Annotated in this window: 95 protein-coding genes and 1 pseudogene (1 of these 96 only partly in view); 52 read left to right on the top strand and 44 right to left on the bottom strand. The window is 72.4% G+C overall.

Translation table 11 applies throughout. The features are described 5' to 3' along the window. On the top strand, nt 1-1588 hold the 3' portion of the coding sequence (locus ACH4OW_RS10525; RefSeq protein WP_398026570.1) for a BTAD domain-containing putative transcriptional regulator. It extends 1502 nt beyond the left edge of the window; only the last 1588 of its 3090 coding nucleotides appear in the window; its start codon lies beyond the left edge, outside the window; it ends in the stop codon at nt 1586-1588. 12 nt (nt 1589-1600) lie between these two features. On the opposite strand, the gene ACH4OW_RS10520 is transcribed toward ACH4OW_RS10525, so the two are convergent. The 4 genes from ACH4OW_RS10520 to ACH4OW_RS10505 all read right to left on the bottom strand — a co-directional run bounded on the left by ACH4OW_RS10520 (nt 1601) and on the right by ACH4OW_RS10505 (nt 5053). After that, nucleotides 1601-2167 (bottom strand): flavin reductase family protein, encoded by a 567-nt coding sequence (locus ACH4OW_RS10520; RefSeq protein WP_398026568.1) that lies wholly within the window; start codon nt 2165-2167, stop codon nt 1601-1603. A 78-nt stretch (nt 2168-2245) separates the two neighbouring features. Further along, nucleotides 2246-3433 carry a serine hydroxymethyltransferase gene (locus ACH4OW_RS10515; RefSeq protein ID WP_360140652.1) on the bottom strand — a complete coding sequence of 396 codons (1188 nt, stop codon included), beginning with the start codon at nt 3431-3433 and terminating at the stop codon, nt 2246-2248. A gap of 49 nt (nt 3434-3482) precedes the next feature. Next, nucleotides 3483-3938, bottom strand: a complete 456-nt coding sequence (locus tag ACH4OW_RS10510) for a nuclear transport factor 2 family protein (RefSeq protein WP_360140655.1) — start codon at nt 3936-3938, stop codon at nt 3483-3485. A gap of 149 nt (nt 3939-4087) precedes the next feature. Continuing rightward, the gene (locus tag ACH4OW_RS10505; protein WP_398026651.1) at nt 4088-5053 is read right to left on the bottom strand and encodes an aldo/keto reductase; all 966 of its coding nucleotides are present in this window, start codon (nt 5051-5053) and stop codon (nt 4088-4090) included. Nucleotides 5054-5450: 397 nt separating this feature from the next. Between ACH4OW_RS10505 and ACH4OW_RS10500 the strand changes: the two genes are divergently transcribed. From ACH4OW_RS10500 to argJ, 5 genes are all read left to right on the top strand, one after another. Beyond that, nucleotides 5451-7166, top strand: a complete 1716-nt coding sequence (locus ACH4OW_RS10500) for a thiamine pyrophosphate-binding protein (RefSeq protein WP_360140661.1) — start codon at nt 5451-5453, stop codon at nt 7164-7166. 1 nt (nt 7167) lies between these two features. Then, the gene (locus ACH4OW_RS10495) at nt 7168-8703 is read left to right on the top strand and encodes an asparagine synthase-related protein (RefSeq protein ID WP_398026565.1); all 1536 of its coding nucleotides are present in this window, start codon (nt 7168-7170) and stop codon (nt 8701-8703) included. A 40-nt stretch (nt 8704-8743) separates the two neighbouring features. Beyond that, a complete protein-coding gene (speB, locus tag ACH4OW_RS10490) occupies nt 8744-9688 on the top strand; it encodes an agmatinase (RefSeq protein ID WP_360140667.1) in 945 nt (314 codons plus the stop codon). A gap of 13 nt (nt 9689-9701) precedes the next feature. Beyond that, nucleotides 9702-10676 (top strand): clavaminate synthase Cs1, encoded by a 975-nt coding sequence (cs1, locus tag ACH4OW_RS10485; protein ID WP_398026562.1) that lies wholly within the window; start codon nt 9702-9704, stop codon nt 10674-10676. Between the two features lie 155 nt (nt 10677-10831). Continuing rightward, complete coding sequence (gene argJ / locus ACH4OW_RS10480; protein WP_360140673.1) at nt 10832-12013, top strand: bifunctional glutamate N-acetyltransferase/amino-acid acetyltransferase ArgJ; 1182 nt, start codon at nt 10832-10834, stop codon at nt 12011-12013. A 71-nt stretch (nt 12014-12084) separates the two neighbouring features. Here argJ and ACH4OW_RS10475 read toward each other — a convergent pair whose 3' ends face one another. Together ACH4OW_RS10475 and ACH4OW_RS10470 are read right to left on the bottom strand one after the other, a co-directional pair. Continuing rightward, complete coding sequence (locus tag ACH4OW_RS10475) at nt 12085-13089, bottom strand: alpha/beta fold hydrolase (RefSeq protein WP_398026560.1); 1005 nt, start codon at nt 13087-13089, stop codon at nt 12085-12087. Nucleotides 13090-13129: 40 nt separating this feature from the next. Then, nucleotides 13130-14314: an LLM class flavin-dependent oxidoreductase gene (locus tag ACH4OW_RS10470; RefSeq protein ID WP_360140081.1), complete on the bottom strand. Its 1185-nt coding sequence runs from the start codon at nt 14312-14314 to the stop codon at nt 13130-13132. Between the two features lie 228 nt (nt 14315-14542). On the opposite strand from ACH4OW_RS10470, the gene ACH4OW_RS10465 reads away from it, so the two are divergent. The 4 genes from ACH4OW_RS10465 to ACH4OW_RS10450 all read left to right on the top strand — a co-directional run bounded on the left by ACH4OW_RS10465 (nt 14543) and on the right by ACH4OW_RS10450 (nt 19395). Further along, nucleotides 14543-15907, top strand: a complete 1365-nt coding sequence (locus ACH4OW_RS10465) for an aspartate aminotransferase family protein (protein ID WP_360140078.1) — start codon at nt 14543-14545, stop codon at nt 15905-15907. A 187-nt stretch (nt 15908-16094) separates the two neighbouring features. Further along, on the top strand, nt 16095-17363 hold the full coding sequence (locus tag ACH4OW_RS10460; protein ID WP_398026557.1) for an ATP-grasp domain-containing protein: 1269 nt from the start codon (nt 16095-16097) through the stop codon (nt 17361-17363). Nucleotides 17364-17404: 41 nt separating this feature from the next. Beyond that, nucleotides 17405-18616, top strand: a complete 1212-nt coding sequence (locus ACH4OW_RS10455; RefSeq protein ID WP_398026555.1) for an MDR family MFS transporter — start codon at nt 17405-17407, stop codon at nt 18614-18616. A 134-nt stretch (nt 18617-18750) separates the two neighbouring features. Further along, the gene (locus ACH4OW_RS10450) at nt 18751-19395 is read left to right on the top strand and encodes a hypothetical protein (protein ID WP_398026553.1); all 645 of its coding nucleotides are present in this window, start codon (nt 18751-18753) and stop codon (nt 19393-19395) included. Here the strand turns inward: ACH4OW_RS10450 and ACH4OW_RS10445 are convergent. The 3 genes from ACH4OW_RS10445 to ACH4OW_RS10435 are packed head-to-tail and all read right to left on the bottom strand — an operon-like array spanning nt 19338 to nt 24204. Next, nucleotides 19338-20699, bottom strand: coding sequence for an MFS transporter (locus tag ACH4OW_RS10445; RefSeq protein WP_398026551.1), 1362 nt, complete (start codon nt 20697-20699; stop codon nt 19338-19340). The genes ACH4OW_RS10450 and ACH4OW_RS10445 overlap by 58 nt on opposite strands. Further along, complete coding sequence (locus ACH4OW_RS10440; protein ID WP_398026549.1) at nt 20696-22708, bottom strand: PEP/pyruvate-binding domain-containing protein; 2013 nt, start codon at nt 22706-22708, stop codon at nt 20696-20698. Before ACH4OW_RS10440 ends, ACH4OW_RS10445 begins: the two co-directional genes overlap by 4 nt. Next, nucleotides 22705-24204: an acetyl-CoA carboxylase biotin carboxylase subunit family protein gene (locus ACH4OW_RS10435; RefSeq protein ID WP_398026547.1), complete on the bottom strand. Its 1500-nt coding sequence runs from the start codon at nt 24202-24204 to the stop codon at nt 22705-22707. Before ACH4OW_RS10435 ends, ACH4OW_RS10440 begins: the two co-directional genes overlap by 4 nt. A gap of 377 nt (nt 24205-24581) precedes the next feature. Between ACH4OW_RS10435 and ACH4OW_RS10430 the strand changes: the two genes are divergently transcribed. From ACH4OW_RS10430 to ACH4OW_RS10415, 4 genes are all read left to right on the top strand, one after another. Beyond that, nucleotides 24582-25880: a PAS domain S-box protein gene (locus ACH4OW_RS10430; RefSeq protein WP_398026545.1), complete on the top strand. Its 1299-nt coding sequence runs from the start codon at nt 24582-24584 to the stop codon at nt 25878-25880. 215 nt (nt 25881-26095) lie between these two features. Beyond that, the gene (locus ACH4OW_RS10425; RefSeq protein WP_398026543.1) at nt 26096-27661 is read left to right on the top strand and encodes a sigma-70 family RNA polymerase sigma factor; all 1566 of its coding nucleotides are present in this window, start codon (nt 26096-26098) and stop codon (nt 27659-27661) included. A 249-nt stretch (nt 27662-27910) separates the two neighbouring features. Beyond that, nucleotides 27911-30337, top strand: coding sequence for a non-reducing end alpha-L-arabinofuranosidase family hydrolase (locus ACH4OW_RS10420; RefSeq protein WP_398026541.1), 2427 nt, complete (start codon nt 27911-27913; stop codon nt 30335-30337). Between the two features lie 41 nt (nt 30338-30378). Continuing rightward, nucleotides 30379-33006, top strand: a complete 2628-nt coding sequence (locus ACH4OW_RS10415) for an RICIN domain-containing protein (RefSeq protein WP_398026539.1) — start codon at nt 30379-30381, stop codon at nt 33004-33006. Between the two features lie 216 nt (nt 33007-33222). Here the strand turns inward: ACH4OW_RS10415 and ACH4OW_RS10410 are convergent, their stop codons facing one another. Beyond that, nucleotides 33223-34152, bottom strand: a complete 930-nt coding sequence (locus ACH4OW_RS10410) for a LysR family transcriptional regulator (RefSeq protein ID WP_398026537.1) — start codon at nt 34150-34152, stop codon at nt 33223-33225. 137 nt (nt 34153-34289) lie between these two features. On the opposite strand from ACH4OW_RS10410, the gene ACH4OW_RS10405 reads away from it, so the two are divergent. The 5 genes from ACH4OW_RS10405 to ACH4OW_RS10385 all read left to right on the top strand — a co-directional run bounded on the left by ACH4OW_RS10405 (nt 34290) and on the right by ACH4OW_RS10385 (nt 38717). Next, complete coding sequence (locus tag ACH4OW_RS10405; RefSeq protein ID WP_398026535.1) at nt 34290-35123, top strand: inositol monophosphatase family protein; 834 nt, start codon at nt 34290-34292, stop codon at nt 35121-35123. A gap of 39 nt (nt 35124-35162) precedes the next feature. Next, nucleotides 35163-35759: an NADPH-dependent F420 reductase gene (locus ACH4OW_RS10400; RefSeq protein ID WP_398026533.1), complete on the top strand. Its 597-nt coding sequence runs from the start codon at nt 35163-35165 to the stop codon at nt 35757-35759. Nucleotides 35760-35854: 95 nt separating this feature from the next. Further along, a complete protein-coding gene (gene pcaC, locus ACH4OW_RS10395) occupies nt 35855-37150 on the top strand; it encodes a 4-carboxymuconolactone decarboxylase (protein WP_398026531.1) in 1296 nt (431 codons plus the stop codon). 89 nt (nt 37151-37239) lie between these two features. Then, nucleotides 37240-37893: an MBL fold metallo-hydrolase gene (locus ACH4OW_RS10390; RefSeq protein ID WP_360124151.1), complete on the top strand. Its 654-nt coding sequence runs from the start codon at nt 37240-37242 to the stop codon at nt 37891-37893. Nucleotides 37894-37937: 44 nt separating this feature from the next. Next, nucleotides 37938-38717, top strand: coding sequence for an exodeoxyribonuclease III (locus tag ACH4OW_RS10385; protein WP_398026529.1), 780 nt, complete (start codon nt 37938-37940; stop codon nt 38715-38717). Here ACH4OW_RS10385 and ACH4OW_RS10380 read toward each other — a convergent pair. Continuing rightward, complete coding sequence (locus tag ACH4OW_RS10380; RefSeq protein WP_398026527.1) at nt 38714-40591, bottom strand: SGNH/GDSL hydrolase family protein; 1878 nt, start codon at nt 40589-40591, stop codon at nt 38714-38716. The two genes, ACH4OW_RS10385 and ACH4OW_RS10380, sit on opposite strands and share 4 nt — an antisense overlap. A gap of 134 nt (nt 40592-40725) precedes the next feature. Between ACH4OW_RS10380 and ACH4OW_RS10375 the strand changes: the two genes are divergently transcribed. Next, entirely contained in the window at nt 40726-41148 is a 423-nt protein-coding gene (locus tag ACH4OW_RS10375) for a DUF6278 family protein (protein ID WP_360124142.1), read from the top strand. A 24-nt stretch (nt 41149-41172) separates the two neighbouring features. Here ACH4OW_RS10375 and ACH4OW_RS10370 read toward each other — a convergent pair whose 3' ends face one another. Beyond that, on the bottom strand, nt 41173-41928 hold the full coding sequence (locus ACH4OW_RS10370; RefSeq protein WP_360124139.1) for a GntR family transcriptional regulator: 756 nt from the start codon (nt 41926-41928) through the stop codon (nt 41173-41175). Between the two features lie 253 nt (nt 41929-42181). Between ACH4OW_RS10370 and ACH4OW_RS10365 the strand changes: the two genes are divergently transcribed. From ACH4OW_RS10365 to ACH4OW_RS10350, 4 genes are read left to right on the top strand one after another with little or no spacing between them, the layout of a single operon-like run. Then, entirely contained in the window at nt 42182-42925 is a 744-nt protein-coding gene (locus ACH4OW_RS10365) for an amino acid ABC transporter ATP-binding protein (RefSeq protein ID WP_398026524.1), read from the top strand. A 14-nt stretch (nt 42926-42939) separates the two neighbouring features. Beyond that, nucleotides 42940-43854, top strand: a complete 915-nt coding sequence (locus ACH4OW_RS10360) for a glutamate ABC transporter substrate-binding protein (RefSeq protein ID WP_398026522.1) — start codon at nt 42940-42942, stop codon at nt 43852-43854. A gap of 16 nt (nt 43855-43870) precedes the next feature. Beyond that, nucleotides 43871-44515 (top strand): amino acid ABC transporter permease, encoded by a 645-nt coding sequence (locus tag ACH4OW_RS10355; protein WP_360124130.1) that lies wholly within the window; start codon nt 43871-43873, stop codon nt 44513-44515. Next, on the top strand, nt 44512-45378 hold the full coding sequence (locus ACH4OW_RS10350) for an amino acid ABC transporter permease (RefSeq protein WP_360124127.1): 867 nt from the start codon (nt 44512-44514) through the stop codon (nt 45376-45378). Before ACH4OW_RS10355 ends, ACH4OW_RS10350 begins: the two co-directional genes overlap by 4 nt. 16 nt (nt 45379-45394) lie before the next feature. On the opposite strand, the gene ACH4OW_RS10345 is transcribed toward ACH4OW_RS10350, so the two are convergent. The 3 genes from ACH4OW_RS10345 to ACH4OW_RS10335 all read right to left on the bottom strand — a co-directional run bounded on the left by ACH4OW_RS10345 (nt 45395) and on the right by ACH4OW_RS10335 (nt 48969). After that, nucleotides 45395-47023, bottom strand: coding sequence for an alpha/beta fold hydrolase (locus ACH4OW_RS10345; protein ID WP_398026519.1), 1629 nt, complete (start codon nt 47021-47023; stop codon nt 45395-45397). Between the two features lie 151 nt (nt 47024-47174). Then, nucleotides 47175-48380, bottom strand: coding sequence for a globin domain-containing protein (locus ACH4OW_RS10340; protein WP_398026517.1), 1206 nt, complete (start codon nt 48378-48380; stop codon nt 47175-47177). A 142-nt stretch (nt 48381-48522) separates the two neighbouring features. Then, on the bottom strand, nt 48523-48969 hold the full coding sequence (locus ACH4OW_RS10335; protein ID WP_360124118.1) for an Rrf2 family transcriptional regulator: 447 nt from the start codon (nt 48967-48969) through the stop codon (nt 48523-48525). A gap of 198 nt (nt 48970-49167) precedes the next feature. On the opposite strand from ACH4OW_RS10335, the gene ACH4OW_RS10330 reads away from it, so the two are divergent. The 4 genes from ACH4OW_RS10330 (at nt 49168) to ACH4OW_RS10315 (ending at nt 54428) form a co-directional block, all read left to right on the top strand. Next, a complete protein-coding gene (locus ACH4OW_RS10330) occupies nt 49168-49575 on the top strand; it encodes a hypothetical protein (protein WP_398026515.1) in 408 nt (135 codons plus the stop codon). Between the two features lie 61 nt (nt 49576-49636). Further along, nucleotides 49637-50287, top strand: a complete 651-nt coding sequence (locus ACH4OW_RS10325) for a LysE family translocator (protein ID WP_360124112.1) — start codon at nt 49637-49639, stop codon at nt 50285-50287. Nucleotides 50288-50475: 188 nt separating this feature from the next. Then, nucleotides 50476-52740: an FG-GAP repeat domain-containing protein gene (locus ACH4OW_RS10320; protein WP_398026512.1), complete on the top strand. Its 2265-nt coding sequence runs from the start codon at nt 50476-50478 to the stop codon at nt 52738-52740. 137 nt (nt 52741-52877) lie between these two features. Then, nucleotides 52878-54428 carry a carboxylesterase/lipase family protein gene (locus tag ACH4OW_RS10315; RefSeq protein ID WP_398026510.1) on the top strand — a complete coding sequence of 517 codons (1551 nt, stop codon included), beginning with the start codon at nt 52878-52880 and terminating at the stop codon, nt 54426-54428. Nucleotides 54429-54437: 9 nt separating this feature from the next. Here the strand turns inward: ACH4OW_RS10315 and ACH4OW_RS10310 are convergent, their stop codons facing one another. Continuing rightward, nucleotides 54438-55181 carry a hypothetical protein gene (locus ACH4OW_RS10310; protein WP_360124103.1) on the bottom strand — a complete coding sequence of 248 codons (744 nt, stop codon included), beginning with the start codon at nt 55179-55181 and terminating at the stop codon, nt 54438-54440. Between the two features lie 251 nt (nt 55182-55432). Here ACH4OW_RS10310 and ggt point away from each other — a divergent pair, with 251 nt between their 5' ends. The 4 genes from ggt to ACH4OW_RS10290 all read left to right on the top strand — a co-directional run bounded on the left by ggt (nt 55433) and on the right by ACH4OW_RS10290 (nt 60123). Then, nucleotides 55433-57271 (top strand): gamma-glutamyltransferase, encoded by a 1839-nt coding sequence (gene ggt / locus ACH4OW_RS10305; protein ID WP_398026508.1) that lies wholly within the window; start codon nt 55433-55435, stop codon nt 57269-57271. A gap of 79 nt (nt 57272-57350) precedes the next feature. Next, on the top strand, nt 57351-58892 hold the full coding sequence (locus tag ACH4OW_RS10300) for an amidase (protein WP_398026506.1): 1542 nt from the start codon (nt 57351-57353) through the stop codon (nt 58890-58892). An 83-nt stretch (nt 58893-58975) separates the two neighbouring features. Next, nucleotides 58976-59530 (top strand): TetR family transcriptional regulator, encoded by a 555-nt coding sequence (locus tag ACH4OW_RS10295; RefSeq protein WP_360124237.1) that lies wholly within the window; start codon nt 58976-58978, stop codon nt 59528-59530. Next, nucleotides 59527-60123, top strand: coding sequence for a hypothetical protein (locus ACH4OW_RS10290; RefSeq protein ID WP_398026504.1), 597 nt, complete (start codon nt 59527-59529; stop codon nt 60121-60123). The genes ACH4OW_RS10295 and ACH4OW_RS10290 overlap by 4 nt, the downstream gene beginning before the upstream one ends. 183 nt (nt 60124-60306) lie before the next feature. On the opposite strand, the gene fabG is transcribed toward ACH4OW_RS10290, so the two are convergent. Further along, complete coding sequence (fabG, locus tag ACH4OW_RS10285) at nt 60307-61011, bottom strand: 3-oxoacyl-ACP reductase FabG (protein WP_360124091.1); 705 nt, start codon at nt 61009-61011, stop codon at nt 60307-60309. A 275-nt stretch (nt 61012-61286) separates the two neighbouring features. On the opposite strand from fabG, the gene ACH4OW_RS10280 reads away from it, so the two are divergent. Next, nucleotides 61287-62087 (top strand): helix-turn-helix domain-containing protein, encoded by an 801-nt coding sequence (locus ACH4OW_RS10280; protein ID WP_360124088.1) that lies wholly within the window; start codon nt 61287-61289, stop codon nt 62085-62087. On the opposite strand, the gene ACH4OW_RS10275 is transcribed toward ACH4OW_RS10280, so the two are convergent. Both ACH4OW_RS10275 and ACH4OW_RS10270 read right to left on the bottom strand, forming a co-directional pair. Then, complete coding sequence (locus tag ACH4OW_RS10275) at nt 62069-63001, bottom strand: MBL fold metallo-hydrolase (RefSeq protein ID WP_398026501.1); 933 nt, start codon at nt 62999-63001, stop codon at nt 62069-62071. The genes ACH4OW_RS10280 and ACH4OW_RS10275 overlap by 19 nt on opposite strands. A gap of 270 nt (nt 63002-63271) precedes the next feature. Next, nucleotides 63272-64807: an FAD-dependent oxidoreductase gene (locus ACH4OW_RS10270; RefSeq protein WP_398026499.1), complete on the bottom strand. Its 1536-nt coding sequence runs from the start codon at nt 64805-64807 to the stop codon at nt 63272-63274. Between the two features lie 207 nt (nt 64808-65014). On the opposite strand from ACH4OW_RS10270, the gene ACH4OW_RS10265 reads away from it, so the two are divergent. The 3 genes from ACH4OW_RS10265 to ACH4OW_RS10255 all read left to right on the top strand — a co-directional run bounded on the left by ACH4OW_RS10265 (nt 65015) and on the right by ACH4OW_RS10255 (nt 68446). Next, nucleotides 65015-66136, top strand: coding sequence for a hypothetical protein (locus ACH4OW_RS10265; RefSeq protein ID WP_398026497.1), 1122 nt, complete (start codon nt 65015-65017; stop codon nt 66134-66136). A gap of 115 nt (nt 66137-66251) precedes the next feature. Continuing rightward, entirely contained in the window at nt 66252-67106 is an 855-nt protein-coding gene (locus tag ACH4OW_RS10260; RefSeq protein WP_360124076.1) for a nitrilase-related carbon-nitrogen hydrolase, read from the top strand. Then, the gene (locus ACH4OW_RS10255) at nt 67103-68446 is read left to right on the top strand and encodes an aspartate aminotransferase family protein (RefSeq protein WP_398026495.1); all 1344 of its coding nucleotides are present in this window, start codon (nt 67103-67105) and stop codon (nt 68444-68446) included. The genes ACH4OW_RS10260 and ACH4OW_RS10255 overlap by 4 nt, the downstream gene beginning before the upstream one ends. 98 nt (nt 68447-68544) lie before the next feature. On the opposite strand, the gene ACH4OW_RS10250 is transcribed toward ACH4OW_RS10255, so the two are convergent. Together ACH4OW_RS10250 and ACH4OW_RS10245 are read right to left on the bottom strand one after the other, a co-directional pair. Beyond that, entirely contained in the window at nt 68545-68748 is a 204-nt protein-coding gene (locus tag ACH4OW_RS10250; RefSeq protein ID WP_073763653.1) for a cold-shock protein, read from the bottom strand. Nucleotides 68749-69026: 278 nt separating this feature from the next. Beyond that, nucleotides 69027-70082 (bottom strand): NAD(P)-dependent alcohol dehydrogenase, encoded by a 1056-nt coding sequence (locus ACH4OW_RS10245; protein WP_360124069.1) that lies wholly within the window; start codon nt 70080-70082, stop codon nt 69027-69029. A gap of 157 nt (nt 70083-70239) precedes the next feature. Between ACH4OW_RS10245 and ACH4OW_RS10240 the strand changes: the two genes are divergently transcribed. Together ACH4OW_RS10240 and ACH4OW_RS10235 are read left to right on the top strand one after the other, a co-directional pair. Next, nucleotides 70240-71121, top strand: coding sequence for a helix-turn-helix domain-containing protein (locus tag ACH4OW_RS10240; protein ID WP_398026492.1), 882 nt, complete (start codon nt 70240-70242; stop codon nt 71119-71121). Between the two features lie 283 nt (nt 71122-71404). Continuing rightward, the gene (locus tag ACH4OW_RS10235) at nt 71405-71986 is read left to right on the top strand and encodes a TerD family protein (protein ID WP_360124063.1); all 582 of its coding nucleotides are present in this window, start codon (nt 71405-71407) and stop codon (nt 71984-71986) included. A 43-nt stretch (nt 71987-72029) separates the two neighbouring features. Here the strand turns inward: ACH4OW_RS10235 and ACH4OW_RS10230 are convergent, their stop codons facing one another. Next, nucleotides 72030-72608, bottom strand: coding sequence for a TerD family protein (locus tag ACH4OW_RS10230; RefSeq protein WP_360124060.1), 579 nt, complete (start codon nt 72606-72608; stop codon nt 72030-72032). Between the two features lie 363 nt (nt 72609-72971). On the opposite strand from ACH4OW_RS10230, the gene hydA reads away from it, so the two are divergent. From hydA to ACH4OW_RS10210, 4 genes are all read left to right on the top strand, one after another. Then, nucleotides 72972-74378 (top strand): dihydropyrimidinase, encoded by a 1407-nt coding sequence (gene hydA / locus ACH4OW_RS10225; protein WP_398026489.1) that lies wholly within the window; start codon nt 72972-72974, stop codon nt 74376-74378. 10 nt (nt 74379-74388) lie between these two features. Further along, on the top strand, nt 74389-75390 hold the full coding sequence (locus ACH4OW_RS10220) for a TIGR03842 family LLM class F420-dependent oxidoreductase (protein WP_398026487.1): 1002 nt from the start codon (nt 74389-74391) through the stop codon (nt 75388-75390). Between the two features lie 27 nt (nt 75391-75417). Beyond that, nucleotides 75418-76524, top strand: coding sequence for an NAD(P)/FAD-dependent oxidoreductase (locus ACH4OW_RS10215; RefSeq protein ID WP_398026485.1), 1107 nt, complete (start codon nt 75418-75420; stop codon nt 76522-76524). Nucleotides 76525-76681: 157 nt separating this feature from the next. Next, a complete protein-coding gene (locus ACH4OW_RS10210) occupies nt 76682-77386 on the top strand; it encodes a hypothetical protein (RefSeq protein WP_360124048.1) in 705 nt (234 codons plus the stop codon). Between the two features lie 7 nt (nt 77387-77393). On the opposite strand, the gene ACH4OW_RS10205 is transcribed toward ACH4OW_RS10210, so the two are convergent. From ACH4OW_RS10205 to ACH4OW_RS10150, 12 genes are all read right to left on the bottom strand, one after another. Then, nucleotides 77394-78626: an MFS transporter gene (locus tag ACH4OW_RS10205; RefSeq protein ID WP_360124045.1), complete on the bottom strand. Its 1233-nt coding sequence runs from the start codon at nt 78624-78626 to the stop codon at nt 77394-77396. Nucleotides 78627-78690: 64 nt separating this feature from the next. Continuing rightward, nucleotides 78691-80004, bottom strand: a complete 1314-nt coding sequence (locus ACH4OW_RS10200) for a cation:proton antiporter (RefSeq protein WP_398026482.1) — start codon at nt 80002-80004, stop codon at nt 78691-78693. A gap of 139 nt (nt 80005-80143) precedes the next feature. After that, the gene (locus tag ACH4OW_RS10195; protein WP_360124039.1) at nt 80144-80917 is read right to left on the bottom strand and encodes an ArpA protein; all 774 of its coding nucleotides are present in this window, start codon (nt 80915-80917) and stop codon (nt 80144-80146) included. A gap of 89 nt (nt 80918-81006) precedes the next feature. Further along, the gene (locus ACH4OW_RS10190) at nt 81007-82260 is read right to left on the bottom strand and encodes an ATP-grasp domain-containing protein (RefSeq protein ID WP_360124036.1); all 1254 of its coding nucleotides are present in this window, start codon (nt 82258-82260) and stop codon (nt 81007-81009) included. Nucleotides 82261-82313: 53 nt separating this feature from the next. Then, nucleotides 82314-83330, bottom strand: coding sequence for an isopenicillin N synthase family dioxygenase (locus ACH4OW_RS10185; RefSeq protein WP_398026480.1), 1017 nt, complete (start codon nt 83328-83330; stop codon nt 82314-82316). A gap of 69 nt (nt 83331-83399) precedes the next feature. After that, nucleotides 83400-83999 (bottom strand): GTP cyclohydrolase I, encoded by a 600-nt coding sequence (gene folE, locus ACH4OW_RS10180; protein ID WP_360124030.1) that lies wholly within the window; start codon nt 83997-83999, stop codon nt 83400-83402. A 3-nt stretch (nt 84000-84002) separates the two neighbouring features. After that, nucleotides 84003-84632, bottom strand: a complete 630-nt coding sequence (locus ACH4OW_RS10175) for a 7-carboxy-7-deazaguanine synthase QueE (protein ID WP_360124027.1) — start codon at nt 84630-84632, stop codon at nt 84003-84005. 156 nt (nt 84633-84788) lie between these two features. Next, on the bottom strand, nt 84789-85154 hold the full coding sequence (locus ACH4OW_RS10170) for a 6-carboxytetrahydropterin synthase (RefSeq protein ID WP_360124024.1): 366 nt from the start codon (nt 85152-85154) through the stop codon (nt 84789-84791). Beyond that, complete coding sequence (locus ACH4OW_RS10165) at nt 85151-85831, bottom strand: 7-cyano-7-deazaguanine synthase (RefSeq protein ID WP_360124021.1); 681 nt, start codon at nt 85829-85831, stop codon at nt 85151-85153. Before ACH4OW_RS10165 ends, ACH4OW_RS10170 begins: the two co-directional genes overlap by 4 nt. A gap of 44 nt (nt 85832-85875) precedes the next feature. After that, nucleotides 85876-87138, bottom strand: coding sequence for an ATP-grasp domain-containing protein (locus ACH4OW_RS10160; protein WP_398026476.1), 1263 nt, complete (start codon nt 87136-87138; stop codon nt 85876-85878). Nucleotides 87139-87230: 92 nt separating this feature from the next. Further along, the gene (locus tag ACH4OW_RS10155) at nt 87231-88457 is read right to left on the bottom strand and encodes an ATP-grasp domain-containing protein (protein ID WP_398026474.1); all 1227 of its coding nucleotides are present in this window, start codon (nt 88455-88457) and stop codon (nt 87231-87233) included. 223 nt (nt 88458-88680) lie between these two features. Beyond that, the gene (locus tag ACH4OW_RS10150; protein WP_398026472.1) at nt 88681-89538 is read right to left on the bottom strand and encodes an XRE family transcriptional regulator; all 858 of its coding nucleotides are present in this window, start codon (nt 89536-89538) and stop codon (nt 88681-88683) included. A gap of 611 nt (nt 89539-90149) precedes the next feature. Between ACH4OW_RS10150 and ACH4OW_RS10145 the strand changes: the two genes are divergently transcribed. Further along, on the top strand, nt 90150-91478 hold the full coding sequence (locus tag ACH4OW_RS10145; protein ID WP_360124009.1) for a Rieske 2Fe-2S domain-containing protein: 1329 nt from the start codon (nt 90150-90152) through the stop codon (nt 91476-91478). A gap of 72 nt (nt 91479-91550) precedes the next feature. Here the strand turns inward: ACH4OW_RS10145 and ACH4OW_RS10140 are convergent, their stop codons facing one another. The 4 genes from ACH4OW_RS10140 to ACH4OW_RS10125 form a co-directional block, all read right to left on the bottom strand. After that, complete coding sequence (locus tag ACH4OW_RS10140) at nt 91551-92606, bottom strand: biotin/lipoate A/B protein ligase family protein (RefSeq protein WP_398026470.1); 1056 nt, start codon at nt 92604-92606, stop codon at nt 91551-91553. Nucleotides 92607-92857: 251 nt separating this feature from the next. After that, complete coding sequence (locus tag ACH4OW_RS10135) at nt 92858-93271, bottom strand: hypothetical protein (protein WP_398026468.1); 414 nt, start codon at nt 93269-93271, stop codon at nt 92858-92860. 1 nt (nt 93272) lies between these two features. Then, a complete protein-coding gene (locus ACH4OW_RS10130; RefSeq protein WP_398026466.1) occupies nt 93273-97661 on the bottom strand; it encodes a hypothetical protein in 4389 nt (1462 codons plus the stop codon). A 719-nt stretch (nt 97662-98380) separates the two neighbouring features. Then, nucleotides 98381-99151: a Sir2 family NAD-dependent protein deacetylase gene (locus ACH4OW_RS10125; RefSeq protein WP_360123997.1), complete on the bottom strand. Its 771-nt coding sequence runs from the start codon at nt 99149-99151 to the stop codon at nt 98381-98383. A 169-nt stretch (nt 99152-99320) separates the two neighbouring features. Here ACH4OW_RS10125 and ACH4OW_RS10120 point away from each other — a divergent pair, with 169 nt between their 5' ends. The 4 genes from ACH4OW_RS10120 (at nt 99321) to ACH4OW_RS10105 (ending at nt 104315) form a co-directional block, all read left to right on the top strand. After that, nucleotides 99321-101168: a gamma-glutamyltransferase family protein gene (locus ACH4OW_RS10120; protein ID WP_398026463.1), complete on the top strand. Its 1848-nt coding sequence runs from the start codon at nt 99321-99323 to the stop codon at nt 101166-101168. Between the two features lie 91 nt (nt 101169-101259). Further along, on the top strand, nt 101260-102165 hold the full coding sequence (locus tag ACH4OW_RS10115; RefSeq protein WP_398026461.1) for an inositol monophosphatase family protein: 906 nt from the start codon (nt 101260-101262) through the stop codon (nt 102163-102165). A gap of 40 nt (nt 102166-102205) precedes the next feature. Continuing rightward, nucleotides 102206-103624: a phytoene desaturase family protein gene (locus ACH4OW_RS10110; protein WP_398026460.1), complete on the top strand. Its 1419-nt coding sequence runs from the start codon at nt 102206-102208 to the stop codon at nt 103622-103624. 82 nt (nt 103625-103706) lie between these two features. Beyond that, nucleotides 103707-104315, top strand: a complete 609-nt coding sequence (locus ACH4OW_RS10105) for a TOPRIM nucleotidyl transferase/hydrolase domain-containing protein (RefSeq protein WP_398026649.1) — start codon at nt 103707-103709, stop codon at nt 104313-104315. A gap of 9 nt (nt 104316-104324) precedes the next feature. Here the strand turns inward: ACH4OW_RS10105 and ACH4OW_RS10100 are convergent, their stop codons facing one another. Both ACH4OW_RS10100 and ACH4OW_RS10095 read right to left on the bottom strand, forming a co-directional pair. Next, the gene (locus ACH4OW_RS10100; RefSeq protein ID WP_398026458.1) at nt 104325-105233 is read right to left on the bottom strand and encodes a PDR/VanB family oxidoreductase; all 909 of its coding nucleotides are present in this window, start codon (nt 105231-105233) and stop codon (nt 104325-104327) included. 23 nt (nt 105234-105256) lie between these two features. Further along, a complete protein-coding gene (locus ACH4OW_RS10095) occupies nt 105257-105886 on the bottom strand; it encodes an MSMEG_1061 family FMN-dependent PPOX-type flavoprotein (protein WP_398026456.1) in 630 nt (209 codons plus the stop codon). Nucleotides 105887-105984: 98 nt separating this feature from the next. On the opposite strand from ACH4OW_RS10095, the gene ACH4OW_RS10090 reads away from it, so the two are divergent. After that, nucleotides 105985-106608, top strand: a complete 624-nt coding sequence (locus tag ACH4OW_RS10090; RefSeq protein WP_398026454.1) for a TetR/AcrR family transcriptional regulator — start codon at nt 105985-105987, stop codon at nt 106606-106608. A gap of 39 nt (nt 106609-106647) precedes the next feature. After that, nucleotides 106648-107169, top strand: coding sequence for an O-acetyl-ADP-ribose deacetylase (locus ACH4OW_RS10085; protein ID WP_398026452.1), 522 nt, complete (start codon nt 106648-106650; stop codon nt 107167-107169). Nucleotides 107170-107203: 34 nt separating this feature from the next. On the opposite strand, the gene ACH4OW_RS10080 is transcribed toward ACH4OW_RS10085, so the two are convergent. After that, nucleotides 107204-107965, bottom strand: a complete 762-nt coding sequence (locus tag ACH4OW_RS10080; protein WP_360123973.1) for a GNAT family N-acetyltransferase — start codon at nt 107963-107965, stop codon at nt 107204-107206. A 288-nt stretch (nt 107966-108253) separates the two neighbouring features. On the opposite strand from ACH4OW_RS10080, the gene ACH4OW_RS10075 reads away from it, so the two are divergent. Continuing rightward, a complete protein-coding gene (locus ACH4OW_RS10075; RefSeq protein WP_398026450.1) occupies nt 108254-109726 on the top strand; it encodes an AlkA N-terminal domain-containing protein in 1473 nt (490 codons plus the stop codon). Nucleotides 109727-109734: 8 nt separating this feature from the next. After that, complete coding sequence (locus ACH4OW_RS10070; RefSeq protein WP_398026448.1) at nt 109735-110307, top strand: methylated-DNA--[protein]-cysteine S-methyltransferase; 573 nt, start codon at nt 109735-109737, stop codon at nt 110305-110307. Here the strand turns inward: ACH4OW_RS10070 and ACH4OW_RS10065 are convergent. The 3 genes and pseudogenes from ACH4OW_RS10065 to ACH4OW_RS10055 form a co-directional block, all read right to left on the bottom strand. Further along, nucleotides 110242-111129 (bottom strand): annotated as a pseudogene (locus ACH4OW_RS10065) (nucleotidyltransferase domain-containing protein). The gene ACH4OW_RS10070 and the pseudogene ACH4OW_RS10065 overlap by 66 nt on opposite strands. Before the next feature lie 45 nt (nt 111130-111174). Beyond that, the gene (locus ACH4OW_RS10060; RefSeq protein WP_360123961.1) at nt 111175-112107 is read right to left on the bottom strand and encodes an LLM class flavin-dependent oxidoreductase; all 933 of its coding nucleotides are present in this window, start codon (nt 112105-112107) and stop codon (nt 111175-111177) included. A gap of 63 nt (nt 112108-112170) precedes the next feature. Beyond that, nucleotides 112171-113874, bottom strand: coding sequence for a BCCT family transporter (locus ACH4OW_RS10055; protein ID WP_360123958.1), 1704 nt, complete (start codon nt 113872-113874; stop codon nt 112171-112173). Between the two features lie 136 nt (nt 113875-114010). On the opposite strand from ACH4OW_RS10055, the gene ACH4OW_RS10050 reads away from it, so the two are divergent. Continuing rightward, entirely contained in the window at nt 114011-115186 is a 1176-nt protein-coding gene (locus ACH4OW_RS10050) for a glycerate kinase (RefSeq protein ID WP_398026445.1), read from the top strand. The last annotated feature ends 157 nt before the right edge of the window (nt 115187-115343 follow it).

The following is a 115343-nucleotide window of genomic DNA, read 5'->3' as shown; positions in this document are numbered from 1 at the left end:
GGAACTCCAGCGCGCGTCCGGCGGCAACCCCTTCCTCCTGCTCAGCATGGTCTCCGCGCAGCCGGCCGGGGACGGGCAGCGGGCGCCGGTCCCCTTCGAGGTGCGCGAGGTGCTGTACGAGCGGCTGAGCGAGTGCTCACCGCACACTCTCGACGTACTCACCCTCTGCGCGGTGGCCGGCATGAGCGTGCGCCGCCCCTTCCTCGCGGACCTCCTGTCCGCCCTCCAGCTGCCGCACACACTGATCGACGAAGCGGTCCAGACCGGCCTGCTGCGCCACGACCGGGCCGCCGAAGGCCGGCTGTCCTTCGTCCACGGGCTGACCCGCGACTTCCTCCTGGACAACGCGCAGCCCGGCGCCCGCGCCCGGTGGCACCACAGCATCGCCACCACCCTGGCCCTGCGGTTCCAGCCGGGCGACGACGCCGCCGAGATCCACCGCCACTGCCTGGCGGCCGCCCGGCACCTCGGTGCCCGCACCGGCGTCCGCCCGCTGCTGGCCCTGGCCGACCGGGAGCAGGCGCGCTTCGCCCACGCGGCCGCGCTGCACTGGCTGCAGAGCGCGGCGTCCGTCGTGGCGGCACTGCCGGGGGACGAGGCGGCCTCCGCCGTCGAACTGCACCTGCGCAAGCGGATGATCTGGCTGCACGCCCTGATGGAAGGCTACGGATCGGCCCAGGTCGAAAAGATCCTCTGGCACGCCCAGCAGCTGGAGCGCACCTTCGGCAGCCCGCAGCCCACCGGGCTGCTGCACACCCAGGCGCTGAGCGCGATCACCGCGGGCCGGCACGCGCAGGCCGGGGAGATCGCCGGTCTGCTGTACGAGCTGGCCGACCACGGCGGCGGCCCGGCGGCCCGGTCGGCGGCCTGTTACGTGGACGGGGTCACCCTCTTCGTGAGCGGCCGCCCGGACGAGGCGCTCGGCCCGCTCACCCAGGGCGTCGAGATCAACGACTTCCTCCTGGACGCACCCGCCTACGCACCGGTGCAGAGCCCGCTGCTGCGGGACCAGCGCATCGACTTCCGTGCCTACCTGGCGCTCAGCCACTGTTTCAACGGCGACCAGCTCCAGGCCCGGCGCTACCGGTCGGAACTCCTCCACCTCACCCAGTCCGACCGCTACGACCGGCCCTGGGACCGGGCCTTCGCCCGGTACGTGGACGCCGTCATCGCCGTCACCGAGTACGACATCCAGGGCGCCTGGCTGGCCGGCCGGGCCGGCCTGGACCTCGCCGCCCGCTGCCAGCTGCCCTTCTGGCACCGCATGCTCGCCGTCCCGCTCGGCTGGGCCGAGGTGTACCAGGGCAGGCACGAGGCGGGGCTGGCCCGGATACGCAGGGCGCTGCACGACGCGGCCCGGCACCGCACCCGGCTGCGCCGCACCCTGCACCTGGGGCTGTACGCCGACGCGCTGCACCTGACGGGGGCCCACGACGAGGCCCGGCGGACGATCGCCGCCGCTGCCGGGGAGATCGAGGAGCGCGGCGAGTACTCCTGTCTCCTGCCGCAGTGGCCGTTCGCCCGCCTGCTGCGGGAACACGACAGCGGCGGCGCGGCCGCGCACAGCGTCGATCACGAACACCGTTGACGCACAGCCGGGTCAGACCGGACGGGCGGGGCGTCCGGTCCCGGCGGTGTCGGCGTCCTCGGCGCCGTGGCCGTAGCCGCCGCGCAGGAAGACCAGGGGCGGGCCGAGCCGCCGGACCCCGAGGCCGCGGACCGCGCCGGTCACGAACCAGTGGTCGCCCGCCGCCACTTCGCCCGCCACCTCGCAGTCGAACCAGGCGAGCGCGTCGAGCAGCAGGGGGGAGCCGGTGGCGGTCTCCTGGTGGGGCACCTCCCAGCGGCGGGGGTCTCCGGTGGCGAAGTCGCGGCAGACCTGCTGCTGGTCGGCGCCGAGCACATTGACGCAGAAGCGGCCGGCCGCCCGGATCTTCGGCCAGGTGGTCGAGGACTGCGAGGGGAGGAAGCCCACCAGCGCGGGGTGCAGCGAGACCGAGGTGAACGTGCCCACCACCATGGCGGGCGGGGGCTGTTCGGGTGCCGGACGCGGCCCGGTGACCAGGACCACGCCGGTGGGGTAGTGGCCGGCCACCCGGCGGAACCGCTCGGCGGTCACGGACGCCTGGCCGTCCCGCACGGAACTTGCCTGCCCGGAAAGGGGCATACGGGTCTCCTTCGTCGGGTACGGGGGGTGCGGCGGCGAGGCCGGCCGCCGCACCCCCCGTACCGGCTCAGCCGACGGTCACCGGGCGGACTGCCCGGCGTACGCCACGCCGGGGAAGGCCAGGGCCAGTTCGGCCACGTCGGCGGCGACCTTGCCGCTGTCCTCGGCGCGCAGCAGGAGCCGGGCCAGCAGCTCGGCGACCTGCGCCATGTCGTCCTCCTTCATGCCCCAGCGGGTCAGCTCCTGGGTGCCCAGGCGCAGACCGGAACGCGCGCTGCTCGGCAGCACGACCGTCGTCGTACGGATGTCGGTCTGGGTGAGCAGCCGCCCCCACTCGTGCGGGGTGTTGGCTTCGGGAAGGTGCACCCAGACCTGGTGTGTGTCGGTGTAGCCGAACTGCTCGCCGGCCACGTCGAATCCGCGCTCGGCCAGCTCGCGGGCGAGCCGGCGGGCGTTGGCGATCACCTGGTGCGCGTACTCGGCGCGGTGCGGCAGCAGCTCCTCCAGCGTGATCGCCAGGCTGCCGACCGACGCCGAGTGGGAACTCGACGCGGTGAAGGGGATGCGCGCCGCCATCTTCTCCGCGATGGAGTCGCTGTTGGTGACCAGCAGGCCCTTCTGCGGCCCCGGCAGCGTCTTGTGCGTACTGCCGGAGATGCTGTCGAAGCCGCCGTCGAGGACCAGGGTCTGCGGGGCCGCGGGCAGCAGGCCGAGCAGGTGCGAGGCGTCCAGGCAGATCAGCGCGTCGGGCGCGGCGGCCCGCAGGGCCCGCGCGTCGGGGAAGCGCAGCGTCGAGGACGCGTCCAGGTAGATGACGTCGACCGGGCGCTCGGCGACCCGGGCCGCGAGCGCGGCGTGGTCGATCTCCAGGCGCTGCCGGTCGAAGGGGAGGGCCTCCACCTCGTAGCCGAAGCCCTCGCAGATGGTGATGGTGGCGTAGTGGCCGCCGTCCTCGGGAGCCAGCACCATCACCCGGCCGCCGGGCGGTGCCACCGCGGTGAGCACGGTGTGCATGGTGTGCAGCCCGGAGAGGAACTGCACGAAGGCGTGCCGGGCGCCGTAGAACTCCTTGGTGAGGTCCACGCAGTAGTCGTAGACGGCGCTGAGTCCGGAGACGTCGCCGTAGACGGCCACCGGTGTCTCCGAGTACGGGTAGCGGTTGACCGCGTCGGTGGCGAGGGCGGCGGCGGCCCGTGGGGAGAGCCGGTTCTCGATCGGGAAGAGGTTGAGGCTGGGCTTGCGTTGCAAGGCGGCCAGGACGTCCATCAGTACTCCTTGGCTGTGCATGTGCAGAGGGGGGATCCGGGGAGCGGCGTCAGAGCCACGGGTAGCGGGACACGTCCTTGCCCGCGTAGTCGGGGTCCATGTAGACGAAGGCCCGCTGGATGAGGAAGTCGCGTACTTCGAAGACTCCGCACCAGCGCCCGCCGCCCCATTCGGGCACGCCGACGCGCCAGGGCCCGTCACGGTGTTCGCCGTGCGTGGTGCCCTCCATCGCGAACAGGTCGGTCCCGGTCATGATCCAGTTGGCGGACCAGAGGTGGTGGGTGATCGACTTGACGGTGCTCCCCAGGCCGTCGAGCATCCTGGCTATCTCGGCCTTGCCGTGGGCCAGCCCCCACTTGGGGAAGAAGAAGTCGGCATCCTCGGCGAAGTAGTCCAGCACGGCGGTCCCGTCGCTGCCGACCCCGCCGTTGTCGAAAGCCTTTAAGTACGCGGTGATGACGGCCTTGCGCTGCTCGTCCGTCATGCCGGCCGGTGCCACGGGCATGATCGACCTCCGATTGTGCGGGTATCTGCGGAAGGGGCGTCGCGCTCGGGGACGGCGGCTCGGCGCGGCCGCCCGGCGGACGGACTTCACCGTCGCAGGGCGGCCTTGGCACCGGCTTGACGTCTCGCTGCGGCCCGGCTTGCAAGGAGTCAGCCGCGGACCATGGCGAGCAGCGCGGGCGCGTACCGCTCCCCGTGCACCGGGAAGTCGAGCGCCTCCGCGATCGCGGTCAGGGCGGCCTCGTCCAGCTCGACGGAGACGGCGGCGAGGTTCTCGGCCAGGTGGGCCGCGCTGCTGGTGCCCGGGATGGGGACGACGTCGGGGCCGTGGTGGTGGAGCCAGGCCAGGGCGAGCTGGGCGAGGGTCAGGCCGAGCCCGTCGGCGACCGGGCGCAGCCGGTCCAGCAGCGTCCGGTTGTGCGCCAGGCCGTCCGCGCTGAACCTCGGCTGGCCCCGGCGGAAGTCCTCGGTGGCCAGGTCGTCGGTGGTGCGGACGGCGCCGGCCAGGAAGCCGCGGCCCAGCGGCCCGTACGCGACGATGCCGACGCCCAGCTCCCGGCAGGCGGGCACCACCTCGGCCTCGATCTCCCGCGACCACAGGCTCCACTCGCTCTGCACCGCGGTCACCGGGTGCACCGCGTCCGCCCGGCGCAGCCGGTCGGCGGAGGGCTCGGAGAGCCCGTAGTGGCGGACCTTGCCCTCGCGGACCAGCTCCGCCACCGCGCCCGCGGTCTCCTCGACCGGCACCTTCGGGTCCGTCCAGTGCTGGAAGTACAGGTCGATGTGGTCCACGCCGAGGCGGCGCAGGGAGCGTTCGCAGGCCGTGCGCACATAGGACGGCTCGTGGCACATCCCCTGGAACGCGCCGTCGTCGGAGCGCACCATGCCGAACTTGCTGGCGATGACGACCTCGTCGCGGCGTCCCGCGACGGCCCGGCCGAGCAGTTCCTCGCCCGCGCCCATGCCCTGGACGTCGGCGGTGTCCAGCAGGGTGACCCCGGAGTCCATGGCGGCGCGGATGGTGGCGAGCGCCTGGGCCGGCTCGGGGCAGCCGTAGAAGGCCGTGGTCGGCAGGCAGCCCAGGCCCTGGGCGCTGACGGGCAGGTCGCGCAGCATGCGGACGGGTGGACGCGGGGAAGCGGGCACGATGGAACCTCCACTGCAAACGCCACTGGGGCGGGGGAAGAAGAAAAGGAAGGGAAGGGGCCGGCCGCGGTGCGAGCCGCGCCGGAAAGGCGGAAGCGGCTGCGGGGTCCGGCCCCGTCGCACGGTAGCCGCCGGCGCCTGCCGCCACAACGCCGCCCTTTCCAAGCGCTTGACAAAGCGCTGGCGTCCCGCGGCACGCGAATCCGCGGCCCGGACGAACCTCTGCAACAGGAACATCCACTGCCGTACAAGGACCTCTCCGCACAGTGAGCACGGCGCCAGAACCGGCCCGTTCCATCCCTGCGCCGGCCCGTGGCGGCTCGCCCGCCCGGTGCCACTGCCCCATCCGTATGCATGAGGAGACGTCATGTCACGTGTGTCCACCACCCCCAGCAACAACCCCACGGCAGCGCACGGCCTGCTCCAGCGCCTGCGGGACCACGGTGTGCAGACCGTGTTCGGTGTGGTCGGCCGTGAGGCCGCTTCCATCCTCTTCGACGAGGTGGAGGGGATCGACTTCGTGCTGACCCGGCACGAGTTCACCGCCGGCGTGGCCGCGGACGTACTCGCCCGGATCAGCGGCCGGCCGCAGGCCTGCTGGGCCACGCTGGGCCCCGGCATGACGAACCTGTCCACCGGTGTCGCCACCTCGATCCTGGACCGCTCGCCGGTCATCGCGCTCGCCGCCCAGTCCGAGTCGCACGACATCTTCCCCAACGACACCCACCAGTGCCTGGACTCGGTCTCCGTGATGCGCCCGATGACCAAGTACGCGGTGGAGCTGCAGCGCCCCGACGACATCACCGACCTCGTGGACTCCGCGGTCGCCGCCGCGACCACCGAGCCGGTCGGGCCCAGCTTCATCTCCCTCCCCGTCGACCTGCTCGGCACCGAGATCGACACCACGCGGGAGCACCCGGCGGTGCGCGCCCCCGGCAAGCCGGTCGGCGCCGTCCAGGACGGCTGGCAGGACCGGGCGAAGGAGGCCGCCGACCTGCTCGCGACGGCCGAGCACCCGGTGCTGGTGGTCGGCGCAGCGGCGATCCGGTCCGGCGCGGTGCCGGCCATCCGCGCCCTGGCCGAGCGCCTGAACATCCCCGTCATCACCACGTACATCGCCAAGGGCGTGCTGCCGCAGGGCCACCGCCTCAACTACGGCGCGGTCACCGGCTACATGGACGGCATCCTGTCCTTCCCGGCGCTGGAGACCCTCTTCGGCCCCGCCGACCTGATCCTCACCCTCGGCTACGACTACGCCGAGGACCTGCGCCCGTCGATGTGGCAGCGCGGCGGCGCCAAGCAGACCGTCCGCGTCTCGCCGACCGTCAACCCCATCCCGCGGGTCTACCGGCCCGACGTGGACGTGGTCACCGACGTGCTCGCCTTCGTCGAGCACCTGGACGCCGGCACGGCCGAGCTGGCGCCGAAGACCGCGCACGACATCGAGCCGCTGCGCGAGCGGATCACCGAGTTCCTCTCCGACCCCGAGCGCTACGACGACGGCATGCGCGTCCACCAGGTGATGGACTGCATGAACACCGTGATGGCCGAGACCGCCGAACCCGGCGAGGGCACCATCGTCTCCGACATCGGCTTCTTCCGGCACTACGGCGTGCTCTTCGCCCGCGCCGACCAGCCGTTCGGCTTCCTGACCTCGGCCGGCTGCTCCAGCTTCGGCTACGGCATCCCCGCCGCCATGGGCGCCCAGATGGCCCGCCCGGGACAGCCCACCTTCCTCATCGCAGGCGACGGCGGCTTCCACTCCAACAGCTCGGACCTGGAGACCATCGCCCGGCTCAACCTGCCCATCGTCACGGTGGTCGTCAACAACGACACCAACGGCCTGATCGAGCTGTACCAGAACATCGGCCACCACCGCTCGCACGACCCGGCCGTCAAGTTCACCGGCGTCGACTTCACCGCCCTCGCCCGGGCCAACGGCGTCGAGGCGGTGCGCGCGGGCAGCCGCGAGGAACTGCTCGCCGCGCTGCGCAAGGGTGCCGGTCTCGGTCGTCCGTTCCTCATCGAGGTCCCGGTCAACTACGACTTCCAGGCCGGCGGCTTCGCGGCCCTGAGCATCTGACATGGTGCGGACGCTGCCTCCCGCCACCGGATTCCTGGCCGCCGTCCAGCAGGACGGCGGCCGGGTCCCCCGGCCGGTCTTCGCCTCGCTCGGCTCCCGCGCCGAGGAACGCGCGGAACGGCACGGCCTGACCCTGCACACCAGCCTCCTGCACGCAGGGGCGCCGGAAGCCGCGAGGGCGAACGGACCGGGCACGTCGGTGGTGTTCGCCGGAGAGCTCTACAACCAGGCAGAGCTGCGGTCGCTGCTGCCCAAGGGCGCCGACCCGGCCGGTGACGCGCAACTGGTCCTCGCGCTCTTCGACACCTACGACGTGCACGCGTTCCGGCTGCTCAACGGCCGGTTCGCCACACTGGTGCACGACGAGCGCCGGGTCGTGGCGGCCACCGACCACGCCGGTTCGGTGCCGCTGTACCTGACGGCCGCGCCGGGCCGGGTGCTGGCCGCCACCGAGGCCAAGGCGCTGCGCACCGCCCCCACCGGGCTGCCGCTGCCGGTGGCCCGCCCGGTCCGCCGGCTGCCCGGCGTCTACCAGGTTCCGGCCGGCACCGTGCTGGAGGTGACGCTCGTCACCGGGGCCTGTACCGCACACCGCACCTGGACGCCGCCCCTCTCCCGCCGGATCATGCCGGAGGACGAGGCGGTGGCGGCCGTCCGCCAGGCACTGGAACGGGCGGTACGCGTCCGCATGGACTCGGGGACGCCCCTGGTGGTGCTCTCCGGCGGCATCGACTCCTCCAGCGTCGCCGCGCTGGCCGCCCACCGGGCGGCCGGCCCGCTCGACACCGTCTCGATGGGCACGGAGGACGCCGACGAGTTCCCGCAGGCACGGGTCGTCGCCGAACACCTCGGCACCGCGCACCGCGAACTCACCATCCCCACCGCCGACCTGCTGCGCCGCCTGCCCCACACGGTGTGGGCGGCGGAGTCCCTGGACCCGGACATCATCGAGTACCTGCTCCCGCTGACCGCCCTGTACCTGCGGCTGGAGGACACCGGACGGCGCATCCTCACGGGCTACGGCGCCGACATCCCCCTGGGCGGCATGCACCGCGAGGACCGGCTGCCCGCACTGGACACCGCGCTCGCCCGCGACATGGAGACCTTCGACGGCCTCAACGAGATGACCCCGGTGCTCTCCGGCATCGCCGGCCACTGGTCCACCCACCCCTACTGGGACCGCGACGTCCTGGACGTCCTGGTCTCGCTCGAAGCGGGCATGAAACGCCGCTACGGGCAGGACAAGTGGGTGCTCCGGGCCGCCATGGGCGACGTGCTGCCGCAGGAGACCGTGCTGCGCCCCAAGCTCGGTGTGCACGAGGGGTCCGGCACCACCTCCTCGTTCAGCCGGCTGCTCACGGACGCCGGGGTCCCCGAAGGACGGGTGCACCACGCCAAGAGCCAGGTCGTCCAGGAACTGTTCGACCAGGTGGTGGTGGCCGGGCGGCACCCGGACGAGGTCGCCGCCGAACAGGTGGTGCAGCTGGTCGTCGACCGGCTGGAGCGCCGAGCACAGCCGGTACAGCCCATCGCGTGACGCATCGTCACCCAGCGTAATCCGAAGGAGCAACCAGGGCGTGGAACGCATCGACACCACCGTCTCCCCCCGCTACGCGCAGATCCCCACCTTCATGCGCCTGCCGCACGACCCGGCGCCGCGCGACCGGGACGTCGTCGTCATCGGCGCCCCGTACGACGGCGGCACCAGCTACCGGCCGGGAGCGCGCTTCGGCCCCCGTTCCATCCGCAACGAGTCCGGGCTGATCCACGGCGTGGGCATCGACCGGGGACCGGGCACCTTCGACCTGATCAGCTGCGTCGACGCCGGCGACATCGACCTGACCCCGTTCAACATGCACATCGCGATGGACACCGCGCAGCGCCGGCTGACCGAACTGCTCGACGGCAACAAGGCGTTCCTGATGCTCGGCGGCGACCACTCGCTGACCCTCGCCGCGCTGCGGGCCGTCTCCGCGAAGCACGGACCGCTGGCCGTGCTCCACCTGGACGCCCACAGCGACACCAACCCCGCCTTCTACGGCGGCGAATACCACCACGGCACGCCCTTCCGCCACGCCATCGAAGAGAAGCTGGTCGACCCGCAGCGGATGGTCCAGATCGGCATCCGGGGACACAACCCGGAGCCCGACTCGCTCGACTACGCCCGCGGGCACGGCGTGCGCATCGTCACCGCCGACGAGTTCGCCGACCTCGGCAACCAGGCCGCCACCCGGCTGGTCCGGGACATCGTGGGCGACGCGCCGCTCTACGTGTCGGTCGACGTCGACGTCGTGGACCCGGCCTTCGCCCCGGGCACCGGCACCCCCGCCCCCGGCGGGCCCACCTCCCGGGAGGTCCTGGCCCTGCTGCGCGGCATCGGCGACCTGCACCCGGTCGGCTTCGACGTCATGGAGGTGTCGCCGCTCTACGACCACGGAGGCATCACCTCCGTCCTGGCCACCGAAATCGGCGCGGAGCTGCTGTACCAGTACGCCCGCGCCCACGTCAGCAAGCACGCATAGAAAGGAAACCGCCATGACAGTCGTGGACTGCACCGCATTCGCCGGTGAGCTGCGCGCCCTCACCGCGCAGCTGCCGCAGGTCCCCCGTGCGGACATTCACGCCTTCCTGAACTCCGCCGGGTCGGCCGCCGCCGATCTGCCCGCCGCCCTGGCCGCCGCCCTGGACTCCTTCAACGCCGAGGGCAACCACGACGGTTACCTGCTGCTGCGCGGCCTCCCGGTGGAGGACGACGAGGCGCTGCCGCCCACCCCGACCAGCACCCCGGCCCCCGAGGACCGCAAGCTGCTCACCATGGAGGCCATGCTCGGCCTCGTCGGCCGCCGCCTGGGCCTGCACACCGGCTACAAGGAACTGCGCTCGGCCACCGTCTACCACGACGTGTACCCCTCCCCGAACGCCCATCACCTGTCGTCCGAGACGTCCGAGACGCTGCTCGAATTCCACACCGAGATGGCGTACCACCACCTCCAGCCCAACTACGTGATGCTGGCCTGCTCCCGCGCCGACCACGAGCGCAAGGCGGCCACCCAGGTCGCCTCCGTCCGCAAGGCGCTCCCGCTGATCGACGCCGAGGCGCGCAAGCGCCTCCAGGACCGCAAGATGCCGTGCTGCGTGGACGTGGCCTTCCGCGGCGGCGTCCCGGACCCGGGCGCCATCGCCCAGGTCAAGCCGCTGTACGGCAACCCCGATGACCCGTTCCTCGGCTACGACCGCGAACTGCTCGCCCCCACCGACCCGGACGACGTGGCGGCGGTCGCCGCGCTGTCGAAGGCGCTGGACGAGGTCACCGAATCGGTGTACCTCACCCCCGGCGACCTGCTGATCGTCGACAACTTCCGCACCACGCACGCCCGTACCCCGTTCACCCCCCGCTGGGACGGCCGCGACCGCTGGCTGCACCGCGTCTACATCCGCACCGAGCGCAACGGGCAGCTCTCCGGCGGAGAGCGCGCGGGCGACGTCGTCGCCTTCTCCCCGCGCCGCTGAGCCGTAGCACGGCACCAGGGCCGGGCGGCGCGGGGCGGGTGCGGCCCCCGCGCCGCCCGGTCCGGTTCCGCGGGCGGCGGAACATGGTATGGATCAGCAGGACGGCGCAGCGCCGTACCCAACCCGCACCTTCGGCACCCGGGAGACGAACAGGCATGACGGACAGTGAAACCTACGAACCGCGGGGATTCGCGGTGCACACCGCGCCGGTGGGCCTCGGGGACGACGGGCGGGACGACTTCACCGTCCTGCTCTCCACCGCACCGGCCGTGGTGAGCGCGGTCTTCACCCGCTCCCGCTTCGCGGGGCCCAGCGTGGTGCTCAGCCGCGCCGCCACCGCCGACCACCGCGCGCAGGGCGTGGTGGTGCTCGCCCGCAACGCCAACGTCGCCACCGGCGCCGAGGGCGAGCGCAACGCCCGTGAGGTGCGCGCGGCGGTCGCCGGGGCGGCCGGGCTGGACGAGGAGCAGCTGCTGATCGCCTCCACCGGCGTCATCGGCCGCCAGTACCCGATGCCGGCCCTCCGCGACCACCTCAAGACCCTCTCCGTGCCGCTGCCCGAGGGCGGCTTCGACCGGGCGGCCCGGGCCATCATGACCACCGACACCCGGCCCAAGCTGGCCAGTCGGCGCATCGGCAACGCCTCCCTGATCGGCATCGCCAAGGGCGTCGGCATGATGGAGCCCGACATGGCGACGCTGCTCACCTTCTTCGCCACCGACGCCCGGCTCGACCCCGAAGAGCAGGACCGGATCTTCCGGCGCGTGATGGACCGGACGTTCAACGCCGTCAGCATCGACACCGACACCTCCACCAGCGACACGGCGGCGCTCTTCGCCAACGGCCTGGCCGGCGAGGTGGACTCGGCGGCCTTCGAGGAGGCCCTCCACGAGGTGGCGCTGACGCTGGTGAAGGACATCGCCAGTGACGGCGAGGGCGCGGGCAAGCTGATCGAGGTCCGGGTCGGCGGGGCCAGGGACGACGCCCAGGCCAAGCGGGTCGGCAAGGCCGTGGTCAACTCACCGCTGGTGAAGACCGCGGTACACGGCGGCGACCCCAACTGGGGCCGGGTCGCCATGGCCATCGGCAAGTGCTCCGACGACACCGACATCGACCAGGAGCGGGTGGTCATCCGCTTCGGCGAGGTGGCCGTCTACCCGCCGGGGCGGCCCGGCGCGGCGGGCGAGGACGAGGTGCGGGCCGCCGTGGCCGCCGAGATGGCCGGCGACGAGGTGGTCATCGGCATCGACCTCGGCATCGCGGACGGCGCGTTCACCGTGTACGGGTGCGACCTGACCGAAGGCTACGTCCGGCTGAACGCCGACTACTCGACCTGATCCCGCACGCCGCGGCGGAAGCGGGCGGCACCCTCCGGGGTGCCGCCCGCTTCCGTGCGTACCGCTGCGGATCAGGCGCCGCCCGCCCGTACGGTCGCGGGCCGGCGGGCCAGGAGCCGGCGCAGCGCGCCGCCGACGAAGTCCCGGTCGGCGGCGTTCGCGCCCGCTCCCGCGAGGTGCCCCCAGTCACCCGGGATCACCTCCAGCGAGGCACGCGGCAGCAGCCGCGCGACCCGCTCCTCGTCGGCGGCGGCGAAGCACTGGTCCATGGCGCCGGGCAGCAGCACCGCCTCGGCGGTGACCGAGGCCAGCGCCGCTTCCGCGCTGCCGCCGAACCCGGGAGTCGCGCCCACGTCGGCGCACTCCCACGTGCGCACCATGGCCAGCAGGTCCGCGGTCGCCGGGCCGCTCAGGAAGAACTCCTCCCAGAAGCCCGTGAGGTACTCCTCCCGGTCGGCGAACCCCAGATCCCGGTACCCGTGCCGGGCCCAGAAGGGGTGCGAGGTGCCCCAGCCGGCGAACAGCCGCCCGGCGGCCAGCTTGCCCCGCTCCCCGCCGCCGTCGGCGGTCAGCGCGGCGGCCATCCCGGCCAGGAAGACCTGGTTGTGCTCGCTGGTCACCGGCGCGCCGCAGACCGGCGCGATCCGGCGCACCATCTCCGGGTGCGAGACCGCCCACTGGTAAGTGTGCGCCGCGCCCATCGACCAGCCGGTGACCAGCGCCAGTTCCCGTACGCCCAGCTCCTCGGTGAGCAGCCGGTACTGCGCCGCGACGTTGTCCTGCGGGGTGATCAGCGGGAAGCCGGGGCCCGAAGGGTGGTTGCCGGGCGAGCTGGAGACGCCGTTGCCGAACAGCCCCGCGGTGATCACGCAGTACCGGTCGGTGTCCAGCGGCCGGCCCGGCCCGGTCAGCCAGTCGTAGCCGGTGTGGTCGCCGCCGAAGAACGACGGGCACAGCACGGCGTTGGTGCCGTCCGCGTCCAGCGTCCCCTGCACGGCGTAGCCGATCCTGGCGCCGGTGAGGGTCTCCCCGCTGAGCAGCGGCAGCGCGTCGACCTCGAAGATGCGGTGCTCCACCGCGGTCCTCCTTGGTGGTGGTCCGGTGCGGCCGGGCCGCTCAGAGCCAGTTGGGGGCGATCTCGGTGGCCCACAGCTCCAGGCTGCGCATCTGCACGTCGTGCGGGATCAGCCCGGAGTACTGGCACTGGAGCAGGTACTCCGGGTCGTGGTGCTCCACCAGCTTCTCGATCTTGCGGTTGATGTCGTCGGGGGTGCCGACCCACTCCAGGCCCCGGTCGACCAGCGTCTTGTAGTCCGAGCCGATCGGGCCCTTCTCGCCGACGTTGCGCAGTGCCTCGGTGAAGCCCATGGGGCCGAACCAGTTCTCGAAGATGAAGCCGCCGCCGCGGGCCGCCCAGTGGTGGGCCTCGTCCGCGTCCCGGGACACCAGGACGTCCTTCATCACGCCCACCCGCTCGCCGCGCCGCAGCCTGCCGTGCCCCGCCGCCTCGGCCTCCTCCTGGTAGAGGTCCATCAGGCGCCGGACGACCTGGTCGTCGGTGTTCATCAGGATCGGCACCACGCCCTCGCGGGCACAGAACCGGAAGGTGTCCTCGCTGAAGCTGAACGGCTGGAACACCGGCGGGTGGGGCCGCTGGTACGGCTTGGGGGCGATGCCCACCTCGTGCACCACGCCGTCCTCGCCGACCCCGCGGCCGAACCGCTGCACCGCCTCGAACGGGAACTCCAGGTCCTTCGTGGGGATCGTCCACTGGGCACCGGAGTGCGAGAAGGTCTCGGTCGTCCAGGCCTTCTTGAGGATCTCCCAGTGCTCCTCGAAGAGCGCGCGGTTGCGCCGGTCGCTCTCGCCGGCGTCGGACAGCGTGCCGCCCACGCCGTACACCTGGCCCATGACCTCGGCCCAGCGCTTCTGGAAGCCCCGCGCGATGCCGACGAAGGTGCGGCCGCGCGTCATGTGGTCCAGCATCGCCAGGTCCTCGGCGAGCCGCAGCGGGTTGTGGAAGGGCAGGATGTTGGCCATCTGGCCGACCCGGATGTGCTTGGTCTGCATGCCCAGGTACAGCCCCAGCATGATCGGGTTGTTCGAGACCTCGAAACCCTCGACGTGGAAGTGGTGCTCGGTGAAGGACAGCCCCCAGTAGCCGAGTTCGTCGGCCGCCTGCGCCTGGCGGGTGAGCTGCAAGAGCATGTTCTGGTAATTGCGCGGGTTGATACCGGACATACCGCGCTGGATCTGGGCATGGCTGCCGACCGTGGGCAGATAGAAGAGGATGGACTTCACCGTGGTCCTTTCGGTTCGCGGCGCCGACGCGTGACGTTGCGTCGAAGGCGGCTCGACCCTTCCACCGCGCTCTTGCCATCCATTTGACGCGGCGCCTGTACGCCGCCACGGGCCGCCCGGCCGGCGACGCTCCCGGACCGGCGCGTGCGCAGCGGGACGTCCAGCAGGTGGCAAGCCACCGCGGCGAGCCTGGGTCACGCGTCCTCGCCCTTTCCCAAGGAGCCCGTCTTGACCTCAGCACTGTCCACCCCGCCCGGGGCGCCCGGCACCGGTCTCGCCGACGCGGACCGCGCGGCGCTCATCCACCCCACCCTGCCCGCGCACCGCACCGACCGGACCGTGCTGGTCTCCGGCTCCGGCAGCCGGGTCCGCGACGACCGCGGGCGGGAGTACCTGGACGCGTCGGCCGTGCTGGGGGTCACCCAGGTGGGCCACGGCCGCCGGGAACTCGCCGAGGCGGCAGCCGAGCAGATGACCCGCCTCGACTACTTCCACACCTGGGGCCCCATCAGCAACGACCGGGCGGTGGAACTGGCCGCGCGGCTGGCCGGACTGGCCCCGGACCCGCTGAGCCGGGTGTACTTCACCAGCGGCGGCGCCGAGGGCAACGAGATCGCGCTGCGGATGGCCCGCCTCTACCACTACCGGCGCGGCGAGCCGCAGCGGACCTGGATCCTCTCCCGCCGGATGGCCTACCACGGCATCGGCTACGGCAGCGGCGGCGTCTCCGGAATGCCGGTCTACCACGAGGGGTTCGGCCCCTCCCTGCCGGACGTCCACTTCCTGACACCGCCGCACCCGTACCGCAAAGAGCTGTTCTCCGGCGCCGACGTGACCGACTTCTGCCTGGCCGAGCTGCGCGAGAACATCGAGCGGATCGGCCCCGAGAAGATCGCCGCGATGATCGGCGAGCCGGTCATGGGCGGCGGCGGCGCCATCGTCCCGCCCGACGACTACTGGCCGCGGGTCGCCGAACTGCTGCGGTCCTACGGCATCCTGCTGATCTCCGACGAGGTGATCACCGCATACGGGCGCCTCGGGCACTGGTTCGCCGCCGAGCACTACGGCGTGGTCCCCGACATCATGGTCACCGCCAAGGGCATCACCTCCGGGTACGTGCCGCACGGCGCCGTCCTGACGACCGACGAGGTCGCCGCCGTGGTGACCGGCGACACCGGCTTCCCCGTCGGCTACACCTACACCGGGCACCCGACGGCCTGCGCCGTGGCACTGGCCAACCTGGACATCATCGAGCGCGAGAAGCTGCCGGCCAACGCCGCCGCGGTCGGCGAGTACCTGGGCCGGCGCCTGGAAGAGCTGACCGACCTGCCGGTCGTGGGAGAGGTCCGGCAGCTCGGCCTGATGATGGCGGTGGAGCTGGTGTCCGACCGGGACGGCCGGCGGCCCCTGACGGGCGGCACCATGGCGGTGGCGGACGCGCTGCGGGAACAGGCCGGGATCATCCTGCGCACCAACCCGTACGCGCTGGTGATCAACCCGCCGCTGGTCTTCACCCGCGAGGAGGCCGACGAACTCGTGGCCGGGCTGCGGTCCGTGCTCGGCAGGACCGGCCCCGACGGACAGGTGCACTGACCTGACGCGCCCCCGCCACACCCTGCCTGACCTGGCCGGTCGTACCGGGGTGTGGCGGACCGTCAAACGGTTCTGCAAGCGAGCGTCAACGCCGGCGGGACAGCCTGGCGGGGGCCGTTCCGGGCCGGCCGCCGCCACACCCCCCCCACGAGCCCGGTCCACGTAGCCCCGCACCTCCGGAGACACCATGCCGCAGCGCCAGAAAATCGTCCTCGTCGGTCAGCTGACCCTGTTCCCGTGGGTGTTCGAGGCCGCCGAACGGGCCGGTATCGACCTGGTGCTCGTCCCCCGCGGAGACGACACGGTGGAGAACGCGCGGCGCGCCAAGGCCGTGACCGAGGTGCTGCCGCTGGACATCGACGGAGACCCGGCGGCGGCCCTCGCCGCGCTCGTGGCCCGCTACCGGCAGGAGCCCTTCGACGGGATCATGGCGGGCAACGAGAAGGTCGTACCCTTCGTCGCGCACGCCGCGCGGACCCTCGGCCTCCCCGGCATCTCCGAGGACGCGGCGGCCGTGGTGCGCGACAAGCGCAGCATGCGGCGGCTGCTGCGGGACGCGGGCCTGCACACCCCGGGCTTCGTGGAACTGGACCGCCCCGATCGCTGGACGGACGCGCTGCCGCTGCGCTTCCCGGTGGTGGTCAAGCCGGCGAACGGCTACTCCAGCCTCGGCGTGATCCGCGTCGACGACAAGGACAGCCTGGAAGAGGCGGTCGGCAACACCTGGAAGCTGGTCGAGGCCAACCTCCGGCAGGCGGGCGAGCCCGCCGGTGAGGCCGGCGTCCTCGTCGAGGAGTACCTGGACGGCCCGGAGGTCTCCGCCGAGTCCCTGGTGCACGGCGGCCGCGTACGGGTCTGCGCCGTCAGCTGGAAGGGCGAGCTGACCGGCCCCTACTTCGAGGAATCCACCCTCCGGGCCCCCGCCCAACTGCCCGCCGAAATCCTCGCGGCCATCGAGGAGGAGGTGATCGGCGCCCACCACGCCTTCGGCATCACCGAGGGAACCACGCACACCGAACTGCGGCTGGTCGGCGGCATACGACCGGTGCTGCTGGAGATGGGCGCGCGCATCGGCGGCGGGGGCGCCATGCACTACGTCACCCACGCCAGCAGCGGAATCGACCTGGCGGCCGAAGCGCTGCGCATCCACCTCGGCCGGGACCCGGAATGCTGGAGCCGAGAGCCGGAACCGGCCGGCCACAGCGCGTTCTACCTGGTACCGGTCGGCTCCGGCGGACGCCTCGTCCGGGTACGCGGCCTGGAGGAGATCGAAGCCGACCCGCGGGTGGACTACGTGATACGGTCCGCCGCGCCCGGAACCCTCCTCCGCCCCTACCCGGACTGGACCGGATACCCGGCGCTGGTGCTCTCCCACCACGAGTCGGACGCCGCCGCCGTGGAGTTCCGCGACCACCTCGCCCGCACGCTGCGCGCCGAGTACGAGGAGCAGAGCTGAGCACCGGCGACACCGCGCGGCGTACCGCGGACAGGCGTCTCGTGAAGGCGCTCAGGAACTCCCTGGGCGGGCTGCCACGCCCGTACTGGTGGCTGTGGGGCGGCACGCTCGTCACCTCCGCCGGCGGCTTCGTGGTGCCGTTCCTGACGATCTACCTGCACGGCGTGCGGGGCTACTCCGTGGCCTTCACCGGGCTGACGCTCACCCTGTTCGGAGTCGGCAGCGGCATCGCCTCCCTGCTCGGCGGGGTGCTCGCGGACCGCTTCGGCCGCCGGGCGGTCCTGCTCGCCGCCGAAGCCCTGTCCGTCATCGGCATGCTGGGACTCGGTACGGCACACACCAAGCCCCTGGTGCTGGCGGGCACGCTGGTGGTCGGCGTGGGCCTCAACGCGACCCGCCCCGCCCGGGCAGCCGCCATCGCCGAACTGGTGGCCCCGGAGGACCGCCCGCGCGCCTACTCCCTGCTCTACTGGGCCACCAACCTGGGCTTCTCCGTCGCCGCCGTGACCGCGGGAGCGGCCGCCGAGCACGGCTTCCTGATCCTCTTCGTGGGCAACGCGCTGGCCAACCTGATCGCCGGCGTCATCGTCTACCGCTGCGTCCCGGAGACCCGGAAGACGAAGCCCGCACCCGCACCCGGCCCCGACCCCACCACCCCCACCCCGGCCGGAATCGTCTACCGCGACCGGCCCTTCCTGGTACTGCTCACCTCGGTACTGCTCCTGGGCACCCTCTTCCAGCAGCCGATGGTCGCACTGCCGCTGACCATGACGGCCAACCACCTCTCCCCGGCCGACTACGGCACGGCCATGATGATGAACGGCCTGGTCATCGCGGTCTTCCAACTGCCGCTGACCCGGCTGGCCGGGCGGCTGAGGCCCGAACACGCACTGGCAGCGGCCACCGTCCTCACCGGCCTGGGTCTGGGCCTCACCGCCGCCGTCGACTCCGTACCGGGGTACGCGGGAACCGTGGTGCTGTGGAGCCTGGGAGAGATCGTCGTCTGGCCGACCTGCATGACACTGGTCGCCACCCTCGCGCCGCCCCATCAACAAGGCGCCTACCAGGGCTGGTTCCTCTCCGTATGGAGCGTCTCCGTAACCCTCGCCCCCTTGCTCAGCTCCCAACTGATCGGCGCGTCCGGCGGTACCTCCATCGTCTGGACCACCTGCCTGGCCCTGTCCCTCCTCGCCGCCACCGTCCACCTCCTACTGGCCCGCCTACGCCGTCCGACCGACATCGCGCTGCCGTAGACGGGCGGGGCGATCACCGTCCTTGGTGGCGAGTGGCGTGTGCGGTTCAGGGGTATGGCGGGAAGCAGCGATGGTCACGCACCTGACGTGGAGCGCGTCTGTGCGGCGCGTCGAAGAGAGAGGCGCCGAACGCCATGCAGACAACCTCCTTCCGTGGCTTCTTCCGTACCGGTCTCGTGGCGTCGGCCGCCGCGGTGGCGTCGGTCGTGCTGGGTACCGCGGCGAGTGCGGCCGTGCCGGCGGACGTGCCGCACGGCGTTCCGGCCGGGGCGCGGACACCTTCGGCGCGCGGCTGTGCCGTCGTCTACTTCGACTTGGGCGAGACCCTGGTGCACACGGCCGCGGACTCCGGCATCAGCTACCTGCCGGGTGCGGCCGCGTACCTGCGCGCGTTGCGGGAGCGGCACATCAAGGTCGGGCTGATCACCAACGTGCCGTCCTCGTGGGGCAAGACGGACGCCGAGCGCGCCGCCGCCCTGAAGAAGGAGGTCGACGGCGCGTGGAAGGGGCCCGCCCCGTTCGCCTGGGCGGACTTCGGCGACCGGATTCTCACCCCGCGCACCGAGGCGGAGCGTAAGCCGGCGCCCGTCCTCTGGAAGCGTGCCAAGGCCGCGGCGCACGGCTGCCGCCTCGTCTACGAGGGGGAGACCGCCAAGGAGACGTACGTGGCGGCCTCGCTCGGTTACGTGGCCTATCAGGTCGGACGGCCGTACCGCCCCGCCTACTTCCCGGCCCGAGTGGTCGAGTGGCTGGCGTACGGCTCCGGCCGGCGCGCCTGAACCGTTGCGTGTGCGCCTGCGTCCACACCGCGCCGCGTCCGCATGCTCCGCAGGACCAGTTGGAAGGCGCCGAGCAGTACCGCGGTCGCCAGGGCGCTGTGCCAGAGCAGGGCGTCCAGGTGGCCTGCGGAGAGGTAGGCGCCCACGGCGACGGCCGCCAGCGCGCACACCGCGCGGTCCACGATCGACTCGACCGACAGCAGCGTCGCCCGTGGGGCGCCGGCGGGTACGGCATCGTTGACCAGCTTGCGCTGGACCGGATAGGCGAAGCCGGCCGCGGCGGCGAACACACAGAGCAGGGCGACGACCGCCCAGGGCCCGCCGAAGGTGATGCCCGCCAGGGTGCCCGCGAGGACGAGGCTGAGGACGGAGACCCAGGCCACCGGCGTCAGGCGGCGGCCCAGCCACTGGGGGCGTGCCGAGCCCACGGCCTCCGCCACCGTCATGGCGGCGAGCACCCCGCCGTGCGCGGACTCGCCGATGCCGTGGTCGAGCAGGATCGGCTGGAAGAGGTTGACCTGGCAGATCCTCGACAGGGTGAACACCGCCACGCCCTGCACCATGACCAGCGCCAGCCACGGCGAGGAGACGACGCAGCGCAGCGCCGCCTTCGCGTCGCCCAGCGAGGTGCCGCGCCCGCCCCGTGGCGCCCGGGGCTTTCCGGCCCGGCCCGGCGAGGCCGTACCGCGAGCCCGCGGTGCCGTCCGGGGCAGGGCGATGACGCAGATCAGGGAGCCCGCCGCGCTCAGGGCGCTCAGGAGGTACGGGGCCGGATGGACGAGGACCATCAGCGGCCCGACCAGGGGCCAGCACAGGATCTTCGCGGCGAGTCCGAGGGCCCGGGCGGTCCCCTCCGCCTTGAGGTAGTGCTCCTCGCACCGCTCGGCGCGCAGCCCGTCGTACAGGTAGGCGCTGGCCGCGCCCGAGGTGAGGGAGCGGCCGGCGGCGATGGCGAGGAAGTGGACGAGGAATCCGGAGTACGAGGAACTGACCACCGGGGCGAGGTTCGCGGCCGTCATCACGACGGCGCCGGCCCGCAGGCAGTTGCGGGTGCCGATCCGGTCGGCGATCAGCCCGGTCGGTATCTCGAAGAGGCAGAAGGCCACGTAGTAGATGCTCTGGATACCGAAGATCTGCCCGTCGGAGAGGCCGGCGTCCTTCTGGTAGGCGTAGAACACCGGCATCCACCACAGCAGGTTGAACAGCAGCTGGAAGCCGTAGTTGAGCCGGATGATACGGCGGGCGGTGCCGGTCAGGGGCGTGGCCGCGGGCCGCGCCGCGGAGCGCGGGAGACGGGGGCTCACAGCGCGTAGGGGCGGATCTGGACCAGGCGGAAGTCGCCCTGGTCGGTCAGCAGCCACTCGATGTCCAGGGGGTCGTCCACCTCGGGGGCGCTGAAGTGGGACTGCAGCAGCCGGCCGGTCAGGGACAGGTCGGCGAGCCGGGCCCGGGTGGTGGCGGGCAGGCCCTCGCTCCAGGAACCGAGGGCGACGGTGCGCCCGCCGCCCTCGACGGTGTTGTAGAGGTACTGCTGCGGAAGTACCTCGCCCTCGACGACCTGTTCGGGTGAGCCCGGCGAACAGTTGAGGTAGACGTTGCGGAAGTCCTCGCGCCGGGTGGGGTCGCAGGTCACCAGGACGCCGCCGAGCGCGGCGGGGACGTACTCCTGGACGATCACGCCCATGTAGGTGTCGTCCAGGGATATGCCCACCTGGTGGCGCAGCCGCACACTGCGCGGCGAGAGCAGGGAGGCCCACACCTGCCGTACGGCGTCGAGGAGTTCGCCGGTGCCGCGGACGGTGGTGACGGAGTCGTAGACCCCCGCCGCGGAGAAGCCCGGCAGGTCCTCGGCATTGGAGGAGGAGCGCACCACGAGGCGGCCGCCCGCGGCGAGCGGGGCGGGGAAGGCCCGGGTGATCTCCCCGGTGACGGAGTCGGGCATCGCGGTGTGCCGGATCAGGTGCTGGATCTGCAGGCAGAGCGGGTCGAGCACGTCGGTGGCGTCGAGTTCGAGCGCCATCTTCAGCTTGCCGATGCCCTGCTGGAGCGCGGGGGAGGAGGTGAGGAAGCGGTGCAGGAGGGAGAACGGCAGGGCCACACCCTCGGGGGCCGCGACGGTGCCGGCCACGAAGGAGGCCGCGGCCGCGCGGAGTTCGGCGGCGGAGGGCGCGACCAGGCCGAGCCGGGCCGCGAGGTGCCCATACAGGTTCTTACGGGGCGGGCGGGGGCGGCCGTAGAACGCGGTGAGGTCGGCCGTGCGGCTGTCGAGCACGTGGTGCAGCTCGCCGAGGTTGGCCGCCTTGGTGCCGTAGCGGTCCCGGTCGGCGCTGCGCAGCCGGTGCAGGGAGAGCACGGGCGCGTCCTCCAGGAGCGGTGGTTCCAGGCGGATGCGCTGCTGGTGCCAGGCCGGGGCCCGCAGTTCGGGGGCCTGCTCCAGCCGCTCCAGGGTGATCTCGTCCTCGCTGACCCGGTAGCGGACCCAGGCCCCGTCCAAACCGTCCTTCCGGACGAGCTGTTCCAGGTCGCGGACGATCGCGTTGGGGATGCCCCACCCGGAGGCGAGGACGTTGGTGTGGGACAGCGGGGTGATGGGCGCGGTGTTGACGAACCCGGCCACCCGCTGCACACCGTCCGGCAGGCAGGGCATGGCGACGATGTCCGACCAGCCGAGCCCGCCGGCCGCCGCCTCGTACTCCGCCAGATTCGTGAAGCAGCGCAGCCGGCCGGTGGCTTCCCCGGTGTTGAGCGGCACGCGGACCCGCGAGCCGAAGAGTTCGTGGCCGAGGATGCGCGGCACGCGCTGCTCGCTGACCGAGGCCAGTGCCTCCTCCTGGCCGTGGTTGGCGGGCTTGAGCAGGAGCGGCAGCCTGCCGTCCACGCGCTCCCGTACGAAGGTGTAGAAGAACTCCAGCAACTCCCCGTGCATCGTGTCGGCCTCGGTCGTCTCCAGCACGAGGAAGGTGCGCTCGCGGCCCTCCCGGTCCTCGTCGGTGTGCAGGGACAGCACCCCGAGCAGGAAGCGGCGCCCGGGGTCCATGTAGACGGACGCGTTGAACTCGTCCAAACGTGCGTCGAGTTCGTCGAGGTCCATGCCGAGGACGCGGGTGGCGATGTAGTTCACGTGGAACGGGTGAGCGGCCGTGTCGAGCAGGTGCCAGGTGCCCTCGGCACGGTCGACGACGACCTTCAGGTACGGGTGGCCTGCCAGGACCCCGGACAGCGTACGGAACAGCGGCAGCGAGAGGTTCTCACCGACGACCGTGCGGTCGGCCGCGGGATCCGCGACGCTGACGGGGAGCGGAGCGGCGGTCATACGGCGACTCCCTCGGACGGCACGGCCGGCCGGACGCGCGGGCGGGCGGGGGACACCGATGCCGTCGGTGCGGTCACGTGCCGGGGCCGGCCGGCCGGAGACCCGTACCGCGGCGCGGTGGATACGGCGGATCCGGACCGCGGCGCGGCGGGCGGCAGCACCTCGGGCAGCGCGTCCACCAGAGCCGTGAAGTCGCGCAGCACGGTGCGCGCGTCGGCGGCGGAAAGCAGGCACAGGGCCGCCATCGTGTTGGCACCGCCGGCGGGGTCGTAGACCGGCACGGTGCTGCCGTCGGGCAGGGAACTCTCCGGCACCACCGAGAGCCTGCTGCCCTCGCTTAGCGCGACGGCCTCCCGCACCACGGGGAAGTCCCACAGCCTGCGGTCCCGCCAGGCCGCGCCGCGGCCGTCCACCGCGAGGACGACGAGGGAACCCGCGGCGCCCCGCGCCTCCTCCGGGCCGAGGGCCCGCTCGGGCCAGGCGACCGGACGGCCCAGAAGATGGTCCACGAGCATGCCGACGACATCGAGCCCGAACACCTCCTCGATCTGCGGGACGGTCATCGCGCCGCCGAACCGGGCGGCCGTCTCGATCAGCCACATGCGCCCGTCGGCACCGAGCTTGATCTCGGTGTGGGTGCCGCAGTCGCGCAGGCCCAGGGCGTCCACGGCCTCCCGGGCGAGGGCGACGACGCGGTCCTGGAGGCCGGCGGGAAGCAGCGCCGGGGTGATGCCGGCGCGCTCGGTGAACGGCTCCACCGTCGGCATCCGGCCGCTGACGCAGACCGGCCGGAAGACGCCGCCGGTCACCACGCCCTCGACGCTGACGTAGTCGCCCCAGCCGGGCTCGTCGAACCAGCCCGCGGTGTCGCCGGCCACGATCTCCTCGACCACGAAGTGACCCGCCGCCTCGGCCACATGGAGTTCGGCGAAGCCCAGCCGGGCGGACCGGTCCATGGTCTCGCGCGAGCGCTGCCAGGCGGCGTCGGCCTCCTGCGGGGAGGCGATGATCTGGTGGGCGGTGGAGCCCGCGCTCCAGGCCGCCTTGAGCAGCAGGGGAGCGGTCAGGGTGGCGACGGCCTCGTGCAGGTCCGCCTGGGTGGCGACGGGGCGGAACGCGGGCTGCGGCAGGCCGTGCCGGTGCCAGGTGTGCCGCATCATCCGCTTGTCGCGGGCGAGCGCGGCGGCGTCTCCCGCCCCGGCGAGACCGAGCGCCTCACACGCCTCGGCGACGGCCACGACCGCGTACTCGGAGAAGGTGAGAACCGCGTCGGCGCCGACGGCTTCGGCCCGCGCCACGATCAACGAGACCAGGTCGGCCCGCTCCGCGTCGGCGGGCAGCACGACCGAGGCGCACAGCCGCTCCGCGGACGCGGCGACCGACGGCGGAAGCGCGCTGAGCGCCAGCAGGTGCACGTCCGCTCGCGCGGCTGCCCTGGACAGGACATGACCGAGCGGCGGACCGCCCTTGGCGTGCACCAACAGCACCGTGCTCACAGAAATTCGTCTCCCATCACTTGTCACTTGCCTGTTCGCTCGTCCGCCCGGGGCGTCGGGCCGTGGCCGGGACACGGTGACGCAACCCGCGTAGAACACGTCGGGTAACCGGCGACACACACAAGGGAATCAGAAGGCGGGTGCCGGAAGTGCCGCCGGAGGCGGGCGCCAATCAGGCAAATGCCAAAGTCGTGGACATCGTTGGAGTGCGGGCGAAGGTGGTGGATCACCTATGGCGTCACCTGTGGCACGCCGCCCCGGCGGCGCGCTCACGCTTCGCAGTCGGCCGATAACGGAGCATGGCCGGACCTCGCACGGGATAGGCATCGCCATGTCACTTCCCGCCGCCCGGCGGGGACATGGACGGAAAGGCCGTCGTGGACGATCCCGGTCTCAGAGCACTGCTGGAGCACCTCCCCGTGTCCTGGTGGGAGGCCGACGAGCAGGGGCGCGTCAAGGAGCGGGGCGGCGGGGCCTTCGCCGACCTGCCCACCGCGCAGCGCTTCTTGGACCATGCGCGCCAAGAACTGTCCGCTACGTCCGCTACGGGAGACGCCCTCCAAGACAGCCACGCCCTGGTCCAATTCGACGGCCGGACCTTCAACGTGAGACGGCCCCAGGACGGAAGCCGGGGCTGGACGCGCGGGTTCGCGATGGAGACCGGCGCGCAGCCCGCGGGCAACCGGCCGTACGCCGCTTTCGCGGACTTCGCCGACTTCGCGCCGGCCGCGGCCTTCCTCCGCGACCGCGACGGCCGTTACTTATGGGCCAACCACGCCTACGCGCACCTCTACGGCACCACACCGGAGCGGGTCGTCGGCAGCCGCATCGAAGACCTCGACACCCCGTCCGACGCCGACCGGTTCCGGGCCCTGGACCAAGAAATCCTCCGCCGCGGCAAGCCGGTCCGCCACCATCTGCGCTACCACCGTTCGGACGGCAGCACAGGACAGGCGGCCGGTCACCGCTTCCCGGTCCGGGAGAACGGCCGGACCTGTGTCGCCGGGATCTACGTCGACATCACCGACCACGTCCGGGCGACGAGCCAGCGCCAGGAGGCCGAGGAGAAGCTGCGCGCGCTGCGGGACTACAGCGGTCTGCCCTGCGCGCTGCTCTCGGTCGGCGGCCGTATAGAACAGGCGGGTACGGCCGCCGCCGAACTGTTCCGGACACGCCTGTCCGACCTCGTCGGCCGCCGTGCGCACACCCTGCTCGCCGCCACCCCCGACCTACGCGCCCTGCGCCGCGCCTGGGAGGGGCTGATCACCCGCCGCATCAGGCGGGCGGAGACCTCCGCCGTCCTCCTGGACGCCGAGGGGCGCCAGCGCCGTGCGCAGCTCCACCTGTCCACGGTGAGCGGGCCCGTCGGCCGCGTCGCGCACGTGTGGGCCGTCGTCACCGACCAGAGCATCGCCCACGAGACGCACCCGCCGCTCACCGCCGCGCAGATCCGCATACTGTCCCTCCTCGCCGGCGGCAGCACCAACGGCGAGATCGCCACCTCGCTGAAACTCTCCCGCCAGGCGGTCGACTACCACCTCAGCCGGCTCCGCGACCTGCTGGACGCCGAGACCAGACCCGCCCTCGTCGCCCGCGCCTACGTCCTCGGCATCCTCGCCCCCCGAGCCTGGCCACCCCGCCCGGCCGCGACCCGCGACCCGGCCGGCTCACGCTGAGCTGAGCGGACCGGGGCTTGCGCCGGAGGCTCTGCTGAACTCCGGCGTGGCAGACGCCCGGTGGGTGGGGCGTGTGCCCGCGGTACGAGCCCTGCGAGTCGGCGCGGGCCGCTCGTCCCCCCAAGGCGCAGGCTTTGGCCGCATGCCTTTGCCGACGCTAAGGTATGCCGCCGTACTCGGCGGATCGCTTCCTTGCAGAAGGTGGGATGGGGCTCATGGACGCGGGCCACGTGGAGCTGGTGGTCGCGGCGCAGGCCGGTGACGACCGGGCGCGCGAGAAGTTGATCACCACGTACCTGCCGCTGCTCTACAACATCGTCGGGCGGGCGCTGAGCGGACATGCCGATGTGGACGACGTCGTCCAGGAGACCCTGCTGCGCGTGGTGCGCGACCTGCCCGACCTGCGTGCCCCGGAAAGTTTCCGGTCCTGGCTGGTGTCGATCGCGCTTCGCCAGGTCAATACCCACTGGCACCGGCAACGCACTCTCGCCGACCGGACCACGGTCATCGACGAGGCACTCCGGACACCGCACGTCGGCGCCGCGCCCGAAGACATGACGATCCTGCGGCTGCACATGTCGGACGAGCGCCGGCAGGTGGTCGAAGCCGCCCGGTGGCTCGACCCGGACCACCGGGTGCTGCTGTCGCTGTGGTGGCAGGAATGCGCCGGTTTGCTGAGCCGTCAGGACATCGCCGACGCGATGGGGCTCAGTGCCGCCCACGCCGGAGTACGTTTGCAGCGCATGCGCGAGCAACTGGAACTGAGCCGGACGATCGTCGCCGCGCTGGAGGCGGACCCGCGCTGTCCGCAGCTGAACGAGACCGTCGCCGGCTGGGACGGTCTCCGTGCATCGGTGTGGCGCAAGCGGATCGCGCGGCACACCCGTGACTGTCCGGTCTGCACGACGACAGAACGGGTTCCGGCCGAACTGCTGCTTCTCAACATCGCTCCGCTGGCCGTCCCGGCCGCACTCCTCGCCGCGCTGGCCGCCAAGGGGCTGTTGTCGGGTACGGCTGCCGCGGGCGCCGCCGGGCTGGCCGCGGCACACGTCAGCGTCGGCACGGCGGCGGGGGGAAGCGGTCTGCACGGCTCGCTGCTCGGCAAACTGCACGTGGTGACCGCTCATCCGGTGGTGAGCCTCGCCACCGGCGCGGTGCTCATAGCCGGGACCGCCACCTACGCGGCCTGGCCCGAACCGGCCCCCCGGGCGCCTGCCGTCATCTCCGCTCCCACGGCCGGCACCCCCACGCCGACCCCGTCGCGCGCCCCCACGCCGACCCCTTCGCGCACCACCGCGTCGCCCAAACCGTCCCCGGCGAGTCCGTCCGCCGTCGCAGGAACGATTCCGCTGGGCGCGCAGTCGCTGGAGTCCGTGGACCAACCCGGCCTGTTCGTCACGTATGCCGGCGACTTCGCGACGCTCGGCGGCCGAGTCTCCGCGCCCGGCGGCGCGCAGGCACCGCAACGCGTCACCTTCACGGTCGTCGGGGGACTGGCCGACACACGGTGCGTCACGCTCCGCGCCGCGGACGGCCGGTACCTTCGCCATCAGTACCTGCGGCTACGGCTGAGCACCAACGACGGCAGCCAACTGTTCCGTGAAGACGCCACCTTCTGCCCGCGGCCCGGGACGGTCGCCGGGTCGGTGACCCTGCACGCGCACAACTATCCCGGATCGGTCCTCCGCCACCGCGACGGTGGCATCTGGCTCGATGGCTCCGACGGCACGCGGGCCTTCGCCGGCCAGGCTTCCTTCATCACACGCGGGGCCCGGGCCTGAGCACCGTCCCTTGAAGGCCGACCGGCCGGACCGCCACGGGGACGACCGGACCACGGGGCCCGGCATAACGCTTTCTGCCTGCGAGATGCATCACTGGGCAATTGTCCGGGCGGCGCGACTTTTCCGTTACGGGGCCACGGGTTCGAAAGCCTCCACTTCAGGGGTGACCTTCCCGCCGCTCGCCATGGCGTGCCGGCGTGGCAGGTCTCCCGCATCCCGTTGACGTATCCCCTGAAGAAAGCGGCTTCCATGACGCGACACACCCACGAACCCCGGGAGACCGGTGGACAGGAACGGCCCCACGCCTCGCACCGGCTCCGCCGACGCCGCCGGACACTGATGGCAGGACTGTCGGCCGCGGCGGTGCTGGGCGGAGTCGTGACGCTCCTCCCCAACTCCGCCGGAGCCGCCGCGTCGAGTACGCAGGCGGCCCCCTCGGGGAGGTACTTCGGTACGGCCGTGGCTGCCGGAAGGCTCGGCGACCCGGCGTACTCCACGATTCTCGACCGGGAGTTCAACATGATCACCCCGGAGAACGAGATGAAGTGGGACGCCACCGAGCCCTCCCGCGGCACCTTCACCTTCGGCCAGGCCGACCGGATCGTCGGCCACGCCACCGCGCACAGGCAGCGGATACGCGGCCACGCCCTGGTCTGGTACCAACAGCTGCCCGGCTGGGTGAAGTCCATCACCGACGCCAACACCATGCGCAGCGCGATGAAGAACCACATCACCACCGAGATGAACCACTTCAAGGGCAAGGTCTACGCCTGGGACGTGGTCAACGAAGCCTTCGCCGACGGCTCCTCCCAGCACCGCAGTTCGAAGTTCCAGGACCTGCTGGGCGACGGCCACATCGAGGAAGCGTTCCGCATCGCCCGTGCGGCCGACTCCTCGGTCAAGCTCTGCTACAACGACTACAACATCGAGAACTGGTCGGACGCCAAGACCCAGGGCGTCTACCGCATGGTCAAGGACTTCAAGTCCCGCGGCGTGCCCATCGACTGCGTCGGGTTCCAGAGCCACTTCCAGGCGGGCGGCCCGCCGGCGAGCTTCAGGACCACCTTGGCCGCCTTCGCCGCCCTGGGCGTCGACGTCCAGATCACCGAACTGGACATCGCCCAGGCACCACCCGTCCACTACGCGAACACGGTGAAAGCCTGCCTGGCCGTGGCCCGGTGTACCGGCATCACGGTGTGGGGCATCCGTGACAGCGACTCCTGGCGCCGTGACGAGCGCCCGCTGCTGTTCGACGACAACGGCAGGCCGAAGCCCGCGTACACCGCCGTCATGGACGCTCTCCATTCCGGCTCCGGTACGCCCCCGGCCAAGCCGGCCGGCGGTACCGGGGAGATCAAGGGCGTGGCCTCCGGCCGCTGTATCGACATTCCCGACTCCGCCACCGACTCCGCCACCGCCAACGGCACCCCGGCGCAACTGTGGGACTGCAGCGGACGGACCAACCAGCGCTGGACCTACACCGCCGCGAAGCAGCTGAAGGTCTACGACAACAAGTGTCTGGACGCCAAGGACAAGGGCGCCACCAACGGCACCTCGTTGGTCGTCTGGGACTGCAACGGCGGCGCCAACCAGCAGTGGAACATCAACACCAACGGCACGATCACCGGCGTGCAGTCCGGGCTGTGCCTCGACGCCGTCGGCGCGGCCACCGCGAACGGCACCAAGATCCAGTTGTACGCCTGCGCGTCCGTCGCCAACCAGAAGTGGAGCGCCCCGTCGGGGACGACGGCGGGCAGCGGCGCGTGTGCTCTTCCCTCGACGTACCAGTGGAAGTCGACGGGTGCCCTCGCACAGCCCTCGAACGGGTGGGCCGCGGTGAAGGACTTCACCAGCGTGGTGCACAACGGCAAGCACCTGGTCTACGCGTCGAGCGCGTCCGGAAACTCGTACGGCTCGATGGCCTTCCGCCCCTTCACGAACTGGTCGGACATGGCGTCGGCCGGCCAGACGGGCATGCGAGAGGGCGCGGTGGCGCCCACCCTGTTCTACTTCGCGCCCAAGAGGGTCTGGGTGCTGGCGTCCCAGTGGGGTGCGTGGCCCTTCAGCTACCGCACGTCGAGCGACCCCACCGACCCGAACGGCTGGTCCGCGCCCCGGCCGCTGTTCACCGGCAGCATCCCCCGCACCGTTTCCCCCACCGGCCCGATCGACCAGACCCTGATCGCCGACGGCCAGAACATGTACCTCTTCTTCGCCGGTGACAACGGCAAGATCTACCGGGCGAGCATGCCGCTCGGGAACTTCCCGGGCAACTTCGGCTCCTCGTACACGACGGTCATGAGCGACACGCCGGACAAGCTGTTCGAGGCGCCGCAGGTCTACAAGGTCCAGGGCCAAAACCAGTACCTCATGATCGTCGAGGCGAAGGGCGCGCACCAGAGGCGCTACTTCCGCTCGTTCACGGCCTCCAGCCTCAGCGGTACGTGGACCCCGCAGGCCACCGGCGAGAACAACCCCTTCGCGGGCAAGGCCAACAGCGGCGCCACCTGGACCGACGACATCAGCCACGGTGACCTGGTCCGCAACAACCCCGACCAGACCATGACCATCGACCCCTGCAACCTGCAGTTCCTCTACCAAGGCAAGTCCCCCGCGGCGGGCGGCGACTACGACCGACTCCCGTACCGGCCGGGTGTCCTCACCCTGCAGCGCTGACCTGCCCGATCCACGGTGACACGCAAGGAGAACACCTCCCCATGAAGAACCCCACGGACGGGCGGCGCCGCGGGCGTCACCGCCGTCGCAGAGCCGCGACGGGCCTGGTGCTCGGCGTGCCGGCCGCCGTCGTGCCGTACCTCCTGTTCACCCAAGAGGACTCCCAGGCCGCGACGATCGACGCCGGTGCCTACTACAGGCTTGTCTCCGTGCGCAGCGGCAAGGTGCTGGACGTCAACGCCTTCTCCACCGCCGACGGCACCCGCATCCAGCAGTGGACCGACCAGAACACCACCAACCAGCAGTGGAAACTGAAACCCACCGGGGACGGCTACTACGAGCTCGTGAACCGCAACAGCGGCAAGGTGCTGGGTATAGCGGGCGGTTCGACCGCCCGGTCGGCTGCCGCCGAGCAGCAGACCGACAGCTCCTCCGCCTCCCAGGAGTGGCGGATCGACGACGTGAGCGGCTCCGGCGCCGTCACCTTCACCTCCCGCAAGAGCGGCCAGGTCCTGGACGTCTCCGGAGGCGCCACGGCCCAGGGCGCGGCGGTCGTCCAGTATCCCGGCAAGGGCAGCACCAACCAGCAGTGGAAGCTGGTGAAGGTGACCGGCAGCCAGGCGGCCGCGGCCGGGCCGTACACGTGGAGGAACGCCCAGGTGGTCGGCGGCGGTTACGTCACCGGCCTGGTGTTCAACCCACGGGAGAAGGGCCTGCTGTACGCGCGCACCGACATGGGCGGCGCTTACCGCTGGGACACCGCGGCCGAGCAGTGGATACCGCTCACGGACTGGCTCGGCGAGAAGGACTGGAACCTGCTGGGCATCGACGCGCTGGCCACCGACCCCGTCGACCCCGACCGGCTCTACCTCGCGACGGGCACCTACACCAACAACTGGGCCGGCAACGGCGCGATCCTGCGCTCCACCGACCGGGGCCGCACCTTCCAGCGCACCGATCTGCCGTTCAAGTTGGGCGGCAACGAGGACGGCCGCGGGGCGGGCGAACGGCTCGCGATCGACCCCTCGGACCACCGCACCCTGCTGCTGGGCACCCGTAAGAACGGCCTGTGGCGCAGCACCGACCACGGGGTGACATGGCGGCAGGTCTCTTCGTTCCCGGTCAAGGACGGGGCGGGCAGCGGTGCGGGCATCTCCTTCGTGACGTACGGGCCGGCCGGCAGCAACACGGTCTACGTCGGTGTCGCGGACAAGTCGGCCTCCCTCTACCGCTCCACCGACGGCGGCAGCACCTGGAAGGCCGTCTCCGGGCAGCCCACCGGCCAGCTGCCCCAGCACGGCGTGGTCTCCGGTGACGGTTCGCTGTACCTGACGTACACCGACAACCTCGGACCCAACGGCGTGACGGCCGGCTCGGTGTGGAAGTACACCCCGGCAGGCGGAGCGTGGAAGAATGTTTCCCCGCCCCAGGGCAGCTACGGCTTCTCCGGCCTGGCCGTCGACCCGCGCAAGCCGTCCACGGTGATGGTCACCACCCTCGACCGCTGGTGGCCCGAGGACGAGATCTACCGCAGCACCGACGGCGGCACGACATGGCAGGCGCTGGCCGGGAAGTCGGTACGGAACGCCTCCGCCGCTCCGTACATCGGCACCCACACCGGCCACTGGATGACCGCCCTGGCCATCGACCCCTCCGACTCCGGGCACGTGCTGTACGGCACCGGCAACGGCATCTGGCGCAGCAAGGACGCCGACGCCACCGACAGCGGCGGCACCAGCCACTGGACCGTGGGCGCGCGCGGCCTTGAGGAGACCGCGCTGATGGACGCGATCGCCCCGCCCGGCGGCGCCACCGTCATCACCGCCATGGGCGACCAGGGCGGCTTCCGCCACGACGACCTGACCAAGGTGCCCGCCGGGCGGATGAACAACCCGATGATGACCAACAGCACCGACATCGACTTCGCCCAGGCCAACCCCTCGGTGATGGTCCGTGTCGGCCGTGGCGGCGCGCAGGACGGCGCCTACTCCACCGACGGCGGCAACAACTGGACCGGCTTCCGGTCAGAGCCGGTGGCCGGCGCCGACAGCGGCCAGGTCGCGCTTGCGGCGGACGGTTCGAGCATCGTATGGACCGAGACCGGACAGGTCCCGTACCGCTCGACCGACAAGGGAACGAGCTGGTCGAAGGTCGGTGGCCTGGGCGCCGGCGCCGTGGTCGTCGCCGACCGCTCCTCGGCCGGCACGTTCTACTCGCTGGCCGGCGGCACGCTACACGCCAGCACCGACGGCGGAGCGACCTTCACCGCCCGGGCCACCGGCCTTCCCGCCGACGGCCGGCTCACCGCCGTTCCCGGCGTCGCGGGCGACCTGTGGATCGCCGGCGGTGACCACGGCCTGCTGCACTCCACCGATGGCGGCCGCACCTTCGCCAGACTCACCACGGTGAAGTCGGCCGCCGCCCTCGGCTTCGGCAAGGCCGCACCGGGCGCCTCCTACCAGGCCCTGTACATGATCGGCACCGTCAACGACGTCAGCGGGGTCTTCCGCTCCACCGACAAGGGCGCCACCTGGCTCCGCGTCAACGACGACGACCACCAGTGGGGCAACATCAGCGGCGCCGGCGTCATCACCGGTGACCCCGACACCTTCGGCCGCGTCTACATCGGCACCAACGGACGCGGCCTCCAGTACGGCGACCCGTCCTGACCCCGACGCCAGAGCGGATGCACGTACGACGCGTGAGCTGACGCGCTGACAGCAAGAGACAGCCGCCCCTCCTGACCGATGCGACATCCCGGTGGGAGGGGCGGCTGTCTGCCTTCTGCTGTGGAGCGGGACCTCTGGCGGGGGGCATGGAGCACGAGATTGCAGCGTGGACCTTGTTGAAGTCGCCGAGGTGGCGGGGTGGACCCTCCGGCCGGCTCATCCCATTCCGGGCGGATCCCGGTGTGGGTCACGTCGGGGCGCCAATGCGGTCCGCGCCAGATCGCGTAGCCAGACGTGTGCGGGGTCGCTGTCATAGCGCTGATGCCATGACAGGTACACCGAGGCCGACGGCAGCTCGAACGGCAGGGGGAGCAGAGTCAGCCCGAGGGCCGTGGCCGTTGCACGCGTCGTCGATTCGGGGGCTGTGACGAGGAGGTCGGAGTCGCGCACGAACTCGAAGGCGGTGCTTTCGGTGGGCGCGGTCGCCACTACCCGGCGGGTGAGGCCGAGCCGCGCGAGAGCGTCGTCCAGGGCATTGCCGAGCCTTCCGCGCCGCGAGACGGTGACGTGCTCGGCCGCGGCGTACCGCGCGGCGGTGACGGCCTTGACCCGGGTGAGCGGGTGGCCCTGCCGCACGACGATGACGTGCCGGGTCTCGGCCACCCGGTCGGCGCGAATGTCGGGTGCGGTCGGGCGGTTCGCGTTCGCCTCCAAGTCGACCTCACCGCGGCGCAGCTCGGGAGTGTCGATGCTCGATTCCGCGAGGAAACGCAGACGCACGCCCGGCGCCTGCTCGCGTACGGCCGCGAGAAGCGCGGGGCCACCGAGTGCGACGAGTGAATCGTGCCAGCGGAGTGTGAAGGTGCGCTCAAGGGTCGTGAGGTCGAGTTCGCGGCTCGGTGCCAGCACGCCTCGGACCTGCTGTAGCAGCTCGTGCACCTGTTCCCGGATGGCGATCGCGTACGGCGTCGGGGTCATCGTGCGCCCGGTACGTACCAGGATCTGATCCCCTGTCGTGCGCCGGATCCGGCCGAGGCTCCGGCTCATCGCGGGGGCGGTGACGTGCAGGCGCTCAGCGGCGCCCGCCACGCTGCCTTCCTCCAGGAGCGCGTCGAGCGCGGCGAGCAGGTTCAGATCCAATTGCATGGGAGTCATGCTAGCCGTGCTTTACATGCACTTGTGGTTAACGATCGGTCCTCATACCTTCGAAATGCGGGCGCGAAAGGAACACAAGTCCTCGCTCAGCCCGCCTCATCACCCCCTTCTCGGATGGGAGCACCGCCATGCCCGAATCGATGCAGAGCACCCCAAGCGCTGCAACCGCCGGTTCCGCGTCCGACGCCGACCTGCTCGCACAGACGGCGATCGCCGTGCGCGCGGCCGCTTCGGTGCTGCGGGAGCGGTTCGGCGACGTGGTCCGCTACCGGACCCGCGAAGAGCTGATGCGCGCGCTCGCCGCCAACGACGACGCGGCCCTCGACGTCCTGCGCCCCCGCCTCACCCTCCTGCGCCCGGACGCCCGCTTCGTGGAGGACGAGTTGGCGGGCGGTGCCCTGCCCCCCGGCGAATGGTGGGTGCTGGACCCGGCCGAAGGCAACGTCAACCACCTGCACGCCCTGCCGGAGTGGGCGGTGACCGCCACGCTCGTACGCGACAACCAGCCGGTACTCACCGCGGTGCACCTGCCGTTGACCGGGGAGACCTACACCGCACTCGCCGGTGCCGGCGCCCGGCTCGACGGCCGCCCGCTGCGCGTGTCCCGGACCGCGGACCTCGGCTTGAGCCTCGTGGCCACGAGCCAGGCCAGGCCGGACGAGGACGAGCAGGTCGTGCGGCGCATCGGCTCCTCGATCACCGCGATGCTCTTCGACGCGCTCGTGGTACGGACCTCCGTGCCCGCCACCCTGCATCTGCTGAACGTGGCCGCCGGCCGGATCGACGCCTTCTGGCAGTTCGCCGGGGCCCGCGCGGACCTGCTTCCCGGAGCGCTGCTCGTCGCCGAGGCCGGCGGACGGATATCCGACGCCGAGGGCCGCCCCTGGACCCCGCAGAGCGAGAGCTTCCTGGCCGCCGCGCCCGGCGTACACACCGAAGCCGTCACCACGCTCTCCCGCTGACTCCCAAGAGAACCACCACACCGGAAGGACCACATCGGCATGACCAAGATCGCCGTTCTCGGAAACGGCCGCGTCGGCGGCAGTCTCGCCCGAACCCTCACCGGGGCCGGGCACGAGGTGACCGTGGCGGACCGCTCACCGGGCTCTGCCGCCGACGCCGCCCGGACAGCGCAGGTCGTCATCAACGCCACCCCGGGCGCCGGATCGTTGGAGCGGCTCGTCGCACTGCGCGAGGAACTGCGGGGCAAGATTCTCGTGGACGTCTCCAACGCCACCGTCGACGGACCGGACGGGCTGCCGGCCGGCCTGCTCTACCCCGGCTCAAGCCTCGCGGAGCACCTCCAAGAAGCCCTCACCGGCACGCGCGTCGTCAAGACGCTCAACACGATGCTCTACACGGTGATGACCGCGCCCGCCGCGCTCACCCAGCCACCGACCGCCTTCCTCTCCGGCGAGGACCCGGAGGCCAAGCAGGTCGTACGCGGGCTTCTCGCCGACCTCGGCTGGCAGCAGGAGTGGATCACGGACCTCGGCGGGATCGAGACCGCACGGGCCACCGAGGCCGCCGTCCTGTTCGTACCGCACGTGATCCGCTCCAGCGGATTCGCGCCCTTCGCAATCTCGATCACCCGCTGAAAGCCCGAGGCGGCTCTTCCAACCGACCTGGGCCGGACGGTGTCTACCGACCCCCTGTTATACGGGCGCCCGTGACGGATGAGAGGGTCAGCCGGGTGAGTGAGACGACGGTGAAGACCCTGCAATACCGTGCTGACGGGCCGGAAGACGCACCTTGTCTGGTTTTGGGTGCGGCGCTGGGGACGACGTGGCATATGTGGGATCGGCAGGTTCCCGAGTTGGCGCGGCACTGGCGTGTCGTGCGGTTCGATTTGCCCGGTCATGGCGGTTCGCCCGCTTATCCCGCCGCTTCCGTCGCCGAGCTGGCCGACCGGCTTGTGGCCACCCTCGACGTGCTGGGTGTGGACCGCTTCGGCTACGCGGGGTGTTCCGCCGGTGGCGCGATCGGTGCCCAGCTCGCGCTGACCCGGCCGCAGCGTGTCACCTCGCTCGCTCTCATCTCGTCCTCCCCGCGCTACGGGACCGCCGACTCCTGGCGGCAGCGCGGCGTGGTGGTCCGTACGAACGGGCTCGACCCGATCGCCCGCACCTCGCCCGAGCGCTGGTTCACCACCGGGTTCGCGGGGGCGCAGCCCGCCATCGTCGAGTGGGCCGTCCAGATGGTGCGCACCACCGATCCGGGGTGCTACATCGCCGCCTGTGAGGCGATGGCCGCCTTCGACGTCCGTTCCTCGCTCCAGCGGATCGGGGTGCCGACCCTCGTCGTCGTCGGCTCCGAGGACCAGGTCACGCCGACCACCGACGCCCGCACCCTGGTGGCCGGCATCCCGGACGCGAGCCTGGCGCTGGTTCCCGGTACGTCCCATCTGGCGCCCGTCGAGCAGCCCGCCGCCGTCACCGAGCTGCTCATCCGGCACTTCACCGCCGCCTGGCTCGACAAGCCGGGCGCCACGGGGCAGACCGCGATCGGCGCCGCCGTGCCCAAGCAGGTGCTCGCGCCCGCGCCGCCGCTCCCGGTGGTGGCGCCCGCGGCCATCGAGTCCGGCATCGCGCAGCCGGAGGTGGCCAGGGGCGGCGCGTACGAGCGGGGGGTCAAGGTGCGCCGCGAGGTGCTCGGCGACGCGCACATGGACCGGGTGGAGGAGACGGCCGACGACTTCACCGGGGAGTTCCAGGAGTTCGTGAACCGGTACGCGTGGGGCGAGATGTGGTCCCGGCCGGGGCTGGACCGGCGTACGCGCAGCATCGTCACCCTGACCGCGCTGGTCGCCCGCGGTCACCAGGACGAGCTGGCCCTGCACACCCGCGCCGCGCTCCGCAACGGGCTCACGCCCACGGAGATCAAGGAAGTCCTGCTGCACACCGCGGTCTACTGCGGTGTTCCCGCGGCCGACGCCGCGTTCGCGGTGGCCCAGCGCGTCATACGCGAGGAGACCACCCCGGAGGGCTGACCCGGTAAGGAGACCACCCCGAGGGCTGCCCCGGCTCCTCGCGCGCCCCTTCGCGGCCCGGCGTACCCCCGCGCGGCAAGATGGGGGGCATGGAACTCACGAAGAAGACCCACGCCTGTGTCCGCCTGGAGAAGGACGGGCAGGTGCTCGTCATCGACCCCGGGCTCTTCAGCGAGCCGGACGCGGCGGTCGGCGCCGACGCGATCCTGATCACCCACGAGCACATGGACCACTTCAACGAGGAGCGGCTGCGCGCGGGCATGGAGGCGAACCGCGGGGCCGAGATCTGGACCCTGTCCAGTGTCGCCGAGCAGATTTCCGCCGCCTTCCCCGGGCGGGTGCACACGGTCGGTGAGGGGGACACCTTCACCGCCGCCGGCTTCGACGTCGAGGTGCACGGGCAGCTGCACGCTGTCATTCACCCGGACATTCCGCGGATCACGAATGTCGGCTACCTGATCACCACTGAGGACGACGGCGGCACCGTCTTCCACCCGGGTGACGCGCTCACCGTCCCGCAGGGCCGTACGGTCGACACGCTGCTGCTGCCCGTGCACGCGCCCTGGAACAAGGTCGCCGAGGTGATCGACTACGTCCGCGAGGTCCGGCCGCGCCGCTCGATCGACATCCACGACAGCCTGCTCCAGGACCACGCCCGCCCGGTGTACGACGGCATGATCGAGAAGCTCGGGGGCGCCCAGCACGACCGCCTGACGCCCGGCGAGCACACCGGCTTGAGCTGAGCGCCTGACGCCGGCTGTCACACCCCCGCTGTAGGTTTACGGACATGCGCATCGCGACCTGGAACGTCAATTCGATCACCGCCCGCCTCCCGAGGCTGCTGGCCTGGCTGGAGAACACCGGCACGGACGTGCTGTGCATCCAGGAGACCAAGTGCTCGGCCGAGCAGTTCCCGTACGACCAGCTGCGCGAGCTGGGCTACGAGGCCGCCGTGAACGCCACCGGACGGTGGAACGGCGTCGCGCTGCTGTCGCGGGTGGGCCTGGAGGACGTGACCCCCGGCCTGGCCGGCGGCCCGGATTACGAAGGGGTGCAGGAGCCGCGCGCGGTCTCCGCGACCTGCGGCCGGGCCCGCGTCTGGTCGGTGTACGTCCCCAACGGTCGGGAGATCGACCACGCGCACTTCGCGTACAAGCTCCAGTGGTTCGAGGCGCTCAAGGCGGCCGTCGCCGAGGACGCTGCGGGGCCGCGCCCCTTCGCGGTCCTCGGCGACTTCAACGTCGCGCCCACCGACGACGACGTGTGGGACACCTCCGTCTTCGAGGGCATGACGCATGTGACGCCCGCCGAGCGCGCCGCTCTCGGCGCCCTTCGGGAGGCCGGCCTGTCGGACGTCGTGCCGCGCCCCTTGAAGTACGACCGCCCCTTCACGTACTGGGACTACCGCCAGCTCTGCTTCCCGAAGAACAAGGGCATGCGCATCGACCTGGTCTACGGCAACGAGCCGTTCGCCAAGGCCGTCTCGGACGCCTATGTGGACCGCGAGGAGCGCAAGGGCAAGGGCGCCTCGGACCACGCGCCGGTGGTCGTCGACCTGGATGTTTAGGGGGATTGGCGTGTTGGGGTGAGTGGAGTGGCTGGGGTGATGGGGGTGGTTGGGCCGGGTTGCCAGGGCGTTGGGGTGGTTCGGCCCGGTGGGACGAGTTCGCGCAGGTCCACCGACTCGCCGAGCGCCCGCAGGCCCGCGTCGCCGGGGTGCAGGTGGTCGCCGCTGTCGTACGCGGGCAGCAGCCGCTGCGGGCGCCGCGGGTCGCGGAGTACCGCGTCGAAGTCGAGTACGGCGTCGAAGTCCGCGCCGTGTGCCCGGAGGGCGGCGTTCACGGCGGTGCGCCGTTCCTCGACCGCCGCCGTGCAGTCCGGGAAACCCTCGCACGGCGCGATGGTAGCGGCCACCACCCGCAGCCCGCGCTCGTGCGCGCGCCGGGCGATGGACCGCAGCCCCGCCAGGACCTCGCTCGCCGGGGTCCCCGCGCGGACGTCGTTGACGCCCTCGAAGACCACGACGGTACGGACCGACGGCTGGGCCAGCACGTCCCGCTCCAGCCGGTGCCGGGCGCTGACCCCGCCGGTGTCGGTGCTCACGCCGTCACCCGGGTAGCGGTCCGTGACGACCCGGTTCGCCGCGATGCCGCTGTTGACGACGCCGTAGCGCGGCAGCAGGTGCTGTGCCCGGAGGCGGCGGGCCAGCACGTCGGGCCAGCGGCGGTTGGCGCCCGGCGTCGAGCTCTGGCCGTCGGTGACGGAGTCGCCGAGCGTCACGACCGACCCGGGGCCGCCGGAGACGTCCACCCCGGTCAGGAACGGCCAGCCGGTCAGCGTGCCCGGGTACGAGGCGCCGCCGGTCTCACCCGTACGGTCTCCGCTGCCCGCCGCGCTGACGTAGGAGACCTGCCGGGACTCCCGGTGCACCGGCGCCGCCGTCACCGTGCCCGGCAGGTGGAGGCTGATCAGGAGGTTGCGGCCCGGGGGTATGGGGAAGCCCAGCGGATCGCTGAACGCCTGGGCGCCGGCCGGGATGCGTACGCCCCGCCGCCCGTCGAACGTCAGCGGTACGGGCCGGCGCGCCGCTCCGGCTCCGCCGCCCGCGCCTTGGACGGCCACGCTCGCCGCCCCGATGTCCACCGGCGCCGACGCGAAGGTGTTCGCCAGCCGGGCCCGGACCCGCGGCCCGCCCGCGCTGCTGTGCACGACCAGCCGCAGCGTCTGGTCCCGCCATGGCCCGGTCTTCGTGTACCCGGCCGTGCTCTCTCCCCAACTGCCGGTCCACGAAGCACTGTTGTCGCGCACGGCGGCGGCGAAGACGTGCAGGTCGGCGCTCGGGCCCGGGTCCCTGGGGAGGACGAGCGCGGCCACCTCGCGTCCGCGCGCCACCGGCACGCTCACCACGTACAGCCGCGTCCGCTCCGCCCGTTGGCCGCCGGGCGTGTTGACGTGCGGCAGCGCCACGGCCTTGGTGCTCAGCGGTCCCGTACGCCAGTCCGGCGCGGTCAGCCGGTACGTGCTGCGCGACCCGTCCCGGTAGCGGACCGTGCCGCTCCCGGTCGCCGCGCCGCCCGTTGCCGCGACGAGCAGGGACAGCGCGTCGCCGCGCCCGCTCAGCCGTACCGCCTGGCCGTCGGCCCGCACGTTGTCGGGGCGGCCCGCGCGGGCGCACGGCCACCGCAATCGGGCCGCGTCGAAGGTGAGCACCCGGCCCGGCGTCCAGCCGGCCGCGGCGAGATCGCGCGCGGACAGCGAGTTGCCGGCGCCGTCGAAGTCCGCCGACGCCGGGTCGGACGGTTCGCTGACCGCCGTGTTGTCGAAGAGCCTTTCCAGCGGGGCCGGTTCGGCGGGCCGATGCGGTGGCTCCGGGGCCGCCGCGGAGGTGAGAGCACAGGAAAGTACCGGGGCGAGGACCACACCCCGCAGTCGTACGCGCATACGGTGTTCCTTCCGGTGTCGCCGGGCACGGGGACCGGGACCGGCCGGAGCCGGCGGCCGGGGGACGGTGATCCGGCCACCGGCCTGCCGCGCGCCTGTGGCCACCGCCCCGGCCCGGGTGGGACGCTACGCCCATGAACATGTCTTTCCTGGACAAGTGGCGCAAGCGCCCGGAAGCGGGCCCTGTTGTCGAAGACGACCCCGAAGGCGCGGCGATGCTCCTGGCGGAGTGCGAGCTGCTGCGCGCCCAGGCCCAGACCGAAGGCGTGGAACTGGACGACTCGGTGCACTCGTTGGAGGCGCTGGACCAGCTGCGGCCCGCGTGGCGCGACGACCCCGACGTGGTGACCTGGCTCGGCAACGACGCGGGCTGCTACCTGGGCACGGTGCTGGTGCGTACGGTGCCCGGCGCGGCCTGGAAGGTGTGGCCCGGCGGTGAGCCGGTGGTGCGGCTGGCGTCCGGCCGGGAGGTGGACGTGGTGACAGCGGGCCGGGACTGGGCGGCCAACGGCGCTCCCGAACTGTGCCAGCTCTACGCGGAGGCCGCCGAGAGCTGATCCCGCGTCACGGCCGCGGGCCGGTCATACGAATCCGATGTCGTACGCGAGCCGCCAGCGGTCGGCCCGTACGACGATGTCCGAGGTCTCCACGGCCCGCCCGTCCGCGTCGAAGTGCGTGCGCTCCACGACCGTCACGCACTGCCCCGGCGAGCAGCCCAGCGCCTCCGCCTCGGACGTGGAAGCGGGCCGGGAGCCCACGCACTCCTCGGCGCGCACCACCCGGATCCCGATGGCGGCCATCCGCCCCCGTACCCCGCGCCGGGCATAGGGCCCGCACTCCGGGAAGACGACGTCGGTGCCCTCGGTGATGGCGAGCGGTTCCCAGCTGGTGGCGAGCTGTACGGGCTGCCGGCTGGCCAGGTACTCGTACACCGAGCGCACGACGCCGGTGCCCGGCACGATGCACAGCCGCCGCGCCACCCGCTCCGAGGCCGCGTCCGTCGTGGAGGACGCCTCCCAGGTCAGTGGCGCGCCGTCGGCCGGGTCCGCCAGGGCTATGCGGGCGGCGAACGGGGAGTCCACGGCCCCCGTGGACCGCAGCAGGGTGCCGATCGGCGCCCGGTCGGTCACGAACACCCCCCGCCCGAACTGTCCTTCCGCGTAGCCGGCGGCTTTCAGGACGCGTACCGCCCGGTCCACGGTCTGGTCGCTGGCCCCGTAGGCCCGCTTGAGCTGGGAGCGGGAGGGGATCCGGGCGCCGACGGGGAGGGCTCCCTCGTCGATCCGGCGGCGCAGGTCGTCGGCGATGCGCTGGAAGACAGGTCGGTTGTCACCCATGCCCCACAGGCTAGGTACGCAGGCCGCTCTGTGTACCTAGGGAGAGGCGGGCGGGCTAAAGCGTGTCTTGCCGTGTGGGGCCACCCCACCCCAGCGGTGGCTGGGGAGGCGTCCCGGGCACGGCAGGCGTGGGGAATTTCGCCGGTAAGCGTGGCTTATCCGGGCTTTTGTGCGTGTCAGTGGGGAAGTGCCGCTTCCGTACGGGTAGTTTGCGGTCCCTTGGCCGTACGGACGAGAGTGAGCAGGGCTGCATATGGCCGGTGATGCGCTGATCGAGCTGCGCGGGGTCAACAAGCACTACGGGAAGCTGCATGTCCTCCAGGACATCGACCTCACCGTCGGCCGCGGCGAGGTGGTGGTGGTCATCGGGCCCTCCGGGTCCGGCAAGTCCACCCTGTGCCGCACCATCAACCGCCTCGAACCGATCGAGTCCGGCACCATCACCCTCGACGGCCACCCGCTGCCCGAGGAGGGGCGTGAACTGGCCAGGCTGCGCGCCGAAGTCGGCATGGTCTTCCAGTCCTTCAACCTCTTCGCCCACAAGACCGTGCTCGCCAATGTGATGCTCGCGCCGGTCAAGGTCCGCAAGCGCAAGAAGGACGAGGCCGAGGCGCGGGCCCGCCAACTGCTGGAGCGGGTGGGGCTGGCCGCGCACGCCGGGAAGTACCCGGCGCAGCTCTCCGGCGGCCAGCAGCAGCGCGTGGCCATCGCCCGCGCGCTGGCCATGGAGCCGCAGGCGCTGCTGTTCGACGAGCCGACCTCCGCCCTCGACCCGGAGATGATCAACGAGGTGCTGGAGGTCATGCAGCAGCTGGCGCAGGAGGGCATGACCATGGTCGTGGTCACCCACGAGATGGGGTTCGCGCGCTCCGCCGCCAACCGCGTCGTCTTCATGGCCGACGGCCGCATCGTCGAGGACCGCACCCCCGAGGAGTTCTTCACCGCGCCCGCCAGCGAGCGCGCGAAGGACTTCCTCTCCAAGATCCTCAAGCACTGAACGGGGGCGCCGCCGTGCACCAGAACCGATCCGCCCTCGTGGCGCTCGCGCTGACCGCCGTCGCGCTGCTGGCCGCCGGCTGCGGCAAGTCGGGCAGCCCGCCCGTCAAGGGCCCCAAGGGCAGCCAACTGCCGCGCTACACGACCGCCCAGGGTTTTCAGCTGCCCGCCTCGGCGACCTGGCGCAAGGCCAAGGGCCGCGGCCGGCTGGTCGTCGGCGCCAAGGAGGACCAGCCGTACATGGGCGAGCGGGACCCGGCCTCCGGCACGTACACCGGCTTCGACGTCGAGATCGCCAAGATGCTGTCCGCCTCGCTCGGATTCGACCCGAAGTCGGTCCAATTCAAGACCATCTCCTCCGCCAACCGCGAGACGGCCCTCCAGAACGGCCAGATCGACTACTACGTCGGCACCTACACGATCAACGACAAGCGCAAGCAGCAGGTGGGCTTCGCGGGCCCGTACTACATGGCGGGGCAGGGCCTGCTGGTGCGCAAGGACCAGAAGGGCATCGACGGGCCGGGGGACCTGGCGGGGAAGAAGGTGTGCTCGGCGGCCGGTTCCACGCCGTACCAGCGCATCCAGGCGGACTACCCCAAGGCGGACCTGGTCGCCTACGACACGTACTCGGTGTGTGTGGACAACCTGCTGACGTACCAGGTCGACGCCGTCACCACCGACGACGCGATTCTCATGGGCTACGCCGCCAAGGCCCCCGACGAGATGCGGCTGGCCGGCAAGCCGTTCTCCGAGGAGCCGTACGGCATCGGCGTGCCGCGTGGTGACAGCGCCCTGCGCCTCGCGCTGGACGACGCCCTCGCCGCCCACGAGAAGAACGGCGACTGGAAGAAGGCGTACGACGCGACGCTGGGCCTGTCCGGCGTCCCCGCTCCGAAGCCGCCCGCGATCGACCGCTACCCGGCGAGCTGAGGACGAGGACCGACCGATGAACGTGCTCCTGGACAACTTCTCCCTTTACGGGAAGGGCCTGCTCGGCACCGTCGAACTGACCGTCTTCGCCGCCCTGCTCGCGCTCGTCGTCGGCATCGTGATGGCGGCCTTCCGCGTGGCGCCGGTCGGCTCGCTGCGGGCGTTCGGCACGGTGTGGGTGACGGTGCTGCGCAACACGCCGCTGACCCTGCTGTTCTTCGCGGTACTGCTCGGCCTGCCGCGCTTCGGGCTGGTGCTGCCCTTCAAGATCTTCGCCATTCTGGCGCTGGGCTGCTACACCTCCGCCTTCATCTGCGAGGCGGTGCGCTCCGGCATCAACACCGTCCCGGTGGGGCAGGGGGAGGCGGCCCGCAGCCTCGGCATGACCTTCTCCCGGACGCTGGGGGACGTGGTGCTGCCGCAGGCGTTCCGTACCGTCATCCCGCCCATCGGCTCGACGCTCATCGCGCTCGCCAAGAACTCCGCGATCGCCGGTTCTTTCAGCGTCGTGGAGCTCCTGGGCACCTACAAGACGCTCAACGAGCTGGGCTACAGCATCGTCTGGTCCTTCATCTGGATCGCCGTCGGCTACCTGATCGTGACCCTGACCATCAGCGCGCTGTTCAACGTGCTGGAGAAGCGCTGGGGAGTTCCCCGATGACCGCTGGTAACGCCCTCTACGACGTCCCGGGACCGCGCATGAGGCGCCGGCACCTGCTCTACGGGGTGGCGGCGACGGTGGTGATCCTCGCCATCGTCGCCTGGGTGGTCTACCTGCTGATCGACACCGGCCAGTTCAGCGGCGCCAAGTGGACGCCGTTCGCGTACAAGGGCATCCAGGAGCTGCTGCTCGAAGGGCTGGGCAACACGCTCAAGGCGTTCGCGATGGCCGCCGTGCTCTCGCTCGTCCTGGGCGCGGTGCTCGCCGCAGGCCGGCTCTCCGACCATGCGCCGGTCCGCTGGGCGGCCACGCTGCTGGTGGAGTTCTTCCGCGCGATGCCCGTGCTGGTCATGATCTTCTTCATCTACGTGGCGCTGCGGGCCGAGCCGCTGTACGCGCTGGTCGCCGGGCTGACGCTGTACAACGGCTCGGTGCTGGCGGAGGTGTTCCGGGCCGGCGTCCACTCGGTGGACCGCGGGCAGCGGGAGGCCGCGTACGCGCTGGGCATGCGCAAGACGCAGGTCATGACGCACGTCCTGGTGCCGCAGGCGGTCCGTGCGATGCTGCCCACGATCATCAGCCAGCTCGTGGTCGCCCTCAAGGACACCTCCCTCGGCTTCCTGATCACCTACGAGGAGTTCCTGCACGCCGGCAAGCTGATCGCCTCCAACCTCGACTACGACCTGCCCTTCATCCCGGTCGTCCTGATCGTCTCGCCCGTCTACATCGGCATGTGCATGCTGCTGTCGTGGTGCGCGTACCGGGTCGCGAAGCGGCAGCGCAGGAGCCCCAAGACGGAGGCCGTGGACGTGAACGCGCCGGAGCCGGGGACCTTGCTGCCCGGCGCGCAGCAGCAGCACTGATCCCCGGCCGCGGTGGTCAGTCGCGTACCGGTACCGACACCCACGACGGGTCGGCGGCGGGGGAGGAGAAGGTGAGCTTCGCGCCGGCCGGGTTGTGCTCGATGTAGAGGGGGTCGACGGCGTCCACGACCACCGCCAGCCGGTGGCCCGCCGGTACGTCGTACGCCGTCGAGAACAGCTCCAGGTCCACGCCGAACGGCCGGCCGGGCGCCTTGTCGTGGAATGTGAACGGCGCGTGCGAGACCAGCCGTCCGACGCCGAGCGGGCCGACGTCGTAGAGGTAGGCGATGCCGGTGCCGCTCTCGGCGGTGCCGGTCACCGTGGTGTGCAGCTTCGCCGTGCCGCGGATGTGCTGCGGGGACGTGTATCGCTCGGACTGCCACACGGCGGCGGCCGAGCGCGGCAGCAGCGGGATGGAGGTCAGCGGCGGGATCTTGAGGAACTGGTCCAGGAGACTGGAGAGGAAAATCGTTCCACCGTTGGCGCCGGAGTCGGTGCCGGTGCCGATGCGCTGGGTGCCGTCCAGAGCGATCCTGCGGTGCGCGGAAGGCACGTCCCGCCAGCTCCCGTACCCCTCGTAGGCGCCCGTGGACCGGGACTTCAACTGTACGGGCGCCTCGCGGTCGACGCCGTTGTCGTCGCCCTTGAGGTAGTGGTCGAACCAGCGCTTGGTGTGGTCCCAGGCGTCGTTCGGCAGGCCGAGCAGGCCCAGGCCCTCGGCGGTGGCGTGGTCGCCGGGCCGGAACTCCAGCCGCTTGGGCCCCTTGAGCTTCTCGTAGAAGTCGGCGTACTGGTTGGGCGGGAACAGCGAGTCGCCCCAGGCGTTGCCCAGCATGATCGCCGCGCCATTGGCGTTGATCTTGTCGAGGTACGTCACGGGGGACCGCTTCGCCCCCCACTTGATCATGTCCTGCTCCTTGGCCAGGTCGGAGCCGAGGAAGTCCTTGAGGATGCCCTTCAGTTCCGGGCTCGGGCGTCCGGTGAGCGCGCCCGCCCCGCCCAGCAGCGCGGCCGCCTGCTGGTGCTGGGTGCGGCCGCTGTAGATCGAGTCGATCAGGTCGGCCCAGCCGCTCAGCGCCGCGACCGCCTTGACGCGTTTGTCGAAGGCCGAGGTCAGCAGGCTGATGCCGGCCCCGTACGACACGCCGCCCATGCCCACCTTCCCCGGGTCGGCGGGGGTGTTGGCCAGCGCCCAGTCGATGACCTTGGAGGCGTCGGCGATGTCCGGCGGCCCCGCGGTCTCGATCTGCCCGCCGGACTGCCAGAAGCCGCGGGAGTTGTAGCCCACCACCACGTATCCGGCGTCGGCGAGCTTCTTGGCCTGCACGACGTACTCGATCTGCGGCATGGCCCAGCTGGTGGGCAGCACGACGAGCGGGTAGCGGCGGCCGGGGACCGCGTCGCCCGGCGTGAAGACGTTGGCTTTCAGGGTGATGCCGCCGTCGCCCGTGATGTCGACGAACCGTACGTCCGGGAATTTCGCCGCGAGTTGCTGCTGCGTGACGGCGGGTGCGCTCGCGGCGGGGGCGTGCGGTGCGGCGGTGGCGGAGTTCGCCAGCGGGGCGCCCGCGAGGGTGGTGGTGACGAGCACGGCCGCCGAGACGGTACCGACGGCGGTGCGCAGCGTGGTGCGGGAGGGCGACATCTACTGCTCCTAATGCTTCAAGGCTGAAGTGACTGGAGAGTAAGATGCGCTTCTTACCGCTGGTAACCCGTCGGTAGGTTACGGATGGGTAACGTCCGGGTGTCCGGGGCTCGTTGGTGCGCCCGGCCGGCGGGCCGGGCGCACGCCCTGGTCAGAGGCCCAGGTCGGGACCGAACACCTCGTAGTGGATGTCCGCGGCACCCACGCCCGCCGCCAGCAGCTGGCCCCGGACGGCCTTCATGAAGGGCACCGGGCCGCAAAGGTAGGCGACGGTGCCGGCCGGAACCCGGATACGGCTCAGGTCGACCCGGCCCTCGTGGACGGTGACGTCCGCGGCGGCCTCGTCCGCGTCCCCGGGCCGCTCGTACCAGACCTCCGCCGTGGCGTTGTCCAGCTTCCCGGTCAGCTGCCGCAGTTCGGCGCGGAAGGCGTGGGCGGCCGGGGAGCGGTCGGCGTGTACGGAGACGACGCGGCGGTCCGAGCCGTCGGCGGCGAGCCGGGACAGGATGCCGATCATGGGGGTGCAGCCGATGCCGGCCGAGGCGAGCAGCAGCGGGCGGTCGCTCTCCTCCGGCACCACGTCGCCGAAAGGCGCGCTGACGCGCAGGACTTCACCGCCGCGCACGTGGTCGTGCAGGTGGTTGGAGACCTCACCCGCCGGCGAGCCGGCCGCGTCACCGGCCACCCGCTTCACGGAGAACTGCAGGCCGCCGTCCGGCTGCCCGGACAGGCTGTACTGGCGTATCTGCCGGGCGCCGTCGGCGAGCCGCACCTGCACGGAGACGTACTGGCCGGGCCTGGACGCGGGGACCGGGTCGCCGTCCACCGGCTGTACGACGAAGGTCGCCACGTCCGCGGTCTCCTGGAAGCGCCCGGTGACGCGGTACTCGCGCCAGACGTCCCCGTCCGGCGTGCCCGCCGCCTCGTACAGGCCCTTCTCGATCGCGATGAGGGCGTTCGCCATCAGCCAGTACACCTCGTCCCAGGCCGCCGCGACCTCGTCGGTCACCGCGTCGCCCAGCACCTCGGCGATGGCCGCGAACAGGTGCTCGCGCACGACCGGGTACTGCTCGGGGCGCACTCCGAGGGACGCGTGCTTGTGCGCGATGCGGGACAGCAGCGCGTCGGGGCGCTCGTCCGGGTGCTCCACCAGGTGCGTCGCGAACGCGGCGATGGAGCCCGCGAGGGCCTGCTGCTGGGTGCCGCCGGCCTGGTTGCCGCGGTTGAAGAGGTCGCGCAGCAGCTCGGGGTGGGCGGCGAAGAGCTTCTTGTAGAAGAGCGGGGTGATATCGCCGATGGCCGCCCCGATCGCGGGGAGGGTGGCACGTACGGTCTCGGCGGACTTGGACGACAGCATCGGCTGCTCCGGTTCTCGTTCTGGGGATGTGCTGTGAGGGGGTGGTCGGTCGGAGGAGATGCGGAGGCGCAATAACTTGCATCTCAGGTTCGTATTTCTCCGCAAGCGTACGAGCCGGGGCGGGGGTGTGCGGTAGGGCCGTTCAGCCCTCCGGGCGGGGAGTCAGGCTGAGCAGCAGGGGGCCGGTCGGTGTACCCACCAGGTCCTCGATGGACAGCGGGTCGAGCGAAGCGAAGAACGCCTCCTGCGCGGCACGCAGCGCGCCGCGCAGCCGGCAGGCCGCGCGCAGCGGGCACGGCGGATCGTCCTCGCACCCCACCACGTCGCCCACCCCCTCCAGTTCGCGGACCAGGCGGCCCAGGGAGCCGGTGCGGCCCGCCTCGGTCAGCGACAGGCCGCCGTTGCGGCCGCGCCGCGCCTCGACGGCGCCGAGGTGCTGGAGTCTGCTCACCACCTTCGCGGCGTGCGTGTACGGCACCTGGACGGCGCCGGCCACCTCCCGCGTGGTCGGTGCCTGGTCCCGGTCGCCGAGGACCGCGAGGCGCATGGCGATCCGCAGCGCGATGTCGGTGCTCTTCGTCAGTCGCACACTCACACCGTACTAATTGGACTATCGGATGCCAATTTGGGGCGGGCCGGGCCGGCGGCTGCCCGGACGGGTTCGCGCACGGCCCGGCCGCGGGGCTGTACCGCCGCGGCGGGCGGCAGTACGTTCGGCGAAAAGGCACCACGTGCGGCGAGAAACCACCGCCTCCAGCGAAAAGGCATCCGTACCCCGGAGACCGTCATGCTCCAGACCCACGCGCTCTTCGACAGCATCACCACCAAGGCCAGGCTCGCCGGCGACGTGCTGGCGCCGGCCGCCGACGCCCTCGCCGACTGCGAGAGGGCCGTCCTCGCCTGCGCGACGGGCATGCTCGCCGCCGACGACGCCGACCGGCTGCGGGAGGCCGTCCGCGCCGACCTGGACTGCCACGACGTCACCGGGACGACGCTGCGCCTGCTGCTGCGGGACGGCGGCGGCGAGAGCCGCCTGCTGGGCGCGCAGCTCGACGCGTGCGTGATCGCCTGCGAACGCAGCAACGACCTGTGCCGGGGCCACGCGGGCCACCACGAGCACTGCCGGCTGTGCACCCAGGCCACGACCCGCGCGATCGACGCCTGCCACCGGGTGCGGGAGGCGCTGCACCCCTGAGAGCCCGGCGTCCGGCGCCCGTGCCACGCCGTCCCGTGCGTTACGGGGTAGACGTGAACGCATGGTGACCGATGTCGAGTGGGCCGCGTTCTTCCCGGCGGCCGTGTTGCTGGCGGCCACCCCCGGGGCCAACCAGCTGCTGGCGCTGCGCAACGGCCTGCGGCACGGCCCACGGGCGGCCGTCGGCGCCTCGCTGGGCAGGTTCGGCGCGTTCGCGCTGATGGTGGCGGCGGTGGCGGCCGGGCTGGGGGCGGTGCTGACCGCCTCCGAGGTGGCGTTCAACGTCGTCAAGTGGGGCGGGGTGGCGTACCTGGCGTGGCTGGGAGTGCGTACGGTGGCCACGGCGGGGCGGCGCCCCGCACGGCGAGAGGCCGCGGGCGGGGCCCCTGAGGCGCGCCGGGCCGACGTGTCCGCGCGGCGGTTGGCGTGGCAGGAGTTCGTCGTCGCGGCCGCCAACCCGAAGGCGCTCATTCTCTTCACCGTGTTCCTGCCGCAGTTCCTCTCCCGCGGCGCGTCGCACGTCGTCCTCCCGCTGCTCGCCCTGGGGGCGGCCTACATCGCCGTCGAGTTCTGCTGTGCCTGCGGCTACGCGGCGCTGGGCGGCCGCTTGAAGGCCCTGGGCATCACCCGGCGCGTACGCGGGCGGCTGGACGCGGCGACGGGGCTCGGGATGCTGGGGCTCGCGGGATGGCTCGCCACGGAACAGCGGTGAGGGCACGTCACGGCCGGGCGTACGGCGCCTGCGTCAGCCCTGTGACCAGGGGGGATGTGATCTGGGTAAATGGTCTGTTGGTAGGATTTGGGTAGATCACCAGCGGGGGGCACACGGTTTCCTTCGGCCCGGGGGGAACCGAGCCCCTGGCCGCTCTCCGGCTGTTCAGCACGTTGCCAGGAGGGCAGATGACTCTTTCCCCGATACCGAGACGGTCCGCACGGCTGCTGGCCGGAGCCGTCGCAGTCGGCCTGGCCGTCACCGCGGGGCCGCTCGCCGCCCCTGCCTTCGCCGCCCCGCCGGCGAACCCCGCGGCCTCCACCGCCCCCGCCTCCCCGGCGGCGAAGATCGCTCCGGGCTCCCACATCGTGAGCGCGGGCACCACCGGGTATCTGTCCGTGAACCCGCAGCGGGACGTGCTCTGGACGCGTTACGCGGACGGCGTCACTTCGAAGCTGGCCCACAGCGGCTCCGACTACGGGTACTCGACGGAGTACGGCATGGCGTCCGACGTCGTCGCGCTCGGCGACGACCCGGTCATGGGCGCCGGCGTCAAGAAGCTCACCCTGCGCGACATGGCCACGGGCAAGTCCACGGTCGTCGACCTCGCCTCGTACGGCTACTACTACATGGGCACCGTGGGTTCCTCGGTGTTCGCGTACAAGAGGGTCGGCAAGGACCTGAAGGACGAAGAGATACACCTGCTGACCCCCGAGGGGGAGAAGGTCACCGACCGGGTGGTGACCGGCCTGCCCGACGCGCAGAGCTACCACCTGGTGGCGGGCGGCCCGGGCGCGGCCGTGATGCGCTGCTGGCAGGTCGGTGAGATCTACTACTACGTGGCGGTCGACCTGGCCACGGGCAAGGTCTACAGCGACCGGAGGCTGACGAACGGTTACACCGCCGGTGCCGCCGTGTCCGGCAAGAACTTCGCGGTGAGCGGCGAGATGTTCATGTCCGACCGCTATGCCGACCTCCAGACGGTGCGGCTCGACGGCGACGGTGACGGCGGCCGCCGGAGCACGGAACTGCACGACATCACGGGCCCGGAAGTGGGGCTGGTCGGCGACTGGGCGGTGTACGGACCGAGGCGGAAGGCCTCCGAGGGCTCGTACGGCACGAGCATGTCCGTGCGCGCCATGCCGGTCGGCGGCGGCGAGGAACGCAAGGTCATCGACCACTTCAGCTCCCTCACCCCCACGCCCGACGGCGCCGTGCTGGCGATGGGCGGCACCGTGGAGCACGGCGAGGGCCTGTACCGGATCTCGCCCGGAGCCGACGGCGCGCCGGTCGCGAAGCTCATCGCGAGCTCCGGCGAGCCGACGAAGGTCACGCTCACCGGCGCGCAGGTCCCCGCGGTGGCCGACCTGGACAAGGGCCGGTGGCAGCCGCGCTGGCGCCTGTCGCGCCGCAACGTCGAGGTGACCGTCACGCTGCGGCACCGGGCGACCGGCGCCGAGAGCACGTACACCCTCAACCCCGAGCAGGCGGAGGGGCCGGACAGCGGCGGCCCCGGCTGGGTCGACTTCTCCTGGGACGGCCGGATCGACGGCTTCATGGACCAGCCGGCCGCCCCCAACGGCGACTACACCTGGAAGTTCACCGCCAAGCCCCTCAACAAGATGGGCCCGGCCCTTGAGGAGAGCGGCACCTTCAAGGTGGTGCGCAAGCCCGCGCCGCACGACTACACCGACAACGGCACGCCGGACCTGCTGCTCCGCGACGGTCTGGGCACGCTGTGGCGCAAGGACACCTTCCGCGACCCGGAGAACCGGAAGTTCAAGAGCTACGGCTACGAGAACATCGGCTCGGGCTGGGACATCTACAACCAGGTCACCGCCGTCGGCAACGTGGCCGGCGCGCCGGCGGGCGACGTGGTGGCGCGCGACAAGGACGGGGTGCTGTGGCTGTACCTGGGCAAGGGTGACGGCACCTTCGCCGCCCGCGCCAGGATCGGCAAGGGCTGGAACATGTACGACCGGATCACCGGCGGCGGGGACGTCGACGGCGACGGCCGCGGCGACCTGCTGGCCCGCGACACCGCCGGTGTGCTCTGGTTCTACAAGGGCACGGGCGACTGGCGGGCGCCGTTCGCCCCGGGGGTGAAGGCCGGCACCGGCTGGAACATGTACAACGAGATCACCTCGGTCGGCGACGTGGCCGGCGCCGCCGGCGGCGACCTGGTGGCCCGCGACCCGAACGGCGTGCTGTGGCTGTACCTGGGCTACGGCGACGGCACGTTCGCGGACCGCGTGAAGATCGGCGCGGGCTGGAACGCGTACCGGCAGCTGATCGGCTTCGGCGACACCGACGGTGACGGCAGGGCCGACCTCCTGGTCACCAACCAGGACGACTCGACGTACGTCTACCGCGGCACCGGCGACTGGCGGGCGCCGTTCGCCCCGCGTGAGGCCACCGGCATCGAGACCACGTTCGCGGACTCGGTCGCCTGAGCCCGGCGGGCCGGGAGACGGCTGCCGGACCGCTGCCGCGCTCCGCGGCCTCGCGGCCGGGGTGTGTGCGAGAGCGGTCCGGTGTCGCGTAGAACGGACGCGTGCGCGGGGGGCCGAACCTGACGGAAGGGCTGGACATGGCCGCAGTGGGCGAGTGGTGGCGGACCGTGGAGACGGAGCGGGGCCTGGTGCGCGGAGCGCCGGGCCCGGCGGGTGACGGCGCGGAGACCGCCACGGCGGGCGCGCCGCCGGTCGTGGCCTTCCGCGGCCTCCCGTACGCGGCCTCCCCGGTCGGCGGCCTGCGCTTCGCGCCGCCGCGCCCGCACGAGGGCTGGTCCGGCGTCAAGGACGCCGCGCGTCCCGGGCCTGCCGTACCGCAGAGCCCCTCCCGCCTGGAACGCGTCATGGGCCCTCGTACCCCCGACTGGAACGAGGACGGCTGCCTGAACCTGAACGTCTGGAGCCCGGCGGAGGAGCCCGGCGCAGCCCTGCCCGTGCTGCTGTGGCTGCACGGCGGCGGCTTCTCCAGCGGCTCGGGCGGCTGGGACTGGTACGACGGCGCACGGCTCGCCGCCCTCGCGGGCATCGTCGTCGTCACCGCCAACTACCGCCTGGGGGCGCTGGGCTACCTCCACCTTCCGGAGGCGGGCGCCGACAACCTCGGCCTGCGGGACCAGGCGGCGGCGCTGCGCTGGGTGCACGCCAACATCGCCGCTTTCGGCGGAGACCCCGCCCGGATCACGGTCGGCGGGCAGTCGGCGGGCGCGTACGCCGCCCTGGCGCTCGCGGTCGCGCCGCAGACCCGCGGGCTGGTGCGCCGGGTCGTCGCGCAGAGCGGGCCGTGGGGCCTGCCGCCCCAGGACCCGGCCGACGCGGCCGAGACCGCGGCGGACTTCCTGGGACTGCTGGGAGTGCCGGGCAAGGTGACCGGCCCGGGCCGGGAGGACGAACTGCTGGCGGAGTTGCGCGGGCTGCCGGTGGAGCGGCTGCTCGACGCGTACGACCGGCTGGCGGCGGACCGCGCGCTCCCGGGCCGCGTCGCGCCGCCCATGTATCCGGTGCGCGGCGGGTACGGGCTGCCGGTCGCGCCCCAGGAGGCGGCGGCCGGCGGCGCGTTGGGGAGCGCCCGGCTGCTGATCGGCACGGTACGGGACGAGATGACCGCGTTCCTGGCCTTCGACGAGCGGGTCCGCGCCTTCACCCGGGACGACGTGCTGCGGGTCATGCGCGAGGCGGCCGCCGGCGAGTTCCGCACCGGCGGCACCGACGAGGCGGCGCGTACGTACGACGACCTGGCGCGGCTGCGGCCGGACGCGCCGCCCGCCGCCCTGCTCACCGAGGCGGCCACCGGCTGGATGTTCCGGGACGGCGCCACCCGCATCGCGGAGCACCGCGCCGCACAGGGCACGCCCGCGTACGTCTACCGCTTCGACCGCGGCCCGGACGGCGGCGACGGCACCCTGGGCGCCACCCACTGCGCGGACCTGCCCTTCCTCTTCGGGACGTTCGACGCGTACCCGGACAGCCCCATGCTCGGCCGCCCGGGGCCCGAGGCGGACCGCCTGGCGCGGGCGTTCGGCGGCGCGCTCGGTGCCTTCGTCGCCACCGGCTCCCCGAACGGACCGGGCCTGGCAGAGTGGCGGCCCTATTCCTGCGGCCCGGCGCCCGAGGTGATGTACTTCGGCTGACGCGGAGGGTCAGGCGCCGGCGCGGTGGCCCTTCGGCTCGGGCGGCACCGTCGCCGACTTGGTCACGTCCGCGACCAGTTCCACCACGTCGGGCCCGTACGCCTGCGAGTTGACGACCTTGAGCAGCAGGCAGAACTGCCCGTCCGCGCCGTACTTGCGGGCCAGCCTGGCCCGGTTGCGCACCAGGTGCCGCACCGCGGCCCGGTGCGTGACCGGGCGCTGACCGGCCGCGAGGAAGACCGGCCGGCCGCTCTCGACGGCGGTGAGCCGGGCCAGCAGGACGTGCTCCACGGCGCCGGGCTCCAGCCGGTACGTGGAGCCGCCGACGGCGAACGTGCCGCGTCCGACGCCCCGCTCGTCGCCCGGGTGCACGGCGACCCCCGGCAGCAGGTTCGCCATGTGGGCCGCGAGACGCCGGTGCGCGGTCGGGTCGCCGACGCAGAACTCGGTGCGGGCGCCGAAGCCCTGGAGCCCGGTGTCGTGCGGCGCGACCTCGGCGTGCGCCCCGCAGTTCTCCACCACCGACGCCAGCCCGAGCAGGGCCAGCGCGTCGTGGCGCGGGATGCTCCAGTGCGCCGACGTGCTGTCCCGGTGGGTGACCAGCACGCATTCCGAGCCGTCCGGCAGCCCGAAGAAGCTCTGCTCGCGGGCCAGCTTGCGGCGCGCCACGGCGGACAGCGCGGCCCAGCCGGCCGCGGCGCCCACGAGCAGGGCGGCCGCGGCCACGGTCAGGAGCAGCAGGGAGTCGTCCATGGCGGGGGAGCGTAGCGGCAGTCCGGGTGTGTGTTCGAACGCGGGGCGGGCGGCTGGGCTGCCTTGCCCTGATCCGTACGGGCATGGGGAGCACCGCCCGCTATGCGGCGGCACGGGCCGGTTGCGCACCCGCGTGTCACAGGGCTGCCCGCGCCCCTTTCATGCCCCTCCCTCGCGCCCCCTGTCGCCCCCGTGATCACGCAGGTAGGCTCCGGCCCCTGCCGCCCGAACAGGCCAGGAGGGAACGCCGCATGACACCTGCCCGACGCCTTTCCGTACTGGGGGTGGTGGCCGCGCTCGCGGGTACGCTGACCGCGGTCCCGGCCGCCGCCCAGTCCCCGGCCGCCACCCGGCCGCCCGGCGCCGTTCCGGCCGGGCTCCGGGCCGCCACCCCGCCGAAGGTTCCCGTGGCGACCGGCTACGGCGGCGCGGTCGCCAGCGTGGACGCCGACGCCTCGGCCGCCGGCATCGAAGTGCTGCGCAAGGGCGGCAACGCGGTGGACGCCGCGGTCGCCACCGCGGCCGCCCTCGGCGTCACCGAGCCCTACTCGGCCGGCGTCGGCGGTGGCGGCTACTTCGTCTCCTACGACGCCAAGTCCCGCACCGTACGCACCCTCGACGGCCGCGAGACCGCGCCGCTCAGCGCGGACAGCGGGCTGTTCCTGGAGAACGGCAAGCCGATCCCCGCCGCCGAGGCGATCACCAGCGGGCTCTCCGTGGGGACCCCCGGCACGCCCGCCACCTGGGACACCGCGCTGGACCGCTGGGGCACCCGCTCGCTGCGCGAGGTCCTCAAGCCCGCGCAGAAGCTGGCCCGCGACGGCTTCACGGTGGACGCCACCTTCCGCGCGCAGACCGCCGCCAACGAGGCGCGCTTCCGCGACTTCCCCGCGTCCGCCCGCCTCTTCCTGCCCGGCGGCGAACTCCCGGTGGTCGGCTCCACCCTCAAGAACCCCGACCTGGCACGCACGTACGAGGAACTGGGCGACCAGGGCGTCGACACGCTGTACCACGGGAAGCTGGGCAAGGACGTCCTGCGGACCGTCCAGCACCCGCCGGTGCGGCCCGGCGCCGAGCGCAAGGTACGGCCGGGCGACCTGACGGACAAGGACCTGGGCGAGTACGAGGTGCGGAGCCAGGCGCCCACCAGGACCCGCTACCGGGGCCTGGACGTGTACGGCATGGCGCCGTCCTCCTCCGGCGGTACCAGCATCGCCGAAGCGCTCAACATCCTGGAGCGCGGCGACCTGTCCAAGCTGAGCGAGAAGGACTACCTGCACCGCTACATCGAGGCGAGCCGCATCGCCTTCGCCGACCGGGGGCGCTGGGTCGGCGACCCGGAGTTCGAGGACGTGCCGACCCGCGGACTGACCTCGCAGCGCTTCGCCGACTCCAGGGCCTGCCTGATCAAGGACGACGCGGTGCTCACCAGCCCGCTGGCCCCCGGCGACCCGTGGGACCCGCAGCCCTGCGAGGCCGGCGGCCGCGCCGCCCCGACGACGTACGAGGGCGAGAACACCACCCACCTGACCGTCGCCGACAAGTGGGGCAACGTCGTCGCCTACACCCTCACCATCGAGCAGACCGGCGGCAGCGGCATCGTCGTACCGGGCCGCGGCTTCCTGCTCAACAACGAGCTGACGGACTTCTCCTTCGCCCCGGCGGACCCGGCCGTGCACGACCCGAACCTGCCGGGCCCCGGCAAGCGCCCGCGGTCCTCGATGTCGCCGACCGTGGTGCTGCAAGGCGGCCGCCCCGTGCTGGCACTGGGCTCGCCCGGCGGCGCGACGATCATCACGACGGTGTTGCAGAGCCTCCTCAACCACCTGGACCGCGGCATGCCGCTGGTCGACGCCATCGCGGCGCCGCGCGCCAGCCAGCGCAACGCGGCCGCCACCGAGCTGGAGCCCGGCCTGTGGGACAGCCCGGTCCGCGCGCAACTCGAAGCCATCGGCCACCGGTTCACCCGCAACCCGGAGATCGGCGCGGCGACCGGCGTCCAACGCCTGCCCGACGGCCGCTGGCTGGCGGCGGCGGAGAAGGTGCGGCGCGGCGGCGGCTCGGCGATGGTCGTACGCCCCGGGCGCTGACGCGTCGTTGAAGCGGGCGCCCGCCCCGGTTACCGTCGGAACTGTCCGTTCGAACGAACAGTGCCGGCAAGGGGGAGCCATGGGCATACGGGACAACGGCGCCAGGGAGTACGAAGGGCTGGCCGAGCAGGCCGTGGCCCTCGCGGCGGGGCAGGTGTCCTCGGCCGAGCTGGTACGGCGGTCGCTGGAGCGCATCGACGCCACCCAGGGCACGGTCAACGCCTTCCGGCGGGTCCGTGCCGAGGCCGCGCTCGCCGAGGCCGCCGCGGCCGACCGGCGGCTGGCCGCGGGCGAGCGGCGGCCGCTGCTCGGCGTGCCGGTCGCCGTCAAGGACGACACCGATGTGGCGGGCGAGCCCACCGCGTTCGGGTGCGCGGGGGAGTTCCCGCCCAAGGCGGCGGACGCCGAGGTCGTACGGCGGCTGCGCGCGGCCGGCGCGGTCGTCGTCGGCAAGACCAACGCCTGCGAACTGGGCCAGTGGCCGTTCACCGAAGGCCCCGCGTTCGGCGACACCCGCAACCCCTGGAACCCCGGCCACACACCCGGCGGCTCGTCGGGCGGCTCGGCAGCGGCCGTCGCCGCCGGACTGGTACCGGCCGCCCTCGGCACGGACGGCGCGGGATCGGTCCGCATCCCCGCCGCCTGGACCCACCTCGTCGGCATCAAGCCCCAGCGTGGCCGCCTCTCGACCTGGCCCGACCCGGAGTCCTTCCAAGGCATCACGGTGCTGGGCCCGTTGGCCCGTACGGTCCGCGACGCGGCGCTGCTGCTCGACGCCGCCGCCGGCAACCACGACGGCGACCTGCACCGGCCCCCTCCCGTCGCGGCGCGCGAGGCGGCCGACCGTCACCCGGGGCGGCTGCGCATCGCCCTCTCCTGGAAGCCCGCCTTCACCGGCACGCCCAAGCCGCTCCACCCGGAGGTACGGTCCGCCGTCACCGCCCTGGCCCGCACGCTCGCGGGCCTCGGCCACCACGTCGAGGAGGCCGAACCGGACTACGGGCTGATCGGCCTCGCGTTCGTGCCGCGGGCGACGAACGGCGTACGCGAATGGGTGGCGCGGGCACCCGACCGCGCCCTGCTGGACCGGCGCACCCGCGAGGCGGCGCGGCTGGGGCGGCTGCTCGGCGGGCGCGTACTGCGCGGGGCACGGGCGGCCGAGCACCGCCAGCACCGGCGGGTGGGCGCCCTGTTCGACGCGTACGACCTGGTGCTGACGCCGACGACGGCCACCCCGCCGCCGCGCGTCGGCACCCTCGCGAAGATGAGCGGCTGGCAGACGGACCGGGCGATGATCGCCGCGTGTCCGTACGCCTGGCCGTGGAACGTCCTCGGCTGGCCGGGCGTCAGCGTGCCCGCCGGGTTCACCAGGGGAGGGCTGCCGCTGGGCGCGCAACTCCTCGGCCCCGCCCACTCGGAGCCGCTGCTGATCTCGCTGGCGGCCCAGCTGGAGGAGGAACTGCGCTGGCACGAGCGGTGGCCGGAAGGGCTGTCGGGTCCGGAAGGCGTGGCGGCCGCGGCGGACCGGGAGACCGCGTCGGCGAACGGTCCCGGGCCGGCCGCCCCGGCGGGCCCGGCCGCTGCCGCCGACTCCGCGCGGCCGGACGCGGTGGGCCGGTGACGGCGGGCGGCGCGGGTCCGAGACCGGCTCCGGGGCCCGGCGCCGCGCACCCGCCGGGCCACGCCGGCGACACGCGCCGCTGCATCATCGGCGCCGTACTGCGCATCATCGGCCGGGACGGCGTGGCCGCCGTCACCAACCGGCGCATCGCCAAGGAGGCCGGGGTCTCGCTCGGCTCGGTGACGTACCACTTCGCGACCCAGCACGACCTGCTGCGCGAGAGCCTGCTGCGGTTCGTCGCCGAGGAGACCCGGCGCTTCACGGAGCTGGCCGAGGACAGCCGGGTCGACCGGATCGGCCTGGGCGAGGCCGCGGCGCTGGTCGGCCAGGTCGCCGGCGGCACCGCGTTCGACAGCGAGCACATCGCGCCGTTCGAACTGTACATACAGGCCGGGCGCGACGAACGGCTGCGGGCCGCGGCGGCCGAGGCCTTCGCCGCCTACGACCGGCTGGCGGCCCGCATCCTGACGGCACTGGGCGTCGCGGACGCCGAACGGCTGGCCGGTACAGTGGTCGCCCTGGTCCTGGGCCAGCAGCTGCGCCGCCTGGCCACCGGGGCGCCCGCCGAGGATCTGGTCGACGCGCTGCTGCTCGTGGCCGCCCCCGCCGTGACCGGACCGCATCGGAGTGCCCCGTGAGACGCCAGCCCCTGACCGGCATCGTCGTGGCTGCCGCAGCCGCCGCCGGCCTGTTGACACTGGCCGGCTGCGGCACCGAACGCGCCACCGGCCCGGCCTCCGGAACCAGCGCCGCCACCCCCGCAGCGACGCCTGCCGCCACGCCCGCCGGCGCCGGCCGCTTCTTCCAGGACGTGGCCGCCCGCTGCGCGGAGAGCAGGGCGAGCGCTTCCCCCGGTACGCAGGCGAAGGGCGAACCCCTCAGCCCCGAGGCGTCCCGGTACGCCGAGAACCACGGCTACAAGCAGACCCTGCCGCTCAAGCCCGACGCCCGGTGCCGCGGCCGCGCACACGCCGAACGCATCACCGAGGCAGTGAAGAAGGCCGGGCCGAGCGCCCTGCGCGACGAACGCGACCTGCAAACGCTCCTCGGAAAGCTCGACTACCCGAAGGACGCCACCGACGTCTACCGTTCGGGCGGCAGCCTCGGCTTCACCCTCTCCATCCCGTCGGCAGGCCCCTGCCTGACTGCCACCCTGGGCCCGCCCTTGAAGGTCGAAGCCCACGGCGTCTACATGGAGGGTGGCTGCACCGAGCCCCGCGGGGGCCACTGACCGGGGCCGGAAACCAAACGCCTGTGAGGCACCGGTGAACCGGCGCCTCACAGGCTCCCCTCCTGCCCCCGGGTGCCGTGAGCGCCTGACCCCCGTCCAAGCGTTCACGGCACTGCCCTGTACGGGGCGGCGGGCGCGCCCGCGCCCGTGAAACCGGGTGCGGTGCGGCCGTGTTTGCGGCGTCTAGTGGCCCATCCCCGCGCCGCCGTCGACCGGGATGACGGCGCCGGTGATGTAGGACGCCTCGTCGCTCGCCAGCCAGCGCACCGCGGCGGCGATGTCCTCGGGCTCGGCCGCCTTGCCCAGCGGGATCTGCTCCAGCATGGCGTCCAGGCGCTCGCCGGGGAGCGCCGTGGTCATGTCGGTCCTGGTCAGGCCGGGCGTGACGACATTGGCGGTGATGTTGCGCGAGCCCAGTTCGCGGGCGATGGAGCGGGCGAGGCCGACCAGCCCTGCCTTGGCGGCGGCGTAGTTCGCCTGGCCCGCCTCGCCCCGCAGTCCGACGGTCGAGCCGATGAAGATCATGCGGCCCTTGCGGGCCCGCAGCATGCCGCGGGTGGCCCGCTTGGCGAGCCGGTAGGCGGCGGTCAGGTTCGTGTTCACGACGTCGCCGAAGTCGTCCTCGGACATCCGCATCAGCAGGCCGTCCCGGGTGATGCCGGCGTTGGCCACCAGCACCTCGACCGGGCCGTGCGCCTCCTCGATCCGCCGGTACGCGTCCTCGACCTGCTCCGGGTCGGTGATGTCGCACGGTACGGCGAGGAGCCCGGCGGGCGGTTCGCCCGAGCGGTAGGTGACGGCGACCTTGTCCCCGTCGGCCGCCATGGCGCGGGCGATGGCCAGGCCGATGCCCCGGTTGCCACCGGTGACGAAGACGCTGCGGTTCATGGGTGCCTCTCGGTTGCCGGCGGCGGGGTGAGCCACTGTGGCACAAACCGACTGATCGTTCTCGTCTGGCGGCGGTGACACCGGGTGACCGGTACTCGGAGTTCCGGTAGGCGGGGTGCCGGTTCACGCGGGGAAGACGGATGGTTTGTCCGCGTTCATAGAATTCGCGGGCAGAGTGGAAGGCGAGGGCGGCATGCGGGTGCGTAGCGGAGTGGCGTTAAAGTCGCCAGTATCTTTTCGATCCTTTTACCGAGCCAAGGGGAGTATGGGAGCGCATGTCCAGTAAGTGCCGGATCGGCGACTTCCTGCGGGACTGGCGCGGTCCGAGGGACCCCCACCAGGTGCCGGGCTTCACCGCCACCTTCGGCCACCGGGACCGCACCGGCATCACCCAGGCCGAGATGGCGGCGCTCACCGGCGTCACTGAAGGCTGGTACCGCAGACTGGAATCCGGCCGCATCGAGAAGCCGAAGGCCGAGTGGCTGGAACGCATCGTCCGCATCCTCGACCTCGACGAGGCCCAGCGGCACACGCTGTTCGTCTACGCGCGGGGGCAGGCGCCGCCGCCGCTGTACCGCCCGTCCGGCAGCGTGGACCCGTCGACGACCGCCCTCATCCAGGTGCAGCCCTGGCCGGCGTACCTCTCCGACTCGGCCTGGGACGTGCTCCTGTACAACGCGGCGTGCGAGAAGGACTGGCCGTGGATGAAGCACGGCGTCAACGTCATGATCTGGGCGCTGACCTACCCCGAGGCGCGCCTGCAACTGATCAACTGGGAGGAGGACTGGGCCAAGCCGATGGCCTCCCAGCTCCGGCTCGCCGCCGCCGAGCAGCCGGAGAACCGGCGGCTGGCGGAGGTCGTCGCCGAGATCAGGGAACGCGACCGGTGCGCGGCCCGGCTGCTCGACGACGACCTGACGACGGTCACCCACCCCGACGGCGACCGGCGCTGGCTGTACCTGCCGGGCCACGGGGACGAGGAGTTCGAGGTCACCTTCCGCTGCTTCGCGCCGCTCGGCGACCGCACGCAGCGGCTGATGCTGGTGGTGCCGTCCGACTATCCGGCGGCCAGCTGAGCCATCCCCTCGACCAGCGGGAGCGTGCCGGAGGGCACGTTCTGCACGCCCGCCTCCTGGTAGGCGGCGGCGACCGCGGTGAACAGCCGCTCCGGGTGCGCCAGGCCGCCCGCGTGGGCCGCCTTGACCAGCCGGGCCGCGTCGGCCAGTTCGGTGCCGCTCAGGGCGTACGAGGTGGCCGCGTCGAAGACCCGGGACAGGTCGTCGCGGAACCGCGTCACCCCCGCCCGGTCGGTGATCTCCCCGTGCCCGGGGACGAAGGTCGTGGCCCCGGTGTCCAGCAGCGTGTCGCACGCCGCGACGCAGGACGTCAGCGAACCCGACCAGACGATCATGTGGCCGCCGGTGAACAGGGCGTCACCGGTGAACACCACGCCGTCCTCGGGCACGTGCGCGGCCACGTCGCCCGCGCTGTGCGCGGCACCGAGGTCGATGAGCTCGACCGTGCGGCGGCCGACGGTGACCTCCGTGGTGCCGGTGAAGGTGCGCGTCGGCCCGGTGACGGTGATGCCGCCGAAGTCGAAGCCGCCGAAGTGCTCGACGGCGTAGGCGGCGACCGCGGACGTGGGCTCGGCACGGCTCAGGGCCGTCAGCATCTCCGGGGTCATCTCGTGGCACAGGTGGGCGGCGGACGCGGCGGACGTGATGATCTCCGCGCCCGCGACCAGCTCGTTGCCCCAGGTGTGGTCGCCGTTCTGATGGCTGTTGACCACGGTGGTGATCGTCGCGTCCGGTACGGCGCCGGCGATCGCGTCCAGCAGCTCGCGGGTGCCCTCCAGGGTGAACTGGGTGTCCATCAGGAGCGCTTCGCCGTCGGAGGCGACGAGGCCGCAGTTGCTGTACCCCCAGGCGGTGCTGTCGTGCGTCCACGCCCAAGTGGTGGGGGAGAGCGGGACGAGGCGGGGCGGGGTCAAAACGGGTCCATTCTGTAGTGAAGCGCCGCAACCGCCGGATGGCGCGGCATACGGACATGACGGTGAACCCTAACGAAAACGGCCACGCCTGCTCCGCAGTGGGCCAATGTACTGGCCGCCCGTGAGCAGCTCCGAGTGCGAGGTGGCTGATTGTCCGCGCCACGCCGGGGCGCGCGGGCCGCGACCTGGTCCGGCCGGGGCGGGCGGCAACGGCGGCGGAAGGCCGCGGCGACGGCCGCGATCAGGGCCGAAATTCGTCGCCCGGCCTTGCTACGCGAGGTCCCGCGGTGCCAGCGCCTCGGTGGCCGGGCCCTGGAGCACCGAACCGTCCGGCGCGAAGCGGGAGCCGTGGCAGGGGCACTCCCACGCCTGCTCGGTCGCGTTGAAGGCGACCAGGCAGCCCAAGTGGCTGCAGCGCGCCGACACGGCCCGGGTGGTCCCGTCCGCGTCCCGGTGGACGGCGCAGCGCCGCCCCTTCACCCGCACGACGGCGCCGGTTCCCGGGGCGATGTCCGCCACGGAGTCGACGTGCGTCGTACGCAGCCGGTCGCCGACGAAGTGCCGGCCGACGTCCGCCTGGTGTTTGAGGAAGGCGGGGGCTTCGCGTACCGCGCTCCACAGCCTCCGTGGATCGTAGAGGGCGGCCCACGGCGGCGGGTCGCCGGTGATCAGCCCGGTCAGCAGGCTCCCGGCCAGTACGCCGCCGCTCAGGCCCCAGCCGCCGAACCCGGTGGCGACATAGGTGTGGCGGGCGGCCGGGTGGAAGGGACCGATCAGGGGGACGGTGTCGGTGGCGTCGTTGTCCTGGGCCGCCCACCGGTACGCCACCTCGGTCCCCGGGAAGTGCCGGTGTGTCCAGGCGGTCAGCCGGGCGAACTTCTCGCCGGCGTCGGCCGTGCCCGGCGTGAACGTCTCGCCCGTGACGATGAGCAGCCGGCGTCCGTCGCCGTAGGGCGCGGTGCGCACGGACCGTTTGCCTTCCTCCTGCGTGATGAACATTCCGCCGGGGTCGCGGCCGGCGTCGACCGGTGCGGCCACCACCACCTCCCGGCGCGGCGACAGGCGGGTGAACAGCAGGGCGCGGTCGAAGACCGGATAGTGCGTGGCGACCACGACGTCCCGCGAGGTCACGGTGGCGCCCGACTCGGCCGTCACCCGGCAGGGGCTGCCCTCGTGCAGCCCGGTGGCGCGGGTGCGCTCGTGGATCACGCCACCGCGGGACCGGAAGTCCTCCGCCAGGGCCAGCAGGTACTTGCGGGGGTGGAACTGGGCCTGGTCCTCGACCCGTACCGCGCCGGCCACCGGGAACGGCAGCCCGGTCTCGGTGACGAAGGAGGCCGCCAGCCCGGCTTCGCGGGCGGCTGCCGCCTCCGCGCGCAGCTGCTCCGCGCCGTCCGGGTCGCGTACGTAGGTGAAGGCGGGCCCCCGTTCCAGGTCACAGCCGATCCCGAGGCGGCCGGCGGTCTCGGCGACGTGCTCGACGGCGCCCTGCTGGGACCGGGCGTAGTGGCGGGCGCCCTCGGGCCCGCGGGTGCGGCGCAGCCGGTCGTAGACCAGCGTGTGGAGCGCGGAGAGCTTGGCGGTGGTGTGGCCGGTGACGCCGGCGGCGATCCGGTCCGCCTCCAGCAGGGTGACCCGGCGGCCGGTCCCGGCCAGCTCCCAGGCCGTGCTCAGCCCGGCGATCCCGCCACCGATCACGGTCACGTCGGTGTCGGTGTCCTCGGTGAGCGGGGGGTAGGACGTGCCTGGTGTGGTGGCGACCCAGTACGACTCGTCCAGGGCGGGCGGTCCTTCGTTGTCGGTCATACGACAGCGGGTGCCCCGCCGGCGCGGCGCGAAGCGGGACCGCGCGCCGGCCCCTCGAACGGGCCTGCGACGGGCCCGTACGGAGGACACGGGACGGCGCCCGTGGCGCGGCCGTCATCGCGTCCGAAACACGGCTGGTGCCGGATGCGCGCCGGGCGTGAGGTGGGGGTGGGCGGACGCACGGGGGCCGGGGGAGGGGAGAGGACCATGGTCACAGGAGAACAGCCGGGCACGCCGGTGGAGGAGTTCGCGCGGTTCCTGCGCGGGCTGACCCGGATGCTCGACGTGACGGCCGGCTGGTTCGGGGTCTTCACGGCGCGTGACCCCGAGGGGCTGCGGGCCTGTCTGGACGGGGCCGACGTACCTCCGTGGGACGTGGTGGAGTCGCTGCTGCACGACCTCGCCGGCCTGCGCGGCGAACACGCCGTACGCACCGCGGGGCCGCGGGCGCGCCGGCTCCACGAGGCGGCGGTCGCGGCGTACGACGCCCGTTCGGACGCGCCGGCCCTCCTCGGGGACCGGCTGGACTCGATGCTGCGCGAACGGCAGTACGCGGCGCTGCGCGAGCGGGAGCTGCGGGCCGCCCTGGGGGCGCTGGCCGGGGACGAGGCCGCGGCCGGCGGTCCGGAGGCGGCGCGGCTGGCCGACGAACTGGCCTGGGCCCGCGACGACCACGCGCGCTCCGGGGTACGGGCGCGGGAACTCCAGGTCCGCATCGACGCGCTGGCGGGCCGGCCGGCGGGCCGCCGGTTCCCGGAGGCCGCCGGGCCCGGCGCGGAGGAGGCGGAGGCGGGGCAGACGCCGGAGCGCCCCCGCCGCCTCGCCCGCCTGCGGGCGGCCGGGCGCGGCGGCGAGGCGCACGCCCTGTTGTGCGCGGCCGCGCACGGCCGGCCGGCCGAGCTGCCCGTGCTGATAGCCGAGTTGGAGCAGGCGGGCCTGGCGAGCGAGGTGCCGACGCTGCTGTGGGAGGTGGCGTGCCTGCCGCCCGACCGGCTCGCCGCGGCCGCCGACGCGCTGGCCGCCGCCGGCCGTGCCGCCGAGAGCGCGCGGCTGCTGCGCCAGGGAGTGGCCCGGCCCGTCGGCGAAGTGGCGCGGACGGCGCTGGCACTGCTCGGCGCGGGCCGTCCCGCCCAGGCCCGCGAACTGTTCGCCGCGCTGGTCAGGGCCCGTACGCCAGAGGAGGCGGCGGCCGTGACCGCGAGCGCGCCGGACGAACTGGCCCTGCTGCTCCTCGACGCGGCCGCCGGCGTCTCCCCGCACCGCCACCGCGACATCACCCGCGCCCTGCGTGCGGGCGGTTCCGCCCGGGCCGGCAGAAGCAGGCTCTGACCCGCGCCGCCGCGGGGAGATGGTCTTGCCTCGCCGCCGCACGGGGCCTACGGTCGCCTCCACACGCGTAGATCCGCCTGGCCCGCTGGCCGACGGCTCGACGAAGGAGCAGCTCATGCCCGATGTTGTCCGTAACGTCGTACGCGCCGCACTGGTCCAGGCCACCTGGACCGGCGACACCGAATCGATGATCGCGAAGCACGAGGAACACGCCAGGGCGGCGGCCGCGCAGGGCGCGCAGGTGATCGGCTTCCAAGAGGTCTTCAACGCCCCGTACTTCTGCCAGGTCCAGGAGCCGGAGCACTACCGCTGGGCCGAGCCGGTGCCCGACGGGCCGACCACCCGCCGGATGCAGGAACTCGCCCGCGAGACCGGCATGGTGATCGTGGTGCCGGTGTTCGAGGTCGAGCAGTCTGGTTTCTACTACAACACCGCCGCCGTCATCGACGCCGACGGCACCGTGCTCGGCACCTACCGCAAGCACCACATCCCGCAGGTCAAGGGCTTCTGGGAGAAGTACTACTTCAAGCCGGGCAACCTCGGCTGGCCGGTCTTCGACACCGCCGTCGGCCGGATCGGCGTCTACATCTGCTACGACCGGCACTTCCCCGAGGGCTGGCGCCAGTTGGGCCTCAACGGCGCCCAGCTGGTCTACAACCCCTCCGCCACCTCCCGCGGCCTGTCCGCCTACCTGTGGCAGCTGGAGCAGCCCGCCGCCGCGGTGGCGAACGAGTACTTCGTCGCCGCGATCAACCGGGTCGGCGTGGAGGAGTACGGCGACAACGACTTCTACGGGACGAGCTACTTCGTCGACCCGCGCGGGCAGTTCGTCGGCGGCACCGCCAGCGACACCAAGGAGGAGCTGGTCGTGCGGGACCTGGACTTCGGCCTCATCGACGAGGTGCGGCAGCAGTGGGCCTTCTACCGCGACCGCCGCCCCGACGCGTACGACGGGCTGGTCCGGCCGTGACCGCGGGCAACGGACCCGCGCACGGGGCGCCGGCCGCCGCGTCCCCGGACCTGCGCGCCCGGCACCGCGCCGTCCTGCCCGACTGGCTCACGCTGCTGTACGAGCGGCCCATCGAGCTGACGCACGGCGAGGGGCGGCACGTCTGGGACGCGGACGGCAACCGCTACCTGGACTTCTTCGGCGGCATCCTCACCACCATGACCGCCCACGCGCTGCCCGAGGTGACCAAGGCCGTCGCCGAGCAGGCGGGCCGCATCCTGCACACCTCGACGCTCTACCTCTCCCGCCCCATGGTCGACCTGGCGGAGCGCATCGCCAGGCTCTCCGGCATCCCCGACGCCCGGGTCTTCTTCACCACCTCGGGTACGGAGGCGAACGACACCGCGCTCCTGCTGGCCACGGCGTACCGGCGCTCGAACCAGATCCTGGCGATGCGCAACAGCTACCACGGCCGGTCCTTCTCCGCCGTCGGCGTCACCGGCAACGCCGGCTGGTCGCCGACCGGCCTGTCGCCGCTCCAGACGCTGTACGTGCACGGGGGCGTGCGCACCCGCGGCCCGTACGCCGGGCTGTCCGACGCCGCGTACATCGACGCCTGCGTCGCCGACCTGGAGGACCTGCTCGGGCAGACGGCGGGCGTCGCGGCGCTGATCGCCGAGCCGGTGCAGGGCGTCGGCGGCTTCACGGCGCCGCCCGACGGCCTGTACGCGGCCTTCCGCGAGGTGCTCGACCGGCACGGCATCCTGTGGATCTCGGACGAGGTGCAGACCGGCTGGGGCCGGACCGGCGACCACTTCTGGGGCTGGCAGGCGCACGCCGGCAACGGCCCGCCCGACCTGCTGACCTTCGCCAAGGGGATCGGCAACGGCATGTCCGTCGGCGGTGTCGTCGCCCGCGCCGAGGTGATGAACTGCCTCACGGCCAACTCCATCTCCACCTTCGGCGGCAGCCCGGTCACCATGGCGGCCGGCCTGGCCAACCTCACGTACCTCCTCGAACACGACCTCCAGGGCAACGCCCGGCGCGTCGGCGGCCTGCTCATCGAGCGGCTGCGGGCGGTCGCGGCCGGGCTGGGGATCGTGCGGGAGGTGCGCGGACGCGGCCTGATGATCGGCGTCGAGCTGGTCGGCCCCGGCACCGACCGGCCGTCGCCGCAGGCGGCGAACCTCGTCGTGGAGGCCGCGCGCGAGCGCGGCCTGCTGGTCGGCAAGGGCGGCCTGTCGGGCGCCGCGCTGCGCGTCGCGCCCCCGCTGTCCCTGACCGTCGAGGAGGCGGAGGCGGGCGCCGGGATCCTCGCCGAGGCCCTGCGGGCGGCCGAGCGGCAGCTGACGTCCGGCTGAATACCCGGAAAGGCCCGGAGAACGGCACGAGCCGGAACCTCACCCTTTCGGGTGCGGGTTCCGGCTCGCGCCGTGTGCGTCCGCTATCGCGTCGGCAATCAGGCGAGAACGATGTTCTCCGCCTGCGGGCCCTTCTGGCCCTGCGTGACGTCGAAGGAGACCTTCTGGCCTTCCTGGAGCTCACGGAAGCCCTGGGCCTGAATGTTCGAGTAGTGGGCGAAGACGTCGGCGCCGCCGCCGTCCTGCTCGATGAAGCCGAAGCCCTTTTCGGAGTTGAACCACTTCACGGTGCCGGTCGCCATGTCTTTATCCTTCGATCGTGGCAGTTGAGGAATCCGCACTGTGCGGTTTCCAGGTCGCCGCAATTGAGCCCATCCGGATATGACCGGCAGAAACAAAATACGCCCGACGGTTACATACCGTCAGGCGCACATACGTTTATGGGTACCAAAACTGCAACTGAATTCAAGGTAGCACGGAACCCGTCGCCGGAACAGTACCCACGGTGGACCCCGGGTGTCGCCCGCGTGGCGGCACCCGGGGGCCGCGGCAGGGGCCGCGTGCCCCTGCCGCGCCGCCGTCAGATGGTCGCCGCGTCGATCACGAAGCGGTAGCGGACGTCGCTGGCGAGCACCCGCTCGTACGCCTCGTTGATCCGGTCGGCGGAGATCACCTCGATCTCCGAGGCCAGCCCGTGCTCGCCGCAGAAGTCCAGCATCTCCTGCGTCTCCTGGAGGCCGCCGATCAGCGAGCCGGCGAAGGACCGGCGGTTGCCGATCAGGGCGAACGGCTCGATCGGCAGCGGGTGCTCCGGCGCGCCGAGCTGGACCAGGGTGCCGTCCGTGCGCAGCAGGCCCAGGTAGGCGTTGAGGTCGAGGTTGGCGGAGACCGTGTTGACGATCAGGTCGAAGCTGTCCGCCAGCTTCTCGAAGGTCTCCGGGTCGGACGTGGCGTAGTAGTGGTCGGCGCCGAGCCGCAGGCCGTCCTCCTGCTTGCGCAGCGACTGGCTCAGCACGGTGACCTCCGCGCCCATCGCGTGCGCGATCTTGACGCCCATGTGGCCGAGGCCGCCGAGGCCCACCACGGCGACCTTCTTGCCGGGACCGGCCTGCCAGCGCGCCAGCGGCGAGTAGAGGGTGATGCCGGCGCACAGCAGCGGGGCCGCGGCGTCCAGCGGGAGGCTGTCCGGGATGCGCAGGGCGTAGTTCTCGTCGACGACGAGGCGGGTGGAGTAGCCGCCCTGGGTGGTCAGGCCGTCACGGCCGACGGCGTTGTACGTGCCGACCTGGCCCAGCTCGCCGGTGCAGTACTGCTGCAGCCCGGCCAGACAGTTCTCGCACTCGCGGCAGGAGTCGACGAAGCAGCCGACGCCGACCCGGTCGCCGACCGCGTACCGGGTGACCTCGGGGCCGACCTCGCCGACCACGCCGGCGATCTCGTGCCCGGGGACGATGGGGAACCGGCCGCCGTCGCCCCACTCCGCCCGCACGGTGTGGATGTCGGAGTGGCAGATGCCCGCGAACTTGATGTCGATGAGGATGTCGTGCGCGCCCAGTTCCCGGCGCTCGATGGAAATGCGCTCCAGCGGAGCCTTGGGGGCGGGTGCTGCGTATGCGGGGACAGAGGTGTGCTTCATGGTGTCCAGCGTGGGCCCATATGCCCGGGGCAACCAGTGCCCTCTCCAACCTACGCTCGGCGTTCCTACCACTGCCGGGACCACCCTGGCGGGTACGGCGCGGATCCCGGCGGCCCTCGCCCGCCGGGGCCCGTGCGGCGCCCGCCATAATTGCGGGATGGACCAGCGCACCGAACTGAGCGAGTTCCTCCGTTCCCGCCGCGCCCGGCTCCAGCCCGAGGACGTGGGCCTGGCCCACCACGGCGGGCGCCGGAGGGTGCCGGGGCTGCGCCGGGAGGAGCTGGCGCAGCTGGCGGGAGTCAGCGTGGCGTACTACATCAGGCTCGAACAAGGGCGGGGGCTGAACGTCTCGGCCGCGGTGCTGGACGCGATCTCGGACGTGCTGCGGCTGACCCCGGCCGAGCGCTCCCACCTCGCCCACCTGGCGAGGCCGGCCTCCCGGCGGCTGCGTGCCGCGCCCCGCACGCAGCAGGTGCGTCCCGCCGTCCAGGCGCTGATGGACACGATGGAGGGGGTCCCGGCGTACGTCGTGGGGCGGCGGCTGGACATCCTCGGCTGGAACCGGCTCGCCCGCGCCCTCCTCGGCGACTTCGCCGCGATGCCGGCCGACGAGCGCAACACGGCCTGGCTGGTCTTCCTCGACCCGGCCACCCGCGAGCTGTACGCCGACTGGGAGGACAAGGCCAGCACCGTCGTGGCCTTCCTGCGGCGGGACGTCGGCCGGTATCCCGGTGATCCCCGGCTGTGCGCGCTGATCGGCGAGCTGTCCGCCAAGAGCGCCGACTTCCGCCGGATCTGGGCCGACCACGACGTCCGGGACAAGAACTTCGGCGGGAAGCGGATGCGGCACCCGGTGGTGGGGCCGCTGTCGCTCGCCTACGAGACGCTCACCCTGCCGGCCGACCCCGACCAGCAACTGGTCACCTACCACGCCGAGCCCGGGTCGGCGTCGGCGCTGGCGCTGCGGGAGCTGGCGCGGCGCACGGCGGAGCCGGTGTGCTCCCCGCGGCGGGTGGAACGGGCGTCAGCGGCGCCGTGAAAGCGGCGACGCGGTCTGTTGTGCGGACGCCCGGCTGGGTACCGTACGACTGGGTCCCGCCGTGAGTTTCCCGGCGGGGCCCGCCAAGCGCCGTACGCGCGGCGCGGCCCGCCGTTCGCCCGGCGTCCGTGCGCCCTGGCAGGTGTCTTCGTCCCGCCCGTCCCGTGACCGTGTCTTTACTTCTCCATTACCTCTACAGTGTTGTAGATTTCTGCCTCCCGGCCGGTGGCGGCGCCGCCGCCCTGCCCCGAGGCAGGCCATCCCGACGCAGGAGTGAGCGCACATGACCGTGAACCTGGACAAGGGTCAGAAGATCAGCCTGAGCAAGTCCGGCGGGGGCGAGCTCAGCGTCGTGCGGATGGGGCTGGGCTGGCAGGCCGCCGCGCGCAAGGGCTTCCTCGCCAAGCTGATGGCCCGCGAGATCGACCTGGACGCCTCGGCCGTGCTGTTCGCCGGCAAGGAGCCCGTCGACGTCGTCTTCTTCCAGCACCTGATCAGCGACGACGGCTCGGTGCGCCACACCGGTGACAACCTGGTGGGCGGCGCGGGCCAGGGCGGCGACGACGAGGCGATCCTCGTCGACCTCCAGCGGGTGCCCGCCCGCGTCGACCAGATCGTCTTCACCGTGAACTCCTTCACCGGGCAGACCTTCGAAGAGGTGCAGAACGCGTTCTGCCGCCTGGTCGACGAGAGCAACGGCCAGGAGCTGGCCCGCTACACCCTGACCGGGGGCGGCGCGTACACCGCGCAGATCATGGCGAAGGTCCGCCGGTCCGGCGGCGGCTGGGAGATGGCCGCCATCGGCGAGCCCGCGATGGGCCGCACCTTCCAGGACCTGATTCCGGCCATCGCCGCGCACCTGTAGGCGCCGTGCGGGCCGGAGGGGCGGACCCCTCCGGCCCCGCGGGTCAGCCGACGTTGACGCCGTAGTCGGCGGCGATGCCGGCCAGCCCCTTGGCGTACCCCTGGCCGATGGCGCGGAACTTCCACTCGCCGCCGCGCCGGTAGAGGGCGCCGAAGACCATCGCGGTTTCGCCGGCGGCGTCGTACGACAGCTCGTAGCGGCACATCTCGCGGCCCGTCAGGTTGTCGACGACCCGGATGAACGCGTCGCTGACCTGCCCGAAGTTCTGGCCGCGCCGCTCCGCGTCGTGGATGGAGACGGTGAAGACGACCTGCGCGGTGTCCTCGCCGAGCCGGTCCAGGTCGATCAGGATCTGCTCGTCGTCCCCTTCGCCCTCGCCGGTCAGGTTGTCGCCGGTGTGCCGGACCGCGCCGTCCGGGCTGGCCAGGTTGTTGTAGAAGACGAAGTGCGCGTCGGACAGCACGCGTTGGCCGGGGCCGCAGACGATCGCCGAGGCGTCGAGGTCGAAGTCCGTGCCGGCGGTGGGCAGGGCGTCCCAGCCCAGGCCGACGGTCACGTCCGCCAGTGGAGTGCCGTCCTGGTTGAGAACGACGTTCTGGCCCTTGGTGAGGCTGACGCCCATGGTGCTGAGTCTCCTGTTGCGTAGCGGTCCGGTGTTTTCGCGGTGTCCCCCACGGGGCAACGCGGCGGCACACGGCATGGTTCCCGGGTTGCGCAAGAGATGAAATGACGAGCGGGCGGGCCGCGGCACACCCCGTACACCGCCCGGCGGCGACGCGTCCGATCACGCTGATCAACGGTCATGGTGTTGCCACGGTGGGTGACATGCTTCTACGGTCTGCTGCACGGCCGCGCTCTACGGGTGTAGACCGGCCGTGACGCGGCGTCACCTGGGGCGCGCCGCCCGGCCGGCCGACACGCCGGGCCGTGTCCCTTCCGGCGCCGCCGAGCACCACTGGTGTGTGTGGAAGGGAGAGCCGGAAGCATGAGCCGTACAGTCGTACGCGGCGGCCTGGTCGTCACCGCCGCCGACGAGATCCACGCCGATGTCCTGGTCGAGGACGGCAGGATCGCCGCCCTCGCCGCCCACGGCACGACCACCGCCGAGAGCTGGGCCGCGGGCGCCGACCGCACCCTCGACGCCACCGGGAAGTACGTGATCCCGGGCGGCGTGGACGCCCACACCCACATGGACTTCCCGTTCGGCGGGACGTTCTCCTCCGACACCTTCGAGACCGGCACCCGGGCCGCCGCCTGGGGCGGCACGACCACCGTCGTGGACTTCGCCGTCCAGACGCGCGGCCAGGCCCTGCGCGAGGGCCTGGACACCTGGCACGCCAAGGCCGACGCCCAGTGCGCCGTCGACTACGCCTTCCACATGATCCTCTCCGACGTGAACGCGCACACCCTCAAAGAGATGGACCGGCTGGTCGAACAGGGCGTCACCTCCTTCAAGCTGTTCACCGCCTACCCCGGCGTGTTCTACAGCGACGACGGGCAGATCCTGCGCGCCATGCAGCAGTCCGCCGCGAACGGCGGGCTCGTCATGATGCACGCCGAGAACGGCATCGCCATCGACGTCCTGGTCGAGCAGGCGCTGGCCGAGGGCAAGACCGACCCGCGCTACCACGGCGAGGTGCGCCGCGAGCTGCTGGAGGCCGAGGCCACGCACCGCACGATCCAGCTCGCCAGGGTCGCAGGCGCCCCGCTGTACGTCGTGCACGTCTCGGCCGAGGAGGCCGTCGCCGAACTGGCGCAGGCCCGCGACAAGGGCCTGAACGTCTTCGGCGAGACCTGCCCGCAGTACCTGTTCCTGTCCACCGACAACCTGGCCGAGCCGGACTTCGAGGGCGCCAAGTACGTGTGCAGCACGCCGCTGCGGCCCCGCGAGCACCAGGCCGCGCTGTGGCGCGGGCTGCGCACCAACGACCTCCAGGTCGTCTCCACCGACCACTGCCCGTTCTGCTTCAAGGGGCAGAAGGAACTCGGCCGCGGCGACTTCTCCAAGATCCCCAACGGCATGCCGGGCGTCGAACACCGCATGGACCTGCTGCACCAGGGCGTCGTGGACGGGCACATCAGCCGCCGCCGCTGGATCGAGATCGCCTGCGCCACACCGGCCCGGATGTTCGGCCTCTACCCCAAGAAGGGCACCATCGCCCCGGGCTCCGACGCCGACATCGTCATCTACGACCCGGCCGCCGAGCAGGTCATCTCGGCCGACACCCACCACATGAACGTCGACTACTCGGCGTACGAGGGACGCACGGTCACCGGGCGCGTGGAGACCGTCCTCTCGCGCGGCGAGACCGTCATCGACGAGCGGCGCTACACCGGGCGCGTGGGGCACGGCCAGTACACCCCGCGCGGCACCTGCCAGTACCTGAACTGAGGAGGCCGTGATGGACTTCGGAGTCGTCCTGCAGACCGACCCGCCCGCCTCGGACGTCGTCGCCACGATGCGCCGCGCCGAGGAACGGGGCTTCCGCTACGGCTGGACCTTCGACTCCTCCGTGCTGTGGCAGGAGCCGTTCGTCATCTACAGCCGCATCCTGGAACACACCGAACGCCTGATCGTCGGCCCGATGGTCACCAACCCCTCCACCCGCACCCCGGAGGTCACCGCCTCCACCTTCGCCACCCTCAACGACATGTACGGCAACCGCACCGTCTGCGGCATCGGACGCGGCGACTCGGCGATGCGGGTGGCCGGACGCGCCCCCAACACGCTGGCCCGCCTGGGCGAGTCGATCCGCGTCATCCGCGACCTCGCGGAGGGCCGGGAGACCGACGTGGGCGGCCACGCCCTGCGCATCCCGTGGGTGCGCGACGGGCGGCTGCCGGTCTGGATGGCCGCGTACGGGCCCAAGGCCCTGAGGATGACCGGGGAGCTGGCGGACGGGTTCATCCTCCAGCTGGCCGACCCGTTCCTGACCGAGTGGATGGTCAAGGCGGTACGCGACGCGGCAGCGGCGGCCGGCCGCGACCCGTCCGACGTCAAGATCTGCGTCGCCGCGCCCGCCTACGTCGGCGACGACCTCGCCCACGCCCGCGAGCAGTGCCGGTGGTTCGGCGGCATGGTCGGCAACCACGTGGCCGACCTCGTCAGCCGGTACGGCGAGCACTCCGGCATGGTGCCCGAGGCGCTGACCTCGTACATCAAGGCGCGCGAAGGGTACGACTACGCCCACCACGGCCGCTCGGGCAACCCCGACACGGCCTTCGTGCCGGACGAGATCGTGGACCGCTTCTGCCTGCTCGGGCCGCCCGCGGCCCAGCGCGAAAAGCTGCACCGGCTGCGGGAACTGGGCGTCGACCAGTTCGCGCTGTACGCCATGCACGACGCCAAGGACGCCACGATCGACGCGTACGGCGCACAGATCATTCCGGAGTTCGCGGGCTGACCGCCCGAGCGGAGAAGGGGGGCCGGCATGCGCGTCGCCGTGGTCGGTGCGGGCATCGTGGGAGCGAGCACCGCCTATCACGCGGCCGGGCTGGGCGCGGACGTCGTCCTGGCCGGCCGCCCGGAACCCGGCGAGGCGACCGCCGCCGGCGCGGGCATCGTCTGCCCCTGGGCCTCCGAGCACGACGACCCGCACTGGTTCCGCGCCGCCGCCGAGGGGGCCCGGTACTACCCGCCGCTGGTCGCCGAACTCGCCGAAGCCGGCGAACGCGGCTTCGGGTACCGGGCCGTCGGCGCGCTCGCCCTCGCCGCCGACGACGCGGACCTGCGGCGCATCCGCCGGCGGGTGCTGGAACGGCGGCGCGCGGCCACGGACACCGGCGACGTCGACGACCTCGACGAGACGGCGGTGCGCTCCCTGTTCCCGCCGCTCGCGGACGGACTGCGGGCCGTGCGGATAGCCGCCGGCGCGCGCGTCGACGGCGGCCGGCTGCGCGACGCGCTGCTGCGCCAGGCCCGGCGGCGGGGCGCCGCACTGCGCCCCGGGCACGCGGCGCTGACCCGTACGGCGGACCGCGTCACCGGCATCGATGTGGACGGCGAGCACATCGCCGCGGACGCCGTCGTCGTCGCGGCCGGTGCCTGGGCGCCCGGCCTGCTGGCGTCCGCCGGGGTCACCGTACGGATCGCACCGCAGCGCGGCCAGCTCGTGCACCTGTCCCTGCCCGGCACGGAGACCGGGCACTGGCCCGTCGTCATGCCCCGCGCCACCGGGCACTACCTCGTCGCCTTCGGCGGCTCGCGGGTCGTGGCGGGCGCCACCCGGGAGTCCGGTACCGGATTCGACCACCGCGTGACGGCCGCGGGCCTGGCCGAGGTGCTGACCCGGGCCCTGGCCGTCGCGCCCGGCCTGGCCGGCGCCACCCACCTGGAGACCCGTGTCGGCTTCCGCCCCGCGGGCCCTGACGCCCGCCCGCTCCTGGGCCGGGTGCCCCGGCTCGGCGGGCTGGTCGTCGCCGGCGGCCTCGGCCCGACCGGGCTGACGACGGGGCCGTGGGCGGGCCGGGTCGCGGCGGTGCTGGCCACCGGCGGGGACCCGGGGCTGGACCTGCGGCCGTACGACCCGGAGCGCTGACCCGGCGCACGGCCCCTGCGGGGGCGCACAGGACGCGCGGCAGCGCGCGGGGGCGCGCACCAACCCACCCGCCTCCCTGAACTCTTTGCCCACTCCTGATGCTCCCCGCCCGGTGCGGTCTTGGAGCTTCGCGGCAGGTGCGAGGACCATGGACCGTATGAGGCGCCCCCCAACGGAGACACCCTTTCGTTCAGTTGCCCGTACGACGCCGGCGGCAGCGGCCGGCCGGCTGTCGCATGTGCGGTGGATCGCCGGCGGGGCGGGAGCGGGCAAGAGCACCCTGGCGATAATCCTGGCCCGGCGCCACGGCGCCGTCGTCTACCGCGGCGACCTGGCCCAGCACACCTGGCTGCCGCGCTGCACCCCGCGGCAGCACCCGCACTTCCACGCGGCCCGCGACGAACCGCCGGGCTCCCTGTGGGACGGCCGCAGCCCCGACGAGGCGTGCGGGTTCGCGCAGAGCGTGGTCGCCGAGACGTTCGCGTTCGAGATCGAGGACCTGCTCGCGCTCCCCGCCGACCGGCCCGTCCTGGTGGACTGGTTCGGCAACCTGCCGTGCCACATCGCCCCCCTGCTCACCCGCCCCGACCAGGCGGTGTTCCTCCTCCCCACACCGGAATTCCGGCTGGCCGCGCTCCGCGCCCGCCGCAGCGACCCGGTGCGTGCCCCGGCCGGCTGGGGAAGCCGGGCCCCCGGCAACACCCTGTCCGAGCGGCTGGCCAGGGACGAGCTGTGGGACGCGGAGGTACGCCGCCAGGCGGCCGCCTACGGCAACACCGTCATCACCGTGGACGGCGGCCGCCCGGCCGGCGACCTCGCGGACGAGGTAGCGGCCCGCTTCCGGCTGGGCACCGCGGCGTAGCGCGCCGTCAGCCCTCCTTGGCCGACGGCGTGCGCGCCGTCCAGCCCGCCACCGCGCTCAGCACGACCACCACCGGGACCAGCGCCAGCGCCGTCCCGCTCCCCTCGGAGACGGCGAGGTGCGAGAAGACCGCCGCGCCCACCGCGCCGCCCGCCATGTCGAGGCTGGTGAGCCAGGACATCGTCTCGGTGACCTCGCCCTCCTTCGCGAGGTCGCTGCCCACCGTCCGCAGCGTGCCGAAGACGGAACCGAGGACGAGGCCGGCCACCGGGCTGAGCACGAGGACCGCCACCGGCGAGACCTGGGCGGCCAGGGCGAGCGCGCCGCCGCCCGCCGCGAAGACGCACAGCAGGATGGAGAGCTTGGGGCCGCGGGCCAGGAAGCGGGGCATGGTGCCCAGCGCGAGGCTGCCCAGTACGCTGCCGACGGACAGGGCGCTCAGGTAGGCGCCGGTGAACACCGCCGCGTCGTGCTCCGTCGCGTAGATCGGCAGCAGCACGTCGGTGGCGGTCACCGCCAGGACGAACAGCCCGTCCGCGATCAGCAGGCGCCGCAGGGGCGCGGAGGTCAGCGGCCCGAGCCAGTGCCGCTTCCCGGCCGGCCGCGGCGGGACCTCGGTGCCGAGCAGCAGGCACACCACCAAGGCGGTCAGCACCGCGATGACGATCAGGGGGACGACCGCGGAGAAGGACAAACTGAGCCAGCTGGCCAGCACCGGGCCGGTGACCAGCGCCGTGCCCATCATGGCCGAGTCGAGGGCCATCGCGGTGGTGAACATGCCCTGTTCGGCGGCGTTGTGCCAGACGGTCCGCATCAGCACGGCGACCGGCGGCGAGGTGGCCCCCAGGACCGCCGACAGCACCAGGACCGTGGCGGCGGACCCCGGCCCGGACGCCGCTATGAGCACCAGTACGGTCGCCGCCGTGTAGCCCGCGAGGCAGCCGAGCAGCACCATGCGGGGCGAGTGCCGGTCGATCAGCCGGCCGCGCAGCGGCGCGGTCACGCACTGGCCGATCGCGAGGAAGGCCACGGCCAGGCCCGCCGTCCCGTACGAGTACGTCCGGCTCACCAGGAGCAGCAGGCTCAGCTCGACCATGCTGGACGGCAGCTTCGACGCCATACCGACCGTCACGATCCGCCAGAACCCGGGGACTTTCCTCAGTTCCCGGTAGCTGTGCAGCGGACCGCGTGGCGCGGCCTCCGGTACTACTTCCGGCACCACTTCGGACTCGGCGGACATCGTCTGGACTCCTTGCTCTGCGGTGCGTATGGCAACGAACGGAGAGATTACGGGAGTTACCTCTCTACGCCTCGCGCGGGGCAGGGCCGGGCAGCGCGTCACGCGCCGGTTCGCCGGCCGGGAGCGGCTGCCCGGCCCGCCCGACTTGCTCGGGAGGCGCGGCGTCCGGGCCCCCTCCGGAGCGGCCGGCGGGCGGCAGCAGCCGTTTCAGGACCGGCCCGGTGGACATCGTGGTGAGCACGGCCATGGCCACGAGCAGCGTGTACTGGGTGCCGTCGAGGAGCCCCAGCTCGCGCCCGGCGGTCAGCACGATCAGCTCGGTCAGCCCGCGCGTGTTCATCAGGGCGCCGATGGCGGCCGCGTCGCGCCCGGTCATGCCGGAGAGCCGGGCGGCCCCCGCCGCGGCGAGGAACTTGGCGGCCACGGCGGCGACCAGGAGCACCGACAGGTTCAGCAGGTGGGCGGGCCCCAGGCTGGAGAGGTCCACCTGCCAGCCGGCCACGACGAAGTAGATCGGCATGAAGAGCCGGCTGCCCAGCGAGCCGAGGCCCTGCCGGAGCCGGGCGTCCACCGTCTCGGGCAGCCCGCGCCCGGCCTGGGTGCGCACGATGCCGAAGACGAAGGCGCCGAAGATGAAGTGCAGCCCCATCCACTCGGTGGCGGCGCTGGACGCGAGCAGGCCCGCGAAGGTCACGACCAGGTCGAGTTCGCGGCCCGCCTTGCGCATCACCACGCGGAGCAGCGGCCGCACGACGGTGACCAGTACGACGGCGTACGGGACGAACCAGGCCAGCCGCCAGGGCGTGCCGCTGCCGCAGAGCAGCATCACCGCGCCGAGCAGGACCCACGCGAAGATGTCGCACAGCGCGGCGCTGGACAGTGCCAACTGCCCGAGGGGGGTACGGGACATGCCCCGGTCCTCGATGATCCGCGCCAGCACGGGGAACGCGGTGACCGACAGCGCGATGCCCATGAACAGGACGTAGGGGAGCCTGCCCGCCGACGTCTCGCCGGGGCCCCACCACAGGCCGAGGCCGGTGCCCACCGCGAACGGGAACACCATCGCGCAGGTCGCGATGGTGAGCGAGGTGCGCCGCATCGAGCGTTTGGCGGACCAGTCGAACTCCATGCCCAGCGCGAACATGAACAAGACGATGCCGATGTCGGCGAGGGCGCCGAGGTGGCCGCGTATCTCCGGCGGGAAGACCGTCTCCGTGAACGACCCGTGCAGCAGGGTGGGTCCGAGGAGGATGCCGGCCACGATCTCGCCGATGACGGCGGGCTGGCCGCACCGCCGGGCCACGAGGCCGCCGGCCCAGGCCAGGGCGGCGATCAGGGCGATGTCGAGGAAGAGGGCGGTGATCTGACTACTGGTCACGTCACTCGAGTTCCGTCCGGGGTCCGACCGCGGGGGGCCGGGCACGCGTCCGGTACGCGTGCCCGGCCCTTGGGGGCGGCGCCTCGTCGCGGCGCCTCGTCCGTACTTCGGTTCGCGGGCCGGCAGCCGGCCCGCGGGCCTACTTCACCGCCTGGGCGGCCTTCGCCTCCGGGTTCTCCCACCAGCGGTCGTTGCCGACGAGCGGCTTGTCGAGGTCGCGCTCGCCCGCCCAGGTCATGTTGAGGATGGTGCGGGCCGCGCCGTCCTCGGTGAGCGGCACGGTCCGGTGCAGCGTGGTGTCGGTGCGCTGGAGGTAGAGGTCGCCGGTGACCAGCCCGTGCGTGTCGATCTGGCGCTCGCACAGGGTCTCGTTGATGCGGGGGTTGCTCTTGTCCCAGTGCGTGTGCGGCACGGCCTGGAGCATGCCGCCGCAGGAGACGGGCGGCATCCGCAGGGCCCAGATGAGGGCGAAGCTGTAGTCGCCCCAGTGCCATCCGTGGGTGTCCGCCTTGAACTCCTGGTGGGTGATCAGGTAGCGCTCATCGGTGGAGACCTGCGGGATGATGGGCTCACGGGCGATGCGGCCGAGGAAGCCGAGGAACGACTCCGAGGTGGCGATCGTGCGGATGAGTTCGCTCTGCTCGATGTCCTCGCTCTTGACGACGCTCATCTTGCGCGGGGTGTTGCCGGTGGTGCGCAGCAGCAGGTCGCGCCGTTCCTTGTGCTCGTCGACCAGCCGGTCGGCCTCCGCCTGGACGGCGGTCATGATCTCCTGGGGGACGAGGCGGGCGTTCTCGTCGAACTTCACCACGCCCTTGTGGAAGAACGTGTCCGCCAGCTGCTCGATGCGCTCGGGGGTGTAGTTCTCCGCGAGGAACTTGCCGATTGTCTCGTCGATCTTGCTAACGTCCATGCCGAGTTCTTCTTCCTGTGCTGATGAGTGGAACCGCATAGCGAGGGGGCGGGAGCCGGAGGGCCGCCCCTGGTGAAGGAGGGCGGCCGTCAGCCGGCCGGCCGGTCCGGCGTGATCTCCAGGTCGATCAGGGACCTGACCTCCGCGAGTACGCGTACGACCGATTCCTGGTCGGGACCGGAGACCCAGGCGCCCACCGGGATGGACAGGATGTCCCGGGTGAGCGGCACGTGGTCGCCCGGCTCGTACGAGACCAGGACCTTGTCGACACCCGGGTGGTTTCTGACCTCTTCGAGGCCGTGGACGGCCACGAGGGTGCCGGGGCCGACCTCGTTGTGGATGGCGATCGCGCCGAACATGGCGCGGCTGTTGATCGGCTTGTCCATGACGGCGGGGCGCTGCCCGAGGTAGGACTCCACGGTCTCGTGGAACGGGCGGATGTCCGTGAACTCCGACCACTGGTCGGTGGCGGGGCCGCCGGGCAGCCGGGCCGCCACCTCCATCAGGAAGACGCCGTCCGCGTTGACCTTCACCTCGGTGTGGCTCGGGCCGCGGCGCACGCCGAACGCGGTGAGCACCCGGATCACGTACTCCTCGATCCGCGCCCAGTCGGGGTCGTCCGGTACGGCCTGGACGTTGTCCCAGAGCGGGAAGTCGTAGTCCCGGTCGTCGGGCCTGCGGTACTCCCACATGTCGATCACCCGGTGGTCGCCGTCGCTGCTGAAGGCGTTGACCGCGAACTCGCGGCCCCGGATGTACTCCTCGACCAGCCACGCCTCGACCGTCCAGCCGAAGAAGTTGGTCTTGTCGACGACCTGGAAGTTCTCCGCGCTCTCGGCGTCCGGCACCAGCGTGGCGCCGATGGAGCCGGCGCCCTCGGTCTGCTTGACGATGACCGGGTAGCCGATGGCGTCGGCGGCGGCCCGGACCTCGGAGGGGTCGTGGACCAGGCGGTACGCCGGGATGCGCAGTCCCATGGCGGCCGCGTGGTCGCGCATCAGGGACTTGTCGTGCCTGGCCCGCGCCAGCTCCACGTCGTTGCAGGGCAGGCCGAGTTCGTGGGCGATGACGCCCGCGAGGTGCACGCCGGACTCCGAGCCCGGCACGACCGCCTTGATCTCGTAATCGAGACCGGGCAGCCGGGCCAGGACCTCGGCGGCCTCGGTGGCGTACAGGGAGACGTCGTCGCCCTTGGCGTGGTGGGGCCAGGTCACCTTGAGGTCCGCCGGCTCGTTGGTGAAGAGGGACACGATGCCCAGGTCCATGTCCCGGACCGCCTGCTTGTAGCCCGCTCCGACCGACACGGGGTCGACCAGGAGGACGGCTGGCTTGCGGTTGCTCAACTGCTTGGCTCCTTAGGGGAAAGGGTGCTGCCGGAGCGGAGTACGCCCGGGCCTCACCGGTCCGCCGCGGCCAGCAGGCCGGGGTGGTGGCGGGCGATCAGCTCGGGGAACCCCCGGGTGAGCCCCTTCATCACGTTGTCGCCGTAGCAGGCGAACAGCGGGTTGTCCGGGTCGGCGACCACGCCGCCGGCCTCGCTGACGTAACGGGTGGGGAGCGGCCGCATCGACCCCTCCAGCCGGGGGCTGTAGAAGAACGGCATGGAGTACCGGTCGACGCCCGGCGCGGGCCGGACGACCCGGTGCACGGTGGCCCTCAGGTAGCCGCGGGTGGCGACTTCGAGCAGCTCGCCCAGGTTCACCACGAACGCGTCCGGTACCACCGGCACGTCCTCGAAGTGCTCGCCGTCCACGGCCACCTGGAGTCCGCCCACGCTGTCCTGGACGAGCAGGGTGAGCAGCCCCAGGTCCTTGTGGATGCCCGCTCCCTGGTCCGCCGGGTCGACGCCCGCCGCGTCGGCGGGGCCCGGGTAGTGCAGCAGCTTGAAGTGGACCTGCGGATCGGGGTCCACCACCGTGTCCAGGAAGTCCGCCGGCGTTTCGAGCGATTCGAGTATCAGCCGGAGCAGCCGGTGGGAGAGCCCGGTCAGCTGGTCCATCCAGTCCAGGACGGCGGGCCGCAGGTCCGGCAGGCCGGCCGGCCACTGGTTGGGGCCGGCCAGCCAGCGGTACGCCGGTTCGCCGGGCCCCGGGCGGCCGCCGGGCCGCTCGGGGCCGATGTCGAGCTGCTGCCGCTGGTCGGGCACCCCGCGTGTCCGCTCCCTGCCCAGCTCCGAGTAGCCGCGGAAGTGCGGGGAGTTGAGGATGTCCAGCGCGCGGCGCTCCTCGTCCGGCAGCGCGAAGAACCTGCGGGAGAGCTCCATCAGTTCGGCCGCGCCGGTCACGCCGTGCCCCACCAGCTGGAAGAAGCCGATGTCGTGGACGGCCAGGCGCAGCCGGTCCAGGAACGCGGCCCGGGCCCCGGGTCCCCGTCCGGCGTCCCGGATATCGATTACAGGAAACGTTTCTGACATGGGTGTTCCACTCTCTTGACGCGACGAGGAACTGACGTGGCGCAGACCGGCTGCCGGCGAGCCCGGGGCTCAGCGCACGAGGGAGAGCAGCTCCGACCGGGCGGAGCCGTCCTCGGAGAAGACACCGTGGAACGAGGTGGAGGTCATCAGACCGACGGTCCTGATGCCCCGCATGGTCATGCACAGGTGCTCGCCCTGGCCGATGACGGCGACGTCCGGTGCCTCGGTGATGCTCATGATGTCTTCCGCGATGCCCGACACCAGGCGCTCCTGGACCTGCAGGCGGTGGGCGTGCTGGTGGGCGATGCGGGCGAACTTCGACAGCCCCAGCAGGTGCTTGGCGGACCGGTAGGCAATGGTCAGCGAGCAGTTGAAGGGCAGCAGGTGGTGCTCGCACAGCGACCACACCTTGATGTCGGAGACCACGACCATCTGCCCCGAGGACGTCGTCTCGAAGAGCGTGTCGATGGTGCCGGGGTCGTAGTTGGTGAACTCGCGCCACCACCGCGCGTAGCGGGCCGGCGTGTCCTTGAGGCCCTCGCGCTCCGGGTCCTCGCCGATCTCCGTCAGGAGCCGCCTGGCAAGGTCTTCCAGCGGGTCCGGCGCCTTCGTGCCGGCGGCGCCGGGATCGACGGTCAGGTACTGGTCCTCGATCTTCTTGTTGAGCATCTCTCAGACACCCCTCTTCTGTCCCCAGACCAGGGTGTGGAGCCTGGTCGTGATGCTCCAGCCGCGGTCGATGACCGCGGACACCAGCGTTTGCATGTGGTCGTCCACTTCTTCTCTGCTCTGCCCCTCGGGCATGACGTAGACAGAAGTGATGCCGAACTTGTCCGTGAATTCGCCCACCTCGTCCAGGTCGGCGACCTCCCGGCAGACGAATTTGAAAGTGCTCGACGGCAGTGCGGCCAGGGCCCGTAGGGCGTCCGGCACGATGCGCATCTCGACGGGGTCTCCCGCGTGTGACAGCTTCGGCGAGACGTTGAAACGTACGCCGGCCGCTACCAGGCGCTGGTCGGGAACCCGCGTGCCATTGGTCTCGATCTCTATCTCGACGCCGTGCCGCATCAGTTCCTCGACGAGCGGCACCAGTCGTTTCTGCTGGTTGAGAGGTTCGCCGCCGGAAATCACGACCAGTTCGACGGAATAGTCGAGCAGTCGTTCCGCCACCTTGCCGACCGGCATCCGGTGGAGTTCCTTCTTGGGGTCGAACTTGACCCCCGTATCGCTGCTGCCGGTCCAGTCCCAGGTGTACGGAGTGTCGCACCACCGGCAGGAGAGGTTGCAGCCGCCCAGCCGCACGAATGCGCAGCGACGGCCGATCGAGCGTCCTTCGCCCTGGAAGGCGCTAGGTGGGGCCGAAGATTTCGTTGACTACCAGCTCCGGTTCCACAAGGCATCACCCCCTTTAGAGGTTGTCTCACGTGGTCGTTGGGGCTTTCGGTATCGAACGAAGGGTCAGGGGCGGTACTCGGCCCACGTCTTCGGGGTCTCGGAGACCCGCACCGCCGTCAGTTCCGGGTAGACCGTGTGCCACTGCTCGTAGATCCAGATCGCGAGGTTCTCGGCCGACGGGTTGCCCTCCTTCACCACGTCGTTGAGGTGCCGGTGGTCCAGCCACTCGTCGATCCAGCCCTTGATCCCGGACAGGTCTCCGTAGTCACGGACGAACCCCGGGGCGGTCAACTGGTCGCGCTGGGCGCTGAGTTCCACCTCCACCAGGTAGTTGTGGCCGTGCAGGCGGCCGCACTGGTGTCCGTCGGGCAGGCCGTCCAGCTGGTGGCTGGCCGAGAAGGCGAACTGCTTGGTGATGCGCAGCGTCATCGTCTGTTCCCTTCGTAGGTGGTCGGGTCGTCCACGCCGGCGTCGGCGAAAGCCTCCTGGCGCTCCCAGCAGGCCGCGCAGCGGCCGCAGTGGGCCGCTCCGCCGCGCAGGCAGGTCCAGGTCTGCGTCCACGGGACGCTGAGCCGTTCGCCGAGCAGGACGACGTCGCTCTTCTGCAGCCCCGCGAGCGGGGCGAGCAGGTCGAGGTCGGGATGTGCGTAGCCCTTGGTCGCCAGGCGCTCCATGGCGATGAAGGATTCGAGGAAGGCCGGGGTGCTGTCGGGGACCGACGTGGCGTCGCCCGCCATGATGCCGATCGCCACCGACTCGGCCTTTTCCACGACGGCGATGGCGAAGGCGACGGCGAGCAGCAACGCGTTGCGGTTGGGGACGATGTTCGGGCTCTCCCCGTACCCCTCCCAGGTCTGCTCCGGCACGTCGACCGTGGGGTCGGTGAGCGAGGAGCCGCGGAACATGGCGCCGACGGCGCTCAGGTCCGCCACCTGGTGTACGGCGCCGAGTCGCGCGGCCGCCAGTGCGGCGAAGTCGTGCTCCTTGCGGTGGCGCTGGCCGTAGTCGACCGAGAGCAGGTGTACCTCGTTGCCCTGCTCCTTGAGCTGGTGTGCCATGGTTACGGAATCCATGCCACCGGACACGATGGCGATGACTTTCGACACGGTGAGTTCCCCCAGGGTGGGATGTTGGGCACGGCCAGGCGTGGTCAGGACAGCGGGGTGCCCTTGGCCGTCACCGCGGCGGCGGCCTCGTCGAGCGCGGCCGCGCAGTCCTTCTCGCTCTCGCCCACGGCGATGACCAGGGCATAGCGGGAGCGGGCGTTGTCCACGGGCGGCAGCCAGAGCTCCTTGCCCGGCTCCGCCAGCGGCAGTACTTCGTGGATCGAGGCGGGCAGCGCGGCCTCGTCGATCTCGATGGCTTCCAGCTTCAGGTCCCGCTCGGGGTAGAGGAACCGGACGGCGGCCGCCGCCGGGCCCGCCGGCTGCGGGATCTTCGGCACCGCGCCGGCGGCCAGGTCGGCGGCCACCAGGCCGATCTCCATGCCGGTGACGAGCTGGCCCAGGTAGGGGATGCGGTCACCGCCGATCCGGGCGTTGATCTCCACGATCTTCGGCCCGCCCGCGGTCAGCCGCAGCTCGGTGTGGGTCACGGTGTCCGTGAGCCCGACCGCGGTGTGGGCGTCCTGGAGGACCTTGAGCAGGTTCTCGTCGTGCAGCAGCGGGTCGTCCGCCCGGACGGTGTGGCCGACCTCTTCGAAGCCGGGGGCGTAGCCGAGCTCCTTGCGCGCCACGAACAGCGCGGTGAGCCGCCCGTCGCGGCAGAGCGCCTCGACGCTGATCTCCGGGCCGTCCAGGAACTCCTCGACGAGGATGGGCGCCTCCGAACGCGGCACCTCGTCGAACCAGATCCGGCCGGCCTCCTTGTAGGCGTCCTCCAGCTGCTGCGGCCCCGCCACGAAGGTCACCCCGCAACTCGCCGACAGCGCGCGGGGCTTGACCACCACCGGGTAGCCGATCCGCTCGGCGGCGGCCTTGGCCTGCGCCAGGTCGGCGACGGCCACGGACTCGGCCTGCGGCACCCCCGCCTCCTTGAGCGCCTGGCGGCCGAGGTACTTGTCCCGGCAGGCGTTCACCGCGGCACGCGGACTGGTGCGCAGCCCCAGCTCGGTGGCCAGCTCGGCGGCGGACTCGACCCGGGTCTCCTCGTACGTCAGCACGCCGGCGAAGGTCTGCCCCGAGGCCCGCGCGACGCCGGCCATCGCCGGGGCGTCCAGCGTGTCGACCACGGTGTAGCCGTCGATGTACGGCTTCTCCCAGGAGGGCGGCGCGGGACACAGCAGGTGCAGCCGGTACTTGGTCACGATGGCACGCAGCACGTACTCGCGCCAGGCCTGTCCTCCGCTGCCGACCAGGAGCAGGAGCGGCTTGCCGGACTCCGGCTCTCCGGAAGGGGTGGTGTTCGTCGTCATGGGTGCACGTTCCTTGCATGGGTCGTCGGAGGGCAGGACATGAGGAGGGTGGGGCCTTCTCGCGGCCGGGGCCGCGCCGGGCAGGCGTGCGGTCAGCCGCGGTCGAGCGGCTCGGTCTCGACGACGAGGCGGCCAACGGCTTCCTGCGCGCGGCGCAGCGCGCCGTCCGCGTCGTCGCCGACGGCGAGCGCTTCGCCGCTGCGGTCGTCGGAGCTGCGGGCTTCGCGGATCACGTCGCCCACGGCCGCCGAGAGCGAGGCGAACAGCACCCCTTCGCCGGCCTCGGCCGCCGCCTCGCCCCCGGCCGCCGTCACGCGTCCCGGCTCCGCGGTGTGGAACCAGATGGCCGCGGCGTTGGCGGACGGCTTGCGCTCCGTGCCGGCGGGCTTGCCGGACAGCCAGGAGAAGGTCAGCTCGTGGATGTCGTGGCCCGCCGCGATTTTGATCAGTTCCACGATCGCGTCGCCGCCGGGACGGGTGTGCGTCTCGACGAGGCGGGGGCCCCGGGCCGTGAGGATCAGTTCGGTGTGGCCCGGCCCTTCTTCCACGCCGAGGGCGGTCAGTACGGATCTCGTCTCGCCGGCGAGCAGCGCATGCTCCGCGTCGGTGATGCGGGCCGGCACCACATGGCCGATCTCGACGCAGTGCTCGTTCTTGAACTTCTCGGTGACGGCGAGGATCTGGTGCTCGCCGGCGGCGCTGTGCGTCTCGACGCTGAATTCCCGGCCGTCCAGGAATTCTTCGACCACCCAGGGCGCCGCTTCCCCGGCCGCTCCGTCGTCGGTGAACGACGAACCGGCCGCGTCGGAAAGGGTTATGGCGTCGGATATGATGTGGATGTCCTTGCTCGCGCTTCCCCGGCTCGGTTTGAGAATGAGGGGGAAGCCGTTCGCCTTGGCGAAGTGTTCGAGGTCGGACCGGTTGCGGACTTCCGCGGAAGCGACCTGGCCCACCGGTTTTCCGCGCAGTACTTCACGCATGCGGGCCTTGTCGTTGACCGCACGGACCGTGTGCAGCGGGTTCGACGGAAGCCCGAGCCGGTCGTTGATCTGTGCGGCGGTTTGAAGGTACGCGTCACCGGCGGTGTACGCAAGGTCGAACGGAAGAAATTCACGGAGCGCTACGGCGGCGCGCAGCGCGAGTTCGGGCGAGAATTCGGGGAACAGGAACGCGGCGTCCGCCAGTTGGCGGTGCCGGTCGCTCATATCTGCCGTGTGGCCCAGGTAGACGACCTGTAGCCCTGCGTTGCGAGCCGCTTCCAGCGCTTCGGTCCGCTTTCCACCGACAAAAAGTACGCTCTTGACAGCGGAAGTTCGCATCAGTAAGCCCTCCGTAAGGAAACGCCGACGGCGTGAAAAGCAGGCTGCGCCGGGGCGGCGGAGCGGGATATGGCCGCAGGGCCATGGGATGGAGGTGGCGTCGTGTCGCCACTGTGCGGCGCGCTCGGCCCATTCATCATCAGCCGGTCGGCGCCGTCTTATCTACTGCTGTCTTTTACACCCAAAAAGAAGTCGGCTTAATGTTGCCGGCCGCCGGCGCCCCTCAGGACCTGAGCAGCTGGACCCGCTCCATCGCCGGAACGGAGCAACCCTGGTTACGGGGCGGGAGGATGGTGGCCGGGCTCGCCTTCATCGGGCGGAAGACGAGGATGCACAGCCGCGCGCCCGGCGACGAAAGGGGCTGCGCGAGGCACATGTTGATCCAGCCGGGGCCGAGCCTGGCGTGCATCAGGGGGCGTTCCGCCTCGTAGGGGTGGGCGACGGCGCTGGCCGAAGCGTAGAGCGGGCCGGCGACCGGGTCCGCGAGCACGGCGGACTCGATCCGTCGCAGCTCCGCGTCCTCGGGCCGCCCGGCCAGGTCGGCGCGCAGCATGGGCAGCAGGTGCCGGGCCCACGAGTCGGCCCAGTTGGGAAGGAGGTGCCGGCCGTCGAAGAGCAGCCACTCCAGTGTGTTGTCGGGGCAGGTACCGGGAGCGAAAATGTCCTCGAACGACTGGTTGTGCGCCAGGACGTGCCAGGAAGCGCTCATCACGCAGGCCGCGTGGGAGATGCCTTTGACGGCGTCCTTCCAGAGGTGGGGCACCTTCTCCCCGGACCGCGGGCTGAGCGGGCAGGGCGGATCGCCGATGCCGGCGTACCGGCACAGCGCGATCCACTCCAGCTCGGAGAGCCGCAGGAGCCGGGCGATGTCGAGCAAGAGGTCGACAGGAGGATGCCGGTACTTGCCCGACTCCAGGCGTTGGTAGGTGCCGAGGCCACGGTTGAGCAGCAGATCCATCTGATGCTGGGCGAGGCCGGCGGCGCGCCGGCCCTTGCCGCTGGGGCGGCTGAGCCCGTGGGTTTCGGGGGCTACCGAGGCCCGCCGTTCCGTCAGCAACGACCGCAGTGCTTCCGCGTTCATCGTGAGTCCCCCATTGGTACGGCCCGCCCGTAAGTCCGGCGTGTGCGGCGCTTGTGGCGCCCGCTCCGGAGGTGGGACGGCGTCGTGCGGTTGTCTTGTCACCTCTCGGCTGGGGGGCGGTGCCGGGCACGTGTGTGCTGTGCAGTTGCACATGTCCATGGGTGCACCACCTCCGTTGCCTGAGGCTCCGGCCAGGTTGCGCCGTTAGCCGACATCATGTGCTCCAGCGGCACAAAGTGTCACTACCCGAGTGACATTTGAGCCTGTTGTGACGGTAGATGTGTCTGATGCTGTTCGCGTTCCCACAGTTCCGCTTCGTCTTCGGCCGCCCGTAGCGCACCCGCCCCCGTCGCGCAAGGTCAATTCGCCGAGTGGTTATTCGGTGTAAAACCTGCCGGTGGATAACGCGGCGCGGGCCCCCGCATGATGGCTGGGCCTGGGCGGACAGGCGTGGCCGAGAAGCGGGACGAGGTCCCGGAGCGGCCCGGACACCGCGCCCAGGCCGTGTCGGTGACGACGCGACACTTCCCGCCCGGGCATCGGTTCGCGGGGAGTGGGCTGTCCGCGGAGCTCTCGCACGACCGCACACCCGCAAGGTGAAGGGACCAATCATGCTCTCAGCCGAGAAGAACCGGATCCTGTCGGAAGTGGGACCCGGTACGCCGATGGGCGAACTGCTCCGCCGGTACTGGCACCCGATTGCTCCGGTCCTGGAACTGAGCGAGCGGAGCGTCAAGCCCGTCAAGCTGCTCGGCGAGGACCTCGTCCTGTTCCGCAAGCCCGACGGAAGCCACGGCCTGATCACCCGGCACTGCCCGCACCGGGGCACCGACCTCAGCACCGGCTGGGTCGACGGCGACCTGATGCGCTGCCCGTACCACGGCTGGGGCTTCGACGCCGAGGGCCGGTGCGCGAGCCAGCCGTTCGAAGAGGCGGGCCCCTCCGGCGGGTTCCGCGACAAGGCCGGCGTCACCGCCTACCCCACCGCCACGCTCGGCGGGCTGATCTGGGCCTACCTGGGCCCTGACCCGGCACCGCTGCTGCCCGACTTCGAGCTCTTCAGCTGGGAGCACGGCTTCGTCGAGATCATCATGACCGAGCTGCCGTGCAACTGGTTCCAGTGCCACGAGAACGGCATGGACCCCGTGCACTTCGAGTGGCTGCACCTGAACGGGAACGCCGTGCGGACCAACCCGGCCGACCCCGAGTACGTACCGCGGCACCTGTCCATCGACTTCCTGGAATTCGAGTACGGCTTCGTCAACGGCAGGGTCGTGGAGGTCCCCGCCGTCCCGCCCAAGGGCACGTACGCGGGGACGAACGACGTGAGCGAGGGCGGCATCCTCTGCCTCTGGCCGTACACGCTCGCCTCCGGCAACACGATCGAGTTCCGCGTCCCGGTGGACGACCGGCGCACCCTCAACATCACGTGGCAGTACTCGGTGCTGCCGGACGACGTGCCCCCGGGGAAGCAGGAACAGGACAAGATCCCGTACTGGTACGGGCCGCTCACCGACCCGGAGACCGGCGAGATCCTCACCTCGCACACCGGAAACCAGGACTTCTCCGCATGGGTCGGCCAGGGCGCCGTCGCCGACCGCACCACGGAGAGCCTGGGGCGCAGCGACAAGGGCATCACCCTGCTGCGGCGCCGGTTCTTCGAGGCGATGCAGCAGGTCGAGAAGGGCGAGGACCCGCCGGGCACGGTGCGCGACCCCGCGGCCAACGTGAAGATCCAGCTCCCGCTGATGGGCAAGTCCCTCTACACCGCAGGCATGCCGCGCGACGTCTTCGAGGAGAAGCTCGCCGCCCGCAAGAAGAGCGGCCTGTTCGGCATCGGCGGCTTCCTGACCGTCCAGGCGGGTCGCCCGGACCACCTCCAGAAGGAGTACGACGAGATCGCCGGCGTCGCGCAGACGCCGGCGGAGGGCACCGTCTGACGCCGGCCGCCCCGGCCGGGCGCGGCGGCTCCGGGAATCCGTGCACGCCGCGCACACCGGCCCGTGCCCGTACTACGGCACCCGCGCCGTCCATTCCTCGCTGCTGTACTTGCCGGAGGCGAGTTCTTCGGCCCGTGCCATCTCCTCGTCCGTGACGTGCCCCCGCGTGAGGCCGTAGCGGGTGCGGAAGGAGGTGAGCATGCGGTCGATGACCTCGGTGCGCGGCAGGCCGGTCTGGCGACGCAGGGGGTCCACCCGCTTCTTGGCGCTCTTGGTGCCCTTGTCGGACATCTTCTCCTTGCCGATGCGCAGCACGTCGAGCATCTTGTCGGCGTCGATGTCGTACGACATCGTCACGTGGTGCAGCACGGCGCCGTTGCCGCCGGCGAGGCGCTTCTGCGCGGCGCCGGCGATCTTGCCTTCCTTGGAGGTGATGTCGTTCAGGGGCTGGTACCAGGCTTTGATCCCCATGTCGCCGAGCGCGTTGAGCACCCAGTCGTCCAGGTAGGCGTAGGAGTCGGCGAACGACAGCCCGGAGACGAGGGAGGCCGGTACCGAAAGGGAGTACGTGATGGTGTTCTCGGCCTCCACGAACATGGCCCCGCCACCCGAGATCCGGCGCACCACGGTGACTCCGTGACGCGCCGCCCCCTCGGGGTCGACTTCATTGCGAAGAGACTGGAAGCTGCCGATGATGACGGCCGGGGCGCCCCATTCCCAGACGCGGAGGGTGGGGGCGCGGCGCCCGGCCGCGACCTCCTCGGTGAGGACCTGGTCGAGGGCCATGTGAAGGGCGGGAGACTGCGGCGGCTCGTGGATGAGCTGCCAGTCGTAGTCCGTCCAGTCGGTGGCCTGGGCCAGGGCCCGGCGCACGGAAACCGCGACTCCTTCGGCCGTGATGCCGTACATCACGGTGTGCGGGGGGAGTGCCGCCTCGATCCGTGCGGTGAGCCCCGCGGCGTCGGTGTCGGCGGGGGCGCCTTCGAGGGCCTGGTCGATGGCTGCGAGAGCCTCGTCGGGTTCGAGGAAGAAGTCACCCGCCACCCGCACGTTGCGCAGCACGCCATCCTGATTGTCCAGGTCCACGACTACGAGCTTCCCGCCAGGAACCTTGTACTCGCCGTGCATATGACTTCGCCTCCATCGTCGTAATAGACCCAACAGTATCGCGGCATGGAGCGAGGCATTTCGAAGGTGCCGGTCCGAGGCCGGACTCTCGCCGGAGGAGAATGTCCAAAGGCTTTCGGGGGCCTCGTCGCCGAACGGATACTTCACGGCGGCCGCGAAAGCGAGCGGCCCACGCCATGGAATTCACCGGGATACGACACCGGCGGGGGCGGCATGTGGCCGTCCCCGCCGGTGCGTTGGTGTGCCGCCGTTCAGCGTTGCTGCCGCCTACGGGCGCGGAGTGCCGAGGCGAAGGTGACGGCGGCGAGGATCAGGCAGGCCGCTCCCGCCGTGGCCGTCCTCGGTGCCAGGTCGGCCCACGCGTTACCGGCGTCGGCGTTCAGCCACGCCAGCACGGTCAGGAGCCAGAGCGGCAGCCCGGCCCAGACCAGTACCCCCGCCAGCCAACGCAGCGCCGGCCCGGTGCTGTGCCCGGCCGCGCGGTACGCCCGCACGGCCAGCAGCACCTGCACCAGGAAGTACGCCTCGCCCGCCAGGAGCCCCAGCCAGTAGGAGCCCGTCAGCCAGGCGGTGGCGGGGACGCCGGCCACCATCGCGGCGGCTCCGGCCGCGGCCCACAGGGCCGTACCGGCCCGGAGGCAGGTACGCGCTCGGAAGGTGGGCACCTCAGTCTCCGTCCGGGGCGATCGTCATGTGGGGCGTCTTGTCGTCACAGTAGATCACCCGTTTCGGTGTCTCGTTGGTCGAGGAGAGCGGCGGGACCGTGATGTTCCACGGATTTCCGCCGTTGCCCCGGACCGCGATGTCGCACTTTCCGTAGGCATTCCCCTTGTCCGAGGTCACACCGGGGACGTTGGAGAAGTCCGCGAAATTGCCGCGCTGCACCGGGCCGGTCGCGGGCTTTCCGGTCTGATCAATCATGCGGTCGTTGTGGTACAGGTACAGGTCCGGCATGTAACCCTGGTACACGAGGCCGTAATTCGGCTTGTTGTCCGCGTTGGGAACCGCCTGCGTCGACTTGACCGACCCGTCCGAGCAGAACGCGACGGAGATGTTCTGCCAGATCGGCGGGGCGGCGTACAGCAGGGACCCGGAGGCACCGGGAATGTCCAGCTTCCTGAAGAACATGTTGTAGAAGTCACCCGCGGTGTCCGCGACCTCCCGCGGCAGCTTGCCGCCGTCGGCCGCCTTCCGCAGCTGGTCCACCCATGCCTTCATGTTCTTGTCGGTGGACGCGGCGCCGCCCAGCGGCCGGTAGCCGTCCACGCCGCCGCCGATCGTCTTGACCTTCAGGCACCGGCCCGACGCGTCGATGGCCGGGGTGCTGTGGTGCGGCAGGTAGGCCCGCGCCGGGGTCCAGCCGGTCTCCAGCGGGTTGCGCACCCGCGTCGTCTTCCCGGTGACGGTGTTGGCGTCGAGGGCGTCGTACGACAGGTCGGGCATCGTGATGCCGCTCTTCCCGTAGTCGGCGACGGTGGCCTTGACGAAATCGGCGACGAACGGCGCGATCCGCGTATTGCCCACCCGCCAGTTCACGGCGAAGTCCTCGGAGTCCTCGACGATTTCTCCGTCGTCCCCGACGACGTAGCCGGCGTCGATGTGCGTCTTGTTCTTGTAGTCGAGGTCCGACGCGAAGGCGTCCGCCGGCTTCTTGGCGCCGGGAAGGGGATTGGTGAAGCCCATCCACTGCGCCTGGGACGCGGCGCCGGTCAGCGACGTACCGGCATCGGCGACCTTCTTCGACCACGTCCGCATGGCCGCGAGGGTCTTGGGTCCGAGGCAGCCCTTTTCGGCGGTGCCGGCGGCGCAGGCCGGGAATTCGGTGAGGCCCTTCACCCGCGGCTTGCTCTTGTCGTTCCAGGGTGCTCCGCCGACCGTCTTGTTGCGGGCCCAGTCGTAGAGCGTCTGCCGGTCACGGATGGGGGTGTTGAAGGGGCTGGGGGTTTTGGTGTCCAGGTTCTGGTGCGGGTCGATCGTGGCGACCGCGTCGAAGGAGTGCTGGACCCATTTGCCCTTCATCGGGGCGACGGCGACGGCGTCGAAGGCGATGTCGTCGTCCCCGGTGCCGCCCGGGGTGATGCTGGAGAGTGTGACCTTCGGCTTTCCGTCGAAGAGGAACGCGCCGACGGTGACCCAGCGGTTCTTGCCCTTGCCTCCCTGGTTGAGCTGGTCGACGACCCGGGTCCGCTTGCCCTTGGCGGTCTCGATCTCGTACGTGGCGGCCTTGGTCTGCGCCCCGTGGTCGGGGAGGTGGACCATGACCTTGGCCGGGCCGGAGACCTTGCGGTCGAAGTTCCAGCTGCCGGTGACCTTCATCCGGCGGCCCTTGGCGTCGTCCTTGCGGGTGTGGGCGAACCAGAAGTGGCTGCCGTAGCCGGCGCCGAGCTGCTGGAAGTCGATCTTCGCCGAGTCGGTGGCGAAGTCCAGCCGGAAGGAGCCGCTGTTCTTCTTCGGCTGTGCGCAGCCCGGCCGCACGACCGGCGTGCCGTCCGGCACGTCGTCGACGACCAGCGCGTTGCCGGGCAGTCCCGAGGTGGAGCAGTTGGGCGGATAGGCGGTGCCGTCCGCCTCCTCCTTGTAGGAGTCGTTGAACCTCAGCAGCTCATTGCCGCACTGTCCCTTGTCGCACTTCTTCCACGTCACCGGCTTGTTCCACCAGCACTTGAGGTCCTTGCGGTTGCAGGCCCCCAGCCCCGGCTCGTTCTTGTCGTCCGGGCCGATCCTGCTCGGGTCGCAGTCGTTGTCGGCGGTGCAGAACAGGCCCTCGGGCGGCTTGACGGTCGTACGGTCCGCGAAGTTCGTCCACCATGCCTGGCGGAAGCCGTGCACCATCTTGCCCGGGGACTCCAGGGCCTCCAGCGGGCGGGCGGCCCAGCCCAGCACCTTCTCCTGGTAGGGCCAGTCCTGCGGGTGGGCGGCGTCCTTGTAGTTGTCGCCGCCGGTCGCGCTCTCCAGGAAGGGCCGGCGGTTGGCCTTCCACAGCGGGTTGGCCGGGTTGTTGGTGAAGCCCACACCCCACTTGCCACCGTTCTTGCCCGCCTCGGACTTGGGGTAGTACCCAGAGTTGTAGGCCCACAGGGCGAAGAACCAGTTCTCCATGTACTTCGGATCACCGTTGTTGACGGTCAGGCCGTCCTTGTGGGTCTGGTTCCACTTGTCGGCGAGGATGTTGACGCCCGCCGCGATGTTGGCCGTGTAGTCCAGCGCCGCGGCTTCCTGTTGCAGCTTGGTCTTCAGCTGCTCTTCCGGCTTCTCCTTGCCCTGGATGCGCATCCCGTCGGTGACCTGGGTGATGCCGTAACCGCAGTCGGCCTTGTCCCAGTGGATGCCCCACGGGTCGTTCTGCCGGCCGTTGGCCGCGTACGTGATGCCGTAGTAGTTGCCGATCAGCGGGTTGCCGGTGACGCCCGGCACGACTACGCGCGACGCCTGCCACATGTTGGACTCCTGCGCGGTGACGCCGAGCATCACCTGCGCGGGAATCCGGCCGCCGCCCTCCAGTTGCAGGAGCGGGAAGAGGGACTGGGGCCGGTAGGCGCCCATGCCGAGGTTCTTCCAGTTGGCCGGCCGCGAGATGTGCTTGTTCAGGTTGTTGGTGACCGCCTGGTCCACCGCCCACTCGATCTGCCGCGGCTTGGGCTGCAGGGCCTGCTTGCGCGGGTCGTTGCGGGGCACGGAGCAGTACCGGCCGGGTTCGGCGGTGTCGTTGACGGAACTGGCCGGCCGCGCGTGGAAGGCCGCGGTACGGGCCGCGGCGGAGCCTGCCGGGGCGGTCAGCGCGGGGGAGGGCGCGGCGCCCTGGGCCGGGTCGCCGACCGCCTGATGCCCGGGGTCGATCCGGAATCCGGCCTGCCGGCCGGTGTCCAGGACCTTCACGTCCACGTCCGCCGAGCGCGGCGCGAGGGCCTGCTCCGGGGCGGTACGGGGGTCGTTGCCGTCCGACCACTCCGTACGGGTCACCAGCGCCTTGCCGTGGGTGGTGGCGCGGGCGCCCGGGTCCACGTCGGTACGGCGCTTGACCGACCCGGGCAGCTTGTCCGCGCCCTGGGTCTCACCGGTGATGAAGACCTCGCCGGTGGCACTGCTGGACAGGTCCATGCTGTGCAGCGGGCCGCGGGCCAGGAGAGCCGGCTTGGCACGCCGGGCGTCCGGCCGGCCGATGTCGTCCGCGGTGATCCGACGGGCCTCGCCCCTGTCCTGTTCCCCGTTCCCGGCCGCGGCGGCCGAGCGGGTGGCGGGAGCCGTGTAGGCCATGGGACTCGGGCCGGACGTACCGGCAGGGCGGTCCAGGTAGGTGACGCCGCCGTCGGCATCCGGCTTGAGCTGGAAGGGAATCCGGCCGGTACGGGCGATGGTGCGGCGCCCACCCGACTTGTCGATCGTCACCAGGCGGTTGGAGTCGGCCGCGACGAAGCCCTTGCCGACCGGTACGGCCGAGGTGACCTGGCCCTTCAGTTCGAGCGGTGCGCTCAGCCCGCCGGTGGCGGCATCGACCTCGACGAGGCGGGTGGCGCCCTTGTCCTCGCCGCCGTCCTGGGTGAGCACCGCGGTCTCGCCGGTGCCGCACCCCGGGCTGAAGTAGGCCAGCGACGCCTGCCGGTTCAGCTTCTTCACCGCGCCGGTCGCGAGGTCGACCACGGCGGTGAACGCGCCGCGAGCCATCAGCTCCGGCTTGTTGGTGAACGCACGCGGCGCGTAGGCGACCACGGCCCGCTTGCCCGAGCCCGTCACACACGCGTTGCCGATCCACATGTCGGTGTCGAAACCGGGCTCGCGCAGGGTGGCGGCGGTGCGCCACTCGTACGCCTGGTTCTGGTCGGCGACCAGGACGTGGAACCCCTCGGCGTCTCCGCTGGTGGTCCAGGCCCGGTCGGGGGACGTGTGCCAGTCCTTGCCCAGCACCGCGTCCCGGTCGGCGTGCTTCACCACCGAGGAGCGCTGTGGCGCGGGGTCGTCCTGCGGGCGGTCGTCGGCCTGGGCGGTGGTCTGGAGAAGCGAGGTGAACATCGCCGCGGCGGCCGCCACGGCGATGGGTGCCCGCCATCTGGTTCTCAAGTGGTGTATCAAAAATCTTCCTCGATCGTCCGCGGCGGGTACCGCGGCATGGTGGCTTGCGCGCATGGCCTGCCTGGCGGCGGGCGGGCGGCGCGCAGACAGGCGCGGTGGTGACGCAGCGCGTCAAAGCCCGTGGCCGGCCCGGACGTCGAACCGGACGGCGCGGTCGTCACCCGGCTGCGCGGGCCGGTAGATCCCGGCGCGCGACGGCAACGATTCCGAGACGTCTGCCGAAATGCCTGGGAAAAGGCGAAAACAAGAAGTGATCAATCCTTATGAATATCGAAATACGCCCGGTCGTCAGGGGGCGTGTGTGTCCGCGAGTCAGCCGACCGTGGACGTATGCGCCGGGCGAAGCGCGGCAAAAGGAAACCGATGGCTTCCCGCCCCGTGTGAAGGGCTTCGGCAGACGGCGCGGAGCCGGCTACCGCCGCGTTGCCCTGGCCGCCGCTCGCAGTGCGGCGACGCGGTCACCGGCTTTGCAGCGGACATTCCGTGGAATGAATGCGGCCTTCGAAGGTCGGCCAGGCGCTCGCATCACCCTACGACAGGAAAGATCATCCTCATACTTTGCATTTGTCCTCGAAAGGCTTCAATTGGACATAACTCCTTCATGGGGTCATGTTGCTTGGATCACGGTTGTGCGGAGCCGGATCACAAAGAGGTCAACAGCGCATAAAGGTGTCCGAGACCTGGGGTGCGCCGAAGGGGCCGGACCCTCAGGGAGCGAGAGTGGCGAGCAACTCGGGGAGGGCGGTTCCGATGGGGGTGCGAATCGTTTCCGCGGCCAGGTCGTCATACGGGGTGGGCTCGGCGTTCACGATGACCAGCCGGGCCCCGTGCTCGGCGGCCACCCCGGCGAGCGAGGCGGCGGGCTGGACCTGGAGGCTCGTGCCCACCGCGATGAAGACGTCGGCCGCCTTGGCCACGCTCGTCGCCGTACCGAGCACCCGAGGGTCGAGCCGCTCGCCGAACATCACCGTCGCCGACTTGAGGATGCCCCCGCAGGCGGTGCACGCCGGGTCGGGGTCGCCGGCGGCCACCCGGGCGAGGGCCTCGGACATCGGCGACCGGGCGTGGCAGCGGGTGCAGGCGGCGGTGCGGGCCGTGCCGTGCAGTTCCAGCACCTTGCGGTCCGGTACGCCCGCGAGCTGGTGCAGCCCGTCGACGTTCTGCGTGATGACACGGACCGGTACGCCGGACCGCTCCAGCCGGGCGATCGCTTCGTGGGCCGCGTTCGGCCGGGCGCGCAGGGCCGGGCTGTCCTGCCGCATCCGCCAGGAACGGCGCCGGATGTCCGGGTCGTTCATGTAGTACTCGTACGTCACGAGCTTCTCCGCCTCGGGGTCCCGCCGCCACAGCCCGTTCGGCCCGCGGTAGTCCGGGATGCCGGAGTCGGTGGAGATGCCCGCGCCGCTGAGGATCGCCACCAGGGGGCGCCGGGCGGAGTCGTGGGAGGTCGGGGCGCTGGCGGGGTCCGTACCGGTCATGCCGCGAGCGTACGCAGCGGCCGCGGGGACGGCGAGCGGATTCGGGCGGGCGAATGCACCGGCGCCTTCGTGGGCGGTCCGGTGCCTTCGTGGGCGTCCGGTGGCATCGTCGGGCCCGGGGCGGGGGAGAGGGCGGTAAGAGAGTTCGTACATCGAAGCGAGGAGCCACGTGTTCACCACCCGCCCCACCCTCCAGGGAACCTTCGGCATGGCCGCGACCACGCACTGGCTGGCCTCACAGTCCGCGATGGCCGTACTGGAGGACGGCGGCAACGCCTATGACGCGGCGGTGGCCGCCGGGTTCGTGCTGCACGTCGTCGAGCCGCACCTGAACGGTCCGGCGGGCGAGGTGCCGATCGTGCTCGCGCCCGCGGGCGGGCCGGTGCGGGTGCTGTGCGGCCAGGGCCCGGCCCCCGCGGGGGCGAGCGTGGCGCACTACACCTCGCTCGGGCTCGGGCTGGTGCCCGGCACCGGGCCGCTCGCCGCCGCCGTGCCCGGCGCGTTCGACGCGTGGATGCTGCTGTTGCGGGACTACGGCACCAAGGCCCTGGGCGAGGTGCTCAAGTACGCCGTCGGGTACGCGGAGCACGGGCACCCGGCCGTCGAGCGGGTCGGCGAGACGGTCGCGACCGTACGGGAACTGTTCGAGACCGAGTGGATATCGTCCGCCGAGATCTACCTTCCGCAGGGGCAGCCGGTCGCACCCGGCGGGCTGCTCAAAAACCGGCCGCTGGCGGCCACTTGGCGCCGTCTGATCGGTGAGGCCGAGGCCGCCGCCACCGGCCGGGAGGCGCGGATCGACGCCGCCCGGCGGATCTGGCGCGAGGGTTTCGTCGGCGAGGCGCTGGCCGCCTTCGCCGCCCGGCCTGCCATGGACACCTCCGGCGAGCGGCACGCCGGCACGCTCACGGGCGACGACCTGGCGGCCTTCTCCGCGACGTACGAGGACCCGGTCACCTACGACTGGAACGGCTGGACCGTGGCGAAGGCCGGCGGCTGGTCGCAGGGGCCGGTGCTGCTTCAACAGCTCGCCCTGCTGCCGCCGGAGCTGCCCGAGTACGGGAGCGCCGAGTACGTGCACCTGCTGATCGAGGGCTGCAAGCTGGCCATGGCCGACCGCGAGGCGTGGTACGGCGACGCCGCCGAGGTGCCGCTCGGAACGCTGCTGAGCGAGGACTACAACGCGGCGCGGCGGGCCCTGGTCGGCGAGCACGCCTCGTACGAGCTGCGGCCCGGCAGCCCGGACGGCCGCACGCCCCGGCTGGGCAAGCACGCCCTGGCGGTCGCGGCGGGCGAGGACGCCGCAGCGGCGCCGGGCGCCGGCAGCGGCGCGGGCGAGCCCACCGTGGCCGGGCCCGGCACGCCCGGTGCCGCACCCCTCATCGCGCCCGAGGTCGACCGGAGCGGTGCCACCCGCGGCGACACCTGCCACATCGACATCGTGGACCGCTGGGGCAACATGGTGTCCGCGACGCCCTCCGGCGGCTGGCTCCAGTCCAACCCGGTGGTCCCCGCGCTCGGCTTCCCGCTCGGCACGCGCCTGCAGATGACGTGGCTGGAGGAGGGGCTGCCGAACTCGCTGACGCCCGGCCGCCGGCCGCGCACCACCCTCACGCCGTCGCTGGCGCTGCGCGACGGCGTGCCGGTGATGGCGTTCGGCACCCCCGGCGGCGACCAGCAGGACCAGTGGCAGCTGCACTTCCTGCTGGCGGCGGCGCTGCGCGCCCCCGTGCGCGGCGGCCTCGACCTCCAGGGCGCCATCGACGCCCCGAACTGGCACAACGACTCCTTCCCCGGCTCCTTCTTCCCGCGCGCCATGCGGCCGGGCGCCGTCACCGTCGAGTCCCGGATCGGCGCGCAGGTGATCGGGGAGCTGCGGCGCCGCGGGCACGCGGTGACCGTCGGGGACCCGTGGTCGGAAGGGCGGCTGTCGGCGGTGGCGCGCGACCCGGAGACGGGTGTGCTGTCGGCGGCGGCGAACCCGCGCGGGATGCAGGGGTACGCGGTGGGGCGGTAGACGGGGCGCACGCACCGGGCCCGGGGGCCCGGCATCCGGAGTTCACCTCCTGTCCAGGTCCTGTGTCAGTGGGTCGTGGTTCGATGGAGTCATGATCGAAGCGATTCGTACGGATACGGGAGACACGACGGAAGAGCCGGGCGCGGCGGGCGGACCCGCCGCGCACACCGCTGACGGGGTGCTGCGGGCGCTGGACACGGCAGCGGTGGAGGACGCCGTCCGCAAGGCGGCGGCGGCCGAGATCATGCCGAGGTTCCGGCAGCTCGCCGCCCACGAGGTGGTGGAGAAGAACGGCCCGCACGACCTCGTCACGGTCGCCGACCGGCTGGCCGAGGAGCACCTGACCGCCGCCCTGACGACCCTGCTGCCCGGCTCGCTGGTGGTCGGCGAGGAGGCGGTGCACGCCGACCCGGCGGTGCTCGAAGCGCTGGCCGGTGACGCGCCGGTGTGGATCGTCGACCCGGTCGACGGCACCCGCCAGTTCGTGCACGGCGACCCGGGCTTCGCCACGCTCGTCACCCTGGCGCTCCGCGGCGAGCTGCTGGCCTCCTGGACGTACGCGCCCGCCCTCGACCTGATGGCCACCGCCCGCCGCGGCGCCGGCGCCGAGCTGAACGGGACGCCGCTGTGCCCGGGGCCCCCGGCGGCCGGTGCGGGGCTGGACGTGGCGATATCGCACTACGACTTCACCACCGACGAGCAGAAGCGGGTGCTGGCCGCCCTGGAGACCGACGGCGTCGCCCCGCGCCCCTGCGGCTCGGCGGGCCTGGAGTACCTGCACATCGCGCAGGGCCGGATCGACGCGGTGGCTTTCAGCTGGGAGAACGCCTGGGACCACGCGGCCGGGCTGCTGCTCGTCCACGAGGCGGGCGGCGCGAGCGGCACGGTCGCCGGCGAGCCGTTCCGGATCGCCGGCGGCAACGCGCTGCCCTTCACCGCCGCACGGGACGCGGAGACCGCCCGGCGTATCCTCGGTCTGCTGGCTGCCGCCAACTGATCCTCAAGGGCGAGGGTCGCACACGAGGGGAGTGGCGCAGGTGCCGACGATGCTCGATGCCGTGGTGATCGGGGCGGGCCCCAACGGGCTGACGGCGGCCGTCGAACTGGCCCGCCGCGGCCTGGCCGTCGAGGTCTTCGAGGCCCACGACACCATCGGGGGCGGCGCCCGTACCGAGGAGCTGACCCTCCCCGGCTTCCGGCACGACCCCTGCTCGGCGGTGCACCCGCTCGCCGTGGGCTCGCCGGCGTTCGCCGCCCTGGACCTGGAGCGGCACGGCCTGCGGTGGCTGCACCCCGACCTTCCGCTGGCCCACCCCTTTCCCGACGGTACGGCCGCGGTGCTCGCCCGTTCCGTCGGCGAGACGGCGATGTCCCTCGGCGTGCACGACGCCGGGACGTACCGCAGGCTGCTCACGCCCTTCCTCGGCAAGTGGGACACCCTCGCCGCGGACTTCCTGCGCACCCAGTGGCTCGGCGTGCCGCGCGACCCGGTGACGTATGCCCGGTTCGGCCTGGCCGCGGCCCAGCCGGCCGCGCTCCTCAACCGCCGGTTCCGGGACCAGAAGGCGCGCGGCCTGTTCGCCGGCCTCGCCGCCCATGTCATCGCGCCGCTCAGCAGCCCCGGCACGGGCGGCGCCGCCCTGATGTTCGCCCTGGCCGCGCACGCGGGCGGCTGGCCGGTCCCGCGCGGCGGCTCCCAGGCCATCCCCGACGCCCTGGCCGCGCTGCTGCGCCTGCACGGCGGTGTGGTCCACACGGGGTACGAGGTCAAGCGGCTGGACGACCTGCCGCCGGCCCGCGCGTACGTCTTCGACACCTCGCCGACCGCCCTGGCCCGGATCGCGGGGCTCGGCAACGCCTACCGCGGCGTACGGTACGGCCCCGGCGTCTTCAAGATCGACTACGCGCTGTCGGGCCCGGTGCCGTGGACGTCGGACGCCGCCCGACGGGCCGGCACCGTGCACCTCGGCCCCACCAGCGGCGAGATCGGCACCGCCCTGCGCGCCGCCGCCGACGGCCGCGCCCCGTCCGTCCCCTTCCTGATCACCTCGCAGCCGAGTCTGGTCGATCCCACCCGCGCCCCCGAGGGCAAGCACACCTTCTGGGTGTACGGCCACGTACCGCACGGCTGGGAGGGCGACGCGACGGAGGCGGTGGAACGCCAACTGGAGCGCTTCGCGCCCGGGTTCCGCGACCTGGTGCTGGCCCGTGCCGTCGCCGGGCCGCCCCGGCTGGCCGCCCGCAACGCCAACTACGTGGGCGGGGACATCGGCGCGGGCTCGGCGGCGGGCCTCGGCCTGCTCGTCCGGCCCAAGCTGTCCCGCGTCCCGTACACCACCGCCCACCCGGCGGTCTTCCTGTGCTCCCAGTCCACCCCGCCGGGCCCCGGCGTCCACGGCATGCCGGGCCACCACGCCGCCAGGGCGGTCTGGCGCCGCCTGCGCCCCGCCGGCTGACCGGGGCCGCCGGATATCGCGTGCCGCGCCGCCGCCGGAGGGGCAGACTCGCTCCATGGCGGACATACGGGCGTCGGCGGACATGGGGGCGTTCCTGGACGCGGTCGGCGGCTGGGCGGCCGGCGGCCCCGGCGGACCGGCGGGCGACCTGGCCGTGCGGCTGGGGGTGCGCACGGCGGTGCTGCTGGAAGGGCCGAGCGACCTCGCGGCCGTCGAGGCGCTGGCCGCGCGGCGTGGCCGCGACCTGGCCGCCGAGGGGGTGTGCGTCGTGCCGATGGGCGGGGCGATGAGCGTCGGCCGCTACGTCGGCCTCCTCGGGCCGCCCGGTCTGGGACTGCGCCTGGCAGGGCTGTGCGACGAGGGCGAACAGCGCTTCTACGACCGTGCTCTGGAGCGGGCGCGGGCGCCGCGCCGTGGCTTCTTCGTGTGTGTGGCGGACCTGGAGGACGAACTCGTCCGCGCGCTGGGCACGGCGAGAGTCGAGGAGATCGTCGCGGCGGAGGGCGACCTGCGCCCCTGGCAGACCTTCCTGCACCAGCCCGCACAGCACGGCCGGTCCCGGCAGCAGCAGTTGCGGCGCTTCCTCGGTACGAAGAAGGGCCGCAAGATCCGCTACGGCCGCCTCCTCGTCGAGGCCCTCGCCCCCGGCCGGGTGCCGGCCCCGCTCGACGACCTCCTCGCGAGCCTCTGAGCGGCGCGCTCAGAGGTCCAGCACCAGCCGCGGGCCCAGCGCGCGGGACACGCAGGCGTACATCCGGCCCTCGGGGGCGCCGACGTCGTCGCGGTGCTCGACCTCCCCGTCGAGGACGGTGATCTCGCAACTGCCGCAGACGCCTTCGCGGCACCCGGACGCCACGGGGAGCCCGGCGTGGTCCAGGGCGTTCAGCAGCGACTCGTCGGCATCCACCCGGACCGTACGCCCCGACCGGGCGCACGCGACCTCGAACGCCGTGTCGGGGGCGAACACCTTGGGCGTCGGCTGGAACCGTTCCAAGCGCAGCTGTTCCGCCGGGAAGGCGGCCTCCGCCGCCGTGAGCATGGGGGCCGGGCCGCAGCAGTAGACCAGCGTGCCGGGTTCCAGCTCCGCCGCCATCGCCCTGAGGTCCGGCCTGCCGTGCTGCCGCGTGGCGACGATGCGTACGGCGTCGCCGTAGGCGGAGCGCAGGTCGTCCGCGAAGGGCATGGTGTCGACCGAAGGACCCACGTACACGAGCGAGGCGGGCAGCCCCGCCCCGGCCGCCGCACGCAGCATCGGCAGGACGGCGGTGATGCCGATGCCCCCGGCGAGGAAGAGGTAGCGCGGTGCGGGGACGAGGGGGAAGTTGTTGCGGGGCAGCGACACGTCGAGCGGGCGGCCCTGGCGCAGGAAACGGTGGATGAATTCGGAGCCGCCCCGGCTGAGCGGCTCGTACCGCACGGCGAGGCGGTAGGTCTCCAGGGCCGCCGGGTCGCCGCACAGTGAGTACTGCCGGGTCAGCCAGTTCGGCAGGGCCACGTCGACGTGGGCGCCCGGCTCCCAGGGCGCCAGCGGCCCGTCGGTGCCGCGCAGCACGAGGGAGACGACGTTTTCGGTGACCCGGTCGATGCGGTCGATGACGGTCCGCTGCATCGGTGATTCCCTTTCCTGCACGGTCAGTAGAGCTTGCGGTAGGCCTCTTCGAGGACGGCCTCGAACTGCTTCGGGTCGACGTCGGGCCCGAGCTGCGAGGCGGCGATCTCGCCGGCCGACGGCATCTCGTCGGCGAGGGCCTGGCTCGCCGGGTCCCACAGCCGGGACCGGATGAGCGCACGGCCGCAGTGGAAGTACGCCTCGGCCACCTCGACGACGATCGCCAGGTCCGGTTCCTTGGCCTCGGTGCGCATCCGGGTGAGCACGTCGGGCTCGTCGGTGGGGTAGGCGCTGCCGTTGACCCGCAGGGTCTCCCGCACCCCGGGGACCAGGAAGAGCAGCCCGACCCCGTCGTTCTCCGCGATGTTGCGGAAGGAGTCGGCGATCTTGTTGCCCGGCCGGTCGGGTATCGCGAGAGTGTACGGGTCGAGGACCTTGACGAAACCGGGGTAGTCGCCGCGCGGTGAGCAGTCGGCGCGTCCCGCCGCGTCCGCCGTGGCCAGCGACATGAAAGGCGACAGCGCGATGAAGCGGCGGCCGAGATCGTCGATATGGTCGTGGATCTTGTCCTTGACCGTGGCGTGCGGTGCGCCGAGCCGGGCGCGCACCTCGTCGGGGGACAGCCGCCTGGGCCTGGTGCCGTTAGGGGTCATGAGGCCTCCTCAAGTGCTCCGTCGCAGCTCATGGCACTATTGTGAGCAATTGCTCAGGTCCTCGCCACTCGCTTTCGAGGGGCCGCCCAGGAGGTGTCATGCCAGCGGACCGCCGCGGGATCCAGCCACGTAAACAGCCACGCCAGGCCCGCGCCGAAGCCACCAGACAGCGCATCCTCACCGCGGCTGCTCACGTTTTCGCCGAGTACGGCTACGCCGCGGGAACCACCAACCGCATCGCCGAGCGGGCGCGCGTCTCGATCGGCTCGCTGTACCAGTACTACCCGAACAAGGATGCGATCCTGGTGGAGTTGGTGACCCGGCACCTCGACGCCGGGATCGCCGCCGCCGACAGCCACCGGGACGGGCAGCTGCCCGACTCCCTGGAAGAGACCGTCCGGCTCTTCGTGCGCACCTCGATCGGCAACCACCTCGACGATCCCCAACTGCTGCGCGTCATGGCCGAGCAGGCGCCCAGGGCCCCCGAACTGCTCGACAAGATCTACCGGCACAAGCAGGCACGGACCGCCTACGTGCACGACCTGATCGCCGGCCACCCCGAGGTCGAGGTCGAGGACACGCAGGTCGCCGCCCAGCTGGTCGTGGCCACGATCGAACTCGTCGTCCACCAGCTGCTCGCCGCACCGGACCCCGTCGACGTCACCCGCTTCGAGAACGAACTCGTCGCCATGCTCACCGGCTACCTCACCACGGCCCGGTGACGTCCCCGCCGGCACCCGGCGCCGGGCCATGATGGCCGTATGACCGCACACACACCCGCCCTCACCCTCGTCGCGGGCGACATCACCGAACAGCAGGTGGACGCCGTCGTGAACGCCGCCAACTCCTCGCTCCTGGGCGGCGGGGGCGTGGACGGCGCGATCCACCGGCGCGGCGGGCCCGAGATCCTCGCCGAGTGCCGCGCGCTGCGCGCCTCGCACTACGGGCGGGGGCTGGGCACCGGCCGGGCCGTGGCGACCACGGCCGGCCGGCTGCCGGCCCGCTGGGTGATCCACACCGTCGGGCCCGTCTGGGCGAAGTCCGAGGACCGCTCGGACCTGCTCGCTTCCTGCTACCGCGAGTCGCTGCGGGTCGCCGACGGGCTGGGCGCCCGGACCGTCGCCTTCCCCGCCGTCTCCACCGGGGTCTACCGGTGGCCTGTGGACGACGCGGCCCGCATCGCCGTCGAGACGGTGCGGGCCGCCCGGACGGCCGTGGCCGAGGTGCGCTTCGTCCTCTTCGACGAGCGGGCGTACGAGGCGTTCGCCGCGCAGGTGGGCTGACCGGCCGCGGGCCGCGACCGTACGGCGCCCCCGCTCAGCCGGACGCGATCCGCGCCGACACGCACGGATCCTCGTTGCGGTAGCCGAGGCGGTCGTAGAGCCGCTCGGCGGGCGCGTTGTCGGCCAGCTGCCACAGCGTGCAGAACCCGTGCCGGCGCACGGTGTGCCGGGTCAGCCACGAGGTCAGCGCCGCGCCGAGCCCCTGCCCGCGCTGGGCGGCGTCGGTCGCGACCGACGCCATCAGCGGGGCGCCGCTGTCCCGCAGGCTGCTCATGGCGCCGCAGGCCACCAGCCGCCCGTCCGCGCCGCGGATGCCGGCCCAGAGGCTGACGTCCGCTGACCCAGGGCCGGTCGAGTGGGCCGGGCTGTGCTCGTTGAGGAAGGCGAGCAGCTCGTCGTGGTGGCTCTCGTCGAGCGTGACCACCCGGTCCTCCGCCGGGTGGACGGCCGGTTCCTCCAGCGTCCAGCGGAAGATCCACTCGACCACGTCGGTCACCGCCAGGTGCCGGCCGGCCAGCGTCTCGGTGCCGCGCGGCCCGGTGAACTCCCGTACGCGGCCGGGCAGACCCTGCGCGGCCCGCACGACGAGACCGGCGGCGGCATCGGGTTCGCCGACGCTCCACACGTGCCCGCGGGCATCGTCGAGCCAGGCGGCGGCACCGGCGCCGGACCAGCCGATCCGGTCGGCGGGCCGCTGCCGTGCGGCGCCGAATCGCAGGAGGGCGGCACCCTCCTGGAGCTCCAGGCCCTGCGTGAACAGGTCCGCGGTCCGGGGAAGAAGAGTCGTTGCCTGCATCACTCTCTGGAAAAGGACGTAGGGAGGGGAACGACTCCGGACACGCGCGGGCGCGGCCGGAACCGTCCGTCTGAAGTAGGGGGTCCCGGCAGCGGCAGCGCACGCGGCGCGCCCGGCCGACCGGGTCGGCCCACTCTCGCACACGGGCCCCGGCCCGAAGCAAATTCGCGGCGGGTGCCGTATGCCACCCCGCAGCGACGCGCCGGACCGCGGCGCCCCCGCTGGTCACCGCACGCTGATGTCGGAAAACCGCCAGCCCGGCGCTCGTGGCTGCCGGATGCTGGGTCCATGCACACCGACTTCGAGCGCTGTCTGCGCGCCGTACAGTCCAAGGACGCCAGGTTCGACGGCTGGTTCTACACGGCGGTGCGCACCACGCGTATCTACTGCCGCCCCAGTTGTCCGGTGGTGCCGCCCAAGCCCCAGAACATGACCTTCTACCCGAGCGCCGCCGCCGCCCAGCAGGCCGGATACCGCGCCTGTAAGCGGTGCCGCCCGGACGCCAGCCCCGGTTCGCCGCAGTGGGACGAGCGCGCCGACCTCGTGGCGCGGGCCATGCGGCTGATCGCCGACGGCATCGTGGACCGCGAGGGCGTCCCCGGGCTCGCCGCCCGGCTCGGCTACAGCACCCGCCAGGTCGAACGGCAGCTGCTGGCCGAGCTCGGCGCCGGTCCGCTCGCGCTGGCCCGCGCGCAGCGCGCCCAGACCGCCCGGCTGCTCATCGAGACCAGCGAACTCCCCATGGCGGACGTGGCGTTCGCCGCCGGGTTCGCCAGCATCCGCACCTTCAACGAGACCGTGCGGGAGGTGTTCGCGCTCGCGCCGACCGAGCTGCGGCAGCGCGCCAGGCCAGGCGCCGGCGCCGCCCTGCCCGGCACGCTCGCCCTGCGGCTGCCCTTCCGGCAGCCGCTGTGCCCCGACAACCTCTTCGGGCACCTGGCCGCGACCGCCGTACCGGGCGTGGAGGAGTGGCGGGACGGCGCGTACCGGCGCACGCTCGGCCTCCCGTACGGGCACGGCATCGTCGCCCTCAGCCCGCGCCCCGGCCACATCGACTGCCGGCTCTCCCTCACCGACCTGCGCGACCTCGCCGGAGCCATCGCGCGCTGCCGCCGGCTGCTCGACCTGGACGCCGACCCGGAGGCGGTCGACGGACTGCTGGGCGAGGACCCCGTGCTGGCCCCGCTGGTCCGCAAGGCGCCGGGGCGGCGGGTGCCGCGCACGGTGGACGCGGACGAGTTCGCGGTCCGTGCCGTACTGGGCCAGCAGGTGTCCACCGCGGCGGCCCGTACGCACGCCGGCCGGCTGGTCACCGCGCACGGGGAGAAGATCGACGATCCGGCGGGCGGTCTCACCCACCTCTTCCCTCCGGCCGCCGCGCTCGCCGGCCTCGACCCCGAGGCGCTGGCCATGCCGCGCACCCGGCGCGCCACGCTCACCGGGCTGGTCGCGGCCCTGGCCGGCGGGGACGTCCAGCTCGGCGTCGGCACCGACCGCGAGCGGGCCCGCGCCCGGCTTGCCGCGCTGCCCGGCGTGGGCCCGTGGACCGTCGAGTGCATCGCCATGCGGGCCCTCGGCGACCCGGACGCCTTCACGCCGACCGACCTCGGCCTGCGCCGTGCCGCCGCGCACCTCGGGCTGCCCGCCACCCCGGCGGCGCTCGTACGGCACTCGGCGCGCTGGCGCCCGTGGCGCGCGTACGCCGTCCAGTACCTCTGGGCCACCGACGACCACCCCATCAACCACCTCCCCACCGACTGAGGCGCACCATGTCCGTTCTCGAAGGCACCGGCGGCGAGCGCTGCCACGCCGTCCTGCCCGACACCCCGTACGGCCCGCTGACCTTGGTGGCCGAGGGGGACACTCTCGTCGGCCTCTACATGACCGATCAGCGCCACCGCCCGCCCGAGGAGTCCTTCGGCCCGCCGGAGGACCCGCTGACCCCGCCCTTCGCCGAGACCGTCCGGCAGCTCCGCGCCTACTTCGACGGCACCCTGACCGACTTCGACCTGCCGCTCGCCCCGCACGGAACGCCCTTCCAGCGGGTCGTCTGGGACGCCCTGCGCGAGATCCCGTACGGCGCGACGCTCTCGTACGGGCAGCTCGCCGAGCGCATCGGCAAGCCCTCGGCGGCCCGCGCGGTCGGCCTCGCCAACGGCAAGAACCCGATCGGCATCATCATCCCCTGCCACCGCGTCATCGGCGCGAGCGGAAGCCTGACCGGCTACGGCGGCGGACTCGACCGCAAGCGCCTGTTGCTGGACTTCGAGCAGGGCTCAGCCCTGCCCGGCACCCACGACCTCGCGCACGTCCGCCACCAGCCGCTCGGCGGCCTCCAGTGAAAGCGACAACTCGGTCCCGGTTCGCCCGAGTCGACCGAGCAGCGCGCCTGCCCGCTCTTCGAAGCCGGGCGGCGTATCCGGCAGGGAAGCCGCTGCCGCGAGCGCGCCCTTCTCGTTGATGCACCAGGTCCGGTGGTGGGCGTGCAGCGCCTGCGTGAGGTCGCCCACCGCCCGGGCCAGGCACAGCGCGGTATGCAAGGTGTCCGCGGACGCGGCGGACTTGCCCGCCATGGCCACGGAGAACCCGGCGTCCTAGACCGCCGTGCCCGTCAGCGCGGCCCGCAGCGGCTCCGGGTACTCGCGCATCTCCTCCTGGAGACGGCCCAGTTCGCCGGTGGGGTCGGCCAGCAGGCGGGCCAGGGCCAGTTCGCCCGCGTACGCCGGGGACCAGAACCCCAGCGGGTGGCCCGCCTGGGCGCCGATCTCGAACCGGCCCGCCCGGCACTCCCGCCACACCCCCGACACCCGGTCGGCGTCCCGCAGGAGCCAGTCGACACGGCTGCCGTCCGGCATCACCAGCCAGGCGCCGCCGTTGACCCAGTCGCCCCACGCGCCCGGCGCGTGGATCTCCACGGGCGAGCCGGTGACCTCCGCCGCCAGGTCCGCGAGGGCCGCCAGACCGGGTTCGCCGCGGTAGTAGACGCCCAAGTCCCAGTCGGAGTCCGGACGGTGGGTGCCCCTGGCCCGGCTGCCTCCCAGCGTCACACCGACGACGCCGGGCACCTTCGCCAGGGCGGCCGCCCCGCTCTCCGCCCAGTAGTCCTCACCCGACTCGAAACGCGACGCGTACGCCCGCCCGGAGCGGTCCGTGCTCTCCTTCATGCCGGCAGCCTAGGACGCCGCCTCCCACCGCCGCGCGGCAGTTTCTCAGCACAGCAGGGTGCGCACGTCCGCCAGCAGGTCCACCTGATGGCGCCAGTCGCCGCCCGCGAACCTCATCAGGATGCGGGTGACGCCCGCGCCGCAGTACCTGTGCAGGCGTTCCGCGGCCTCCCGGAGCCCGCCGGTCACGGGTACGTCCGCGAAGCGTCCGGCCGGGGAGCCGTGGGCGGCGGCGAGGCCCGCCGCGATGTCCGCCCGGCCGGGCAGACCCGCTTCCGTACCGAGTACGCCGGTGGTGCCGACGGCGACGACCGGGAGCTTACGGCCGTACACGGCCGCGACTTCGGCCAGCCGCACCGCGCCCTCGGCCACTTCGGCGGGCGGCACCAGGGAAGGGAACCAGCCGTCGCCCAGCCGCGCGGCGCGCCGTACCGCGCCGGGGGAGTTGCCGCCGATCCAGACCGGCGGCACCGGCACGGCCGGCACCGGGCCGGCCTCCGCGCCACCGGCCTCGTACGGCAGCGGCACCGGCTCGCCGGCGAGCAGCCGGGGCAGCAGCCGCAGCGCCGAGTCGGTCCGCCGGCCCCGCTCCTCGTACGGCACGCCGGCCGCCGCCCACTGCTCGCGCCCGCCGCCCGGCTCCACGCCCAGCACCAGCCGCCCGTCCGCGGCGTGCTGGAGGCTCGCGATCCGCCGGGCGGCCAGGGCCAGCGGCCGGAGCGCCGGTACGCGCACCCCGCCGACGACGGTGACACGCCCGGTCGCGGCGGCCGCCGTCGCCAGCGCCGCCGCGGCGTCCGGCGCCGCGCCGCCCGCCGGCCGGTCCCCGTGCGAGACGAGGTCGAGCCCGGCCTGTTCCGCGTGCCGGGCCGCGTCCGCGAGGCCCAGCTTCTGCGCGCGTCGCACGGCGGGCGACGGCAGCACCACACCCACCGCCAGGCGGCCCGGCGGGACCGCGGAATCCGGGAGAAACGTCATACGGCGACGATGCAACTTCAAGGGGACTTGAGGTCAAGGGGACTTGGGCAAGGGGTCTTGAGGTCACGGGGACGTTCCCGTGTCGTCCCCGGCCCGCTTGGCGTCCGCGGCCCGTCGCAGCCGCGGGTGCCGGACCCGCCCCTGTTCGGTGATCGTCTCGCCGACGATGGTGCGCACCGCGTCCCGCAGCCCGTGCAGCGCCTGGTGGCGCGCGGGCCCGGCGCCGGGGTCCTCGCGCAGTTCCTTGAGCAGCGCCCAGCACAGCGCCAGCATCACGAACACGAACGGCAGCGCGACCAGGATCGTCGCCGTCTGGAGCGAGTCCAGCCCGCCGGCCACCAGCAGCACCGCGGCGACCGCGGCCATCAGGATGCCCCAGGTGACCACCAGCCAGGTCCGCGGGTGCAGCGCGCCCCGGCTGGTCAGCGACCCCATGACCAGGGAGGCGGAGTCGGCGCTGGTGATGAAGTACGTCATCACCAGGATCATCGCCACCCAGGAGGTGACGGTGCCGGCCGGCAGCGCGTCCAGCATCCCGAACAGCGACGCCTCCGCGTCCTGCGCGTTCCCGGCCAGGTCGGCGTGGCCGCCGGCGTCCAGCCGGATCGCGCTGCCGCCCATGACGCAGAACCAGACCATCGTCGCGGCGCTGGGCACCAGCAGTACGCCGAACAGAAACTCGCGGATGGTGCGGCCGTGGGAGATGCGGGCGATGAACGTGCCGACGAACGGGGCCCAGGACAGCCACCACGCCCAGTAGAAGATCGTCCAGGCGCCGAGCCAGTCAGCGTCGGTGAACGCGCCCGTCCGCGAGGCCATCGGCAGCAGGTCGTCGAGGTAGCCGCCGACGCTCGCCGGGATGCTGTCCAGGACGTACACCGTCGGGCCGAGCACGAAGACGAACAGCATCAGCAGCGCGGCCAGCACGATGTTGAGGGTGGACAGCCACTTGACGCCCTTGTGCAGCCCGGAGAAGGCCGACGCCACGAACGCGGCGGACAGCGCGGCGATGATGACCAGCTGCACGGTCGTGCTGTCCGCCGCTCCGGTGGTGATGTTGAGGCCCTTGGCGACCTGGAGGGCGCCGAGGCCCAGGCTGGTGGCCGTGCCGAAGACCGTCGCGAAGACGGCCAGCAGGTCGATCAGGTGGCCCAGCCGCCCGCCGGCCCGCCGCTCGCCGATCAGCGGTACGAACGCGGAGCTGAGCCGGTTGCTGCGCCCCTTGCGGAAGCCCGCGTAGGCCAGTGCGAGGCCCGCGATGCCGTAGATGGCCCACGGCGTCAGGGTCCAGTGGAAGAACGAGTACCCCAGGGCGGTACGGGCCGCGGCGCCGCTCTGCGGGGCGACACCGCTCGCGGGCGGCGGGGAGACGTAGTGCTGGAGGGGTTCGCCCACCCCGTAGAACATCAAGCCGATTCCCATGCCGGCGCTGAACATCATCGCGATCCACGCGAGATTTCCGAATTCCGGCTCCGCGTCGTCCTTGCCGAGCCGGATTCTGCCGAAACGGCTGAACGCGATGAGCACGCACATGACGAGAAAAGAGTCGGCGGCCACCACGAAAAGCCAGCCGAAATTCCCCAGCACCCAGTCCAGCGCGGTACCGCTGACCGATGCGAAATTCTTTTTTCCCAGGGCGGCCCAGGCCACCACCGCGACGACCGCGGCGGCGCCGACGCCGACCAGGGCGAGGTCGGGCGGCGGGTCGTGCTCCGCGCCGCCGGGCACGGCCTCCGGCGTCGGTTCCTCGGACGTCTGCGCGCTCATGGCGTCCCACTATGACCCGGAAAAGGCGCTATGCCGGATGGGCGCGCCGTACGGCGTCCCCGGTCCCTGTTCGCCGGGCCCCGCGCCGGATAAGGTCGCAACGGCGCGACTGCCAGTTCGAAAGCAAGGGGAAACAGTGGCGGACGCAGCAAGGACACCGGCGGCCGACCGGGACCGGGCCCCCCGGGTCTTGATCGCCGCGGACAAATTCAAGGGCTCGCTGACGGCCGTCGAGGTCGCCGGGCACGTCACGGCCGGGCTGCGCCGGGCCGTCCCCGGCCTGGCGGTGGAGTCCGTCCCGGTCGCGGACGGCGGCGACGGCACGGTCGCCGCCGCGCTGGCGGCGGGCTTCGCCCGGCACGAGGCGCGCGTGACCGGCCCCACCGGAGACCCGGTGACGGCCACCTTCGCGCTCCACGAGGACGGCACGGCCGTGGTGGAGATGGCGGAGGCATCGGGCCTGCAACACCTGCCCGAGGGGTGCTTCGCGCCGCTCACGGCCACCACGTACGGCACCGGCGAACTGCTGCGCGCGGCGCTGGACGCGGGCGCCGCCACCATCGTCTTCGGCGTCGGCGGCAGCGCCACGACCGACGGCGGCGCCGGCATGCTCGCCGCCCTCGGCGCCCGCTTCCTGGACGCGGCCGGCGCGCCGCTCCCGCCCGGCGGCGGCCCGCTGCGCGACCTGGCCACCGCCGACCTCTCGGGCCTGGACCCGCGGCTCGCCCGTACGGAGGTCGTCCTCGCCAGCGACGTGGACAACCCGCTCACCGGCCCCAAGGGCGCCCCCGCCGTCTACGGGCCGCAGAAGGGCGCGAGCGAGCAGGACGTGGCGGCCCTGGACGCGGCCCTCGCCCACTACGCCAAGGTCCTGGAGGGCGCCGTGGGGCCGCGCGCCGCCGAGTACGCCCTCGCGCCCGGCGCGGGCGCGGCGGGCGGCATCGGCTACGGCGCCCTCGTCGGCCTGGGCGCCGCCTTCCGGCCGGGCATCGACGTCATGCTGGAGGTGCTGGGCTTCGCCCCGGCCCTCGCCCGCGCCACCTTCGTCGTCACCGGCGAGGGCTCGCTGGACGAGCAGACCCTGCACGGCAAGGCGCCGGCCGGCGTCGCGGCGGCGGCCAGGGCGGCGGGCCTGGACGTGGCGGCGGTCTGCGGGCGCCTGGCCCTGCCGCCGGAGGCCCTGGGGCGGGCCGGCATCCGCCGCGCCTATGCCCTGACCGAGCTGGAGCCCGACCCGGACCGCTGCATGGCCGAGGCCGGCCCCCTCCTGGAGCGCGCCGCGGAAGCCCTGGCCCGGGACTTCCTGCTGTGAGGCGCTGAGGAGCGCGGGCCCGGGGCGCGCGGCCCCCGGCCCCCCCCCCCCCCCCCACCCCCAAAAACCCCCCCCGCCCAGATAGCCGCCGCCGGGGGGGTGGTGGGGCGGGGGTCCCCGGGACCCGACGCGGTGATCCCCCGGGGCGGCCCACCGG

The sequence above is a fragment of the Streptomyces sp. NPDC017056 genome (genome assembly GCF_044332485.1).
In the GTDB taxonomy this organism is placed as follows: Bacteria; Actinomycetota; Actinomycetes; order Streptomycetales; family Streptomycetaceae; genus Streptomyces.
The sequence above is the reverse complement of the archived record's forward strand: the minus strand, read 5'-3'. Positions and strand labels throughout refer to the sequence as shown.

Excerpts from the sequence above, each read along its gene's own strand:
- ACH4OW_RS10400 (WP_398026533.1), top strand. The coding sequence starts at position 35,163 with ATGACCAAGATCGCCGTTCTCGGAAACGGCCGCGTCGGCGGCAGTCTC.
- ACH4OW_RS10210 (WP_360124048.1), top strand. The coding sequence starts at position 76,682 with ATGAGGCGCCCCCCAACGGAGACACCCTTTCGTTCAGTTGCCCGTACG.
- ACH4OW_RS10300 (WP_398026506.1), top strand. The coding sequence starts at position 57,351 with ATGGGCATACGGGACAACGGCGCCAGGGAGTACGAAGGGCTGGCCGAG.
- ACH4OW_RS10085 (WP_398026452.1), top strand. The coding sequence starts at position 106,648 with ATGACCGCACACACACCCGCCCTCACCCTCGTCGCGGGCGACATCACC.
- ACH4OW_RS10140 (WP_398026470.1), bottom strand. The coding sequence starts at position 92,606 with ATGCACGGCGAGTACAAGGTTCCTGGCGGGAAGCTCGTAGTCGTGGAC.
- ACH4OW_RS10350 (WP_360124127.1), top strand. The coding sequence starts at position 44,512 with ATGACCGCTGGTAACGCCCTCTACGACGTCCCGGGACCGCGCATGAGG.
- ACH4OW_RS10460 (WP_398026557.1), top strand. The coding sequence starts at position 16,095 with ATGCCGCAGCGCCAGAAAATCGTCCTCGTCGGTCAGCTGACCCTGTTC.
- ACH4OW_RS10150 (WP_398026472.1), bottom strand. The coding sequence starts at position 89,538 with ATGAACGCGGAAGCACTGCGGTCGTTGCTGACGGAACGGCGGGCCTCG.
- ACH4OW_RS10420 (WP_398026541.1), top strand. The coding sequence starts at position 27,911 with ATGACGCGACACACCCACGAACCCCGGGAGACCGGTGGACAGGAACGG.
- ACH4OW_RS10185 (WP_398026480.1), bottom strand. The coding sequence starts at position 83,330 with ATGTCAGAAACGTTTCCTGTAATCGATATCCGGGACGCCGGACGGGGA.
- ACH4OW_RS10320 (WP_398026512.1), top strand. The coding sequence starts at position 50,476 with ATGACTCTTTCCCCGATACCGAGACGGTCCGCACGGCTGCTGGCCGGA.
- ACH4OW_RS10250 (WP_073763653.1), bottom strand. The coding sequence starts at position 68,748 with ATGGCGACCGGCACCGTGAAGTGGTTCAACTCCGAAAAGGGCTTCGGC.
- ACH4OW_RS10495 (WP_398026565.1), top strand. The coding sequence starts at position 7,168 with ATGGTGCGGACGCTGCCTCCCGCCACCGGATTCCTGGCCGCCGTCCAG.
- ACH4OW_RS10055 (WP_360123958.1), bottom strand. The coding sequence starts at position 113,874 with ATGAGCGCGCAGACGTCCGAGGAACCGACGCCGGAGGCCGTGCCCGGC.
- hydA (WP_398026489.1), top strand. The coding sequence starts at position 72,972 with ATGAGCCGTACAGTCGTACGCGGCGGCCTGGTCGTCACCGCCGCCGAC.
- ACH4OW_RS10095 (WP_398026456.1), bottom strand. The coding sequence starts at position 105,886 with ATGACCCCTAACGGCACCAGGCCCAGGCGGCTGTCCCCCGACGAGGTG.
- ACH4OW_RS10075 (WP_398026450.1), top strand. The coding sequence starts at position 108,254 with ATGCACACCGACTTCGAGCGCTGTCTGCGCGCCGTACAGTCCAAGGAC.
- ACH4OW_RS10375 (WP_360124142.1), top strand. The coding sequence starts at position 40,726 with ATGAACATGTCTTTCCTGGACAAGTGGCGCAAGCGCCCGGAAGCGGGC.
- ACH4OW_RS10080 (WP_360123973.1), bottom strand. The coding sequence starts at position 107,965 with ATGCAGGCAACGACTCTTCTTCCCCGGACCGCGGACCTGTTCACGCAG.
- ACH4OW_RS10365 (WP_398026524.1), top strand. The coding sequence starts at position 42,182 with ATGGCCGGTGATGCGCTGATCGAGCTGCGCGGGGTCAACAAGCACTAC.
- ACH4OW_RS10220 (WP_398026487.1), top strand. The coding sequence starts at position 74,389 with ATGGACTTCGGAGTCGTCCTGCAGACCGACCCGCCCGCCTCGGACGTC.
- fabG (WP_360124091.1), bottom strand. The coding sequence starts at position 61,011 with ATGAACCGCAGCGTCTTCGTCACCGGTGGCAACCGGGGCATCGGCCTG.
- ACH4OW_RS10510 (WP_360140655.1), bottom strand. The coding sequence starts at position 3,938 with ATGCCCGTGGCACCGGCCGGCATGACGGACGAGCAGCGCAAGGCCGTC.
- ACH4OW_RS10345 (WP_398026519.1), bottom strand. The coding sequence starts at position 47,023 with ATGTCGCCCTCCCGCACCACGCTGCGCACCGCCGTCGGTACCGTCTCG.
- ACH4OW_RS10410 (WP_398026537.1), bottom strand. The coding sequence starts at position 34,152 with ATGCAATTGGATCTGAACCTGCTCGCCGCGCTCGACGCGCTCCTGGAG.
- ACH4OW_RS10280 (WP_360124088.1), top strand. The coding sequence starts at position 61,287 with ATGTCCAGTAAGTGCCGGATCGGCGACTTCCTGCGGGACTGGCGCGGT.
- ACH4OW_RS10115 (WP_398026461.1), top strand. The coding sequence starts at position 101,260 with ATGATCGAAGCGATTCGTACGGATACGGGAGACACGACGGAAGAGCCG.
- ACH4OW_RS10240 (WP_398026492.1), top strand. The coding sequence starts at position 70,240 with ATGGACCAGCGCACCGAACTGAGCGAGTTCCTCCGTTCCCGCCGCGCC.
- ACH4OW_RS10385 (WP_398026529.1), top strand. The coding sequence starts at position 37,938 with ATGCGCATCGCGACCTGGAACGTCAATTCGATCACCGCCCGCCTCCCG.
- ACH4OW_RS10330 (WP_398026515.1), top strand. The coding sequence starts at position 49,168 with ATGCTCCAGACCCACGCGCTCTTCGACAGCATCACCACCAAGGCCAGG.
- ACH4OW_RS10070 (WP_398026448.1), top strand. The coding sequence starts at position 109,735 with ATGTCCGTTCTCGAAGGCACCGGCGGCGAGCGCTGCCACGCCGTCCTG.
- ACH4OW_RS10310 (WP_360124103.1), bottom strand. The coding sequence starts at position 55,181 with ATGGACGACTCCCTGCTGCTCCTGACCGTGGCCGCGGCCGCCCTGCTC.
- ACH4OW_RS10440 (WP_398026549.1), bottom strand. The coding sequence starts at position 22,708 with ATGACCGCCGCTCCGCTCCCCGTCAGCGTCGCGGATCCCGCGGCCGAC.
- ACH4OW_RS10170 (WP_360124024.1), bottom strand. The coding sequence starts at position 85,154 with ATGACGCTGCGCATCACCAAGCAGTTCGCCTTCTCGGCCAGCCACCAG.
- ACH4OW_RS10405 (WP_398026535.1), top strand. The coding sequence starts at position 34,290 with ATGCCCGAATCGATGCAGAGCACCCCAAGCGCTGCAACCGCCGGTTCC.
- ACH4OW_RS10100 (WP_398026458.1), bottom strand. The coding sequence starts at position 105,233 with ATGCAGCGGACCGTCATCGACCGCATCGACCGGGTCACCGAAAACGTC.
- ACH4OW_RS10315 (WP_398026510.1), top strand. The coding sequence starts at position 52,878 with ATGGCCGCAGTGGGCGAGTGGTGGCGGACCGTGGAGACGGAGCGGGGC.
- ACH4OW_RS10325 (WP_360124112.1), top strand. The coding sequence starts at position 49,637 with ATGGTGACCGATGTCGAGTGGGCCGCGTTCTTCCCGGCGGCCGTGTTG.
- ACH4OW_RS10355 (WP_360124130.1), top strand. The coding sequence starts at position 43,871 with ATGAACGTGCTCCTGGACAACTTCTCCCTTTACGGGAAGGGCCTGCTC.
- ACH4OW_RS10505 (WP_398026651.1), bottom strand. The coding sequence starts at position 5,053 with ATGCTGCGCGACCTGCCCGTCAGCGCCCAGGGCCTGGGCTGCCTGCCG.
- argJ (WP_360140673.1), top strand. The coding sequence starts at position 10,832 with ATGACGGACAGTGAAACCTACGAACCGCGGGGATTCGCGGTGCACACC.
- ACH4OW_RS10090 (WP_398026454.1), top strand. The coding sequence starts at position 105,985 with ATGCCAGCGGACCGCCGCGGGATCCAGCCACGTAAACAGCCACGCCAG.
- ACH4OW_RS10370 (WP_360124139.1), bottom strand. The coding sequence starts at position 41,928 with ATGGGTGACAACCGACCTGTCTTCCAGCGCATCGCCGACGACCTGCGC.
- ACH4OW_RS10235 (WP_360124063.1), top strand. The coding sequence starts at position 71,405 with ATGACCGTGAACCTGGACAAGGGTCAGAAGATCAGCCTGAGCAAGTCC.
- folE (WP_360124030.1), bottom strand. The coding sequence starts at position 83,999 with ATGCTCAACAAGAAGATCGAGGACCAGTACCTGACCGTCGATCCCGGC.
- ACH4OW_RS10390 (WP_360124151.1), top strand. The coding sequence starts at position 37,240 with ATGGAACTCACGAAGAAGACCCACGCCTGTGTCCGCCTGGAGAAGGAC.
- ACH4OW_RS10160 (WP_398026476.1), bottom strand. The coding sequence starts at position 87,138 with ATGACGACGAACACCACCCCTTCCGGAGAGCCGGAGTCCGGCAAGCCG.
- ACH4OW_RS10265 (WP_398026497.1), top strand. The coding sequence starts at position 65,015 with ATGGTCACAGGAGAACAGCCGGGCACGCCGGTGGAGGAGTTCGCGCGG.
- ggt (WP_398026508.1), top strand. The coding sequence starts at position 55,433 with ATGACACCTGCCCGACGCCTTTCCGTACTGGGGGTGGTGGCCGCGCTC.
- ACH4OW_RS10450 (WP_398026553.1), top strand. The coding sequence starts at position 18,751 with ATGCAGACAACCTCCTTCCGTGGCTTCTTCCGTACCGGTCTCGTGGCG.
- ACH4OW_RS10145 (WP_360124009.1), top strand. The coding sequence starts at position 90,150 with ATGCTCTCAGCCGAGAAGAACCGGATCCTGTCGGAAGTGGGACCCGGT.
- ACH4OW_RS10155 (WP_398026474.1), bottom strand. The coding sequence starts at position 88,457 with ATGCGAACTTCCGCTGTCAAGAGCGTACTTTTTGTCGGTGGAAAGCGG.
- ACH4OW_RS10205 (WP_360124045.1), bottom strand. The coding sequence starts at position 78,626 with ATGTCCGCCGAGTCCGAAGTGGTGCCGGAAGTAGTACCGGAGGCCGCG.
- ACH4OW_RS10415 (WP_398026539.1), top strand. The coding sequence starts at position 30,379 with ATGAAGAACCCCACGGACGGGCGGCGCCGCGGGCGTCACCGCCGTCGC.
- ACH4OW_RS10230 (WP_360124060.1), bottom strand. The coding sequence starts at position 72,608 with ATGGGCGTCAGCCTCACCAAGGGCCAGAACGTCGTTCTCAACCAGGAC.
- ACH4OW_RS10215 (WP_398026485.1), top strand. The coding sequence starts at position 75,418 with ATGCGCGTCGCCGTGGTCGGTGCGGGCATCGTGGGAGCGAGCACCGCC.
- ACH4OW_RS10500 (WP_360140661.1), top strand. The coding sequence starts at position 5,451 with ATGTCACGTGTGTCCACCACCCCCAGCAACAACCCCACGGCAGCGCAC.
- ACH4OW_RS10520 (WP_398026568.1), bottom strand. The coding sequence starts at position 2,167 with ATGCCCCTTTCCGGGCAGGCAAGTTCCGTGCGGGACGGCCAGGCGTCC.
- cs1 (WP_398026562.1), top strand. The coding sequence starts at position 9,702 with ATGACAGTCGTGGACTGCACCGCATTCGCCGGTGAGCTGCGCGCCCTC.
- ACH4OW_RS10425 (WP_398026543.1), top strand. The coding sequence starts at position 26,096 with ATGGACGCGGGCCACGTGGAGCTGGTGGTCGCGGCGCAGGCCGGTGAC.
- ACH4OW_RS10245 (WP_360124069.1), bottom strand. The coding sequence starts at position 70,082 with ATGAAGCACACCTCTGTCCCCGCATACGCAGCACCCGCCCCCAAGGCT.
- ACH4OW_RS10260 (WP_360124076.1), top strand. The coding sequence starts at position 66,252 with ATGCCCGATGTTGTCCGTAACGTCGTACGCGCCGCACTGGTCCAGGCC.
- ACH4OW_RS10270 (WP_398026499.1), bottom strand. The coding sequence starts at position 64,807 with ATGACCGACAACGAAGGACCGCCCGCCCTGGACGAGTCGTACTGGGTC.
- ACH4OW_RS10060 (WP_360123961.1), bottom strand. The coding sequence starts at position 112,107 with ATGACGTTTCTCCCGGATTCCGCGGTCCCGCCGGGCCGCCTGGCGGTG.
- ACH4OW_RS10105 (WP_398026649.1), top strand. The coding sequence starts at position 103,707 with ATGGGGGCGTTCCTGGACGCGGTCGGCGGCTGGGCGGCCGGCGGCCCC.
- ACH4OW_RS10125 (WP_360123997.1), bottom strand. The coding sequence starts at position 99,151 with ATGACCGGTACGGACCCCGCCAGCGCCCCGACCTCCCACGACTCCGCC.
- ACH4OW_RS10195 (WP_360124039.1), bottom strand. The coding sequence starts at position 80,917 with ATGGACGTTAGCAAGATCGACGAGACAATCGGCAAGTTCCTCGCGGAG.
- ACH4OW_RS10380 (WP_398026527.1), bottom strand. The coding sequence starts at position 40,591 with ATGCGCGTACGACTGCGGGGTGTGGTCCTCGCCCCGGTACTTTCCTGT.
- ACH4OW_RS10515 (WP_360140652.1), bottom strand. The coding sequence starts at position 3,433 with ATGGACGTCCTGGCCGCCTTGCAACGCAAGCCCAGCCTCAACCTCTTC.
- ACH4OW_RS10340 (WP_398026517.1), bottom strand. The coding sequence starts at position 48,380 with ATGCTGTCGTCCAAGTCCGCCGAGACCGTACGTGCCACCCTCCCCGCG.